General features: G+C 63.3%; 85 protein-coding genes. 39 read left to right on the forward strand and 46 right to left on the reverse strand.

What is annotated here, in order from left to right:
- Positions 1–51 precede the first annotated feature (51 nt).
- Positions 52–1,335 (reverse strand): cystathionine gamma-synthase family protein, encoded by a 1,284-nt coding sequence (locus NKJ76_RS28125; RefSeq protein ID WP_352538877.1) that lies wholly within the window; start codon positions 1,333–1,335, stop codon positions 52–54.
- Positions 1,336–1,458: 123 nt separating this feature from the next.
- Here NKJ76_RS28125 and NKJ76_RS28130 point away from each other — a divergent pair, with 123 nt between their 5' ends.
- Entirely contained in the window at positions 1,459–1,917 is a 459-nt protein-coding gene (locus NKJ76_RS28130) for an Lrp/AsnC family transcriptional regulator (protein ID WP_023682177.1), read from the forward strand.
- Between the two features lie 48 nt (positions 1,918–1,965).
- Here NKJ76_RS28130 and NKJ76_RS28135 read toward each other — a convergent pair whose 3' ends face one another.
- From NKJ76_RS28135 to NKJ76_RS28155, 5 genes are read right to left on the reverse strand one after another with little or no spacing between them, the layout of a single operon-like run.
- The gene (locus tag NKJ76_RS28135; protein ID WP_023682178.1) at positions 1,966–2,937 is read right to left on the reverse strand and encodes an ABC transporter substrate-binding protein; all 972 of its coding nucleotides are present in this window, start codon (positions 2,935–2,937) and stop codon (positions 1,966–1,968) included.
- 38 nt (positions 2,938–2,975) lie between these two features.
- Complete coding sequence (locus NKJ76_RS28140; RefSeq protein WP_023712052.1) at positions 2,976–4,130, reverse strand: ABC transporter permease; 1,155 nt, start codon at positions 4,128–4,130, stop codon at positions 2,976–2,978.
- Positions 4,127–5,005, reverse strand: a complete 879-nt coding sequence (locus NKJ76_RS28145) for an ABC transporter permease (RefSeq protein WP_352538878.1) — start codon at positions 5,003–5,005, stop codon at positions 4,127–4,129. The genes NKJ76_RS28140 and NKJ76_RS28145 overlap by 4 nt, the downstream gene beginning before the upstream one ends.
- The gene (locus tag NKJ76_RS28150; RefSeq protein ID WP_023705579.1) at positions 5,006–5,542 is read right to left on the reverse strand and encodes an endonuclease domain-containing protein; all 537 of its coding nucleotides are present in this window, start codon (positions 5,540–5,542) and stop codon (positions 5,006–5,008) included.
- Positions 5,532–6,323, reverse strand: coding sequence for an ABC transporter ATP-binding protein (locus NKJ76_RS28155; RefSeq protein WP_023687997.1), 792 nt, complete (start codon positions 6,321–6,323; stop codon positions 5,532–5,534). The genes NKJ76_RS28150 and NKJ76_RS28155 overlap by 11 nt, the downstream gene beginning before the upstream one ends.
- A gap of 110 nt (positions 6,324–6,433) precedes the next feature.
- Here NKJ76_RS28155 and NKJ76_RS28160 point away from each other — a divergent pair, with 110 nt between their 5' ends.
- Positions 6,434–6,838, forward strand: a complete 405-nt coding sequence (locus NKJ76_RS28160; protein WP_031251090.1) for a cupin domain-containing protein — start codon at positions 6,434–6,436, stop codon at positions 6,836–6,838.
- 17 nt (positions 6,839–6,855) lie between these two features.
- On the opposite strand, the gene NKJ76_RS28165 is transcribed toward NKJ76_RS28160, so the two are convergent.
- The 5 genes from NKJ76_RS28165 to aptA all read right to left on the reverse strand — a co-directional run bounded on the left by NKJ76_RS28165 (position 6,856) and on the right by aptA (position 11,792).
- Entirely contained in the window at positions 6,856–7,239 is a 384-nt protein-coding gene (locus NKJ76_RS28165; protein ID WP_031251092.1) for a hypothetical protein, read from the reverse strand.
- A gap of 16 nt (positions 7,240–7,255) precedes the next feature.
- Positions 7,256–7,633 (reverse strand): hypothetical protein, encoded by a 378-nt coding sequence (locus NKJ76_RS28170; RefSeq protein WP_352538879.1) that lies wholly within the window; start codon positions 7,631–7,633, stop codon positions 7,256–7,258.
- Positions 7,630–9,081 (reverse strand): dihydropyrimidinase, encoded by a 1,452-nt coding sequence (hydA, locus tag NKJ76_RS28175; protein WP_027050645.1) that lies wholly within the window; start codon positions 9,079–9,081, stop codon positions 7,630–7,632. The genes NKJ76_RS28170 and hydA overlap by 4 nt, the downstream gene beginning before the upstream one ends.
- A gap of 62 nt (positions 9,082–9,143) precedes the next feature.
- Positions 9,144–10,394: a Zn-dependent hydrolase gene (locus NKJ76_RS28180; RefSeq protein ID WP_023804952.1), complete on the reverse strand. Its 1,251-nt coding sequence runs from the start codon at positions 10,392–10,394 to the stop codon at positions 9,144–9,146.
- A 69-nt stretch (positions 10,395–10,463) separates the two neighbouring features.
- On the reverse strand, positions 10,464–11,792 hold the full coding sequence (gene aptA / locus NKJ76_RS28185; protein WP_352538880.1) for an omega-aminotransferase AptA: 1,329 nt from the start codon (positions 11,790–11,792) through the stop codon (positions 10,464–10,466).
- A 255-nt stretch (positions 11,793–12,047) separates the two neighbouring features.
- Between aptA and NKJ76_RS28190 the strand changes: the two genes are divergently transcribed.
- Positions 12,048–12,677: a TetR family transcriptional regulator C-terminal domain-containing protein gene (locus tag NKJ76_RS28190; protein WP_352538881.1), complete on the forward strand. Its 630-nt coding sequence runs from the start codon at positions 12,048–12,050 to the stop codon at positions 12,675–12,677.
- A gap of 30 nt (positions 12,678–12,707) precedes the next feature.
- Here NKJ76_RS28190 and NKJ76_RS28195 read toward each other — a convergent pair whose 3' ends face one another.
- Both NKJ76_RS28195 and NKJ76_RS28200 read right to left on the reverse strand, forming a co-directional pair.
- Positions 12,708–13,487 carry a toll/interleukin-1 receptor domain-containing protein gene (locus NKJ76_RS28195; protein WP_352538882.1) on the reverse strand — a complete coding sequence of 260 codons (780 nt, stop codon included), beginning with the start codon at positions 13,485–13,487 and terminating at the stop codon, positions 12,708–12,710.
- 58 nt (positions 13,488–13,545) lie between these two features.
- Positions 13,546–14,418, reverse strand: coding sequence for a helix-turn-helix transcriptional regulator (locus NKJ76_RS28200; protein WP_352538883.1), 873 nt, complete (start codon positions 14,416–14,418; stop codon positions 13,546–13,548).
- A 104-nt stretch (positions 14,419–14,522) separates the two neighbouring features.
- Between NKJ76_RS28200 and NKJ76_RS28205 the strand changes: the two genes are divergently transcribed.
- Positions 14,523–15,362: an SDR family oxidoreductase gene (locus NKJ76_RS28205; RefSeq protein WP_352538884.1), complete on the forward strand. Its 840-nt coding sequence runs from the start codon at positions 14,523–14,525 to the stop codon at positions 15,360–15,362.
- Entirely contained in the window at positions 15,359–16,081 is a 723-nt protein-coding gene (locus tag NKJ76_RS28210; RefSeq protein WP_352538885.1) for an SDR family oxidoreductase, read from the forward strand. The genes NKJ76_RS28205 and NKJ76_RS28210 overlap by 4 nt, the downstream gene beginning before the upstream one ends.
- A gap of 1 nt (position 16,082) precedes the next feature.
- On the opposite strand, the gene NKJ76_RS28215 is transcribed toward NKJ76_RS28210, so the two are convergent.
- From NKJ76_RS28215 to NKJ76_RS28240, 6 genes are all read right to left on the reverse strand, one after another.
- Positions 16,083–16,460 carry a DoxX family protein gene (locus NKJ76_RS28215; RefSeq protein ID WP_023690828.1) on the reverse strand — a complete coding sequence of 126 codons (378 nt, stop codon included), beginning with the start codon at positions 16,458–16,460 and terminating at the stop codon, positions 16,083–16,085.
- 76 nt (positions 16,461–16,536) lie between these two features.
- A complete protein-coding gene (locus NKJ76_RS28220; RefSeq protein ID WP_023668206.1) occupies positions 16,537–16,995 on the reverse strand; it encodes a carboxymuconolactone decarboxylase family protein in 459 nt (152 codons plus the stop codon).
- Between the two features lie 32 nt (positions 16,996–17,027).
- The gene (locus tag NKJ76_RS28225; RefSeq protein ID WP_023697058.1) at positions 17,028–17,546 is read right to left on the reverse strand and encodes an RrF2 family transcriptional regulator; all 519 of its coding nucleotides are present in this window, start codon (positions 17,544–17,546) and stop codon (positions 17,028–17,030) included.
- Between the two features lie 454 nt (positions 17,547–18,000).
- Positions 18,001–19,314, reverse strand: coding sequence for an NAD-dependent dihydropyrimidine dehydrogenase subunit PreA (preA, locus tag NKJ76_RS28230; protein ID WP_352538886.1), 1,314 nt, complete (start codon positions 19,312–19,314; stop codon positions 18,001–18,003).
- A 12-nt stretch (positions 19,315–19,326) separates the two neighbouring features.
- Positions 19,327–20,169: a class I SAM-dependent methyltransferase gene (locus NKJ76_RS28235; RefSeq protein WP_352538887.1), complete on the reverse strand. Its 843-nt coding sequence runs from the start codon at positions 20,167–20,169 to the stop codon at positions 19,327–19,329.
- 5 nt (positions 20,170–20,174) lie between these two features.
- Positions 20,175–21,530 carry an NAD(P)-dependent oxidoreductase gene (locus NKJ76_RS28240; protein WP_352538888.1) on the reverse strand — a complete coding sequence of 452 codons (1,356 nt, stop codon included), beginning with the start codon at positions 21,528–21,530 and terminating at the stop codon, positions 20,175–20,177.
- 212 nt (positions 21,531–21,742) lie between these two features.
- Between NKJ76_RS28240 and NKJ76_RS28245 the strand changes: the two genes are divergently transcribed.
- Entirely contained in the window at positions 21,743–22,186 is a 444-nt protein-coding gene (locus NKJ76_RS28245) for a hypothetical protein (RefSeq protein WP_352538889.1), read from the forward strand.
- 68 nt (positions 22,187–22,254) lie between these two features.
- Here NKJ76_RS28245 and NKJ76_RS28250 read toward each other — a convergent pair whose 3' ends face one another.
- A complete protein-coding gene (locus NKJ76_RS28250; RefSeq protein WP_352538890.1) occupies positions 22,255–22,974 on the reverse strand; it encodes a gamma-glutamylcyclotransferase in 720 nt (239 codons plus the stop codon).
- Positions 22,975–23,166: 192 nt separating this feature from the next.
- On the opposite strand from NKJ76_RS28250, the gene NKJ76_RS28255 reads away from it, so the two are divergent.
- Positions 23,167–23,943, forward strand: a complete 777-nt coding sequence (locus NKJ76_RS28255; RefSeq protein WP_352538891.1) for a VOC family protein — start codon at positions 23,167–23,169, stop codon at positions 23,941–23,943.
- A gap of 75 nt (positions 23,944–24,018) precedes the next feature.
- Here the strand turns inward: NKJ76_RS28255 and NKJ76_RS28260 are convergent, their stop codons facing one another.
- Positions 24,019–24,507, reverse strand: a complete 489-nt coding sequence (locus tag NKJ76_RS28260; RefSeq protein ID WP_352538892.1) for a hypothetical protein — start codon at positions 24,505–24,507, stop codon at positions 24,019–24,021.
- 209 nt (positions 24,508–24,716) lie between these two features.
- On the opposite strand from NKJ76_RS28260, the gene NKJ76_RS28265 reads away from it, so the two are divergent.
- Entirely contained in the window at positions 24,717–25,109 is a 393-nt protein-coding gene (locus tag NKJ76_RS28265; protein ID WP_023682200.1) for a DoxX family protein, read from the forward strand.
- Between the two features lie 96 nt (positions 25,110–25,205).
- On the opposite strand, the gene NKJ76_RS28270 is transcribed toward NKJ76_RS28265, so the two are convergent.
- Both NKJ76_RS28270 and NKJ76_RS28275 read right to left on the reverse strand, forming a co-directional pair.
- Positions 25,206–27,647: a GcvT family protein gene (locus NKJ76_RS28270; RefSeq protein ID WP_352538893.1), complete on the reverse strand. Its 2,442-nt coding sequence runs from the start codon at positions 27,645–27,647 to the stop codon at positions 25,206–25,208.
- 78 nt (positions 27,648–27,725) lie between these two features.
- Positions 27,726–29,264: a trimethylamine methyltransferase family protein gene (locus tag NKJ76_RS28275; protein WP_352538894.1), complete on the reverse strand. Its 1,539-nt coding sequence runs from the start codon at positions 29,262–29,264 to the stop codon at positions 27,726–27,728.
- A 217-nt stretch (positions 29,265–29,481) separates the two neighbouring features.
- On the opposite strand from NKJ76_RS28275, the gene NKJ76_RS28280 reads away from it, so the two are divergent.
- A complete protein-coding gene (locus NKJ76_RS28280; RefSeq protein WP_352538895.1) occupies positions 29,482–30,072 on the forward strand; it encodes a transglycosylase SLT domain-containing protein in 591 nt (196 codons plus the stop codon).
- A gap of 56 nt (positions 30,073–30,128) precedes the next feature.
- Here NKJ76_RS28280 and NKJ76_RS28285 read toward each other — a convergent pair whose 3' ends face one another.
- The 8 genes from NKJ76_RS28285 to NKJ76_RS28320 all read right to left on the reverse strand — a co-directional run bounded on the left by NKJ76_RS28285 (position 30,129) and on the right by NKJ76_RS28320 (position 45,512).
- A complete protein-coding gene (locus NKJ76_RS28285; RefSeq protein WP_352538896.1) occupies positions 30,129–30,566 on the reverse strand; it encodes a TA system VapC family ribonuclease toxin in 438 nt (145 codons plus the stop codon).
- A complete protein-coding gene (locus NKJ76_RS28290) occupies positions 30,563–30,790 on the reverse strand; it encodes a hypothetical protein (protein WP_023668191.1) in 228 nt (75 codons plus the stop codon). The genes NKJ76_RS28285 and NKJ76_RS28290 overlap by 4 nt, the downstream gene beginning before the upstream one ends.
- 143 nt (positions 30,791–30,933) lie before the next feature.
- Positions 30,934–33,150 (reverse strand): dipeptide ABC transporter ATP-binding protein, encoded by a 2,217-nt coding sequence (locus NKJ76_RS28295; protein ID WP_023668190.1) that lies wholly within the window; start codon positions 33,148–33,150, stop codon positions 30,934–30,936.
- A 48-nt stretch (positions 33,151–33,198) separates the two neighbouring features.
- Positions 33,199–34,356 carry an ABC transporter permease gene (locus NKJ76_RS28300; RefSeq protein WP_023668189.1) on the reverse strand — a complete coding sequence of 386 codons (1,158 nt, stop codon included), beginning with the start codon at positions 34,354–34,356 and terminating at the stop codon, positions 33,199–33,201.
- A gap of 13 nt (positions 34,357–34,369) precedes the next feature.
- Complete coding sequence (locus tag NKJ76_RS28305; RefSeq protein ID WP_352538897.1) at positions 34,370–35,404, reverse strand: ABC transporter permease; 1,035 nt, start codon at positions 35,402–35,404, stop codon at positions 34,370–34,372.
- A gap of 224 nt (positions 35,405–35,628) precedes the next feature.
- A complete protein-coding gene (locus NKJ76_RS28310) occupies positions 35,629–37,281 on the reverse strand; it encodes an ABC transporter substrate-binding protein (RefSeq protein WP_023668187.1) in 1,653 nt (550 codons plus the stop codon).
- A 252-nt stretch (positions 37,282–37,533) separates the two neighbouring features.
- A complete protein-coding gene (locus NKJ76_RS28315) occupies positions 37,534–43,581 on the reverse strand; it encodes a translocation/assembly module TamB domain-containing protein (RefSeq protein ID WP_352538898.1) in 6,048 nt (2,015 codons plus the stop codon).
- 2 nt (positions 43,582–43,583) lie between these two features.
- The gene (locus NKJ76_RS28320; protein WP_352538899.1) at positions 43,584–45,512 is read right to left on the reverse strand and encodes an autotransporter assembly complex protein TamA; all 1,929 of its coding nucleotides are present in this window, start codon (positions 45,510–45,512) and stop codon (positions 43,584–43,586) included.
- A 277-nt stretch (positions 45,513–45,789) separates the two neighbouring features.
- Between NKJ76_RS28320 and NKJ76_RS28325 the strand changes: the two genes are divergently transcribed.
- From NKJ76_RS28325 to NKJ76_RS28355, 7 genes are all read left to right on the forward strand, one after another.
- Positions 45,790–51,276, forward strand: a complete 5,487-nt coding sequence (locus NKJ76_RS28325; RefSeq protein ID WP_352538900.1) for an alpha-2-macroglobulin family protein — start codon at positions 45,790–45,792, stop codon at positions 51,274–51,276.
- Between the two features lie 82 nt (positions 51,277–51,358).
- Complete coding sequence (gene pbpC / locus NKJ76_RS28330; protein ID WP_502902359.1) at positions 51,359–53,464, forward strand: penicillin-binding protein 1C; 2,106 nt, start codon at positions 51,359–51,361, stop codon at positions 53,462–53,464.
- A gap of 241 nt (positions 53,465–53,705) precedes the next feature.
- Positions 53,706–54,401: a M15 family metallopeptidase gene (locus tag NKJ76_RS28335; protein ID WP_352538901.1), complete on the forward strand. Its 696-nt coding sequence runs from the start codon at positions 53,706–53,708 to the stop codon at positions 54,399–54,401.
- A 232-nt stretch (positions 54,402–54,633) separates the two neighbouring features.
- Positions 54,634–55,662, forward strand: a complete 1,029-nt coding sequence (locus NKJ76_RS28340) for a sulfate ABC transporter substrate-binding protein (protein WP_352538902.1) — start codon at positions 54,634–54,636, stop codon at positions 55,660–55,662.
- Positions 55,663–55,680: 18 nt separating this feature from the next.
- Positions 55,681–56,532: a sulfate ABC transporter permease subunit CysT gene (gene cysT / locus NKJ76_RS28345; protein WP_023815605.1), complete on the forward strand. Its 852-nt coding sequence runs from the start codon at positions 55,681–55,683 to the stop codon at positions 56,530–56,532.
- Positions 56,525–57,409 carry a sulfate ABC transporter permease subunit CysW gene (cysW, locus tag NKJ76_RS28350; protein ID WP_023690809.1) on the forward strand — a complete coding sequence of 295 codons (885 nt, stop codon included), beginning with the start codon at positions 56,525–56,527 and terminating at the stop codon, positions 57,407–57,409. Before cysT ends, cysW begins: the two co-directional genes overlap by 8 nt.
- 73 nt (positions 57,410–57,482) lie before the next feature.
- Entirely contained in the window at positions 57,483–58,523 is a 1,041-nt protein-coding gene (locus NKJ76_RS28355) for a sulfate/molybdate ABC transporter ATP-binding protein (protein ID WP_023673079.1), read from the forward strand.
- A gap of 14 nt (positions 58,524–58,537) precedes the next feature.
- Here the strand turns inward: NKJ76_RS28355 and NKJ76_RS28360 are convergent, their stop codons facing one another.
- Positions 58,538–58,936, reverse strand: coding sequence for a type II toxin-antitoxin system VapC family toxin (locus NKJ76_RS28360; RefSeq protein ID WP_023687971.1), 399 nt, complete (start codon positions 58,934–58,936; stop codon positions 58,538–58,540).
- Positions 58,936–59,208 (reverse strand): antitoxin, encoded by a 273-nt coding sequence (locus tag NKJ76_RS28365; RefSeq protein ID WP_352538903.1) that lies wholly within the window; start codon positions 59,206–59,208, stop codon positions 58,936–58,938. The genes NKJ76_RS28360 and NKJ76_RS28365 overlap by 1 nt, the downstream gene beginning before the upstream one ends.
- Positions 59,209–59,448: 240 nt before the next feature.
- Here NKJ76_RS28365 and NKJ76_RS28370 point away from each other — a divergent pair, with 240 nt between their 5' ends.
- Positions 59,449–60,432, forward strand: a complete 984-nt coding sequence (locus tag NKJ76_RS28370) for a sulfate ABC transporter substrate-binding protein (protein ID WP_352538904.1) — start codon at positions 59,449–59,451, stop codon at positions 60,430–60,432.
- A gap of 259 nt (positions 60,433–60,691) precedes the next feature.
- Entirely contained in the window at positions 60,692–61,141 is a 450-nt protein-coding gene (locus tag NKJ76_RS28375; RefSeq protein ID WP_023673075.1) for an RrF2 family transcriptional regulator, read from the forward strand.
- Positions 61,142–61,206: 65 nt separating this feature from the next.
- Here the strand turns inward: NKJ76_RS28375 and NKJ76_RS28380 are convergent, their stop codons facing one another.
- Entirely contained in the window at positions 61,207–62,748 is a 1,542-nt protein-coding gene (locus NKJ76_RS28380; protein ID WP_502902360.1) for an acyl--CoA ligase, read from the reverse strand.
- Between the two features lie 113 nt (positions 62,749–62,861).
- Between NKJ76_RS28380 and NKJ76_RS28385 the strand changes: the two genes are divergently transcribed.
- On the forward strand, positions 62,862–64,007 hold the full coding sequence (locus tag NKJ76_RS28385; protein ID WP_352538906.1) for a hypothetical protein: 1,146 nt from the start codon (positions 62,862–62,864) through the stop codon (positions 64,005–64,007).
- Here the strand turns inward: NKJ76_RS28385 and NKJ76_RS28390 are convergent.
- From NKJ76_RS28390 to NKJ76_RS28420, 7 genes are all read right to left on the reverse strand, one after another.
- Entirely contained in the window at positions 64,002–64,556 is a 555-nt protein-coding gene (locus NKJ76_RS28390; RefSeq protein ID WP_352538907.1) for a gluconokinase, read from the reverse strand. The two genes, NKJ76_RS28385 and NKJ76_RS28390, sit on opposite strands and share 6 nt — an antisense overlap.
- Before the next feature lie 2 nt (positions 64,557–64,558).
- Entirely contained in the window at positions 64,559–65,545 is a 987-nt protein-coding gene (locus tag NKJ76_RS28395; protein ID WP_023673071.1) for an ABC transporter permease, read from the reverse strand.
- Positions 65,542–66,522, reverse strand: a complete 981-nt coding sequence (locus tag NKJ76_RS28400; protein ID WP_023733121.1) for an ABC transporter permease — start codon at positions 66,520–66,522, stop codon at positions 65,542–65,544. The genes NKJ76_RS28395 and NKJ76_RS28400 overlap by 4 nt, the downstream gene beginning before the upstream one ends.
- Positions 66,519–68,081 (reverse strand): sugar ABC transporter ATP-binding protein, encoded by a 1,563-nt coding sequence (locus tag NKJ76_RS28405; RefSeq protein ID WP_023733122.1) that lies wholly within the window; start codon positions 68,079–68,081, stop codon positions 66,519–66,521. Before NKJ76_RS28405 ends, NKJ76_RS28400 begins: the two co-directional genes overlap by 4 nt.
- Positions 68,082–68,174: 93 nt before the next feature.
- Entirely contained in the window at positions 68,175–69,299 is a 1,125-nt protein-coding gene (locus NKJ76_RS28410; protein WP_023682221.1) for a sugar ABC transporter substrate-binding protein, read from the reverse strand.
- Positions 69,300–69,625: 326 nt separating this feature from the next.
- A complete protein-coding gene (gene gntR, locus NKJ76_RS28415) occupies positions 69,626–70,654 on the reverse strand; it encodes an HTH-type transcriptional regulator GntR (RefSeq protein WP_023817906.1) in 1,029 nt (342 codons plus the stop codon).
- Positions 70,655–70,813: 159 nt separating this feature from the next.
- Positions 70,814–71,986 carry an MFS transporter gene (locus NKJ76_RS28420; RefSeq protein WP_050589864.1) on the reverse strand — a complete coding sequence of 391 codons (1,173 nt, stop codon included), beginning with the start codon at positions 71,984–71,986 and terminating at the stop codon, positions 70,814–70,816.
- Positions 71,987–72,217: 231 nt separating this feature from the next.
- On the opposite strand from NKJ76_RS28420, the gene NKJ76_RS28425 reads away from it, so the two are divergent.
- The 4 genes from NKJ76_RS28425 to mocR all read left to right on the forward strand — a co-directional run bounded on the left by NKJ76_RS28425 (position 72,218) and on the right by mocR (position 75,517).
- Positions 72,218–72,505 (forward strand): DUF3175 domain-containing protein, encoded by a 288-nt coding sequence (locus tag NKJ76_RS28425; protein WP_023673065.1) that lies wholly within the window; start codon positions 72,218–72,220, stop codon positions 72,503–72,505.
- A 208-nt stretch (positions 72,506–72,713) separates the two neighbouring features.
- Positions 72,714–73,625, forward strand: coding sequence for a myo-inosose-2 dehydratase (gene iolE, locus NKJ76_RS28430; RefSeq protein WP_023752959.1), 912 nt, complete (start codon positions 72,714–72,716; stop codon positions 73,623–73,625).
- Between the two features lie 214 nt (positions 73,626–73,839).
- Positions 73,840–74,046 (forward strand): LacI family DNA-binding transcriptional regulator, encoded by a 207-nt coding sequence (locus tag NKJ76_RS28435; RefSeq protein ID WP_023705614.1) that lies wholly within the window; start codon positions 73,840–73,842, stop codon positions 74,044–74,046.
- A gap of 1 nt (position 74,047) precedes the next feature.
- Positions 74,048–75,517: a rhizopine catabolism transcriptional regulator MocR gene (gene mocR / locus NKJ76_RS28440; protein WP_352538908.1), complete on the forward strand. Its 1,470-nt coding sequence runs from the start codon at positions 74,048–74,050 to the stop codon at positions 75,515–75,517.
- 19 nt (positions 75,518–75,536) lie between these two features.
- Here mocR and NKJ76_RS28445 read toward each other — a convergent pair whose 3' ends face one another.
- On the reverse strand, positions 75,537–76,781 hold the full coding sequence (locus NKJ76_RS28445; protein WP_352538909.1) for a DegT/DnrJ/EryC1/StrS family aminotransferase: 1,245 nt from the start codon (positions 76,779–76,781) through the stop codon (positions 75,537–75,539).
- 374 nt (positions 76,782–77,155) lie between these two features.
- On the opposite strand from NKJ76_RS28445, the gene NKJ76_RS28450 reads away from it, so the two are divergent.
- The 5 genes from NKJ76_RS28450 (at position 77,156) to NKJ76_RS28470 (ending at position 82,345) form a co-directional block, all read left to right on the forward strand.
- Positions 77,156–78,067: a polysaccharide deacetylase family protein gene (locus NKJ76_RS28450; RefSeq protein WP_352538910.1), complete on the forward strand. Its 912-nt coding sequence runs from the start codon at positions 77,156–77,158 to the stop codon at positions 78,065–78,067.
- Between the two features lie 63 nt (positions 78,068–78,130).
- The gene (locus NKJ76_RS28455) at positions 78,131–79,099 is read left to right on the forward strand and encodes a rhizopine catabolism ABC transporter substrate-binding protein (RefSeq protein ID WP_352538911.1); all 969 of its coding nucleotides are present in this window, start codon (positions 78,131–78,133) and stop codon (positions 79,097–79,099) included.
- A 157-nt stretch (positions 79,100–79,256) separates the two neighbouring features.
- A complete protein-coding gene (locus tag NKJ76_RS28460) occupies positions 79,257–80,372 on the forward strand; it encodes an ABC transporter permease (RefSeq protein ID WP_031199492.1) in 1,116 nt (371 codons plus the stop codon).
- Complete coding sequence (locus NKJ76_RS28465; protein ID WP_352538912.1) at positions 80,369–81,205, forward strand: ATP-binding cassette domain-containing protein; 837 nt, start codon at positions 80,369–80,371, stop codon at positions 81,203–81,205. Before NKJ76_RS28460 ends, NKJ76_RS28465 begins: the two co-directional genes overlap by 4 nt.
- A 33-nt stretch (positions 81,206–81,238) precedes the next feature.
- Positions 81,239–82,345: a Gfo/Idh/MocA family protein gene (locus NKJ76_RS28470; RefSeq protein WP_352463509.1), complete on the forward strand. Its 1,107-nt coding sequence runs from the start codon at positions 81,239–81,241 to the stop codon at positions 82,343–82,345.
- 149 nt (positions 82,346–82,494) lie between these two features.
- On the opposite strand, the gene NKJ76_RS28475 is transcribed toward NKJ76_RS28470, so the two are convergent.
- Together NKJ76_RS28475 and NKJ76_RS28480 are read right to left on the reverse strand one after the other, a co-directional pair.
- Entirely contained in the window at positions 82,495–83,271 is a 777-nt protein-coding gene (locus tag NKJ76_RS28475; RefSeq protein WP_352463510.1) for a FadR/GntR family transcriptional regulator, read from the reverse strand.
- 118 nt (positions 83,272–83,389) lie between these two features.
- Positions 83,390–84,280: an NAD-dependent epimerase/dehydratase family protein gene (locus NKJ76_RS28480; protein ID WP_352463511.1), complete on the reverse strand. Its 891-nt coding sequence runs from the start codon at positions 84,278–84,280 to the stop codon at positions 83,390–83,392.
- Between the two features lie 117 nt (positions 84,281–84,397).
- Here NKJ76_RS28480 and NKJ76_RS28485 point away from each other — a divergent pair, with 117 nt between their 5' ends.
- Positions 84,398–85,336 carry an NAD(P)-dependent oxidoreductase gene (locus NKJ76_RS28485; protein WP_352538913.1) on the forward strand — a complete coding sequence of 313 codons (939 nt, stop codon included), beginning with the start codon at positions 84,398–84,400 and terminating at the stop codon, positions 85,334–85,336.
- Between the two features lie 18 nt (positions 85,337–85,354).
- On the opposite strand, the gene NKJ76_RS28490 is transcribed toward NKJ76_RS28485, so the two are convergent.
- The gene (locus NKJ76_RS28490) at positions 85,355–86,137 is read right to left on the reverse strand and encodes a FadR/GntR family transcriptional regulator (protein WP_352538914.1); all 783 of its coding nucleotides are present in this window, start codon (positions 86,135–86,137) and stop codon (positions 85,355–85,357) included.
- Positions 86,138–86,316: 179 nt separating this feature from the next.
- On the reverse strand, positions 86,317–87,306 hold the full coding sequence (locus tag NKJ76_RS28495; RefSeq protein ID WP_023673050.1) for a sugar-binding protein: 990 nt from the start codon (positions 87,304–87,306) through the stop codon (positions 86,317–86,319).
- A gap of 461 nt (positions 87,307–87,767) precedes the next feature.
- On the opposite strand from NKJ76_RS28495, the gene NKJ76_RS28500 reads away from it, so the two are divergent.
- The 10 genes from NKJ76_RS28500 to NKJ76_RS28545 all read left to right on the forward strand — a co-directional run bounded on the left by NKJ76_RS28500 (position 87,768) and on the right by NKJ76_RS28545 (position 96,519).
- Entirely contained in the window at positions 87,768–88,508 is a 741-nt protein-coding gene (locus tag NKJ76_RS28500) for an ATP-binding cassette domain-containing protein (RefSeq protein ID WP_023696206.1), read from the forward strand.
- A 41-nt stretch (positions 88,509–88,549) separates the two neighbouring features.
- A complete protein-coding gene (locus NKJ76_RS28505) occupies positions 88,550–89,548 on the forward strand; it encodes an ABC transporter permease (protein WP_023673048.1) in 999 nt (332 codons plus the stop codon).
- A 39-nt stretch (positions 89,549–89,587) separates the two neighbouring features.
- Positions 89,588–90,358 carry an SDR family oxidoreductase gene (locus tag NKJ76_RS28510; RefSeq protein WP_352538915.1) on the forward strand — a complete coding sequence of 257 codons (771 nt, stop codon included), beginning with the start codon at positions 89,588–89,590 and terminating at the stop codon, positions 90,356–90,358.
- Between the two features lie 150 nt (positions 90,359–90,508).
- A complete protein-coding gene (locus NKJ76_RS28515; protein WP_023733130.1) occupies positions 90,509–91,336 on the forward strand; it encodes an AraC family transcriptional regulator in 828 nt (275 codons plus the stop codon).
- Positions 91,337–91,447: 111 nt separating this feature from the next.
- Positions 91,448–91,891 (forward strand): SRPBCC family protein, encoded by a 444-nt coding sequence (locus NKJ76_RS28520; RefSeq protein WP_023687951.1) that lies wholly within the window; start codon positions 91,448–91,450, stop codon positions 91,889–91,891.
- A 16-nt stretch (positions 91,892–91,907) separates the two neighbouring features.
- Positions 91,908–92,702, forward strand: a complete 795-nt coding sequence (locus tag NKJ76_RS28525) for an FAD binding domain-containing protein (RefSeq protein WP_352538916.1) — start codon at positions 91,908–91,910, stop codon at positions 92,700–92,702.
- Positions 92,703–92,762: 60 nt separating this feature from the next.
- Positions 92,763–93,245 (forward strand): (2Fe-2S)-binding protein, encoded by a 483-nt coding sequence (locus NKJ76_RS28530; RefSeq protein WP_352538917.1) that lies wholly within the window; start codon positions 92,763–92,765, stop codon positions 93,243–93,245.
- Positions 93,246–93,256: 11 nt separating this feature from the next.
- A complete protein-coding gene (locus NKJ76_RS28535) occupies positions 93,257–94,624 on the forward strand; it encodes a xanthine dehydrogenase family protein molybdopterin-binding subunit (protein ID WP_352538918.1) in 1,368 nt (455 codons plus the stop codon).
- A 1-nt stretch (position 94,625) separates the two neighbouring features.
- A complete protein-coding gene (locus NKJ76_RS28540; protein WP_023699673.1) occupies positions 94,626–95,630 on the forward strand; it encodes a xanthine dehydrogenase family protein molybdopterin-binding subunit in 1,005 nt (334 codons plus the stop codon).
- 7 nt (positions 95,631–95,637) lie between these two features.
- Entirely contained in the window at positions 95,638–96,519 is an 882-nt protein-coding gene (locus NKJ76_RS28545; RefSeq protein WP_352538919.1) for an AAA family ATPase, read from the forward strand.
- Positions 96,520–96,549 lie beyond the last annotated feature (30 nt).

Below are 96,549 nucleotides of genomic sequence, written 5' to 3' on the forward strand. Positions count from 1 at the left end.
GCCGACGCTGCCAAGACGATCGCCCCTTTCCTGATATCTACAAGCGAGCTATCAGACCGCTGCCAGCGCCTGCGTCAGGTCGGCGATAAGATCGTCCGGATGCTCGACGCCGATCGACAGCCTGACCGTGGTCTCCAGCACGCCAATGCGCTGGCGCACGTCGAAGGGAATGCCGGAGTGCGTCATCGCCGCCGGGTGGCTGGCGAGTGACTCCGTGCCGCCGAGGCTCACCGCCAGCTTGAATATTTGCAGCCCGTTGAGAAATGCGAAGGCCGCCTTCTCTCCGCCTTTGATATCGAAAGAAAATGTCGACCCGGCGCCGCTGCATTGCGCCTTGTAGGCCCGTCCCGCTGCCGTATCCTCGCCCAGGAACGGCAGGTAATGCACCTTCTCGACCTTGGCGTGATCGCGCAGGAATTCGGCCACGAGCCGCGCATTGTCGTTGGCGCGCTCCATGCGGATGGACAGCGTCTCCAGCGAGCGGCCGAGCATCCAGCAGGAATGCGGGTCGAGTTGCGTGCCGATGGCGCCGCGCAGCGCCTTGATCGGCTTGGTCACCGCCTTGCTGCCCATCGCCGCACCGGCGATCAGGTCGGAATGGCCGCCGACATATTTGGTCAGCGAATAGACGGAGACATCGGCGCCATGTTCGATCGGCCGCTGGAACACCGGGCCGAGCAGCGTGTTGTCGCAGACGATGATCGGCGTCGAGCCTTGGCTTGCGCCGATCTCGTCGGCAATCTTCCGGATCAGTGCGATGTCGACCAGGCTGTTGGTCGGATTTGACGGCGTCTCGATGAGAATGACCGAGACACGCCCCTTCGCCACCGCTGCATCAGCAGCGGCCCGCACCGCCTTCTCGTCGACGCCGTCGGCGAAGCCGACAGCGCCGATGCCGAAGCCGGACAGCGTGCGCGTCAAAAGCGTCTCAGTGCCGCCGTAAAGCGGCTGCGAATGCAAGATGACATCGCCCGGACGGGCATAGGCGAGCATCGTGGTGGCGATCGCCGACATGCCGGACGAGAACAGGATGCAGGCGTCCGTTCCCTCATAGACCGCCAGCCGGTCCTCGACGATCTCGGAGTTGGGATGATTGAAGCGCGAATAGACCAGGCCGGACGCCGTGCCGCTCGGCGGCTCCTTGCGGCCGGATGTGTAGTCGAAGAAGTCGCGCCCCTCCTCCGCCGATTTGAACCCGAAGGTCGAGGTCAGGAACACCGGCGGCTTGACGGCGCCTTCCGACAGTTGCGGATCGAAGCCATAGCTCAACATCAACGTTTCCGGATGGAGCTTGTGGTTGCCGATGTGGGTTTTCGACGGGCGCGGCGCGGTCATGGCTTTTCCTGCGTTCTAGAGGAGTCTCGTCCAGCAATTTATGCGATCCCGGTCCACCAGTCCTTGCTATTTTCGGCCTCGCATGGCTGCATCCCGGCAACAAATTGCCGAGCGAGAGCAAAAGTGCAGCAGAAGATAGCCGACGATTTCGACCGCAAGATCCTGCGCGAGCTGCAGGCCGACGCCCGCATCACCAACAATGAGCTTGCGGAGCGCATCGGCCTGTCGCCGTCGCCATGTTTGAGGAGGGTACGCCGGCTGGAGGAGGCCGGCATTATCCGGGGCTATACCACGCTGGTCGACCCGGCCGCCTTCGGCTGGAACATGGTCGCCATCGCCACCGTTCGGCTCAGCCGCCAGAACGAGGACGAGATCGTCATGTTCGAGGACGCCATCCGCGGGTGGGAGGAGGTGCTGGAATGCCACCTCGTCACCGGTTCGCGCGACTATGTGCTGAAGGTGGTGACCGGCAGCCTCGAACAGTACGAGCGCTTCATCAAGGAAAAGATCGCGCGGCTGAAATGCGTCGCTTCGATCGAGACCAGCTTCGTCATGAACACCATAAAGGAACGGCGCCTCTGACATTTGGTCAAAGGCGCCGCTCTCGAGGTCGAAATTGCCTGGCCAGGCTTATTTGATCGCCTTGTCGGTGATGGCCGTGGTGTAGGCGCCGGTCGGCGCCTTGGTGATGATCTTCTGGTCGAGCAGCGCCTTGGCGGTGCGCTCGTAGGTCGCCGGGTCGAGCTTGCCGTCGGCATTGTCGATCAGCTTGGCGACTTCGCTCATCATCCGCTTCTGGTGGTTTTCGTCCTGGCCACCGCCGTCCATGACAATGCCCGCGGCCTCGTCATTGTTGTCGATGGCATATTTCCAGCCCTTCATCGAGGCGCGCACGAAACGCACCATCTTGTCTTCGAAAGCCGGATCCTTGAGCTTGTCTTCCGAGGCATAGAGCCCGTCCTCAAGCAGGTCGTTGCCCATCGCCGAGTAGTTGAACACGGTGAGCTGGTCCGGCTTGTAGCCGGCATCGATCAGCTGCCAGTACTCGTTGTAGGTCATGACCGAAATGCAATCCGCCTGCTTCTGGATCAGCGGCTGCACGTCGAAGCTCTGCTTCAAAACCGTGACGCCATCCGGGCCGCCTTCGGTCTTCAGGCCGAGCTTGTTCATCCAGGCGTAGAAAGGATATTCGTTGCCGAAGAACCAGACGCCGAGCGTGTGACCCTTGAAATCGGCTTCGGTCTTGATCGGGCCATCCTTCGGGCAGACCAGCTCCATACCGGCCTTCTTGAACGGCTGGGCGATGTTGACCAGCGGCACGCCCTTTTCGCGCGCGGCGAGCGCCCCGCCCATCCAGTCGACGATGACGTCGGCGCCACCGCCGGCGATCACCTGCTCGGGTGCGATATCGGGACCGCCCGGCTTGATGTCGACGTCGAGGCCTTCGGCTTCATAAAAACCCTTGGCCTTGGCGACATAGTAGCCGGCAAACTGCGCCTGCGTGACCCATTTCAGCTGCAACGTCACCTTGTCGGCGGCCATTGCCTGGAACGCGGCCAGCGACATCGCGCCGGCCAGCATCGGAATGATCAGTCTTTTCATGTTTTTACCCTCTGAAGTTAACACCCGAACCCACCGCCCTATCCACCACGGACAGAGGGATGCCAAAACGTGACGGCTCTCTCGACGAGAGCGACCACGCCATAAAAGACCGAACCCGCCAGTGCTGCAACTGCGATTTCGGCCCAGACCATGTCGATGTTCATCCGCCCGACCTCGGTCGAGATGCGAAAGCCCATGCCGACCACAGGCGTGCCGAAGAACTCGGCGACGATGGCGCCGATCAGCGCCAGCGTCGAGTTGATCTTGAGCGCGTTGAAGATGAAGGGCGCTGCCGCCGGCAGTCTGAGCTTCAAGAGTGTTGGCCAGTAGCCCGACGCATACGTGCGCATCAAATCGCGCTCCATATGGCCGGAGGCGGCAAGACCGGCAACCGTGTTCACCAGCATTGGGAAGAAGGTCATGATGATGACGACCGCGGCCTTGGACGGCCAGTCGAAGCCGAACCACATCACCATGATCGGCGCCACACCGATGATCGGCAGCGCCGAGACCATATTGCCGATCGGCAGCAGACCGCGGCGCAGGAACGGCACCCGGTCCGCGGCGATGGCCACCAGGAAGCCGGCGCCGCTCCCGACGATGTAGCCGAAGATCACCGCCTTGAAGATGGTCTGCCTGATATCGGCGCCGAGCACCGGCAGGGAACTGGCGATGCGCACACCGATGGCGCTCGGCGGCGGCAAAAGGATGAAGGGAATGCCGGCGCCACGCGTCACCGCTTCCCATATGATCAGGATCCAGGCGCCGAAGATCGCCGGGATGATGAGGCGCAGCGCCATCCGCGCCCCTTTTGCCATAGGCCGAAGCCCCGACAGCACCGCCACGCAGCGCCAGGCCAGCAGCCAGGCAGCCGCGAGCAGCAGGAAATAAGGCGCCATTGCCGTGCCTTCGAACCCTGTAATGCCCGAGATCAGCATCCAGGCGACAAGGTGAGCGCCGATAAACAGCACCGCAGCCTCGGCTACCGCCGAAATTCTGATCATCGAGATCAGCCCCGCCAGCACGGCCAGGCCGATCATCGGGGTCTTTATACCGAAATAGGGGTAGTCGAAACTTGCCGTCGGGTCTGCAAGGGTGGCCGCTTCCGGCTTCGACATCGCGCCGAGCGCGACGGCGACGAGGCACAGCGCAATGGCCAGCACGGCTTGCCAGGAGGGCTTCAGCCAGTTCATGCCGGCCTCCCGCCCATCGCGCGGTCAACGAGGCGCCCGGCTATGCCGACCACCATGACCAGAAGGGCCGCCACCACCGAGCCCGCCACAAGGGCGGACCAGATGTCGATGGACTGGCTGTAATAGGCGCCTGCCAAAAGCTTGGCGCCGATGCCGGCGACAGCACCGGTCGGCAGTTCGCCGACAATGGCGCCGACCAGGCTCGCCGCCACCGCCACCTTCATCGAGGTGAACAGGAACGGCACCGAGGCCGGCACCCGCAGCTTCCAGAAGGTCTGCGAGACACTGGCATTGTAGGTGTGCATCAGGTCGAGATGCATGAGTTCGGGCGAGCGCAGGCCCTTCACCATGCCAACCGTCACCGGGAAGAACGACAGGTAGGTCGAGATCATCGCCTTTGGGATCAGACCGCTGATGCCGATCGCCCCCAGCACGACGATGATCATCGGCGCCACCGCCAGAATGGGAATCGTCTGGGAGGCGATGATCCACGGCATCAGGCTGCGGTCGAGCGTCGCCACATGCACGATGCCAACCGCGATGACGATGCCGAGCGCCGTGCCGAAGGCAAAGCCGAGCAACGTCGACGACAGGGTCACCCAAGCATTGTAGACGAGGCTTCGGCTCGATGTGATGGGCCGCAGGAAGGTGTTCTCGAAGAAGTTCACCGCCACCTGATGCGGCGCCGGCAGCGTCGGCTTGGGCTGCGACAGCGTCTTGCCGATGAATTCGACTCTGTCGGTGGTTTCCCCGGCGCGCCGGTCGAGGTCGCGCTGGAAGGGCGCGTTTAGGATGACGGCGAAGACATACCAGAGCACCACCACGCCCAGGAGGATGGAGGTCACGGGGATGAATTTTTCGCGGAAGGTGTCCATCTAGCGCGCCTCGCCAGCGGGGCGCCCTCCTCTCCCCAACGGGGAGAGGGTGGCCGGAGCGAAGCGGAGGTCGGGTGAGGGGGTAGAAATCTTTCCGTCGAGACAAGCCAAGATCGTATCCAGGACCGCTCGGCGCTCAGCCAAAACTTCGTGATTCCAGAAGCGCAGAACCGAATAACCTTGTCCGTTCAGCCAGGCTGTCCTGGCGGGATCGGTCAGTGAATCCGCGTGTTGGCTGCCATCAAGTTCGACAATCAGCCCCTGCTCGCGGCAGACGAAGTCCGCGATGAAAGGTCCGAGCGGCACTTGCCGCACAAATTTGTAGCCGTTGAGATGACGTCCTCTCAATTCCCCCCAAAGCCGGTATTCAGCTTCGGTCTCGTCAAACCGCAGCTTTCGGGCGCGAGCGGTTGCCCCGACATTTCTCTTGGTCGGATCCGTCGGCGCCGCCCCCTCACCCGACCTCCGCTTCGCTCCGGCCACCCTCTCCCCGTTGGGGAGAGGAGCCAGCCGGTCGTTCGCCCCCTCAATCATCATAGCTGTGCCCTGCCCTCAAGCCATCGCGTACCCTGGCCGCGATCGCCAAAAATTCCGGCGTCTCGCGGATGTCCAGTGGCCGCTCCTTTGGCAGCGTCGATTCGATGATGTCGGTAACCCGACCTGGGCGCGGCGACATGACGACGATGCGCGTCGACAGATACACCGCCTCGGGGATGGAATGGGTGACGAAGCAGATCGTCTTGTTGGTGCGCGCCCACAATTCCAGAAGCTGTTCATTGAGATGGTCGCGCACGATCTCGTCCAGCGCGCCGAAGGGCTCGTCCATCAGCAACAGGTCGGCGTCGAAGGCGAGCGCGCGGGCGATCGAAGCGCGCTGCTGCATGCCGCCGGAAAGCTGCCAGGGGTATTTCTTCTCGAAGCCGGAGAGGTTGACGAGCTCCATCGTTCGCTTGATGCGCTCGGCCTGCTCCGCTCTCGAAAGGCCGATGATCTCCAGCGGCAGCGCCACGTTACGCTCGATCGTGCGCCACGGGAAAAGGGCTGCCGCCTGGAAGACGTAGCCATAAGCGCGTTTCTCGCGCGCCTGTTCCGGCGTCATGCCGTTGACCGAGATCGTGCCCGATGTCGGTTTTTCCAGATCGGCGATGACGCGCAGCAAGGTGGTCTTGCCGCAGCCCGATGGGCCGATGAAGGAGACGAACTCGCCCTTGCCGATGGTCAGGTCGACATTGGAGAGCGCCTCTACCGGACCGTCATTGGTCTGAAAGGTAAGGCCAAGTCTGCTTGCCGAGACGACGGCTGGCGATTGTCCCGTCATCGCTTCCTGCCTGCCTCTCGCAGCCGCCCAGGATGAAATGCCGTTGCATTCGCGTTGATGTTGCTTTCCACTCGTCCAATCCCACCCAATCGACGCCCGGAGCCTTGCCGATGTCGCCCAAACCCACTTGTCACCTTATCCGTCCTGAAAGCACTTATGAAGGCAAGCAGGGATTGACCTATTTTGCCGGCATTGCCGCCGAGACGGTAGGCTCGTCCGGCATCTGCATGCATCTGCTCACCCTGCCGCCCGGCGCCCGCGCCAAGGCGCATTTGCATGAAAGCCATGAGACGGCGATCTATGTGCTCTCGGGCGAGGTCCACACATGGTATGGCGAAAGGCTCGAGAACCACATCGTCGTCAAGGCCGGCGACCTCTTCTACATCCCGGCCGGCGTACCGCATCTGCCGGCCAATCTGAGCAACGCCCCGTCCTCGGCCGTCATCGCCCGCACCGATCCCAATGAACAGGAAAGCGTCGTCCTGTTGCCGGAACTGGATGCGCTGGTGGCCTGACGCTGACGGGACTGCCGTCATTTGCACCGCGCCACTTCGCCCATGACATTGCCGTCGTCGTCGGCGACCGTCAGCTTCTTGGCGTTCTTGGCGCTGCGCTTGATGGTGAATTTGGTCGGCGCCTGTCCTTCTTCGCCTTCCGCCTCGCATGTTGCCGTCACCACCAGCGACCCATCAGCCTGCGCCTGCTTGTCCGTGAAGGTGCAGGCGCTGGCGGCGGTGACCAATGCCTCGTCGGTCAAAAGCAGCATCCGATCGGCGGCGACTTCCTGGCCGTTGCGGTTGATGCAGCCATATTTGTCCCCATAGGGTTTCGTCAGGTCGATGCCTGCCGCAAGGGCCTGACCCGCAGCCAGAACGACTACCATCGCAACAGACGGCCCCAAACCGCGCGCGCTCATTCCCCCAGCTCCAACGTCACGAACACGGTTGCAACGGCCCCATTTCTTCAAGACCGGGAATGGTCACGAAGAACCCACCCTCGCCCTTGTTGGTGACCACAACGGTTTCAGCCGTCGTCCCCGCCTCGCCTTCGGCGGAACAGGTCGCATCAAGCGATTGCGTGCCCGGCGCCCACGTCAATAGCTGCGCGAACCGGCAGCCGCTGCCATAGGTCTCGATGCCTTCGGCGGTCAGCACGATATAATCGTCCCGGCCCTGAAAACCGGCCTTTGCAAAGACACAGCCGGCATCGTTGCCCCAGGAGCCGGCCAGCCTCTCGGCCCCTGTTGCCGGACCAGCGACCACCATCGCCACGACCAGTGAAATGAGCGCCCCCGGGCTCCGCAACGTCAAACGCCTGTCGCCGGAATGCCGGTGCGTTCCACCTTGCGCGGCGCGGTAATGTCCTTCCAGGTCGACAGAGCCCGGTTGACCGCCGCGTTCGGCTCGCGGGCGACGAATTCGCCATGGCCGGGCTTGGCCTTGACCTCCGCTTCCTCGACCGACAATTCGCCGCGCGAAAAGACGAAGCGCGGCAGGCCGGTCACCTCAAAACCTTCGAAGACGTTGTAGTCGATCACCGATTGCTGCTTCTTAGAGGTGATGGTCTTCTTGGCGCTGGGGTCCCACACCACGATGTCGGCGTCCGCGCCTTGGACGATGGCGCCCTTCCTAGGATACATGTTGAGGATCTTGGCGATGTTGGTCGAAGTCACCGCGACGAACTCGTTCATCGTCAGCCGCCCGGTGTTGACGCCCGTCGTCCACAGCACGGGCAAGCGGTCTTCAAGCCCGCCAGTGCCGTTCGGGATCTTGGTGAAATCGCCGACGCCGTTGCGCTTCTGCTTGGTGGTGAAGGCGCAGTGGTCGGTCGCCACCACCTGCAGCGATCCCGCCTGCAGGCCGGCCCACAGCGAATCCTGGTGCAGCTTGTTGCGGAAGGGCGGGCTCATGACGCGGCGCGCCGCGTGGTCCCAATCCTTATCGAAATACTCGCTTTCATCCAGCGTCAGATGCTGGATCAGCGGCTCGCCGAAAACCCGCATGCCCTTCTGGCGGGCGCGGCGGATGGCTTCGTGGCTCTGCTCGCAGGACACATGCACGACATAGAGCGGCACGCCGGCCATGTCGGCGATCATGATGGCGCGGTTGGTCGCCTCGCCTTCCACTTCCGGCGGCCGCGAATAGGCGTGTCCCTCGGGGCCATTATTGCCGGCGGCGAGCAGCTTTTGCGACAGCGCCGCAACCACGTCGCCATTCTCGGCATGAACGAGCGGCAGCGCGCCGAGATCGGCGCAGCGCTGGAACGACGCGTACATCTCGTCGTCGTCCACCATCAGCGCGCCCTTGTAGGCCATGAAATGCTTGAACGAGGTAATGCCTCTGTCGACGACGGTGGCCATCTCGTCGAACACCTGCTTGCCCCACCAGGTGATCGCCATGTGGAAGGAGTAGTCGCAGGCAGCCTTCGAGGTCTTGTTGTCCCACATCTGCAACGCTTCCAGCAGCGATTGCTGCGGCGCCGGCAGGCAGAAATCGACCACCATCGTGGTGCCACCGGAAAGGGCCGCGCGCGTCCCGGACTCGAAATCGTCGGCCGAATAGGTGCCCATGAACGGCATTTCGAGATGGGTGTGCGGATCGATGCCGCCCGGCATGACGTAACAGCCGCTGGCGTCGAACTCATGGTCGCCATGCAGGTTCGAGCCAATGGCGACGATCTTGCCGTGCTGCATCAGCACATCGGCCTTCCAGGTGCGGTCGGCGGTGACGATGGTGCCGTTTCGGATGACTTTGGTCATTGTCGTGTTCCCTTGTTCTCTTCGCGCTTCTTGTGAGCGTCGTTTTGAATACAGATCTTAGTTCACGCCACGATCCCCGCTGTCTCTACCACCGCATGGAACAGCACGTCGGCGCCGGCGCCGGCCCATTCCTTGGTGATTTCCTCGGCCTCGTTGTGTGACAACCCGTCAACGCAGGGGCACATCACCATGGCGGTCGGCGCGACGCGGTTGATCCAGCAGGCGTCGTGGCCGGCGCCGGATACGAGGTTGCGGTGGGAATAGCCGAGCCGCTCGGCGGCGTCGCGGATCGCCTTGACGCAGCCGGCATCGAAGGTGACCGGATCGAAAGCGCCGACCTGCTCGACCTTGTACTGGATGTCGAGCGCCTCACAGATCGTGTCGATGCCTTCGCGTATGCGCCCATCCATCGCGTCCAGCACTTCCTTCTCGGGCGAACGGATGTCGATGGTGAAGACGGTGCGTCCCGCAATGATGTTGCGCGAGTTCGGAAACACCTCCATGTGGCCGACCGCGCCGACGGCGTCGGGCTGGTAGTCCATGGCGATCTCATGCACCAGCTCGACCACGCGCGCCATGCCTAGACCGGCATTACGGCGCTTGGGCATCGGCGTCGAGCCGGTATGCGCCTCCTTGCCGGTCAGCGTTACCTGCAGCCATTTCAGGCCCTGGCCGTGGGTGACGACGCCAATGTCGATGCCTTCGTCCTCGAGGATCGGCCCCTGCTCGATATGCAGTTCGAAGAAGGCGTGGATCTTGCGGTCGCCGACCTTCTCGGTTCCCTTCCAGCCAATGCGCTCCAGCTCCTCGCCGAACTTTTTCCCCTGTTTATCGGTGTGCTGATACACGTCCGCCTGCTCGAGCACACCGGCGAACACGCCGGACGCCATCATCGCCGGGGCAAAGCGCGAGCCTTCCTCATTGGTCCAGTTGGTAACGACGATCGGATGCCTGGTCTGGATGCCGAGATCGTTAAGTGAGCGGATGATCTCCAGCCCGCCGAGCACGCCGAGCACGCCGTCATACTTGCCGCCGGTCGGCTGCGTGTCGAGATGGCTGCCGACATAAACCGGCGGCAGGCTGGGATCAGCACCTTCCCGCCGGGCAAACATGGTGCCCATCTCGTCCAGGCCCATTTCAAGCCCGGCCGCCTCGCACCAGCGCTTGAACAGATGCCGTCCCTCGCCGTCCTCGTCGGTCACGGTCTGGCGATTGTTGCCGCCCGCAATACCGGGGCCGATCTTCGCCATCTCCATGATGGAATCCCACAAACGGTCTGAATTGATTCGCAGATTCTCGCCTGGGGCGGCCATTCAAAGTCCTCTCATTTCATATAACCAACCGGGCGGCGGTTCCCGCCGCCGCCCGACTGGCTGGATAGATTAGTCGATCGCCCTCAGCACTTCTCTGACATGGTCGATCAATTCGTTGATCTGGCCCTTGGTGATGATCAGTGGCGGCGACAGCGCGATGATGTCGCCGGTGGTGCGGATCAGCGCGCCGCGCTCGAACGCCTTTACGAAGGCCGAGAAGGCCCGCTTGGTCGGGCTGCCTGCGATCGGCGCCAGTTCGATCGCGCCGATCAGGCCGATGTTCCTGATGTCGATGACATGCGGCTCGCCCTTCAGCGAATGCAGCGCATCTTCCCAGTACGGCGCCAGTTCCTCGCCGCGGGTGAGCAGGCCCTCTTCCTTGTAGGTGTCGAGCGTGCCGAGTGCCGCGGCGCACGCAATCGGATTGCCCGAATAGGTGTAGCCGTGGAAGAACTCGATCATGTGCTCGGGGCCGCTCATGAAGGCGTCGTGGATTTCCTTCTTCACGAACACCGCGCCCATCGGGATGACGCCGTTGGAGACGCCCTTGGCGGTGGTCATGATGTCGGGCGTGACGCCGAAATAATCCGCTGCGAACGGCGCGCCGAGACGGCCGAAACCGGTGATGACCTCGTCGAAGATCAGCAAAATGCCGTGCTTGGTGCAGATCTCCCGCAGTTTCTGCAGATAGGCCTTCGGCGGCAGGATGACGCCGGTGGAGCCGGCGACCGGTTCGACGATGACGGCGGCGATGGTCGAGGCGTCATGCAGGGCAACGATGCGCTCCAACTCGTTGGCGAGTTCCGCGCCATACTCCGGCACGCCCTTGGAGAAGGCGTTCTTTTCCGGCAGATGCGTGTGCGGCATGTGGTCGACGCCGCCGAGCAGCGTGCCGAACATCTTGCGGTTGGTGACGATGCCGCCGACCGAGATACCGCCGAAATTGACGCCGTGATAGCCGCGTTCGCGGCCGATCAGGCGGGTGCGCGCGCCCTCGCCCTTCACACGGTGATAGGCGATCGCCATCTTCAGCGCGGTTTCCACCGATTCCGAACCGGAATTGGTGAAGAAGACATGGTCCATGCCCTTGGGCGCGAGGTCGACCAGGCGGTTGGCCAGTTCGAACACGATCGGGTGACCCATCTGGAAGGCCGGCGCATAGTCGAGTTCGGCGGCCTGATGCTGGATCGCCTCGGTGATCTTGGGACGGCAATGGCCGGCATTGACGCACCAGAGGCCCGCGGTGCCGTCGAGCACCTTGCGGCCGTCGCTGGTGGTGTAGTGCATGTCCTTGGCGGACACGAACATGCGCGGCGCCTGTTTGAACTGCCGGTTTGCCGTGAACGGCATCCAGAATGCGCTGAGATCGTTCGGCGTGACTTTCAGCCGGTTGGACATGACCAAGACTTCCCCTTGTAACCTGTTTCGGTGCGGCTAACGCTTGGTCTTTCCAAAGCTTGGTCTTTGCTGCGTTTTCATGCTACGCAAATTTTTGACCGATTGGACAAACGTTAGCACCGCCCTGTCGGCGGTCAAGGGATTACTAGCGGAAATGCGGCCTCCGAAGTGCGCTCCACGGGTAAGAGAAAAACTGGTCCAGAGAATTGGTCCAGATGACCCGCTCGGCCAAGGCTTGCAGGGGTGAGCGGCGCCATGGAAGGCTCAGCCCCTCGCCGCACCCGCATCCAGCAGGAAAAGCGCGAACTGATCCTGGAGGCAGCCCTCGAAGTCTTCTCCGCCAACGGCTTTCGCGGTTCGACCATCGACCAGATCGCCGAGGCCGCCGGGATGTCGAAGCCGAACCTGCTCTATTATTTCCGCCGCAAGGAAGACATTCACGAGACACTGATGGAGCGGCTGCTGGCGACCTGGCTGGCGCCGCTGCGCGAACTCGACGATATCGGCGATCCCCTGACCGAGCTCAGGAGCTACATCAGGCGCAAGCTCGAAATGGCGCGTGATTTTCCCAGGGAGAGCCGGCTGTTCGCCAACGAGATCCTGCAAGGCGCGCCACGCATCATGCCGCTGCTGGCGGGTGAACTGAAGACACTGGTCGACGAGAAGGCCAACGTCATCAAGGGCTGGATGCGCGCGGGAAAAATCGCCCGCACCGATCCCTGGCACCTGATCTTTTCGATCTGGGCGACGACGCAGCACTATGCCGATTTCGATGTCCAGGTCCGTGCCGTGCTCGGCGCCGATCGCGGCGGCGACGGCCGCTTCGAGGATGCGGCGCGCTTTCTCGAACAGCTGTTTATCGATGGGCTGAAGCCGAAGCCCTGATAACTGCCGCGGTGCTCAGTTGCGTGATGCTCAGTTCCTTGGAGGTATTGCTTTCCATTCGTCATAAGATGCCTGATGAAGAACTCCCCTAAACGCTACGAGCTTGCCCTGTTGCGGTGTGATCTTTAGCTTCGTCGGCATTTTAGGTGTGATGGCTCCGCCGAGTGGAGCAATAGCAAAGCCATTCACCACTATGCCGTTGTCCAGGGTGATGCCTTTGTTGAACCCACCCCGATGCGGCACTCCACCGTTCATCTCGATTATGATTTCACCCTCTTCGTTGTCTATCAAAACAAGAAATGAGGGATTCGGCTCCATGAGGTGAGAAGCCGAAATTACGATGTCCACGGCAACAGACGGATTACCTGAAAAGCTATAGGTGAGATTGGAGAATCCCATATGCTGCGGGGTGAACGTATTATTTCCTTGGATGACATTCACGATCTGAACAATCGCTGCTTCAATCCCATTGGCGAACATATCGATGTAGACGTTCTGAAGAAGTACAGGCGGCATTGTGGAGCCATCCACACGAACGGGAATGATTTTGCACTCGCCCTTCGTGGCTTTATATAATGCGTTCTGCCATTCGAGCTTGACCATGTTGCTCTGAAGACTTTTTCCAGAAACAAAGAAAAAAACAAACTTTGGCGAAGTCAGGCCTTCGTTCATTTTATCAATGATGCCATCGCCTGGCTGTATTGACCAGCTGTCGTAAAAAACCTTGTCCTGCCCAAAAATTTCGCGGAGCCGAAGTGCAACCGGTTCAATAACGGGCTTGTCCGCGTGATTATGACTTAAAAAGATCATCTATGTGCCTCCCCGGAAATTGTCTCGGAGAGGTAGGAACTTGCATTCACAACGTCAACTAGGCACTGCGCCGTTCGACAGGCAGCGCGTCCACCAATGCCTGCAGCTTGGCGACCGAATTCTGCTCGGCCAGCGGCGTGTAGACGATCAGCTTCATGTCCGAGCCGTCATCGATCGACAGGCTCATATGCTCGAACGCCATCGCGCCGGCGATCGGATGGCGCAGATACTTCTTGCCGGAGAGACGATGCACCACATCTCGCTGCGGCCACCACTCCCGGAACTCCGGGCTCGACCGCATCATAAGCGCGATCAGCCGCTCGAAATCCGGGTCGCCGGTGTATTTCGCGCTCTCGGCGCGAAACGCCGCAAGGGTGGCGCGCGCCAGCTGTTCCCAGTCGACCAGCAAATGGCGCCGGTGCGGATCGGTGAACACGCCATGGAGGATGTTACGGGCGTCGCCCTCCAACAAGCCGTAATCGCCGAAAATGGCAACCGCCCCGGCGTTCCAGGCCAGCACATCCCAGCGCGGCCCGACAATATAGGCCGGTTGCAGGACGAGACTCTGCAGCATGTGCAGCAGGGGACCTTCGACCTTGACCGGGGTAATGCGCCGCCGCTCGGGCTGCTGGCGGCCGGCCAGCGTGAACAAATGCCGCTTCTCGGCGGCATCGAGGCGCAAGGCCTCGCAAAGCGCCGTCAGTACCTCCACCGAAGGCCGCACATCCCTGCCCTGTTCCAGCCAGGTGTACCAGGTCGTGCCGACGCCGGCGATCATCGCCACCTCTTCGCGGCGCAGACCGGGCGTACGCCGCCTCGCGCCGGCCGCAATGCCGGTGGCTGACGGCGAAAGCCGTTCGCGGCGCGAACGCAGGAAGGCGCCAAGCTCGGGCCGGCGGCTGTCTTCGGGCGATGGTGCGGAAGCATCCATGAGGGCGCAGTATAGCAGTATCGATACCAGGATAAAGTTTGAACTGTTTGGCGAGCGCAAAGCGCACCATCTTGGCATCCAGAGCGAATATGGAGGCTCCCGACATGGACCTGAAAGACAAGACAATCCTCATCACCGGCTCGACCGACGGCGTCGGCCGTGTCGTCGCGCAAAGGCTGGGCGCCGGCGGCGCGCGCGTGCTGGTGCATGGCCGTGACGCGGCTCGCGGCAAGGCAACCGTCGCAGAAATCGAATCCGCCGGCGGCAAAGCCGAGTTCCTCGCCGCCAACCTCGCCTCGCTAGCCGAGGTCCGCCGCCTCGCCGAGGCCGTACGCGCAAAAACCGACCGGCTCGACATCCTCATCAACAATGCCGGCATCGGCACGGCCGGCGCCAAGCGACAGCTCAGCGCCGACGGCTTCGAACTGCGCTTTGCGGTCAACTATCTCGCCGGTTTCCTGCTGACCTCGGAACTGCTGCCGCTGCTCAAGGCGAGTTCGCCGGCGCGCATCATCAACGTCGCCTCGGCCGGCCAGCAGGCGATCGATTTCGGCGATGTCATGCTGACACGTTCCTATGACGGCGTGCGCGCCTATTGCCAGAGCAAGCTGGCGCAGATCCTGTTCACCATCGACCTGGCCGGAGAGTTGAAAGGCAGCGGCGTCACCGTCAACGCTCTGCATCCAGCGAGCTACATGAACACCACCATGGTCCGCCAAGCCGGCGTGACGCCATGGAGCTCGGTCGAGACCGGCGCCGACGCCATTCTCAACCTCGCGACATCGCCCGCCCTGGAGGGCCGCAGTGGCCTCTATTTCGATGGCCAAAAGGAATCCCGCGCCGAAGCACAAGCCTATGACGCCAAGGCCAGACAGCAATTGCGAACCCTGAGCCTCGACTTCGTCGGCCAGGCTTCCCCAAAATCGAAGGAACAGCATTCATGACCGGCAAGATCGAACACACGGTCGTCGTCGGCGGCTCATCCGGCATCGGCCTGGCAACGGCGCGAAAACTGCTGGGCCCAGGCATGAAGGTGACCATCACCGGACGAAACCAGGACAAGCTCACCAGCGCCTGGAAGAGTTTCGGCGGCGCCGCCGAAAAAGCTGCCTTCGATGCTTCGAAGCCGGACGAAGTCCGCCAGTTCTTTGGGGAACTCGGACCGTTCGATCACCTCGTGCTGGCTGCCAGCGGCGGCAAGGGACTTGGGCGGTTCGAAACCCTCGACCTCTCAGACATCGCCGGCGGCGTCGACGAGAAAGTCAGGCCGCAGCTGTCCTGTTTGCAGGCAGCCTTACCGACGCTCAACAGATCGGGATCGGTCACTTTCATCTCGGCGGTGTCGGCACAATTGTCGGCGCCCGGCGTGGCTGGCATTGCCGCCGTCAACGGCATGCTGCTGACGGTGGTGCCGATCCTGGCGGTCGAACTGAAGCCTCTGCGCGTCAACGTCGTGGCGCCCGGCGTCATCGACACGCCATGGTGGGATTTTCTGGCCGAAGACCAGCGGCAGGCGGTGTTCAGCGAATATGCCGGCAAAACCCCGGTGGGCAGGATCGGCCGCGCCGAAGACGCCGCCGGCGCAATCGCCTTTCTCGTCTCCAACGGCTTCATGACCGGCCAGGTGCTGACCTGCGATGGCGGTTTGCGCTTCGCGGCGTGACCTACAGCGACTGTGCGATCAGCGTGAGAAAGCCTCCGGCCAGGGCGACGTTGCCGACGAAGCCGTTGATGCGCGAGGCCCGGTCCGGGCCCTGATGGTCCCAGAAATTGTGGAACATCGGCGTCGCGACAATGAGAAACAGCACCAGCACAGCACTGGCGATCGCGGTCCACAGGCCGGCCATCACCAGCGCGCCGGCAATGGTCTGCAGGACGATGCCGGCCCACAACGCCAATCTCGCCTGCGGCACGCCGCGCGCGGCCATCAGCCCGGTCAGGAACGCCTCGTTTTGAACATTGCGCAGTCCCGCGACAACGAAGGCGCCGCCAAGCAACAGGCGGCCGAGAAACAACAGGGTCGAAGGCAAATCGACAGGCATGAAATCTTCCCCGTACTTAAGCATGAAACAGGTGGAGCGCCGCCCTTTCCACGGCGCTCCATGACTAACCGGACGGTCAGGCTGCTTTGGCAGCCGGCATCGGGTGAATGGCGTGGAACGGGATGCAGAGCCGGTTCCAGGTGTTGATCATGCCGATCGCGACCGACAGCTTGACCAGTTCCTCTTCCGAGAAGTGCTCTAGCGTGCGGGCATAGAGTTCGTCCGAAACGCCATTGTTGGCGATCAGGGTCGTTGCCTCGGTCCAAGCAAGCGCCGCGCGTTCGCGCTCGGAAAACAGCGGCGATTCCTTCCAGGCCGAAACCAGATAGAGCCGTGTCTCGGTTTCGCCATCGCGCCTCGCCTCGCGGCTATGCATCTCGACGCAGTAGGAGCAGCCATTGATCTGCGAGGCGCGGAGCTTGATCAAATGCAGCAGGCTCACTTCAAGCCCGCATTCGTCGACCGCCTTGTTAAGCGCCGACACGGCTTTCATGATCTCAGGCGCCTTGGCGAAGAATTGCAGTCTCTGTTTCATGGTCTTTCCTTTCACATCTGTTTGGCGGGGGATTAAATCTGTTTGGTCGAAGCGGGTTTCTGCGGCCGCTGATGGCGCGCCACAAAGGCACAGCTGGCGGCAAACGATCGCGGATCGCCTTCGGCCTTGTAGTCAGCCACGATGTCGGACAACCGAGTTTCCGCGAGAGCGGCACGATAGGCACGCTCGGCTTTCAGCATCGCGGCATTGATGCCGCACGGCTTCACATAGGCCGAAGCATCGATCTTGACCGGGCCGCGCTGGCGGATCTCGCCGCAGCGGAAGGCCGGCTCGCGACCCTCGACCGCAAGCACGATATCGAGCAGCGTGATGCGCTCGGCCGGACGCGCCAGCCGGTAGCCGCCCGCCGGTCCCGGCACCGATTCCAGGATGCGCGCAGCCGTCAGCTGGTTCAGATGTTTCAGCAGATAGCTCGGCGACAGGCCGAAGGACTCTGCCAAGGCAGCACCCGGCATCGTGCTGTTGCCCTCCACGCTGGCCAGTGTGGCCGCGCAATGGATGGCCGCTTCTACACCTTCGCCCAGCTTCATGATGTTGCGCTCCTATTCATGGATATCTTATATCGTGGATAAATTTTATCTGCAATAGGGAAATGCGGAAATTCACATATAGCAATGGCTTCACAGAACTTGGGCATCCCGGTCTGCAGCCTGCACACATTTCCGGGCGGCTGGTCTGTGGCGATAGCGTGTATGGCGGCTTGGCGCATGCATTGTCTTATATTGCGCTGATCGACCCCCACTCCGTCTCGGCTTCGCCGAGCCACCTCTCCCCCGATCGACGGGGGAGAGGAACGGCGCCAAGTTTTTTGCCGTCCAACGTTCGTCCAGTAAAGCTCCCTTCCTTTCCCTCCGGAGGGAGGAAAGGCGGCGCTGCGAAGCAGCGACGGATTGGGGGAACCACGTGGCAACCAAGCCCTCACGCCGACCAGTCACAGAAGATGAGTGCACAACGTAGACGTCGATCGGGGCGAGGAACCCAAGTCTACTCTGCGGCCACCTTGGCCATCGGGTTGTTCGGGTGCGTCGTCCAGTTGGCATAGACCGGCGACACCGGCTTGCCGGTGCGCTGGTCCATGACGCCGGCGGCCAGCGGCTCCATGGTGATGCAGTTCTCGACCGGGCAGACATTGACGCACAGATTGCAGCCGACGCATTCGGCCTCGATCACCTCGAAATGCCTGACGCCGTCGACCATGTTGGTGATTGCCTGGTGCGAAGTGTCCTCGCAGGCGATGTGGCAGCGGCCGCATTTGATGCAGGCGTCCTGGTCGATATGCGCCTTGGCGATGTAATTGAGGTTGAGATACTGCCAGTCGGTGACGTTGGGCGTGGCGCGGCCGACAATGTCGTTGAGCGAGGCGTGGCCTTTCTCGTCCATCCAGTTTTGGAGACCGGCGATCATCTCCTGCACGATCTTGAAGCCGTATGTCATCGCCGCCGTGCACACCTGCACATTGCCGGCGCCGAGCGCCATGAATTCAGCCGCATCGCGCCAGGTGGTGATGCCGCCAATGCCGGAGATCGGCAGGCCGCGCGTTTCCGGATCGCGGGCGATCTCGGCCACCATGTTCATGGCAATCGGCTTCACCGCCGGGCCGCAATAGCCGCCATGCGAGCCCTTGCCGTCGATGGTCGGCTGCGGCGCGAAGCTATCGAGGTCGACGCCGGTGATCGAGTTGATGGTGTTGATCAGCGACACCGCGTCGGTGCCGCCGGAGAGTGCGGCGCGCGCCGGCTTGCGCACATCGGTGATATTCGGCGTCAGCTTGGTGATGACAGGCATGCGGGTGTTGGCCTTGCACCAGCGCACCACCATTTCGATGTATTCCGGCACCTGGCCGACAGCCGCGCCCATGCCGCGTTCCGACATGCCGTGCGGGCAGCCGAAATTGAGCTCGATGCCGTCGGCTTCGGTCTCCTCGACCACCGGCAGGATCGCCTTCCAGCTTTCCTCGACGCATGGCACCATCAGTGAGACGACGATGGCGCGGTCGGGCCAATCCTTCTTGACCTCCTTGATCTCGCGCAGATTGACCTGCAAATCGCGGTCGGTGATCAGCTCGATATTGTTGAGGCCGAGCAGGCGCCGGTCCGCCCCCCAGATCGCGCCATAACGCGGGCCGTTGACGTTGACCACCGGCGGACCTTCTTCTCCCAGCGTCTTCCACACGACGCCGCCCCAGCCCGCCTTGAAGGCGCGGATGACATTGTAGGCCTTGTCGGTCGGCGGCGCCGAAGCCAGCCAGAACGGATTGGGCGATTTGATGCCGACGAAATTGTTGCGGATGTCTGCCATGACAGGTCCCTTTCAACCGAGACGAAGGAGCATTTCCACGGGTGCGAGAATGCCGCCTTTAAGCGCGGGGGTGAGATTGGCGATCTTGGTGCCGGCGTTCTCGCCCATGATAAGATTAACGCCAGGCGGCGGCTTTTTTCCTTCCGCCTGCGCCGCAGCCATGCGCGCCCGTATCGAGTCGAAAAATTCGATGGCGAAGGCGCCACGAGGGCGCTCGGCGGTTACAGAGAACCCCGCGGCGGCGGCAGCCGAACGATAGTCGTCGGGCGTGGCAACGAAGGACATGCTCTCGTCGGATGCCCATGGCAGCGGATAGGTCAGCGCACCTGCCTTGAGCCGCATCACATCGTAGACGGCAAAGATGCCGCCCGGCTTGAGCACACGCGCCGCCTCGCTCATCAGCTTTTTCTTGTCGGGAAGATTCATGCCGACATGCAGGATCATGGCCGTATCAAAGCTTTTGTTGCTGAACGGCATGTCCAGCGCGCTGCCCTGCACGAACCGGACTTTGTCGGCCATTCCCACCCGCTTCGACAGGCTGGTCGCGATGTCGACATAGCTTTGCGTCAGATCGATGCCGGTGACATCGGCGCCGGCATTGTTGGCGGCGAAGCGGGCTGGACCACCCACGCCGGAACCAATGTCGAGCAGCCTGGCCCCCGGCTTCAAACCCATCTGGCCGATGAGTTCCCTGGTGGCGGCGATACCGCCAATGTGGAACTCGTCGACCGCTTCGAGATCGCCAGCGCGTAAATGGGCAATTTCCACGCCGGTATCGGCGAGCACGGCAAGAATGTGCTGCTCAAGATCCGAGACGTCGTAGTGACGGGCGATGCCCGATTCCACTGAGGCCATGATCTCTATCCCTGTGTCAGACTCCGGTTGATGCTCTCCGCCGCATCGCGGCCTTGCGCCACGGCCGAAACCGTCAAATCGTCACCGCCAAAAATGCAGTCGCCGCCCGCCCAGACATTGGCGAGCGAGGTGCGCCCTTCCGCATCGACCTTGATGCGGCCGGCTTCGAGTTCGATCGCAGCACCGCTGCCGTTGAGTGCCGCCGGCACAAAGCTCTGGCCGATCGCCTTGAACACCTGGTCGGCGGCCAGCGTCAGCCGCTCGCCGGTGCCGGCAAGCCTGTCGCCGTTCATCGCGGTGTATTCGAGCTCGATGCCCGACACTTTGCCGGCCTCAGTGATGACCCGCTTCGGCTGCAGCCAGTGGCGGATGGTGACGCCGTTGGCGGCTGCCAGATCCTGCTCGAACTCGGAAGCGTTCATGTGTTCCTGGCCGCGCCGGTAGCAGATCGTCACCTCCTCGGCGCCGAGCAGCTTCGACTGCACGGCGGCGTCGATCGCCGTCATGCCGCCGCCGATGACGACGACGCGCCGGCCGATTGGCAGGCTCGCGAGATCGCTGGCCTGGCGCAGTTCGGCGATGAATTCGACTGCATTGACGACGCCACCGACCTCCTCGCCATCGGCGCGCAGCGCATTGACGCCGCCAAGCCCCATGCCGAGGAAGACGGCATCGTAATTCCGGATCAGGTCCGACAGCCGGTAGTCGCGGCCGAGCGCCCTGCCGTTCTGGATATCGATGCCGCCGATCCCCGTGACATAGTCGACCTCGGCCTGGGCGAAATTGTCGATGCTCTTGTAGGCGGCGATGCCGTATTCGTTGAGGCCGCCGGCCTTCGGGCGGGCTTCCAGTATGGTCACCTCGTGGCCATGGCGGGCGAGCCGGTGCGCCGCGGCTAGGCCGGCCGGACCGGCGCCGACCACGGCGACCGACTTGCCGGTCGATTCAGCGCGCGAATAAAACTCCTTGTGCTCGGCCATGGCGACATCGGTGGCGTAGCGCTGCAGGCGGCCGATCTGCACCGGCTTGCCTTCCGCCACCTCGCGCACGCAGACCTCTTCGCACAGCGTCTCGGTAGGGCAGACGCGGGCGCACATGCCACCTAGTATGTTCTGGTCGAAAATCGTCTTGGCCGAACCGATCGGGTTGCCGGTCGATATCTGGCGGATGAACAGCGGAATGTCGATCGAGGTCGGGCATGCATTCATGCACGGCGCGTCGTAGCAGAAATAGCAGCGATCGGATTCGACCAGCGCTTCGTGGTGATCGAGCGGCGGATGCAGATCGGAAAAATTCTCGGCGTACTGGTCGGCGGCAAGCCGGCCGCCGGCAATGCCGTCCTTGAACTGGCCTTCTGGCATCGTCAGTTCCCCTGTTTTCGTTTTGGGGAAGGCTAGCACGTTTTATTTTTTTATCAATTGGTCAATTTTCGACCCAAGCCGCTGAAAAGACTAGCTGATAATATGATTTAGTTGCTCATGTTATGAGTGACGGTTGCGTCCTCAAAGAGGGGAGCGCGACAAGCTCCAAGTCGCGGCAAGCTGTTCCAGGTCAGCGCGAAATGATAGGGCGCTTGAGCACGATGCGCGGCTTTCATTCAACGGAGAAGGCGATGACCGATGATAGGGAGACGGCTCACCGGTGGGAGCCCGTGGGAGATTTACCTCTGGCTGCCTGTCAGGTGTGGCGTCTAAAATCCGACAATAACTTTGAGCTGACCGTCGAAGGCGACTTCGGGACATCGGAACGAACTCTCAAGATCGATTTTCAAGGGGTAGTAGCCCTGGCTGCCCATGATGACATGCTGGGACTGACCAAAATCCGTGCGGACACCTCGATCCCATTGATTGGATCTGGCAGGCAAGCCTCCTACAGGTGGCCGATCCTGCGAGTGGAGAACTCGCACTGGTTGCGATCGACACTTGGCCCGACAGATGACTGTACGCATTTTCTGCTGCTCAGTCTCGAATGCACGGTTGAGGTCATTGCTCGTGAAGCCACTCCTTCTTGGATCTGATCACCCGGGGAGCGAAACGCCTTGAAACCGCATACGCTCCGGCACAGGCCAAGATTGGTGGCTGTTCGCTACGAAGGTGCCAGCTGTAGGCTGGCATCTGAGCGGCCGCCATGGATCGACCTGATCTCGTCGGCAACCAGTTGCTGCAGTCGCCACAGATTGCGGTCGCAAATGCCGAATTCCTCGAGGTGGCTGACGGTGTTGTAGAGATATTCGGCACCCGAGCCGACATGGCCGCAGGCCCGCGCCAACACCCGCGCCACCCGATCTAGCGGCTGCCCAAGCGAGGTTCCCCTGCCCGTCACCCCGACCCAGAAGCCGAGCGCCCGTATCCGGCCCTGCTCCGTGCGCACGGGAACCCACCGGACCGAGCTGACACTCTCATGGTCGTCGATCTCGCGCCGCAACAGTCTTTCGATCTGCTCCGGCTTGTCGCCGTCGGGCAGGCGGTAGATGACGCCGTCGCATCGGCCGCCGCGTTCGAGCGCCATCATCAGCCCCGGCTGCGCGACGCTGCCGCGCCAGCGCACCATGTCGAGGCAGAACGAGCGATGCCAGCCAAACGCAGTGGCGCGCTGGCGTTCGACGGACTCGAAAGCCGGCTTCCAGATCAGCGAGCCATAGGCGAACACCCATAACGGCCCCGCATCGGCTTCGTCGGAGAGCCGTAAGGCAAGCGTGCGAAAATCCTCGTCGTTCAGCTGCGTCCAGCTGCCGTCCGGTCCGGGATCGACCTCTTCGCGATGACACAGTGACACAAGCTCAGGCGTGAGCGACATAAGGCGCATGAAACGACTACCCCTCGTTTGCCCAAGGAAAGTCGAAAACCGCCGCACGTGCAAGGCGCCGGTGGGGCGAAGTGCGGAACGATGTGTCAACGCAGCCGTTGAATTTTCTCCGGTTCGCTGTCGGATTCGCGTCGCTGAAAACGTCCTTTGATGGATCGGACGACGATCTATGCATAGGTGAGGAGACCGAGAATGCCGAGATCCCCAATGCCCTTCTTCTGGTACGAGTTGATGACCAGCGACCTCGATGCGGCGCAAGCGTTCTACACCACCGTGGTCGGCTGGCGGGCTGAGCCCTTCGACAAGGCGCCCGGCATGCCGCGCTATATCGTGGTGAACTCCGCCGAGCGTGGCGTCGGCGGGCTGATGACCCTGCCCGAGGAAGCAGCCAGGACGGGTCTGAAGCCGGCCTGGTTCGGCTATATCCACACCAGCGATACCGTTGCCTCGACCGAGGCACTGAAAGCGGCCGGCGGGGCTGTTCACCGCGAACCCGACGACATTCCCGGCGTCGGCCGCTTCTCCGTCGTCGCCGACCCGCAAGGCGCCGCCTTCATGTTCCTGCAGCCCAATGGGCCCGACCAGCCCGTCCTTCCGGCAACGACGCCGGGCCATGTCGGCTGGCACGAGCTTTATGCGTCCGACCGCCAGAAGGCCTTCGATTTCTACTCAAGCCAGTTCGGCTGGACTGATGCCGGTAGCATGGACGTCGGCGAGATGGGCATCTATCAGACCTTCTCAGCCGGCCCTGAATCCGGCGGCGGCATCATGAACAAGCCGCAACAGCTGCCGATGCCGGTCTGGCTGTTCTACTTCAATGTCGACGCCATCGACGCAGCCGCCAAACGCGTCACCGACAATGGCGGCAAAATTGTCATGGGTCCGATGCCGGTGCCGACCGGCCAATGGATTGCCCAGTTCACCGATCCGCAAGGCGCTTATTTCGCGCTGATCGCGCCGGGCCGCTGATCCCCTCCGGTACTCGCCTGCACGGAACTGCTCTCATCGCGCCGCTGGTGCGATGAGAGGCGCGTCCGGGCGCGGTCACTCCGGCGCCAGCACCGCAACTTTGAGGTTCTCTTTCCTGGCGCCGCTGAGCTGGATCGTGGCTGCGCCAGGCGTCAGCTTGAAGCGCAGGCTCTTGCGGACGCCGGGGCAGGTCTTCACGCCGCTGAAACCGGCTGATTTCACGGCCTGGCCATCCTGAATGACGTCGACCCAGGCCTCATCGGACAGGCTGATCTGGAGCTCTCCTTCCGTTGGCACGGCCACGTTTGCCGTCGCGCCGAACGTGCCGGCTGCCGGCGCGCGTTGCGGTGAGACCATGAAGCTGACCGCATCGACCGGCTCCAGCGCCATATCCGCGGCTTCGCCGAAAGCAAGAGAGGCACCGGACTGCGCGGCGGGCGCTGCCGGAAACAGTTCCTGCTCGCGTGTCACCGGCCATTTGAAGGCATCGCAGCCAGCATCAGCGGCCATGGCGAAACTGGTGCTTGCGAGGATTGCGAACAGGCTGATGGCGACTTTTTTCATGGCTAAGGAACCCGTTTGGTTTGGAGTGTCTACACGCAGGTATACAACTTAAACGAGCTGTATGCAACCATAACGAGAACAAATTTCGGAGTCCAGACTGGAAGTGATTTCCAATCACCGATTGTTGATGACAGGCCACGCGAAGTGAATGGTCCAGCGCCGGGTGATAATTTATGGCCGGGCCGCAGGGTTGGAAAAATGGAGTTTAGATGAAGCTTTTTGACGGTCTCGCCAGATTTCAGCCGCAGGCACTCGGCGTCCTGCGCATCATCACAGCCCTGCAGTTCGTCGAACATGGCTCGCAGAAACTGTTCAATTTTCCGGTCAGCGCCGAGCCTCACGCTCTTACCGGCCTGACGGCGACGGCAGGCATCCTGGAGTTCGCCGGTGGCATCCTGCTGGCGCTCGGTCTGTTCACCCGCCCGGTCGCGTTCCTTCTGGCCGGCGAGATGGCCATCGCCTATTTCATGGCGCACTACCCGCGCGACTTCTTCCCGGTCAACAACAGCGGCGACGCGGCAATCTCCTTCTGCTTCATCTTCCTCTATCTGGTGTTTGCCGGCGCCGGCGCCTTCGCGCTCGACAACCGCCGCAGCACCTGACGCGCCTGATGCATGTCGCCCAAAAGTGCGCAGCGGTTTTGGGATAACGAATGCACAAAACAAGAATCTGAAGCGCCTCGGCGAAGCCGAAGCGCTTCAGGCGCGCATTCGCTCGAAGTTCGCGTCAAAGAGCGGCGCTGCCTGAACGCGCGCCGCGTGGCGCTTGCCCAAAAGTTCGATTTCGAAGCCGTCGCTCTTGTCTGCGATCTCCTTCGGCACATAGCCGATGGCGACGGATTTCTTCGAGTGATGCGCATAGCCGCCCGACGTCACCCAGCCGCGCACCGCGCCATCGTACCAGATCGGCTCGTCGCCGATGACATCGGCATCGTCGGCATCGAGGATAAATGTGCGCAGCCTGAGCTTGCCGCCCTGCTTGCGCTCGGCAAGAGCGCCGGTTTTGCCGATGAAATCGGCATCCTTGCCATAGGCGACGAAACGGTCGAGCCCGGCCTCCAGCGGCCCGTAGATCGGCCGGTATTCGCGCGCCCATGAGCCGTAGTTTTTCTCCAGCCGCAGCGCATTGAGCGCGCGCGAGCCGAACAGGCCGAGGCCGAATTCCTCGCCTGCCGCCATCAACGCCTGGAAGGCAGCGCGCTGATATTCCGGCGCCACCCAGATCTCGTAGCCGAGATCGCCGGTGTAGCTGACGCGGCCGACCAGGCACGGCGCCGTGCCGATGTCCATTTTCGCGACCGCCATGAACGGGAATGCGGTGTTGGCGACATCCGCGCGGCTGGCCTTTGCCAGCACCTCCCTCGCCTTGGGTCCGGCGATCGCCAGACCGGTCAGTTTCTGCCCCAGCGCCTCTATGCGCACTGAGCTATCCGCAGGTAAATGCGCCTCAAACCAGCGCATATGATACTGCTCGGCGATACCGGAGCCGGCGATGAACCACTCGGTCCCGTTGGAATTGGGGGCACCGATATTGGCCAGCGTGAAATCGCCGATGAGCTTGCCGTCGTCCTTCAGCATCGGCGCCAACGTCATGCGGCCGGACTTCGGCAACTTGCAGGCAAAGATCCGGTCGAGCCAAGCGGCCGCCCCTTCTCCCGTCACCTTGTATTTGGCGAAGTTCGAAATCTCCGCCAGGCCGACGCTCTCACGAACCGTCGCGACCTCATTGGCGACATGGGAAAAATCGCTGGACCGCCGCCACGAGAACTCGTCCTTGACACCCTCGGGCGCAAACCAGAGCGGCACTTCCAGCCCATAGGACACGCCCCATTGCGCGCCCTTGGCCGACAGCAAATCGTAGATCGGCGTCGTCTTCAGCTGCCGCCCGGCGGGCAGCTCCTCATTGGGAAAGCGAATCGAGAAGCGGCGCGAATAATTCTCGCGCACCTTGGCGTTGGTGTAGGCCATCGTCGCCCAGTCGCCATAGCGCGCCACATCCATGGCCCAGATGTCGGCGCCGGGATCGCCCTCGATCATCCAGTTGGACAGCGCCAGACCGACGCCGCCGCCTTGTGAAAAGCCCGCCATGACCCCGCAGGCGACCCAGAAGCCGGGAAGGCCGCGCACCGGCCCGACCAGCGGATTGCCGTCCGGCGCGAAGGTGAAGGGGCCGTTGATGATCTGCTTGATGCCGGTCCTCTCGAAGGCCGGGAAATGCCGGAAGCCGACTTCGAGCGACGGCGCGATGCGGTCGATATCCGGCTCCAGCAGTTCATGGCCGAAATTCCACGGTGTCTGGAATTCGGACCAGACCTTATTGGCCTTCTCATACGTGCCCATCAGCATGCCGCCGCGCTCCTGGCGCAGGTACAGCTCACCGTCGAAATCGACGGCATGGATGATTTCCGTCCCGGTCTTGGCGTTCCACGCCGCCACCTCGGGCATATCCTCGGTGATCAGGTACATGTGCTCCATTGCCAGCACCGGCAGCTCCAGCCCGACCATGCGGCCGACCTCGCGCGCCCATAACCCGCCGGCATTGACGACATGCTCGGCCACCACTTCGCCCTTGTTGGTGATGACGCGCCACATGCCGTCGGGCCGGCGCACAATGTCCTCGACCTTGGTGAAGCGCTCGACCTCGGCGCCCAGTTTCCGCGCGGCCTTGGCATAGGCATGCGTCACGCCGGAGGGATCGAGATGGCCGTCCTCCTTGTTGCGGACGGCGCCGACGAATTGTTTCGGGTCGAGCAGCGGCATCAGCTCGGCCGCTTCATTGGCCGATATTTCTTCGAGCTCGATGCCGAGGTAACGCCCTTTGGCGACGACGCCGCGCAGCCAGTCGAGCCGCGCCTCGGTCGCCGCCAGAAGCACGCCGCCCGTCAGATGCACGCCGGTCGCCTGTCCCGACAGCTCCTCGATCTCCTTGTAGAGCGAGATCGTGTATTTCTGCAGCTTGGCGACGTTGGGGTCGCCATTGATCGTGTGCATGCCGCCGGCCGCATGCCAGGTCGAGCCGGAGGTCAGCTCGTCGCGCTCCAAAAGCACGACATCGGTCCAGCCATGACGCGCCAGATGGAACAGCACGGAGCACCCGACGACGCCACCGCCAATGACCACGACCTTTGCATGCGATTTCATGAGTTTTGCTCTGTTATCAACGAGTTGAGGAGATAAGGTGAATCAGAAAGGCAGCGCCGCGCGCCGATGTTGAAAAAGTCATGGCTCGCCCTGCCCGATCGCTTCCTTGCGCCTGGCCACATACGCCTCCAGCGCCTCGCGCACGGCGATGTCCATCACCGGCTCGACATAGTCTTCCAGCGCCTTCTTCCACAGCCGGGTCGCGCGCGCCGTCGTGTCGAGGCCGCCGGCCTCCTGCCATGCCTCGTAATTCTGCCAGTTGGACAGTATCGGCTGGTAGAAAGCGGTGGCATAGCGTTCCAGCGTGTGCGGTTCGCCGAAGAAATGGCCGCCGGTCGGCACCGCACCCAATGCCTCGACCGCAAGCTCGGCCTCATCGACGACGATCGGCCGCAGGAACTCCATCATGTGCTGGATCATCTCGACGTCGATGATCAGTTTTTCGAACGATGCCGTCAGCCCGCCTTCCTGCCAGCCGGCGGCGTGATAGACGAGGTTGCCGTGGCCGAGCACAGCGCCCCACAGCGCCATCAGCGTCTCGTAGGCGCCTTGCGCGTCCGCCGCATTCGATGCCGACCCCGGTGTCGTGCGGTAGGGCAGATTGTAGCGCCGCGCCAATTGCCCCGAGGCGATGTTGGCCTTCGTGTTCTCCGGCGTTCCGAAGGCAGGCGCGCCCGACTTCATGTCGACGTTGGAGGTGAAGGCGCCGTACATCACCGGCGCGCCGGGGCGCACCAGTTGCGTCAGCACCACGCCGAACAGCGCCTCGGCATTCTGCTGCGCCAGGGCGCCGGCGAGCGTCACCGGGCTCATCGCGCCCATCAGCGTGAACGGCGTCACCGCCACCGACTGGCCGAATTCGGCCATGGTCATCAGCCCTTCGGCCATCATCTCGTCGAATCGGCGCGGCGAGTTGACCGAGATGATGGTGGCAATGCCGGGATCATCTCGCATCTCATCCAGCGTCAGCCCGCGCGCGATCGCCATCATTTCGATGCCGTCCAGCGCCCGGCCTCGTCCGATCGCCGAGACATGGAAGGATTTGTCGGTCAGCGTCAGATTGGTGAAATAAGTATCCATGTGCCTGGTGTTCGCCGGCAGTTCCACCGGCGCGCAGACCTGGTTGCCGAGCATGTGGATGCAGTTGAAATGCTGCGCCAGCCGGGTCAGATCGGCATAGTCGTGCAAGTTTCCGGCGCGCCGGCCGCGCTCCATGTCATGCACATTGGGCGGCCCGGCGACGAGGGTGAAATTGATCGTGTTGCCGCTGAGATGAATGGTGTTGGCGGGGTTGCGCGGCGTCAGCCGATAGCTGGACTGCGTGGTCTTCAGCGCCTCGGCGACAAGGCCCCGGTCGATGCGGACATTCGCGATCGCATGGTCGACTTTTGCGCCCGCCTTCTCGAACAGCGCCAGCGCCCGCTGAGACATCACCTCGATGCCGAAATTTTCCAGAATGTGCATCGACGCCTGGTGGATCGCTTCGATCTGGTCGGCCGACAGCATCGCCATCGGCGGATAGGGATTGGTCACCCGCCGCAGTGGAAGTTGCGGGATGGCGGCAGGCCCCCGGTTGCTGGTTCGCTCCGCGCCGCGCTTGCGTCTTGGTTCATTCATGCCTGGCATCAGAGCGCCGGCATCCGGACACCGCTGTCAGAAATCCGCCCTTCGCGGACGTGATTTTAGCCAAGGCGGCATTTTTGAATTCGTTTGGAGACAGAGGCGACGCAAAAGGTCGGAATAATGATACAGGTCCCACTCAGCGGAGCCGGGCCGGCAAGCCGTTAAGAAACGCCGCAAGATTCCCTTTATGATTTCAGCCTATCCGTCTTCCATGCGTAGTTCGAGTTTGAGTAAAATTGTAGCGGTTGGCGTGCTGCTGGCTTTGCCGGCCTGCGCGACGCCGCCCAACCATATCAACAATGTCTGCGCCGTCTTCGACCAGAACGATGGCTGGTTCGACAACTGGCAGTCGGCCGCCGAGCGCGCCTCGCAGAAATACGGCGTCCCCGTCCCCGTGCTGATGGCGACGGTGCGCAAGGAATCCGGTTTCAAGAGCAATGCCAGGCCGCCGCGTACCAAACTGCTCGGCTTCATTCCGTGGAAGCATGTCTCGTCGGCCACCGGTTTCTCGCAGGCGCTCGACGGCACCTGGTCGCAATACCAAAGCGAAACCGGCAGTTGGGCGGCGAGGCGGACCAAGTTTGCCGATGCCGTCGATTTCGTCGGCTGGTATCATTCCAAGACATCAGACACGTTCGGCGTCGCCCGCAACGACACCTACAATCTCTATCTCGCCTACTATCTCGGCTGGACCGCCTACGGCCGTGGCAACCGTGGTGACGCCGGCGTGCAGGGCTATGCCAGGGCGACCGAAAAGATGGCCCGCGACTATGCCGAACAGCTGCGGCAATGCGGCAGCTGACGTTGCCAAGCGGTCTTGCAGCCACGCAGTTTGCGATCGAAGCGGAACTCAGCCATTCATTCGCTTGGGATCAGGTGGAGGATCGACCTTCCTCCCTTTACCGCTGCCGTTGACAGCTTTCGGTCAAACGTCGCCAATTGGCCGTCACGCGCCTTGGCGAGTCCCAACAGATAGCTATCCGTTACCTGTGCCGGGGTGAGGATCCTGGCTGCATCGATGTCGTTGGAACCGACAAGGCTGATCTCGTCAGGCCAGAACTGATGTCCTGAAAGGTCATGCAGCTTGCCGACAATCTGCGCCACCACGGCGGGCGAACCCGGAGAATTGGGGTATTTCGGGTTGCTTACAATCCTGATGACGCCATTCTCGGTAATGGGACATGTTGCCCATGATAAATGCCCGGTGGATTGGAACCACCGATGGGCATCTTCATGCGCGACGTGAGCCGGATCGATCAACGCAACCAACACATTGACGTCGAGCAGGAAGGTCACGGCAATTCGTCGCGAAGCGCATTGACCATTTCGAGATCGACCATCGGGCCGTCGGGCCGCGATGCAAGCAAGGGGATGCCGTTGCGTTCACCGCCGGTCGGTGGCCTGCGCAGTGAGCGGCGAGCCAGATCGGAAATGACATCGCCAACGCTGCGATCCTGCTGTCGCGCCATGGCCTTGGCGGCAAGGAGGACATCGTCATCGATTGCAAGTGTGGTTCTCACAATATGCTCCCTATCGCGCATCAAACATCACGCATCACATAAGGCAATGGACAGCAATATTCAAGCGAACGTGGCCTGTCGTTCCTTGAGCTATGGCGACGCTGCGGCAATGCGCCAACGAGCGGAATTGCCTCTATGGCTGGTCAGCTCGGCTTCTTGCCATGCGGGCGCTTCGGCGGTTCGCCGGCGAAACCGGGGCCGATCCCATCCGGTGCGTCTTCCGGCACGCCCTCATGCGCTGCGTGTTCCCTGTCGAACTTGATCACCGGCTCCATCGTCGCCAGCACATCGTCCGACAGCCAGCACAGGCTCATATGGCCATCGCCGAGATGCTTCACCGGCGGCACCTTGGTCTCGCACAGATTGTCCGGCACCAGCCTCTTGTAGCCGCAGCGCGTCTGGAACGGGCAGCCGCTCGGCGGGTTCATCGCCGACGGGATATCGCCTTCGAGCACGATGTGCCGTTTGACCACGCTGGTGTCGGCGATCGGGATCGCCGACAGAAGCGCCTCGGTGTAGGGGTGGTAGGGCGGCGCGAAGATCTGGTCGGTCGTACCCTGCTCGACGATGTAGCCGAGATACATGACGACGACCCGGTCGGCGATGTAGCGCACGACGGACAGATCGTGACTGATGAACAGCATCGTCGTCTTGTTCTTGCGCTGGATGTCCATCAGCAGCTCGGTCACCGCCGCCTGCACCGAGACGTCGAGTGCCGACACCGGCTCGTCGGCCACCACCACCTTGGCATCGCCGGCAAAGGCACGCGCCACGCCGATGCGCTGCTTCTGGCCGCCTGAGAGCTGACGCGGCTTGCGCGTCTCGAAGGCCCGCGGCAGCTTCACCAGGTCAAGCAGCTCCAGCATGCGCTTGCGCCGCTCCGCGACATTGTTGCCGACTTTGAATTTTTCCAGCGTGCGGATGATCTGCGAACCGACGGAGTGGCTGGGATTGAGCGTATCGAACGGGTTCTGGAACACCATCTGGATCGATGACACCGTTTCGACGCTGCGCTTCTCGATGCCGGTCGACTGGATCTCCTTGTTGCCCAGCGTCACTGTGCCGGCACTTGCCGTCTCCAGCCCGAGCAGGACCTTGGCCAGCGTCGACTTTCCGCAGCCGGACTCGCCGACGATGGCGACGGTCTCGGATTCGCGGGCCATAAACGAGATCGTCTCATTGGCCTTGACGACGCGGCCTTCGCTGGAGCCGAACACTTCGCTGCCGCCGACCTTGTAGTATTTTCTCAAATCCTCGATCTTGAGCACCGGCGCGCCGGGCACAACCTTCTCATTGACCTTCTTGGCGCCGGGAGGCAGCGCTTCCCAGTCGATCTCGTTGAAGCGCACGCAGCGCGAGAAATGCCCTTCGTGACCGGCGACCTCGATCATAGGGATTTCGGCGGCATTGCAGACGCCCTCAACGAAATGGTGGCAGCGCGGGCCGAAATTGCAGCCCTTGGGCCGCTCATGCGGCAGCGGCAACTGGCCGGGGATAGAGATCAGGGGCCGCGAATTCTTGTCGGCGCCCGGCAGCGGGATCGAACGGAACAGCCCTTGCGTATAGGGATGGCGCATCCGGTCGAACACGTCCTTGATCTTGCCGGTCTCGACCGCTTCGCCCGAATACATCACCGTGATGCGGTCGCAGGTCTCGAGGATGAGGCCGAGATTGTGCGACACGAAGATCATCGACGTGCCGAACTTCTCGCCGAGCCCCTTGACCAGTTCGACGATGCCGGCCTCCACCGTCACGTCGAGCGCGGTCGTCGGCTCGTCGAGCAGAAGCAGCGCCGGCTTCGACAGCAGCGCCATGGCAATGACGATGCGCTGCTGCTGGCCACCGGACAGCTGGTGCGGATAGGAACGCATCATCCGTTCGGGATCGGGCAATCTCACCGAGCGCACCATTTCGAGCGCCCTTTTGTAAGCCTCTTCCTTCGACACCTTGTCGTGGATCAGCGGCACTTCCATCAATTGCTGGCCGACCTTCATCGCCGGATTGAGGCTCGCCATCGGCTCCTGGTAGATCATGGCGATCTTGTTGCCGCGGATGGAGCGCAACTCCTCGTCGGACAGCTCGCCCATGTCCTTGCCCTGGAACTTGATCTTGCCGCCGACGATCTTTCCGATGTTGGAGAGGTCGCGCATGATGCCGAGCGACACGGTCGACTTGCCGCAGCCGGACTCGCCGACGATGCCCATGGCTTCGCCCGGCATCACCGTGCAGGAAAAGTCCATGACGGCAGGGATCTCGCCCTTGCGGGTGAAGAAGGAGATCGACAGGTTCTCGATCTCGATGATCGGCGCAGCGCTTGGCCCAAGGGTCGGGTTGCCGGGATTTCGAACTGCCTCATTCATGGGTCGCTCCAATCCTATTTTCATGCTCGCGGGGCCGAAACCCGCAGATCAGTCTTTCATCGATTGTTCGCGCAGCGAGTCGGCAAGCAGGTTCAAGCCCAGCACGAACGACATCAGCGCGATTGTCGGCGGCAGCGCCGGGTGGATGAAGGAGCGCAGCAGGCGGCTGGCGTCCTTGATTGCGGTGCCCCAATCCGGGCTCTCCGGCGCCAGACCCAGCCCGAAATAGCCGAGCGTGCCGAGCAGGATCGTGGTGTAGCCGATGCGCAGGCAGGCATCGACGATCAGCGGTCCGCGCGCATTGGGCAGGATCTCCCACAGCATGATGTACCAGGGCGATTCACCGCGCGTCTGCGCCGCCGCCACATAGTCGCGCGTCTTGATGTCCATCACCAGGCCGCGCACGATGCGGAACACGCCGGGGCTTGAAGCAAACACCACCGCCACGAAGATATTGAGCTGGTTGGGGTCGATGTGGATGATCTTGAACGGATCGGCATCGAAGACCAGGCCGGCATAGACCCAGCCGCCGATGATCAGCGTCAGCCCGAGCAATATATAGAGGCGGTCCGGCCGGTTCTTGTAGCGCGTCCAGAACAGTACGGAAAAGAATATGATCGGGAACAGGAAGAACAACCCGGCCATGGCGTAGGGGATGGGCGTATCCATGATGCCGGGCGTCACCAGCAGGTAGAACAGCAGGATCACCGGGAAGGCCAGCACCAGATTGGCTAGGAACGACAGCACGGTGTCGATCCGGCCGCCATAGTAACCGGCGGGCAGACCGAGCGTGATGCCGACCATCAGCGCGAAACCGGTCGCCGCCGGTGCGATGATCAGCACGATCTGGCTGCCATAGACCATGCGCGAAAAGACATCGCGGGCGAGCTTGTCGCCGCCGAAATAGTAGATGAGTTTCGATACCGGCTCGAGCGCGCCCGGCAGCGCATCCTTCATGATCGGCACCTGGGCGAGCGGATCGAAGGGCGCGACGGTCGACGCGAAGATTGCCGTGAACAGCCAGAACAGGCAGATGCCGACACCCACTATGCCGACGCCGCTATCGAACAGCTGGCCGTAGAGGCCGAGCCTTTTCTTGTAGGCGAAGCTCGCTCCCATCACCAGGGCAAGCCCTAACCAGACCGGCCAGAAACGCCCAATCACGCCGAGCACGACATTGAAGGCACCGATATATTCGACCTGCATCTGCCCCAGCCCCCTATTGAACTCTGATACGCGGATTGAGGAACGCGTAGCCGACATCCGAGATGAGCTGCGTGATCAGCACGATGAACACCGAGACCAGTGAACAGCCAAGCAGCAGATCGATGTCGTTGTTGCCGGCGGCTTCGACCAGCGTGTAGCCAAAGCCCTGGTAGCGGAACATCACCTCGACGATGACGACGCCGGTAAGCAGCCAGGGAAATTGCAGCATGATGACGGTGAACGGCGCGATCAGCGCATTACGCAGCGCGTGCTTGACGACGACGCTGCCGAAGGAAAGCCCCTTCAGCCGGGCGGTGCGGATATATTGCTGCGTCATCACCTCGACCATCGAGGCGCGCGTCATGCGGGCGATGTAGCCGATTCCGTAGATCGCCAGCGTCATCACCGGCAGGGTGAAATTGTAGAAGGTGATGCCCTGGCTTGCCGAGGCGGCCGAACCGTTCAGCCAGCCGAGCCAGGAGGCGAAGATGACGGTGAAGATGACGCCGGACACATATTCGGGCGTCGCCGTCGACGCGATCGAGGCGACGGACAGCGTTCGGTCCGTTCGCGAGCCCTCGCGCATGCCGGCCAGGATGCCGATCAGCAGCGAAATCGGTACCATCACCAACAGCACGCAGAGCATCAGAATGCCGGTGGCGGCGAGTGCGGGGAAGAGCTTTGACGCAACGGAGGTTTTGAACTTGGTCGAGCAGCCGAAATCACCTTCCAGGATGCCGGAGAATTTCGGCTCCAGCGGATCGTTGCAGAAGGAGAAACGCTGCGTCGGCTTGCCGGTCGCCGGATCGGTCACCGGTTGCTTCGGGACGACGCCCAGCCATTGCCCGTAGCGCAAGAAGAAGTTCTGCCGGTAGCCATGGTTGACCAGCCAGCTTTCGAGCTGTTCGGCCGATGTGTGCATTTCGGTCTGGCTGATCGCCAGCTTCTTCAAATTCGGCTCGAGGTTGATCAGGAAGAAGACGATCATCGTCAGGCACAGCATCGTCAATGCCATGGTGCCGAGACGCCGGATTACGAAAGAAAGCATGGCGGTCCCCTGCCGGTCTGGTTGGGGTTGGAGCCAGTTCGAAAAACCAGCTTTGCCGTTGCCGGCAGAGTTGGCCGTCAAATCGGCACTCGGATGCAATCAACCCAGTTTTATTGAACGGTCTTTCAGGAGAGTCCGCAACTTTTTGCTGCGGCGGCTTCCGGTTCTGGACCATGCGAGGCGTGACGGGAAGGAGCGAAGCGCCCCTTCCCTGACCGTTGCAATCACGCCTGGTCGAGCCAGACCTTGCCGTAGTCGCGCTCGAAGGTCGGATGCATCTTGTAATTCTGCACCGCCTTGACCGAGTGGCTGTAGAGCTTGCGCCAGTATGGCTGGATCATGATGCCGGAATCCTGCAGGATCTGCTCGATGTCCTTCATCATCTCCTTGCGCTTGGCCGCATCGGCAACGGCCAATGCTGCATTGAGCTTGGCATCCCATTCGGGGTTGGAATAGGCCGACTCGTTCCACGCCTCGCCGGTGCGGTAGCCGATCGCCAGAACCTGGACGCCGAGCGGGCGCATGTTCCAGTTGGTCATCGACAGCGGATACTTGGTCCAGTCGTTCCAGAACGTCGAGCCCGGCAGCACCGTGCGCTTTACCTTGAGGCCGGCGTCGCGCATCTGCGCGGCGATGGCGTCGCCGGTATTCTTGTGCCAGTCTTCGTCGACCGTGATCAGCTCATGCTCGAAGTCGGCCTGGCCGGCTTCCGCCATCAGCGCCTTGGCCTTGGCCGGATCGCGAGCGACTTTGGGCAGCTCGTAATATTCCGGGTGGATTTGGCAGACATGGTGGTTTTCAGCCACCGTGCCGGCATTTCCGTAGCCAAGCTGCAGAACGACATTGTTGTCGACCGCCAACTGCAGCGCGTTGCGCACTTTCTGATCGCCGTAAGGCTTGTTGTTGATGTTGGTGCGGCACACGATGGTCGAGGCGGTGACGATTTCGGACTTGACCAGGTCCAGTCCGTCGAGGATTGACACATAGTCGGCCGAGGTCTCGAAATTGGTATGGACTTCGCCGGCCTCGAAGGCACTGACCATGGCTGCCGGATCGGTGCCGTAGTCGACGAATTCGATGCCGTCGAGGAACACCTCGCCGTCCCACCACTTGTTATCCTCGCGGCGCTTGTAGACCACCTTCTGGCCGACATCGTAGGAGACGAGCTCGAACGGACCGGTACCGATCGGGCAGGCTTTGAAGTCGCCGCCCTTCTCGTCGAAGCTCTTGTGGACGATGAGACCGGGATAATCGCACATGTTCGGAATGAGCGCGATGTCGGCCTTGCCGAGCTTCAGCTTGACGGTGTGGTCGTCAACCTTGGTCACGGCGCTTTCGTCGAGCTTGTCGTCCTTGACCAGCGTGCCGAGACGGCCAGGCATGGAATTGCCCTCGGCCTTCTTGTCGGCCCAGCGCTTGAGATTGAAGATGACGTCATCGGCGGTGAAGGCATCGCCATTCGACCAGGTCACACCCTTGCGAACATGCAGCGTGTACTCGGTGGCGTCGTCGTTGACCTCCCAGCTCTCCAGAAGGTACGGGCGGAACGTGTATTCGCTGGTGTACTTGACCAGCGGCTCAAGCGCCTGGCGCTCGGCATTGGCGATTTCCGACCAGTCGGCCTTGCGTGGATCCTTGGGATCCTTGACCCATTGCGCGACTTTCAGGATGCCGCCCTTCTTGCCCTGCACCTCTTCGGCCCTGGCTTGGGTCGGCACGGCTACGCCGAGCATGCCGTAGGCCATCGCAGTCGACGCGCCGAACACGCTGGCCATGGCGAGGAACTCGCGGCGATCGACTTTGCCTGCCTTGGCTTCTTCGGCCATGGCCAGGATGTGATCGGGAACGCGATCGCCATTACTCTTGTAATTTGTCATACCTTAACTCCCATTGTTGGCTTTCCGCCTTTTAACATTCCGCATCCCTGCCGTGATGTCAAAGACGGCATGGCTACGGAACCTGTTAGGGAATGTGCAACTTTGAAAAGGGAGCGGTTCGCGTGATAACGACAGACTTGGCGCAAAAGTGCTAGCGCGCCCAGATTCCGCCGGAATCTGCTTAGGCGAGTAACTGATACATTTGGGCGGGTTGAGACAGCGCCAGTTCCGGCGGCGGTAAGGGCCAGGAACTCAATATTCCTTTTCGTAGAAGATGCCGCCCTTGGCCTCGCCGCCATCGTTGGCCTCGCCGCGCAGCTTGACGCCGCGTCCCACATTGAGGTCGATCGTCGCCTTGCCCGATCCTGGCCTGTCGCCTTTCTGGATCGTCACATAGGTGCGGTCATTGAGGTACTTGCCCGCCGACACGGCGGTGCCGCCCTGGTCATCGGTGGTCACATCCAGGTCATCGACGCCGATTGCACTGCGCAGGTTTTCGAGCAGCGAGGTCGAGCCGCCGACGCCGGCCAGTTGGCCGGCGGCCTCGGCCAGCTGCGCGATCTGAAGCGGCGACAGGTTCGACATAGAGCGGCCGAAAATCAGCTGCGCCAGCACCTCGTCCTCGGGCAGCGCCGGCACCGAGGAGAAGTCGAATTTCGGATTGGTGGCTTCGCCCGAGACGACGATGGTGACGGTGGCGCTGGTCGTGGTCGATGTCGCGGTCAAGTTGAGGTAGGGCACCAGCGAGCCCGAAAAGCCGACCGTGCCTTCGGTAAAGGTCAGCCGCTTGCCGAGGATCGACAGCCGCCCACGCTGCAAGGTGAAGGTGCCGACCGCCTGCGGCGAAGCCGCCGGGCCGGTCAGCCTCAGCGAACCGCCAAACTCGGCATCGACGCCCCTGCCCTGGATGAAGATCTGGTTCGGCGCATTGACCGTGACGTCGAGGACAAGCCCACTGCCGCCGCCACCGCTGGCCGCCGCCGGTCGCAAGGCCTTGTCCTGCGCCCGCACGGAGGCGGGCGCGTTCTTGTGCTTGACACCGAGCGCTGCCAGCGAGCCCGGCAGCTTATCGGGAACCGTGATGACGGTCTTGGCCAGGTTGACGGTGCCCGAAATCACCGGCGCCGAGGTGAGCGGCCCCTTGATGGTCAGGTCGCCGCCGAGATTGGCTGTCACCACCCTGCCGTCGGTATAGCGGCCGTCAACCAGCTTGATCGACAAATCGGCTGGGAAACCTTGCGCCGGATTGATGCCGAGGGTGCCGGAGGCCGACAGGCTCCCGCGTGTCGACAGCGTGCCGGTCAGCCGGTTGATCCGGGCAACGCCGTTGCCGATCGAAAGGTCGGCGGCAATGTCGTTGACGGCAAGGCCGGAACGCGCGTCGACCAGGCGGGCGCCCGACGTGCTGACCGTGCCGCCGATCACCGGCGACGCCGCCGGGCCGCGCATCTGGATATTGACGTTGGCGGTGCCGCTGAGCGACAGCCCTTGCGCCGCAAGCTTGGCGGCCAGGAAGGAAAATGGCACCTTGCCGTTGAAGTCGAGCACCAGCGCTGGTGTGCCGGCCGTCGTCACCGTACCGCCGCCCTTGAGGCCAAGCCCGGCGCCGTCGCTGATGTCGGCGTTGAAGGTGAGCTTCTTGCCGGCGAATGTTCCCGACGAAGAGATATTCATGCCGCCAAGACCGGCGCTGCGCGTCTGCGAGGTCTGCACCCCACCAGCATCGATATCGAAAGCGACAGTCGGATTGCCCGGCGCGCCGGTTACCTTGACTGTTCCCGAAATCGAACCGGCGGCCTGGAGGCCCGGCGAAAAACTGTTGGCGAGTGAGGCCGGCACCTTCGACAGCGCGGCGCTGATGTCGAGTGCCTGCCCGACCTTGCCGGTCACCGTCGCCGTGCCGCCACCGAGATTGAGCACCAGCTTGTCCAGCGTCGTGGTGCCGTTGGCGATGCTGACGGTCGAGGCCTGGGCGATGGCCGCCTTGATGCCCTGCACCGTGGCCTGGCCGGAAGCGAGTTCGATGGTGGTGGTGCCGCCAGCCACCTTTACCCTGCCCGCAGCCTTCGCCGGAATGCCCTTGACGGTGGCGCCGCCGGAAAACCCGGTCCAGTCGCCGTCGCGCTTCAAAGCGACATCGATGCCGCTGATGGCGGTGCCGCCGGAAATGACGCTGTCGGCGCGAATTTTGCCCGAGATGACCGGCGCGGCGAGATAGTTGGCGACCAGCGCATCGATCGACACCGTCTTCGCCTGCAGGTCGCCGCGCGTAATCGAAGCGGTCGCAGCCTTGACGGCGACGTTCGGGCCATCCGCGGTCTTTGAGAAGGCGATGGTGCCGCGCACGTCGCCTTCGGCCTTTTCCAGCGCCAGCGCCGCCAGCGGCCCGATATCCGGCAGGTCGAGCGCGATGGTGCCGACCGGCACGAAAGCCTCGTCGAGCGCAAGGTCGCCGGAGATCTTGTTGTTGCCGAGCGACAGCAGCAGGCCGTTGATGGCGCTCTTGCCGTCGGCCGTCGCCAGCACCGCGCTGCCTTGCAGCGCCTGCCCTGCGACATTGCCGGTCAGTTGCACATTGGCCGCCGGATTGGCGGCGTCGGCCTTGCCGGTGGCGGTCAGCTTCAACCCGGTGATTTCGCGTTCCGCCACCAGCAGCCGGTCGCTGTTGACTGTCAGCGACAGGTCCGGCGCCAGGCTGGGCCCCTGCGCGTTGAGTGCGAAGCTGATCGCGCCTTTGGCATCTTTCGACAACAGTGAGATGTCGGCCAGTGCACCCTTGATATCTGCGCTGAGCTTGTTGTCGGCGAGACTGGCCTGACCGTCCGCGGTCAGTGCGCCCGACGCCAGCTTGACCGGATTGGCGCTGACATTGCCATTGCCATCCCGCTTCAGCGTGGCGCTGAGCTGCGTGCGCTCTGCCAGCACGCTGCGCGCCGCCGCCGGCAACGCCGCCGACAGCACGTCGGCGTTGAGGTTGAGGTCGATTGCTCCATCGGCAAAGCCGACACGGCCATTGAAGGCGCTGCCCAGCGCATCGGCCTGCACCGAGACGCTGTCGATGGTGATCGCGTCCGCCGCCAGGGTGCCGGCGATCTTGGCGGTGATCTTGCCGGCGATCAGCGGCGCGATGGTCGGATTGTCCAGACCGATCTTGTCCGCCGTCACCGTGCCCGAGATCGGACCGGTTCGGCTTTTCATATCAAATGCATCGGAATGCAGCGCAAGCGCAATGCCCTCGACCTTGGCGTCATCCGTCGCCACCGAAGGCAGTACCGCCGAGATGTCGACCTTGGCTTGCGCAGCCTGCCCGGCCGCCTTCACCGACAGCGCCTGCAATTCGAGCTTGATCGGGCTTTCCGCGCTGCCCAGCGTCAACGGCAGGCTCGGACCGGACGATGTCAGATCGAGCGCGAAATCGCTGGCGCCGTTCGGGTTGACGGTGCCGGCTGCCTTGCCGGAGATTTTTTGGCCCGACAGCGTCGCCTGATCCAGCACGACGCCGCCGGCCGTCGAATAGCTGCCGGCCGCATCGACATCGAGCGGTCCGAGCCCGGCCTGACGGGTCTGGCTGGTCTCGGCGCCGGCCAGTTTTGCATTAAAGCGAATGTCGGGATTTGCTGACGGCCCGGTGATTTGCGCCGTGCCGTCGAGCGTGCCCGCGGCATCGAGGCCGGGCGAAAAGCCATTGGCAAGCGCAGCCGGCAGCGCCGAGAAGGTCGCCGCCAGATCGAGCGTCTGGCCCGCCGTGCCCGACAGCGTCACCGAGCCGCCGCTGAGATCGACTACCAGCCTTTGAATGTTGGTTATGCCATCGGCAATGGTCAGGCTCGACGGCTCGGCGATCGCCACCTTGATGCCGCGCACCGTCGCCTCGCCGGACGCGATCTCGACGCTGGTCGTGCCGCCGGCAATCTTCGCCCGCCCGGCAGCTGTCGCCGGAATGCCTGATATGGTTGCGCCGCCGGTGAAATTCGTCCAGTCGCCGTCACGCTTGAGGTCGACGCCGATGCCACTGACGACGGTCGTTCCCGAGGTCACGCTCTCGGCCTTGATCGTGCCGGAGATCGCAGGGCTGTTGAGATAGTTGGCGATCAGTGCGCTGACGGTGACTGCCTTGGCTGCCACATCACCGCGCGCGATCGACACGCTGGCTGCATTGATGGTGACAGTGGGAGCCTCGCCGTCTTTGGCGAACACCACGGTGCCGCCGATATCGCCGGCCGCCGTCTGCCCGGCCAGCGACGCCAGCGGCGCGATATCGGGCGCGGAGATCGTCAGCGTCCCCAGCGGCAGGAATTTTTCATCGAGCGTGAGGTCGCCCGACACCTTGTTGTCGCCCAGCGCTACGCTGAGCCCCTTGATGGAGCGCTTGCCATCGCTCGTCACCAGCGCCGCCTTGATGGCGAGCGGCTGTTCGTCGACCGCGCCGGTCAGCGAGATATCTGCGGCCGGGCTCACAATGTCGGCCTTGCCCGATGCGGTCAGCTTGATGTCCTTGACCGTGCGGCCGGAGGCCGTCAGGCTGGCACTGTCGGCCGAAACCGAGAAATCCGGTGCGTTGCGCGCGCCGCTTGCCGTCAGCGCGAAATCGACCCCGCCGGCGATCGGCACGCCGACCAGCGAAGACAGCACCGAGACGTCGCCGAGCTTGCCCTTGATGTCGGCCTGGATATCGCTGCCTTGCGCGCTGGCGGTGCCGCTGGCGCTCAGCGAACCGGAAGTGAGTTCGATCGAGTTGGCGGCGAAAGAGCCCTGCGGATCGCGCGTCGCGGTCGCCGAGAATTTGACCCGTTCGCCAAGCAGCGAACTGATCTGCGGCGGCAGCGCCGTCGACACAGCATCCGCATTCATCTTCAGCGTCATGGCGAGATCGGCCAGCGTCACCTTAGCCGTCAGCCCGGCATTGAGAGCATCGCTGCGCAGCGTGCCTTCGTCGAGCGAAATCTCGTCCCTGCTGATCGAACCGGCAAGAGAGGCCGTCAGCTTGCCGGTGATCAGCGGCGCCAGCGTCGCCACGTCGGTCTTCAGCCCGGCGGCCGCCAGACTTACACTGACCGGGCCGCTGCGGCTCTCGATGTCGAAACCGTCGGAATGGATCTTCGCATCCAGATTGTTCACCTGAGAGCCGCCCGCCACCACCGAGACCAGTGAAGCGCTGGCGTCAATCATCGGCGCCTTGCCCTCACCGAAGGCGCGCGCGGTCACATTGTTGATGGCCACCATGATCGGCTGCGCCTGGGTACCGACATTGACCGTGACCGGCTTGGCTTTGGCCACGAGTTCGACCGAAAGGTCGCTGGCGCCGTTGGGGTCGACCATGCCGGCAGCGGTACCATGAACTGCGTCGCTCTCGATTGCAGCGCGCTCGATGTCGACGCCGCCGGCTGCGGTCGCGGTGCCGGCGAGGTCGAAACTGGTCTTGCCGGCAAACAGCGACTTGAATTGTTCCGGCAGGAACCCTTCGAACGAACCGTCGCCCTTGGCCTCGATCCGGTTGCCCTTGTCGGTCAGCTGGTGCCGGCCGGTGAGCTGGGTAACGATCTGCCCATCGACCATGAAGGTGCCGACGCCGCTCCAGTTGGCCAGCGGCCCGGTGCCCGAGACGACGATGTTGACCGGCGGCGCGCCGGGTAGCTTGAGCAGGTTGGCGATGATGCCGCCGGCCGGCTCGGAAGCCTTGAGATCGAGGTCAAGCTTGTTTTCATCCGGCGCGAAGTGGATGTTGGCGTCGACATTGCCTTGCTTGCCGTCATGGCGGGTAACGTTGAGCACCGTCTGGATCGCCAGCGGCGACGCATCGACCTTGGCCGATCCCTTGGCCGCAAGTTCGGCAATGCCGCTGCCGGCAAGTTGCTGGCCGAGCGCGATCTCCGGCAAATCGATCGCTCTGATATCAAGCGAAACCGGCAGGCCGGTCGACCCGCTCTTGCTCGGCTCGGTGCTCGCCACAGGCAGCCGTGCCAGTTCTATCCGTTCGGCCGCTATGCGGTCGGCGCTGAAATTCTTCGACAACAGCGCCAGCGGCGACCAGTCGACGGCCACCTTGCGGGCCACCAGCCAGGCGCCCTCGCGGTCTTCCAGCACGACATGGTCGACCGTCAGCGCGCCGGACCAGATACCGTTAATGCCGCTGACCGTGACTTTGCTGTCCCCTGACGAGGCCATGTCAGAGATGATGCCGGCGAGATTTTCGCGGCCGCGCTCGGTCTTGGTCAGCACGACCAACGCGCCGATGCCCGCCGCCGCCACGATCAGCAGCGTGTAGAAAAACAGGCGAAGGATGCGTTTCAAAATCTTCATCGTCAGAACGCCTGTCCGATCCCGGCATAGATGCCGAAACGCGGGTCGCCACGGTCGCGGTTGAGCGGCACGGCGGCGTCGATGCGCAGCGGCCCGAAGGGCGTGATATAGCGCAGGCCGACGCCGGCGCCGACCTTCACGTCGGAAAAGTCCGGCGTCGCTGTGGTCGAGACGGTGCCGGCGTCGACGAACGGCACGATGCCGATCGTATCGGTCAGCGCAATCCGCATCTCGACCGATGTTTCAAAGAAGGAAAGCCCGCCAATCGGCTGGTTGTCGATGTCCTTCGGTCCGATGCCCTGATAGGCATAGCCGCGCACCGAACCGCCGCCGCCGGAATAGAAGCGCCGGTCGGCTGGAACGTTCTGAAGGCCGGTGCCGACGATCGAACCCAGCGCGACACGTTCGGCAAGCACGAATTTCGAGGCCGTATCGAGCGACTGATAGGCCGACCCCTCGCCCCTGAGCTTGAGGAAGGCGGCGCCGCTCAGAATGTCGTAGCTCGGTTCGGCATAGGCCAGAACCCTGAAGCCGCTGGTCGGGTTGAGCCGGTTGTCCCTGTTGTCGTAGACATATTGCAGCGGAATGCTGGCGATCAGGTATTTGTGCTTGCCGAAAGCGTCGGTGATCCTGGAATAGTCGAGCGCGATTTCAGCCGACACCGTCTGCTTCTTGTCGATCTCATAGGACAGGCCGGTGCTGCCCTTGACCGAGAAATGGTCGTAGGCGTCTGGATGTTCGAGCACGGTCTTGACGCTGGCGATGAATTTCGAGGCCGGCCCGACCACGCCCGGCTTCTCGAACATGATGCCGGCATTGTAGTTGAGCTCGCTGAGATCGTTGCTGCCGATGCCGCTGATCTTGCCCTCGATGCGCAGTTTTTCGGCCCGGCCGAACAGATTTCGGTGGCCCCAATAGCCTTCCAGGCCTAGCCCTTCGGTGTTGGAGAAAGTGCCGCCGACGCCGAAATAGCGTGGTTTGCGCTCGCTGACCTGAACGCCGATCGGAATGTTGCCGTCGGCGTCAAGACTGTCGGCTTCCTTCAGCGTCACGCTGTTGAACACTTCGAGCCTCAGCAGCCGGTCGCGGGCATCGTCGATCTCGTCGGGCGAATATTGCCGGCCGCGTTTCAGCCCGGTCATATATTCAGTGAACTCGCGATTGACCTTCTCGGTGCCATCGACGGTGGTGTCGCCATAACCGGCAACCGGCCCGGCGGCCACCGTCAGCGTCACGTCTAGCGTCGAGGTGGTGTGCTCGGCCACGACCTGCCTGTCGGTGATCCGGGCCAGCGGCCGGCCCTCCTGCTTCAGCGCCCGCACGATCAGCGCCTCGGCCTTGAGCACGGCGCCCGAGCCGGCATCGCCGCCGGCTATCAGGCCGAAATCGCCGCTCGCCAGCCCGGCGGCATCGCCCTCCAGCCGAATATTGCCGAGCGTGAATTTGGGCCCGCTCGAGATGCTGATCACCACCGGGATCGGCTGCGGACCCGTAAATTCGACATCGGGCGGCAAATCGTCGAGCACCTTGCCCTGGATGGTGATGGTGACGACGCCTTCATAACGGGCGTCGGCATAAAGCGCGGCGACCAGCTGTTCGCGGTCGCTACGCGCCTTTGCCAAAAGGCCGAGCGAGCCGGAAACCGGGCGGTCCTCGTCGGATTTCAGCGACGAGGCGTTTTCGAGCTTCTTGACCAAGTCCTTGTCGGCATCGGGCGCTTCGATGGTCACCGCATAGCGCAGCGGGTCGACGATATCGGCGTCTTCGTCATTCGAAGAGCCCCACAATTTGATGCCGAAGAGCTCGAAGGCGGCCGCCGACCCCGATTCGGCAACGAGCACGCTCGAGCACGCCAACGCCACAATCAGCGCGCGCGAAAGCGTGCGCCGTGGCGCACTTACCTTCGACATCTGCGCTTCATACGCCGGCATCAGGACAACCTAGGTTACAAAACTAAAATTGGAATGAAGTTTTGAAGCGCTCGTAAAGGGGCCACAATCCAATTGTCTGAAATAGGCAGGGCTTGGAATTCACACCTTCTGCGTTTTCGCAAGAAAGCGTGATCCCTTTCCCGTGGATGAACTATCGGCATACCGGTCATTGGCCGGTTTGGGAACCGTTGGCGGGCGGAAACCTGCCCGTCCTCGTGTTGACAAGCTTGACTGAAGCTTGAACATGCCGCGGACGTAGCAGTGTCTGGAGGGTGTTATGGCGATGCGCGCGGCGGCTCGTGGTCTGTCGATCTTGATTCTTCTCATTTTCGCCTGGGGGTCTGTAGCGCAAGCGGCCGAAGCCCGCCGGGTGGTGACCTCAAATAATTCCGACTATTTCGGCTTCGATCTCAGATCGGACCAGAATGTCAGCCTCGATCAGTGCAAGACGACATGCCTCGGCGACCCCGCCTGCCGCGCCTTTACTTACAACAACAAGGCCAAATGGTGCTTCCTAAAATCCGACTATAACCAGTTGAAACCCTTCAGCGGCGCGGTCGCGGGCAAGGTCGTCAATGTCGATGGCGACCCCGATATCGGCGCCCCGCCGGAACTCGCCTTCTTCCCCAACTGGATGGCCGACCAGGCCCAGCAATACCGCAACAAGCTGACCGATCCGGCCTATGACAAGCCGACCGACGGGCTGGAATCACTCCGCGCCGCCGCCGAACAGGCTGCACTGACCGGCGACCATGGCCAGGCCATGAACAAATACGAGGCCGCGGTCTCGGTCCTGCCTGACGACGGCCAGCTTTGGCTCGGTCTGGCGCGTGAAACGCTTGCCATACAGCCGGCCAACGGCACCTCCGAATCCTACAATCTGCCGGTCAAAGGCACCTCCGCCGCCATCAACGCCTACAAATTGCTGCGCACCACCAAGACCCGCGCCGAAGTGCTGGCGCTGCTCGGCAACGGCCTCGACCGCCGCGATCTCTACCGTCCAGCCCTGCAGGCTTATGAAGCCAGCCTCGCGCTGGTCAGTTCGCCGGCGGTCAAGGCCGAATATGAGGATCTCAAGGCCCGCAAGGGCTTCCGCGTCATCGATCACTCGATCGACGCCGACACCAGCGCGCCGCGCATTTGCGCGCAGTTTTCCGAGGAGCTGGTCAAGACCGGCGTCGACTACGCCCAGTTCGTCACCGTCGACAACCAGCCGCCCAAGGGCGTCGAGGCCAAGGACAAGCAGATCTGCGTCGAAGGCCTGGAGCACGGCCAACATTACGAAGTGACCTTCCGCGCCGGCCTGCCGGCCGCCATTGGCGAGGTCACCGCCGCTCCGGTCGTGCTGTCGATCTATGTGCAGGACCGCGCGCCGTCCGCCCGCTTCACCGGCGACAGCTTCGTGCTGCCCGCCGGCGCCCGCCGCGGCATCCCGGTCGTCACCGTCAACATGAATGCCGCGCAGATGAAGCTCTACCGCATCGGCGATCGTTCGCTGGCGCAGCTTCTGTCCGGCTATCAGTTCCTGAAGCAGCTCGACGGCTATGATATCTCCAGCATTTCCGACCAGATGGGTGAGCCGGTCTGGCAGGGGCAGCTCGATATCGCCAACGACCTCAACAAGGACGTCACGACTTCGTTCCCGGTCGACGAAGCCTTGCCGCAGCGCAAGCCCGGCGTCTACGTGCTGACCGCGCAAGCGGTAAATGAAAATGACGAGGACAATTACAATTCGCTTGCCACGCAGTGGTTCGTCGTCTCGGACATCGGCCTGTCGACCTATACCGGCCAGGATGGCCTCAATGTCTTTGCCCGCTCGCTCGGAACCGCCAAGCCGATCGCCGGCGCCGAACTGACGCTGCTGGCCAGGAACAATGAACTCCTCGGCACAGCCACGTCGGACGCCGAAGGCCATGCTGTCTTCAACCCCGGCCTGACGCGCGGCGACGGCGGCATGGTGCCGGCCGTTCTGATGGCCAAGCAGGGCGACAACGATTTCGTCTTCCTCGACATGGGCCGCGCCGGCTTCGATCTGTCCGATCGCGGCGTCGCCGGACGCGCCGCACCGGGCGCGCTCGATGTCTATGCCTGGACCGAACGCGGCATCTACCGCGCCGGCGAGGATGTGCATGTCGCAGCCCTTGCCCGCGACGGCGCCTCCAAAGCGGTGGAAAACCTGCCGCTGACCTTCATCTTCACCCGTCCCGACGGCGTCGAGAACCGCCGCATCGTTGCCGATGGCGTCTCGGCCGGCGGCTATGCCGTCGACCTGCCGCTGGAAGCCAACGCCATGCGCGGCACCTGGACGGTGTCGATCTATACCGATCCCAAGCAGGCGGCCGTTTCCAGCCAGATGTTCCTGGTCGAAGACTTCGTGCCGGATCGCATCGAGTTCGACATGAAGTCCGACAAGCAGGAGATCGCACAGGGCGAAACCGCCAACATCGACATTGACGGCCGCTTCCTCTATGGCGCGCCGGCCGCCGGCCTCGCGCTCGAAGGCGAGCTGACGTTGTCGACAGCGCGCGAATGGGACCGTTTCGCCGGCTATTCGTTCGGCCTTGCCGACGAGCAGTCGGCCGAGCCTTCGGTGACCCCGTTCACCGGTCTGCCGGTGGTCGGCGACGACGGCAAGGCGACCTTCCCGGTCACGGTCGACCAATTGCCCGCGACCACCAAGCTGGTCGACGCCAAGGTCACGGTTCGCATGCGCGAAACCGGCGGCCGCGCCATCGAGCGCTCGCTCAACATCGGCATCCGCCCGCAAGGTCACATGATCGGCATTCGTCCGGATTTCGCCGACAATGAGGTGCCGCAGGGCGGCACCGCCAAATTCAGCCTTATCGCGGTCGATCCCGACGGCAAGCGCGAGACGCTGAAGGGCGCGCAGTGGTCGCTGGTCAAGGTCGAACGCAATTACCAGTGGTATCGCAACAACAACTCGTGGAACTACGAACCGGTCACCTTCACCAAGTCGATCGCCAACGGTCAGGTCGATCTCAGCGCCCATGCCGAGGCGACCGTGACGATGCCGGTCGACTGGGGCCAGTACCGGCTCGAGATCGAGACTACCGACCCCGAAGGCCCGGCGACCAGCTATGAGTTCGACGCCGGCTGGTATGTCTCCTCGACCTCCACCGAAACGCCTGACGGGCTCGAGATCGCTCTCGACAAGGACAGCTATGCCGTCGGCGACGTGGCCAAGCTGAAAGTGTCGCCGCATTTTGCCGGCGAACTGCTGGTCACCATCGGCGCCGACAAGCTGCTCAAGACCGTCACGGCAACCATGCCGGCCGGCGGCAGCACGGTCGACATCCCGGTCGGTGACGACTGGGGCGCCGGCGCCTACATCACCGCAACCCTGCTCCGGCCCGGCGATGCGCAGGAAACCCGCATGCCGGCGCGCGCCATCGGCGTAAAATGGCTGACGGTCGACCCGGGCTCGAAAAAGCTCGCGGTTACCCTGACGCCGCCGGACAAGACGATGCCGCGCCAGCAGCTGTCGATCCCGGTTTCGGTCGCCGGCGTAGCACCGGGCAGCAATGCCTATGTCACGGTCGCTGCCGTCGATGTCGGCATTTTGAACCTCACCAACTACAAGGCGCCGGATCCGGAGGGCTGGTATTTCGGCCAGCGCATGCTCGGGCTTGAAGTCCGCGACATCTATGGCCGTCTCATCGACGGCTCGCTCGGCACCACCGGCAAGCTCAGGACCGGGGGCGACGGCGCCTCGATGCAGCCGCAAGGCAGTCCGCCGACCGAAAAGCTGGTCGCCTTCTTCTCCGGCCCGGTCCAGCTCGACGCCGACGGCAAGGCAAGGATCGACTTCGACATCCCGCAGTTCAACGGCACCGTGCGCGTCATGGCCGTCGCCTGGACCAAGGAGGCCGTCGGCCATGCCACGACCGATGTCATCGTGCGCGATCCGGTGGTGATCACCGCCGGCCTGCCCCGCTTCCTGGCGCCTGGAGATGCAGCTATCATGCGGCTCGACGTCGCCGACACCGACGGTCCGGAGGGCGACTATGCCCTGTCGATCGCCACGACCGGCGACCTCTCGACCGGCGACAAGCCCTTGCCCGAAAAGCTGACGCTGGCCAAGGGCAAGCGCCAGACGCTGACCGTGCCGCTGATTGCACAGACGGCGGGCAATGCCTCGATCACCATCAAGCTCGCCCATGGCGACGGCACCGCCGTCGAGCAGACGCTGTATGTTCCGGTGCGTCCGGCGCAATTGCCGGTCACCACCCGTCTGGTCGTCGACCTCAAGGGCAATGGCGGCTCGCTGCGCGTCGACAAGGAGCTGCTCGCGGCAAGCCTGCTCGACGGCGCCTCGATCAGCGTCGGCGTTTCGCAGGCTGCCGCCTTCGACGTGCCGTCGCTGCTGATGACGCTCGACCGCTACCCCTATGGTTGCGCCGAGCAGACCACCAGCCGCGCCATGCCGCTTCTCTACGTCAACGATCTGGCGTCCGGCGTCGGCATGCAAAGCGATCCCGAACTGCACGACCGCGTCCAGGCGGCCATCTACAAGGTGCTGAGCTACCAGGCTTCGGCCGGCAGCTTCGGCCTGTGGGGTCCGGGCTCCGGCGATCTGTGGCTTGACTCTTACGTCACCGACTTCCTGACCCGGGCGCGCGAGCAGAACTACGACGTGCCGGCCCTGGCGATGAGCCAGGCGCTGAGCAATCTGCAAAACTCGGTCGGTTACGACCAGGACGTCCAGGATCGCGGCAGCGAAATCGCCTACGGGCTCTATGTTCTGGCCCGCAACAAGAAGGCCTCGGTCGGCGATCTGCGCTACTACGCCGACACCAAGCTCGAAGCCTTCTCGAGCCCGATGGCCGTCGCCCAGTTGGCGGCGAGCCTGGCGCTCTACGGCGACGCGCAACGTTCGGAAGCAACCTTCCAGACGGCGCTGCAGCTGGCCAGGTCGACCACCGAGTACGACTACTACCGGTCCGACTATGGCTCGCGGCTGCGTGATGGCGCCGCGATCCTGGCGCTCGCCGCCGAATCGAAGCCGGTGCCGACCATCGTGCCGGAGCTGATCCGGCTGGTGGCAAGGGAACGCGCCGATGCCCGCTGGACCAGCACGCAGGACGAATCCTGGATGCTTCTGGCGGCCCGCGCGCTGAAGTCGGGCAACGACTCGATCACCCTGTCGATCAACGGCGCGCCGCATGCCGGTGGGTATTCCAACCAGCTCAGCGGCCCGGACATTGCCGACAGCCCGCTGACCATCGCCAACACCGGCGCCACGCCGCTGCAGGCGGTCGTCACCACGGTCGCCTCGCCGGTAGAGCCCTTGCCGGCCGGCGGCAACGGCTTCACCATCGACCGCACCTACTATAAGCTCGATGGCACCGAAGCCAACGTCACCGAGGCGACGCAGAACGAACGCTACGTGGTCGTGCTCAAGGTTTACGAGCAGAACCGCTGGCCTTCGCGCCTGCTGATCACCGACCTGTTGCCGGCCGGCTTCGAGATCGACAATCCGGGCCTTGTTTCCAGCGCCCAGCTGTCGAACTTCACCTGGCTGGCGCAAACCGACGCCGCCCATCTCGAATTCCGCGACGACCGTTTCGTCGCGGCATTCAATCCCAATGACGGCGATGGCGACCGCAACATCATGCTGGCCTATGTCGTGCGTGCGGTGACGCCGGGCACCTACGCCCATCCGGCGGCCACGGTGGAGGACATGTACCGGCCGCAATATTCGGCCCGCACCGCCACCGGCATGATGGAGATCAAGGCGCCGTAAGGCGCCTTGACGAAGATGAACACGCCGATGTCCGCGACCATCTCCTTCTCCCGCTAAGCGGAGAGAAGGAGCCGGCAGGCGGATGAAGGACACCACCATGCTCTCCAGAAAATTTCTCCGTCGAACAGGCATCGCCGCCGCCTCCCTCGTCGGCTTTGCGGCGATCGCTGCCGCTTCTCTCTGGGAACTCGACCGCGCTTTTCCGCCGCCGCTGCCCGGAAGGCTCACCGTCTCCACCGAGGTCCAGGACCGCGACGGCCAGCTGTTGCGCGCCTTCGCCACGCCGGACGGTTACTGGCGGCTCGACACTCATCTCGACCAGGTCGACAAGCAGTTCGTCAACATGCTGGTCACCTATGAAGACAAGCGCTTCTGGGACCATGATGGCGTCGATATGCTGGCGCTGGCGCGCGCCGCCGGCCAGTTCGCCACCAGCGGCCATATCGTCTCCGGCGGCTCGACTTTGTCGATGCAGCTTGCCCGGCTGATCGAGCCACGCGAAAACCGCAGCCTCGGCTCGAAAATCAAGCAGATGCTGCGTGCCATCCAGATCGAGCGGCGGCTGTCCAAGCAGGAGATCCTCGAACGCTACCTGACCTTGGCGCCCTATGGCGGCAATCTCGAAGGTGTGCGCGCCGCCTCGCTCGCCTATTTCGGCAAAGAGCCGAAGCGGCTGACGGTCTCGGAAGCAGCACTGCTCGTCGCCTTGCCGCAATTGCCGGAAAAGCGCCGGCCCGACCGCAATCTCACCATCGCTCATGCCGCCCGCGACCGCGTGCTGACCCGCATGGTTTCGGCAGGCCTGCTTGGCGAGCGCGAGGCCGCGCGCGCCGCCCTCGACGATGTCTCGGGCCTGCGCCGCAAATTGCCGGCGCTGGCGCCGCACGCCGCCTACGCCATGCTGCCCAAGGCCGTGCCCGGCAAGCCACTGCAGCTTACGATCCGCAAAAGCGTCCAGCAAGGGCTGGAACAGGTGGCGCGCAATGCCGCGATCAAGCTTGGCCCGCGCCTGTCGGTCGCCATGGTGATGGCGGACGCACGCACCGGCGACATTCTTGGCGAAGTCGGCTCGGCCGATTTCTTCGATGCCAGCCGCTCCGGCTGGATCGACATGACCAGGATCGTGCGTTCGCCCGGTTCGACGCTGAAGCCGTTCATCTATGGCCTCGCCTTCGAGCAAGGGCTGGTGGCGCAGGAAATGCTGATCGAGGACAGTCCGGTTGATTTCGGCGGCTACCGGCCAAAGAATTTCGACATGGGCTATCAGGGGGATGTCTCGATCCGCCAGGCGCTGCAGCTGTCGCTCAACGTTCCGGCGATCCGCGTGCTCGACTCGGTCGGCCCGGCACGGCTGATGGCGCGCTTCCGCCAGGCCGGCGTCAGCCCGGTGCTACCGGTCAACGAGGCGCCGGGCCTCGCCATCGGCCTCGGAGGCGTCGGCGTAACGCTGCGCGATCTCGTCCAGCTCTATACCGGCCTGGCCAATGGCGGCAAGGCAAACACGCTGCATGACGGCACCGAGCCGGCCAACGACGAGCGCGCCACCGCCACCATCCTCGACGCCCAGGCGAACTGGCAGATCACCGACATATTGTCGGGCGTAAAGCCGCCTGAGGGCGCCTTGCAGCGCGGCATCGCCTACAAGACCGGCACGTCCTACGGCTATCGCGATGCCTGGTCGGTCGGCTTCGACGGCCGCTACGTGCTGGGTGTGTGGGTCGGCCGCGCCGATGCCGGTGCGGTGCCGGGCCTGTCCGGCTATGTCTCGGCCGCCCCCATCCTGTTCGAGGGCTTCGTCCGTTCAGGCCTGACCGCCGTCCCGTTGCCCAGCCAGCCGGCCGGCGTCGTCAAGGCCAGGCGCGAAGACCTGCCGGTGACATTGGCGCGCTTCGGCGCCGGCGCCGACGGACTGGTGCAGGCAGGCCCGACGGAACCGGCGCCAACGATCATTTTCCCGCCCAACGGCGCCCGCGTCGATCTCGCCACCAATTCCGCCGAGGCCTCGCCGCTGGTGCTGAAACTGCAAGGCGGCCGCGCGCCGTTCCGCTGGCTGGCCAATGGCAAGCCGCTCGTCGGCATCGACCGCCGCCGCACTGCGACCTGGCTGCCCGACGGCGCCGGCTATTCGACGCTCACCGTCATCGACGCCGTGGGACGCGCGGCAAGCGTGAAGGTGTTCGTTGAATAGATGGCGCCAAGCGATTCAGGGGATTGGGCTTCTTCGCCCGAGACCCGGCGCGAGGCACCCCCCTCTGGCCTGCCGGCCATCTCCCCCGCAAGGAGGGAGATTATTCGCCTCGCTGCCTTCGCCAATCTCCAACGGTCGAGTAGTAAGCGCGAGGTCCAAACCGCCAATCTCCCCCCTTGAGGGGGAGATGCCCGGCAGGGCAGAGGGGGGTGCCTCGCGCTGTCCTTCGTTGGCAAGCTTCATGGCGGCAACGCTGATGATCCTCGTTGCACCCCCCGTCCACGCCGATCCCCTGCCCGCCGGCTTCGTCCGCCTGGCCGATGTCGATCCCTCGATCCGCCAGGACATCCGCTATGCCGGCCTGGAAAATTTCCTGCATCGCAAGGCCGATGGCTACGACGCCCCAGTCTGCATCCTCACGAAGCAAGCTGCGCAAGCGCTGTCCGGCGTGCAGAAAGCGCTCGCCGCCGACGGCCTGACGCTGGTCGTCTTCGACTGCTACCGCCCGGCCCGCGCCGTTGCCGACATGGGCAAATGGACCAGAGAGGGCGGCCCGCCCGATCCGCAATGGTACCCTCTGGTGCCGCGCGGCGACCTCATCGCCAAGGGCTATATCGGCGAATTGTCCACCCATTCGCGCGGCTCGACCGTCGATGTCGCCATCGCCCGCAGCGACGGCAAGAACAAGTCATCCGCCGCTTGCGGCGCGGCCGGCGCCGGCACGCTCGATTTCGGCACCAGCTTCGACTGTTTCGACCCGGCGAGCGAAACCGCCCATCGCCCATTGGCGGCAGAAGCAGCGGCAAACCGCAAAAAGCTGCTCGACGCCATGCGCGCCGGCGGCTTCAAGAATTATGCGCGCGAGTGGTGGCACTACACGCTTCGGGATGAGCCGTTTCCAAAACTGCGCTTCGATTTTCCCATCACTGCGGGCTGAAGTGCCCGGTGCTACACCGAGCCTTCCCTCGCTCGGCCTTGCTTCTGCGCTGTCAGCTCCTAGATAGCGTCAAACCGGCCGGATTCGGGTTAGACCAATATGAGGAAAATATTTCCTTCCGAAGCCCAATATCGGCGAAAATTTCCTTCGGGGGGGGGCAAAAAATGCAACGTTGAATGCATCTAATTTCTATCAATTCGATAGAGTTCAGCCGTCATCAACGGAGGCGGAAATGACCAAACCTCATTTCAAGAAACTGCTCGGCGCACTGGTCGCCACATCGATCCAGTTCGGCACGCTCGGTTTCGCGTTTGCCGATACGACCATTCTGAACGTGTCCTACGACCCGACACGCGAACTCTACAAGGCCTATGACGAAGCCTTCGTCGCACACTGGAAGGCCGAGACCGGCGAGACGGTTACCATCCAGCAATCGCATGGCGGATCGGGCGCCCAGGCCCGCGCCGTGATCGACGGCCTCGATGCCGATGTGGTCACGCTGGCGCTGGAGGGCGACATCAACGCCATCGTCACCAAGTCGAAGAAGATCAACCCGGACTGGCGCAAGAAATTCGAGAACAATTCGGCGCCGTACACCTCGACCATCATCTTCCTGGTCCGCAAAGGCAACCCGAAGGGCATCCACGACTGGAGCGATCTGGTCAAGGACGGCGTCCAGGTGATCACGCCGAACCCCAAGACCTCCGGCGGTGCGCGCTGGAACTACCTTGCCGCCTGGGCCTATGCCAACGCCAATGATGGCGGCGACGAAGCCAAGAACAAGGAATTCGTCGGCAAGCTCTACGCCAATGCTCCGGTGCTCGACACCGGTGCCCGCGGCTCGACGGTCACCTTCGCGCAAAAGGGCATCGGCGACGTGCTGATCGGCTGGGAAAACGACGCCTATCTGGCGCTCAATGAATTCGGAGCCGACAATTTCGAGATCGTCTATCCCCCGACCTCGATCCTGGCCGAGCCGCCGGTGGCGATCGTCGACGCCAATGTCGATGCCAAGGGCACCCGCAAGGTCGCCGAAGACTATCTCGGCTGGCTCTATTCCAAGGAAGCCCAGACGATCATCGCCAAGAACCACTATCGTCCGGCCAAGCCCGAGTTGGTGGATGCGGCTGACATTCCGAAGACGCCCGAAATCAAGCTGATCTCCATCGACGATCCGCTTTTTGGCGGCTGGAAGAAGGCACAGCCTTATCATTTCGGCGACGGTGGTATATTCGACCAGATCTACAAGCCGGCCCAGTAGGATTTAGATCAGGACGACATGACCATAGCACCCGCCAAGGCGGGGTGGCGATTCAGACAGCCGAGTGTCATTCCGGGTTTCGGATTGACGCTCGGCTTCTCGCTTGCCTACCTCACGCTCATCATCCTCATTCCCCTGTCGGGCCTGATCTGGCGCTCGGCAGCCCTCGGCTGGACCGATTTCTGGGCGATCGTCACTGACCGCCGGACCATCAACGCACTCGAAATCAGCTTCGGCACAGCCTTCATGGCAGCCGCCGTCAACGTCGTCTTCGGCACGCTCGTCGCCTGGGTGTTGGTGCGCTACCGTTTCCCCGGCCGCCGCGTCGTCGACGCCATGGTCGACCTGCCCTTCGCGCTGCCGACGGCAGTAGCCGGCATTGCGCTGACCACGCTCTATGCGCCCAATGGCTGGATCGGCCATCTCCTGGCGCCGCTCGGCATCAAGGTCGCCTACACGCCGCTCGGCATCGTCGTGGCGCTCGTCTTCATCGGCCTGCCCTTTGTCGTGCGCACGGTGCAGCCGATCATGGAGGAGATCGACAAGGAAGTGGAGGAGGCTGCCGCGACGCTCGGCGCCAACCGCTTCCAGATCATCACCCGCATCCTGTTTCCGGGCTTGGCGCCGGCCATCATCACCGGCTTTTCGCTCGCCTTCGCGCGCGGGGTCGGCGAATACGGCTCGGTCATCTTCATCGCCGGCAACCTTCCCTACAAGTCGGAGATCGCACCGCTTCTGATCGTCATCCGGCTCGAGGAGTACAATTATCCGGCGGCCACCGCGATCGCGGCAATCATGCTTTTGCTGTCGTTCGTGATGCTGCTGGTCATCAACCTGGCGCAGTCATGGAGTCGCAAGCGCTATGGCTGACCCCGAGATCAAATCCTACGAACCGCATCACGAGAGCCGGTCGGCGGCGGTGACCGAAAGCCGGCCGGTGCGGCTGCTGCTGATGGCGGTGGCCTTCGCCTTCCTCGCCATCTTCCTGCTGCTGCCGCTGATCATCGTCTTCCACGAGGCGCTGGCGAAAGGCATTGGCGCCTACACGGAATCGCTCTCCAATCCCGATACGCGCTCGGCGATCCGGCTGACGCTGCTGGTGGCGGTGATCGCCGTTCCGCTCAACGTCGTCTTCGGCATTTCGGCTGCCTGGGCGATCGCCAAGTTCGAGTTCAAGGGCAAGGCTTTTCTAACCACGCTGATCGACCTGCCCTTCTCGGTCTCGCCGGTCATTTCCGGCCTGGTCTATGTGCTTTTGTTTGGCGCTCAGGGACTGTTCGGTGAATGGCTGAAGGCGCACGGCATCCAGATCTTGTTCGCCGTGCCCGGCATCGTGCTCGCGACCATCTTCGTCACCTTCCCCTTCGTTGCCCGCGAACTGATCCCGCTGATGCAGGAACAGGGCAACGGCGACGAGGAAGCCGCGCTCTCTCTGGGCGCCAACGGCTGGCAGACCTTCTGGTACGTGACGCTGCCCAACGTCAAATGGGGATTGCTCTACGGCGTGCTTCTGTGCAACGCCCGCTCGATGGGCGAATTCGGCGCGGTCTCGGTCGTGTCGGGCCACATACGCGGGCTGACCAACACCATGCCGTTGCATGTCGAAATCCTCTACAACGAGTACAACGCCGTCGGCGCTTTTGCCGTCGCTTCGCTGCTTGCCGGCCTGGCGCTGGTCACGCTCGTCTTGAAAACACTTCTCGAGATGCGCTACGGCGCCGAGATCGCCGCGACGCGCGGGCACTGACTAAATGCATGTCGCCCAAGACTGGGAACCGGTTTTGGGACAACGACATGCACCAAATTACTGAGGGATCTACATGGAAGTTCGCGTTGCCAACGTACGCAAGGAGTTTGACCGGTTTCCGGCCCTCCATGACGTATCGCTTGACATCAAGTCGGGTGAGCTGATCGCGCTGCTTGGGCCATCCGGCTCCGGCAAGACGACGCTGCTCCGGCTTATCGCCGGCCTGGAGCGGCCGACGCGCGGAAAGATCTTCTTCGGCGACGAGGACGCCTCGCACCGCTCGATCCAGGAGCGCAATGTCGGCTTCGTCTTCCAGCACTATGCGCTCTTCCGGCACATGACGGTCGCCGACAATATCGGCTTCGGCCTCAAGGTCCGGCATGGACCGTCGCGACCACCGGCGGCCGAAATCCGCCGACGCGCCTCCGAACTGCTCGATCTCGTTCAGCTTTCCGGCCTGGAAAAGCGCTATCCGGCGCAACTTTCCGGTGGCCAGCGCCAGCGCGTGGCGCTCGCCCGGGCCATGGCCATCGAGCCCAAGGTGCTGTTGCTCGACGAGCCGTTCGGCGCGCTCGATGCGCAGGTGCGCCGGGAACTCCGCCGCTGGCTGCGCGAGATCCATGACCGTACCGGCCACACCACCGTCTTCGTCACCCACGACCAGGAAGAGGCGCTCGAGCTTGCCGACCGCGTCGTGGTGATGAGCCAGGGCCGCATCGAGCAGGTCGGCTCCGCCGACGAGATCTACGACACGCCGAACTCGCCCTTCGTCTACTCCTTCATCGGCGAATCGAGCATGCTGCCGGTCAAGGTTGAGAATGGCGAGATCTGGCTCGCCGACCGTCCGATCGGCGTGTCGGCGCCGCACGCACCCGAGGGCGATGCGACGCTGTACTTCCGCCCGCACGATATCGAACTGCTCGACGGCTGCAGCGGCTGCATCGCCGGCACGGTCGCCGCCAGCCGCCGCGTCGCCGGCACAAGACGCGTCGAACTGGAAATCGGCGGCGAGCGCCAGCGCGTCGAGATCGAACTGCCTGTGGACCATCCTGCGGCGCAGAAGAGCCGGGTGGCGTTCAGGCCGAGGCGCTGGAAGCTTTTCCCGGCGGCATAGACATCGATCCGGCGCTACTCCAGCCAGTTCTCGACCGTCAGGCCCTTGATCCGACGGAACTCAGCGGTGTTGGCCGTCACCAGTGTCGTCCCCAACACACAGGCATGGGCAGCAATGAAAAGATCATTGTGGCCTATTGGCTGGCCTCTGGCCTCCAGCTCGGCACGAAGTGCTCCGTATTCGTTATCCATCGGCACATCGAGCGGCAACACAGGAACCTCGGCGAGCAATTCCTCCACCTTGGCGAGCAGCTTGGCCGATCTCTTGCGGGCGCAGCCATAACGCAGCTCCGAGGCGACAACGATGCTGGTGCACAGGGCACCGTCTCCCGCGCGAACCGCCGTACTGGCAGCCTTGCCGGCAGGGTTTCGGATCATGTCGCTGAGAATGTTGGTGTCCAGCATGAACCGCATCAAAAGATATCCTCGGGCCCGACGGGCGCATCACGGATATCCGGAAAATCGTCTTCAGGGCCAAGCGGCGGCTCTTTCGCCCATTGGGCAAGGAGCGCGACGAGGCCGGGTTTGCGGACCGGCTCGATGATCAGCCGGTCGCCATCGCGGCTGATCAGGACCTTCTCGCCAGGCAGCTCGAATTCGACAGGAATGCGAACCGCCTGACTGCGGTTGTTGCGAAACAACTTCGCCTCCCTGGGCGGTGGTATTGAGTGACGGTGCTGCGGCATGGCAGCCTCCCCTATTTGTTCCACTTGTATATGCCATTTGTATATGCCACTCGGCTTCGAATTGCAAACCACAGAAAACCCCAACGCATCGGCATTTCGGCTGGAATGAAATTTCGCGGATAACCTGCTTCAGCGATTTCTTTTTCGCTGCAATGCCATACGTCTGCCCCGTGTGCCTCGCAGTACACCCTCCGGCCCGGCTATGTTCTGGCAACGCATTGCACATCGGAGCCTGTTTTCATGAAGCGTTTTTTGCTCAGCGTAGCCGCCGCCGGCCTGATCCTCGCCTCTTCGCAGGCCTGGTCGGCCGACAAATTGCTCAACGCTTCCTATGATGTCGGCCGCGAACTGTTCGTCCAGATCAACAAGGCTTTCACCGCCGGCCATCCCGGCGTCACGGTCGACCAGTCGCATGCCGGCACTTCGGCGCAGGCGCGCGCCATTGCCGAAGGCTTGGGCGCCGATGTCGTCACCTTCAACCAGGTCACCGACATCGACTTTCTGGTCAAGAAAGGCCTCGTCTCCGCCGACTGGCAGAAGGATTTCCCCGACAACGCCTCGCCCTTCTATTCGCTCCCTTCGTTTCTCGTCCGCGCGGGCAACCCCAAGCACATCAAGGACTGGAACGACCTCGTGCGCGACGACGTGCAGGTGATCTTCCCCAACCCCAAGACCTCGGGCAATGCGCGCTACACCTATCTGGCCGCAACCGCCTACGCCAAGGAAGCCTTCAAGGGCGACGACGCCAAGGTGAAGGAGTTCGTCACCAAGCTGTTCAACAACGTGCCGATCTTCGACACCGGCGGGCGCGCCGCCACCACCACCTTCGTGCAGCGCGAGATCGGCGACGTGCTGATCACCTTCGAGTCGGAAACGCGCGGCATCCGCAAGGAGTATGGCAACGACAAGTTCGAACAGGTCACGCCAACGGTCAGCCTGCTCGCCGAATTCCCGGTGGCGATCGTCGACAAGGTCGCCGACGAGCACGGCAGCCGTGACCTCGCCAAGACCTATCTCTATTTCCTCTACACGCCCGAGGGCCAGACCATCGCGGCTGAAAATGGCCTGCGCGCCCGCAACGCTGAAGTCGCGGCAAAATACAAGGCCGACTTCCCCGATGTCCGCCTGCTGACTGTGGAAGACGTCTTCGGCGGCTGGGACAAGGTACAGAAGGAGCACTTCGCCGCCGGCGGTCTGCTCGACCAGACCTATGGCAGCCGCTGACATCAGCAGCGTTCGACCTCACCTCACAAGAAAGCCGGCGCTTTGCCGCCTTTTTCGTTTTCGCGCGCCGACAAACGGCTTCAGGCGGAATCTGTCGCGATCGGTGAAAAACGTTACAAAGAATCAACGCCTTTGTGCCCAACGTGCAATCGGGCGGCTTGTTCTACGCGAAACCGGGTTGTTCAGGCGAAACGTCATGATTTGCACACAAACAACCGCCAGATGCGGGTGGTTGGGGTTTTCATGAACTGAAGCGGGCATGCTTACCAAAAAAGGCAAATACGGCCTCAAGGCCCTCGTGCATCTTTCCGGCCTGCCGGTCGGCCAGCTTGCATTCGTCAACGACATCGCGATCGCCAACAACATCCCGAAGAAATTCCTGGATGCCATTCTGGGCGAGCTGCGCAATGCCGGTTTCGTCCTCAGTCGCAAGGGCAAGGAAGGCGGTTATCGCCTCGCCCGGCCGGCTTCCGAAATCAAGATCGGCCACGTCGTGCGCGTGCTGGACGGCCCGCTCGCTCCCATACCCTGCGCCAGCCGCACGCAATACCAGCGCTGCGAGGATTGCGACGAGGCGACCTGCCAAGTCCGGCACATGATGCTGGAAGTGCGCCAGGCGATCGCCGAAGTGCTGGACAATCGCAGCCTCGCCGCCATGCGCGACGCCGACAATGATGATTTTCCGGTCGAGCTGACATCGCAGATCTAAATTAGAGCATGGTCCCGAAAAGTGCGAACCGGTTTTCGGACAAGATCATGCTGAAATGGGAGTCCTCAGACCAGGCCGAGCTTGCCGGCCAGGCCGACGCGCTGGATTTTGCCGGTGGGACCCTTGGGTATCTCCTGGAGAAACAGGATGTGGCGCGGCACCTTGAACTCGACGATCCGGCTGCGCGCGAAATCGCGTATCTGCTCGGCATCGGCGGTGGCGCCCTCGGCCAGCACGATGGCCGCACCCACCTCTTCGCCGAGCATGGCGTGCGGCACGGCGAAGGTCACCGCCTGCGCCACCAGCGGATGATCGAGCAGCACATTGTCGACCTCGAGCGGCGAGATCTTTTCGCCGCCGCGATTGATGATCTCCTTCAGCCGCCCGGTGATCTTCAGATCGCCATCCTCGTCGATGAGGCCCTGGTCGCCGGTGCGGAACCAGCCATCGCTGAAGGCAGCTTCATTGGCCACCGGATTGTCGAGATAGCCATCATGGATGTTGGCGCCGCGCACCGCGATCTCGCCCTTTTCACCCGCCGGCAGGATCGTCCCCTTGTCGTCCAGGATCGTCACCTGCGGACCCGCAGGCAGGCCGACCGAGCCTGGCTTGCGGCGTGCCGGCGGCAGGCCGTTGGATGTCATCTGGTGCGCCGCCTCGGTCATCCCATAGGCCTCGACCACCGGACAGCCGAAGACGCGCTCGAGGTCGCGGAACACGGTGTCGGGAAGCGCTGCCGAAGACGAGCGGATGAAGCGCAGCCGCGCAGCCGCGATGGTTTCGCCATTGCGGGCGGCGCGCGCCAGGATCGCCTGATGCATGGTCGGCACCGCGCTGTACCAGCTCGGCCGGAAATCGCCCAGCCAGCCGTAGAATTTGAGCGGGTTGAAGCCCGGCGTGCAGACAACAGCGCCGCCGACTGCCAGCTGTGCGCTGAGCGCCGCCATCAGCCCGTGAATGTGGAACAGCGGCATCACGTTGAGACACATATCGTTTGCCGACAGCGCCAGGGTGCTGGCGATGTTGGCCATCGATGCCTGCAGATTGCGCTGCCGCAAGCCGACGATCTTCGGTCGCGCCGTGGTTCCCGATGTGTGCAGGACAAGCGCGAAATCGTCGGGTCCGTTGAACTGCATATCGTCGAGGCGAGCCTCGCTGGCAGCCTCCACCTCGGCGTCGCCCGCCAGCAGAAACTCGCCGGCCTTGGCGCCGTCAGTCACGATGACGTCGAGCACCGCAATGCCGAGCCCCTTTGCGGCGTTGCGCGCGGCATCGCCCATGCCTTGTCCGCACAGCAGCAGCTTCACATCGAGATCGCCGAGATAGAAGCGGAATTCGTCTTCGCCGTAAGCCGGATTGAGCGGCGCCGCCGTCGCCAACGCCGAGACCGCCAGGAAACAGGCCGCCATTACCGGGCCGTTGGGCAAGACGATGCCGACGGCCGTGCCGCGGGCAACGCCACGCCTGGCGAGATCGCCGCAGAGCTTGTCGACAAGATTGGCGAGGCCGGCAAAGCTCAGGGACGGCCGGTCCGGCGCCATCAGCGCCACCGCAGCCGGCCGCCAGGGCGCCAGTTGGGGAAGTGCTACCGATAGGGCCTGTTTCAAGTTCGAACCCTGAATGGCGTTCACCATGGCCTTGCCGGCGCCGATTGCGCGCCCGTGGCAGACGCAGTAAAGCGATTTCCGGACGCACGCAAGAACAGGTGGACACCGATCGGATGAGGCTGCCGTGGTTGGGAAAATCCCGGAAAGCCGACCGGACACCATCTTCCGCCGTCATTTATCATACGGAAATCATCGCCGACATCCTGGTGCCCGAACGCGCCGAGCATGTCCGCTTCTTCAGCCGCAAGCAGGTCCGCGCCGGCAAGTTGCGCACCTTCAACAACAGGGATTTCCGCGAGCTGCTGCTGGCCGCCTTCTATCTCGGGGTCGCGGCATTGCTGCCGGTCAATTGGTGGGCCGCGATCTGCAGTCGCATATCGGGGCTGCGCCTCAAGCGCCATATCCGCAAGGATTTCGTGCGCTACGCCGCGGCGACGCGCGCCGTGCTCGGCAATGGCATCGATGCGCAAAGGCAGTTCAGGGCCTTGCTCTGCGCCAACCACCGCCGGCGTTTGCTGCTTGCCGCGCATCTCATCGGCCGCCGCTGGTCACCTGATATCCGGCTGGAGGGCCTGGAAGGCCTGCAAGCGGCGCTGAAGCGCGGCCACGGCGCTATCATCTGGTGCGATCAGTTCACGGCACAGACCATCATCGGCAAACGCGCTCTCCATGAGGCCGGTATCGAGACACACCAGCTCAGCGTCAGGGCTCACGGCATATCCGATTCGACGTTCGGCTTGCGCTTCCTGAACCCGCCGATGGTTCGGGTCGAGAACCGTTTCCTGAAAAGCCGGATCGTGTTCGACCGCAGCGACGCCTACCAGGTCACCGGCTGGATCCAGAAGATCCTTGGCAACAACGGCGTCGTATTGGTGACCAACACCGTGCATGCCGGCTCGACATTCACCGAAGTCGGCCTTGGCGAGAGCGGCTGGACTCACCTCGCCTCGGCGCCAACGAATTTCGCTGCCAGAGGCAAGGCGGCGCTGTTTTCCATGTCGACCTTCGAGACCGATCCGTTCCGCCAATACCGCGCCGTCCTAAGTCCCGAACTGGTGCCGGCCCCGGCAGAGGCCGGCGAGCGCGCGGCCAGAGCCGGCGCCAAGAACATGGCGCTGCAGGCCGAGTACATATTGCTCAAGCGCGACCGCTTGCTGGAGGCGCTGAAACTCTATCCCGAGCAAATGATGGTCTGGTCCGGCGCCGACCGGTTCACCGAACGGCCGGAAACCGCCTTGCCCGACGAGGGTGGTTCATGATTTTGCGCCGGCCAGCAGGCTGGCAACGGCGGTGACGATCTCAGCCACTGGAAGTGTGGCGTCGGCCGTCAGCGCCCGCTCATCGGCGCCAGGCGGCTCAAGGATGGCGAACTGGCTTTCGACCAGGCTTGCCGGCATGAAATGGCCCTTGCGGTTGGCGACACGCTGCTTGGCGGTTGCGGGATCGATCTTCAGATAGATGAAATCGATATCCCGGCGGAAGCCACGCAGACGATCGCGGTAGCTGCGCTTCAGCGCCGAGCAGGCGGCAACCACGCTTTGGCCGCTGCCGGTCAGGTCGGCGATCCGCTCGCCGATGGCATCGAGCCAGCCCTCACGCAGTTGATCTGTGAGCGGCTCGCCGCTCGCCATGCGGGCGACGTTTTCGGGTGGGTGCAGCCTGTCGCCTTCGACAAAGACGGCCCCTTCCTCTGCTGCCAATGCTTTGCCGACAGCCGATTTTCCGCAGCCGGCGACGCCCATCACCACAATGGCCCGAGGCACTGAGCCGGTAGCGCCCATTGGCGCCTGTGCCGTCTCTTCGTCCACGGTCAGCGGCTTGCCGGCGCGCGGCCGTAGAGCAGGAGCATGGCGACGATGACCAGGCCATAGACGATCTGCCGCCCCGCCTCCGGCATCTGCATGACCGAGAGTATGGACTGCAGGAGGGTGATCAGAATGACACCGGCGACGGTGCCGAGATAGGAGCCGCGGCCACCCAGGATGGAGGTGCCGCCCAGAACCACGGCGGCGATCGACGGCAGGAGATAGGCATCGCCCATCGATTGCGCCGCCTTGGAGGCATAGCCGGCGAGAAGCACTCCGCCAAAGGCGGACAGCCCGCCTGAGATAGCGAAGGCGATCATCACCACGCGCCTTGTATCGATGCCGGAGAGATAGGCGGCACGCTCGCGGTTGCCGATGCCGTAGACGGTGCGGCCGAAGCTGGTGCGGGACAGCACGAACACCATCGCAGCGCCAATCAGCGCCCAGATGATGACGGCGTTAGGCACGCCAGGAATGGTAAAACCTGTCGCAAGATAGCGCATGGCGCCGGTGGCCGAATCCTGTGGCGAGTAGCCGCCGGTATAAACGACCATGAGCCCTTGCGCGACAGCGTTGGTGGCGAGCGTGATGATCATCGAGGGTATGCGCAGATAGGCGACGCCAAAGCCGTTGACGATGCCGATCAGCACCCCGCAAAAGATGCCGAACGGGATGGCCAGCGCCACACCGATCGGGCCATAGGCGGCAGCCGCACACGCCATCATCGCGCCCGCCGCCACCGCCCACGGCACCGACAGGTCGATTTGGCCTAGCAGGATGACCAGCATCATGCCTGTGGCGATGACGCCGAGGAACGAGGCCACCTTGAGCTGCTGCAAGAGATATTCAGGCGACAGAAAGCTCCTGGAATAGAGGCTGCCTAGGAACAGCAACAGCACGATGCAGGCGAAGGCCGTCAGCACCGCCGGATCGGCGCGGCGGATGAATTTCGGCATGCGGCCGGCGATGCCGCCCAACGTCGTTTCGCTCACAGGAACCACTCCAGCCGGTTGCGGACCCGAAACAGTGCGAAGGCGCCGAGGCTGACCGCAACCAGCAGGATAACGCCCTGGAACAGTGGCTGCCATAGCGGGTCGAAATCGAACACGAACAACAGGTCGCCGATGGTGCGGAAGGCCAGCGCGCCGAAGATGGCGCCGATGGCGCTGCCTTTGCCGCCGAACAGCGAGACGCCGCCCAGCACCACCGCGGCGATTGAAAACAGCGTATAGGCGTTGCCGCTGGCATAGGCTGCATCGCCCGTATAGGTGAAGAAGGTCAGGAACAGTCCGCCGATCGCGGCCAACAGGCCTGCGAGCGCGTAGGCAGCGAACTTGCCGCGCCTTATCGGCACACCGGACATGTAGGCCGCCGTCTCCGAGGATCCGGCCGCATAGGCCGCGCGCCCGAGCACCGAGCGGCTGAACGGTACCCAGACCACGAGCACGACGGCGAGCAGCACGACCAGGCTCGCCGGCACCACGCCCAACAGGCGTCCGGTCAGCGCGTCGGCGAGACCTTCGTTGACCGAACCGCCGGGAAACGGCCTCAGCAGCAGCGCGATGCCGAAATAGACCGCACCCGTGGCGATCGTGGCGACGATCGGCTGCAGGCGGCCGTAGATGACGATGGCGCCGTTGATCGCCCCGCACAGGAACCCGGTGCCGAGCACGGCGATGACGCCGAAAGCGGTCTCGAGGCCGGTGCCGATGACTAGCCAGGAGGCGAGGCAATTGGTCAGCGTGAAGATCATGCCGACGGAGAGGTCGATGCCGGCGGTGATCACGACCAGTGTCTGCGCCATGGCGACGAAGGCGAGCAGCACGCCCTTGTTGGACGCTGTCTGCACGACATTGGCGGTGAAGCCCGCCGGATGGTTCGAGGTGTAGATGACGAACATGACAATGAATATGCCGAGTGCCATCAGTGTTCCGCGCTGCTCGGCCAGCCAGTAGCGCCACTCTTTCACGCGTCCGCTCCCTGTCTTGCGCCGGCATCGTCTCTCGCGCCGTCATCGCCGTGGATGTTGAGCGCGCTTGCAATGAGCGCCCGCTCGGTGATCTCGGCCCCGACCAGCTCGCGCTTGACCGCGCCGTCATAGAGCACCAGCACGCGGTCGCAGCAGCCGATCAGTTCGTCATAGTCGGTCGAATAGAACAGGATCGCCGCCCCCGCATCCGCCAGCTTGCGCATCAGTTGATAGAGTTCCTGCTTGGTGCCGACGTCGATGCCGCGCGTCGGATCGTTGAGCAGGATGATACGCGGCTGGCGCATCAGCCATTTGGCGATGACCACCTTCTGCTGGTTGCCCCCCGACAGCGCACCGACCGGAATGTCGAGGCCGGCCGTCTTGATCGCCAGCAGCCCGACCATGTCGTCGATCAGCCGCTGTTCGGCGGCGCGGTCAATGATGCCGGCCTTGGACAGCCGGTCTAGGGCGGCAAAGGAGAGGTTCTCGCGCACCGTCATCGGCAGCATCAAGCCTTCGGTCTTGCGGTCCTCCGGGATCAGCGCCATGCCGATGCGGTCGTCGCGCGCCGCTTGCGGGCTGGCGATCGAAACCGGCTTGCCATCGATAAGGATCTGGCCGCCGAGGCCGCGCAGCACACCGAAAAAGGCAAGCAGCAATTCGCGTTGGCCCTGGCCGTCCAGGCCGCCAAGGCCGACGACCTCGCCTGCCCCGACCGTCAGCGAGACATTGTCCAGCCGGTCCGTCCAGGACAGCTTGCGCGCCTCCAGCACGGGAACGGCGGCGGCTGCGGTGCGCGCGGGTTTCGGCGGGAAAATATGGCTATATTCGCGCCCGATCATCAGTTCGACGACTTCGTTGTCGCTCTTTGTGCCTGCCTTGTAGCTGGCGACATTGCGGCCGTTGCGAAACACCGTGCAGTGGTCGGCAAGCTCGGCGATCTCGTTCATGCGGTGCGAAATGTAAAGCAGCGCCAGCCCTTCCGAGCGCAGTCGCTTGAGCACGCTGAATATCCTGGCGACGTCCGTCGCGGTCAGGGCCGAGGTCGCCTCGTCGAGGATCAGGATGCGCGGCTTCCTGGCCAATGCCTTGGCGATCTCGACCATCTGTCTTCTTGAAAGCGGAAGATCCTTGACCAGCGCCAATGGATGGATGTCGGCCGCACCTGCGCGTGCCAGCGCATCCTCGGCAATGCGGCGCTGCGCCTTGCGGTCGATCATGCCGAAACGCTTCGGCGGATCGGAGATGACGATGTTGTCGGCAACGCTGAGTTCGGGAACCAGCGACAGCTCCTGGAAGATGCAGACGATGCCGGACTTGTTTGCAGCAGCAGGCGAAGCGAACGTCACCTCGCTGCCGTTCAGCATCATGCGGCCTTCGTCGGGCGCGACGACGCCCGCCATGACCTTGATCAGCGTCGATTTGCCGGCGCCGTTTTCGCCGAGAATGGCGTGGATGCTACCGGACGAGACCGAAAGCTCGGCCTTTTCCAGCGCCCGCACGCCACCATAGCGCTTGGATATGCCTTCCATCCGGAAGAGCGGAACCGCACCGTCCATCGGCCCTCCCGAGGCAGTTTGACTTCAAGGGATATCGAGTGGCCGGCGCCGCGGAGATCCCGCGGCGCCGGATATGCCGCCTATTGGTCAGCCCTATTGGTCAGCTTTGGTCTGACCCATAATTTCCTGCGCGGTGAAATTGATGCCGCAGGTCGGGAAGGAATTGCCGACGAAGAAATTGTCGGACTGGTCGGGGAAGAAATCCTGACCGGCCTTGAAGTTCGGATCCTCGACGATCGCCAGTGGCAGTTTCACTGCTTGCGGAACGACGTTGCCTTCGAGCGCGGCAATCGCCGTCTTGATGGCGACCGCGACCTGCGCCGGACCGGTGCCGGCCGATGAGCATTTCAGCCCGTCGCCGGCATGTGCCGCGCAGAACTTGCGGAAACCGTTCTCGGTCTCGCCGCCGAACGGCACGAAAGCATGCTTGGCATCGATCATCGCCTGCACGATGCCGGTGTCGCCGCCTTGCCCGGTGATACCGTCGAACGGACCGTTGGTGGCAATGGCGTCGGCCGTGGCCTTCTGTGCCACGCCGTCGTCCCATTTGCCGACCACCTCGGTGACGTCCCATTTCTTGCCGGAGGCATCGAGCGCTTCATGGATTCCGTTGTGACGGTCGGTGTCGACGGAAGTCCCGGCAACGCCGCGCACTTCGAGCACCTTGCCGCCATTCGGCACATGGCCGACCAGCCATTTGCCCCACAATTCGCCAAGGCCCTTCTGGTCGACATTGACGTTGATGGCGTCCTTGGTATCGAGAATATTGTCGAAGGCGACGAGGATGACGCCAGCTTCCTTGGCGCGCTTGATGACCGGCCCGAAAGCGGTCGGGTTCTGGGCGTTGACGACGATCGCGTCATAGCCGGAATCGATGAAGTTGTTGATCGCCGAAATCTGAGCCGGCACGTCTTCGCCGGTCGAGACGACCTTGAATTCCTTCAGTTTCGCGGCGACCTCCGGCTGGGCCGCATAGGCCTTGGCGGTCTGCACCATCTGGATGCGCCAGGTGTTGGCGATATAGCCATTGGCGAGCGCGATGCGGTATGGGCCGTCTTTCTTGGGGAACTTGAAGAACTGCGTATCGGCCGCCCAGGGCGCAAAGCAATCCGGCTCAGCCGACGGGCCCTTGACGACTTCCGGGTCGGCCATGGCCGACGAACTCAGCATGACGAATGCAGTGGCGGCAACGATGCCACCAACAAGTGACTTGATCATCGATATTCCTCCCAGTTGTAGTTTTATTTGCTGCTGCTTGTTAATTTTGATGCTGTTTGTCGTGGTGTGTTTTCCACGCCTGCCGAAGGCCCTCCAGCCTGGCCGGCGCCACGTCTCAAGGGCCCGAAGCCGGCCCGATCCCCTCCCCCTCGCCGCTTCACAGGCGAGAAACGAAACTAGCATATTATACATAATAAACAAGCATGAGCTGTTGCTTATGTATAATAAACAGGCAGGGCCTCTCATCAAAACGTCTGCCCGACGAAAATGGTAGCGCTACCATGACGTTGTGTAAAGCACCATTTGCTGAGGCCGCCAAAGCCTGTTCAGCGTGCGGTGCTCTGGCGGGGCTTGAGTTCGAAACCGAGATCGACGACCCGCTGCTCAGGCCTTCGTCCTGCGATCGCCGCCAGCGCCATGGCGACAGACCGACGGCCGATTTCATAGCGAGGGGTGCGGATACTGGTGAGCGGCGGGAACGCCGCCTGCATCATTTCGAGGTCGTTGAAGCCGACAATGCCGATTGTTTTCGGCACGTTGAGCGCGGCGCTATGGCATTCGAACAAAACGCCGAGCGCGATGTCGTCATTGTTGCAGAAGACGCCGTCGAGCGCCGGCATCTTGGCCAGCGCATCGCGAAGCAGCTCGCGGCCGAGCGTCACGCTGGACAGTAGCGGCGTGGTGGTGACCAGCCGCGGGTCGAACAGGCCGGCCTTCTCCATTGCCGCGCGATAGCCGGCAAGCCGCCGCTGCGAGCGCGGGTCCATGCGTGCGCCGATGAAGCCGATCCGCCGGTAGCCCGCCTCGATCAGATGCTCGGTCGCGGTGCGGCCGCCGTCGAAATGCGAGAAGCCGACCAGCATGTCGACCGGATCGGGCCCGGTCTCCATCACCTGCACCACCGGGCAGCCCGCGCTCTCCAGCAGCTTTCGCGAGGTCGGCGTCTGGTCGATGCCGGCCACGATCAGCGCCGCCGGGCGCTGCGGTGCGAACACCTGCAGCAGGCGCTCCTCCTCGAGGCCGGAATAATGGGTGTTGCCGAGCTGGACGCGGAACGGGCCGTCCGACAGGCTGTCATAGATGCCGCGCACCACTTCGGCGAAGACGTTGTTGGTCAGCGACGGCACCAGTACGCCGAACACATCGGCGCGCGCCGAGGCCAGCGCCCGTGCATTGGGATCCGGGACATAACCGAGTTCGTCGACGGCGGCCTGGATCTGGCGCCGCAGATCTTGGCTGACGCGTTCCGGTTCGCGCAGCGCCCGCGACACGGTGATGGCGCCGACGCCGGCCTTGCGCGCCACATCTGATAGGGTCGGGCGGCCGCCCCCACGACGCGAGCGCGGCTTGGTCATGGACATCCTCCACGTGCCGGGCCCCGGCCGCTGCGCCCTTGCGAAACCATGTCCAGCTTTTCCACTGCCACCATGCCAACCGGCTGCTGCCGCACCCACTCGCCTGCTGGCGTCGCGCAGCCAATCGCCCTTGTCAAGCAACAGGGCAATCCTGCCTTCCTAAGCCATCAGGGCAGCACTGCGTTTTGCTTTCCACAGCAGCAGCCCGATGGCCACTATGTTCAGCAAGTTCCACGCGATCCCGTTGAGGAACGCGGCGGCGTAAGAGCCAGTCAGGTCGTAGATCCAGCCCGACATCCAGCCACCGATCGCCATGCCGAAGATGGTCGCCATCATGACGATGCCGATACGCTGGCCGGCCTCCTTGGCGGGCAGGTATTCGCGCACGATGATGGCATAGCAAGGCACGATGCCGCCTTGCGACAGGCCGAACACCAGCGACACGACATAGAGCGAGGCAAGCCCGTCGAACGGGATGTAAAACAAAAGCGACAGGCATTGCAGCACGGAACCGATAAGCAGGGTTTTCACGCCGCCGATGCGGTCGGCGACAAAGCCGGAGGCAAGCCGGCTGACGACGCCCGCCGCCATCATGATCGACAGCATGTCGGCGCCATGCGCAATGCCGTAGCCAAGATCCATGCAATAGGCGACGATGTGCACCTGCGGCATCGACATCGCCACGCAGCAGCCGAGACCGGCAACGATCAGCAGCACCTGTAACGCCGCCGGCGACAGCGAAATCGACTGCACTGGCCGGCTTCCGGGCGAACCGGCGGCAGCCGCCGTCGGAGCAGCGCGCCGCAACAACAGCACCAGTGGCACCATGGTGACCAGGCAGAAGACACCGATGCCGGCATAGGTGAAGCGCCAGCCTTCCGCCTTGATCAGTGTCGGCATGATGGTTGGCCAGAGCGCTCCGGCGAGATAGTTGCCAGCAGCCGCCGCCGTGACGGCGACGCCGCGCCGATGGTTGAACCAGTGCGAGATGTCGGCGATCAGCGGCCCGAAGATCACCGATGTGCCGACACCAATCAGCACGCCCTGGGCAAGGGTGAATTGCAGGATAGAGGTCGACAGCGCGGCGAGCAGCAGGCCGGCGGCGAGAGCCACCGAGGATAGCAGTGCCGGGATCCAATACCCCATGCGATCGACCGCGCGGCCAACCAGCACATTGCCGGCGGCGAAGCCGACCATGGTTGCGGTGTAGGGCATCGATGCCGCGGCGCGGTCAACGCCGAACTCGGCCTGCACGGCCGGCAGCACGACGACGACGGCCCACATGCCGACTGCACCGATCGTCGCCAGCAGCATGGAGATGGCAAGCCGCATCCAGGCGTAGCTGCTGTCGATGCCGGGGCTATCCGCCTGATTGGCGACGATCGGGGTCAAGGCGTTTCCTGTCTACGGTCCTGGGAAGTCGACCGTTGTGTCGCCACTATCGGCGCATTCACCGCGACGGGCAGCGCCACAGGGCCATGATCCGTGGCTCCAGCGGCCCGGCGACTTTCTCGGGAACCGGCGGCGGCCTGCCCGAGTTTTTGCGACAGGAAGGAGTTTGTCATGACCGCGAAAAAGAAATGGTCGGCCGAGGTGACCGAGCACAGCGATGCGATGGACCTCGAGGACCACATCTTCGAAGCCGACGACGCCAGGAAGATCGCGGCCTCGCTCAAGCGCTCGGCCGAGCACAGCGACCGCCGCAAGGCCGAGCCGTTTCAGTCGGCCATGTCGATGCTGAATTTCTACATCAACCGCGCCGGCAAGAACCTGCCGCAGGCGCGCCGGAAAGTGCTCGAGGACGCCAAGGACGAACTGCGCGCGGCCTTCGGAAGGCCGCAGCAGGATTAATGCATGTCGCTCAAAAGTGGCGCCGGTTTTGAGACAACGACATGCAAAGACCTAAGCGCGTCGACTTAGTCCGTTCAAACGGGACGCGCTTTAGCGCTCCCGATTGGCTCTACCAAATTCACCTCAACTGGACCTAGTGACAGGTCCTCTTTCCCCTCAGTTTGCCGGCCTCGGCTTTGTGTTTCCCCGAGCCCTTTGAAGTAGCGGCATGACGGTCAAGATCGGCATCAATCCCATCACCTGGAGCAATGACGATGTTCCCGCACTCGGCGGCGATACGCCGCTCGCGACATGCCTGTCGGAAACCAGGCAGGCCGGCTATCGCGGCACCGAACTCGGCGGCAAATTCCCCAGGCGAAGCGACGAGCTTGGACCGATCCTGTCTTCTTACGGACTGGAGCTCGTCTCCGGCTGGTATGACGGCCGCATTCTGGACCGCACGGTCGACGAGGAATTCGCCGCCCTCACCTCGCATCTGACCCTGCTGCGCGACCTCGGCGCCAAGGTCGTCGTCTATGCCGACACCTCGCGCGGCCGTCATGACGGCATTTTCGCGCCGATCTCACAGCGTCCGCGCCTCGCTGACGGCGAATGGACCGCCTATGGCGAGAAGCTGACCGAACTCGCCGACCGCATGGCTGCCTTCGGCGTCGGCATGGCTTTCCATCACCATATGGGCACCATCGTCGAGAGCGATGACGAGGTCGACAGGCTGATAGCCGCAACCGGCAAGAGCGTCGGCCTGCTGTTCGATACCGGCCATTGTCTGTTCTCAGGCGGCGACCCGGCCTCCCTCCTGAACCGGCATCTCGACCGCATCGTGCATTTCCATTGCAAGGACGTCCGCGCGGCCGTGCTGGAGAAGGCACGGCGCGAGGACATGAGTTTCATGGCGGCAGTGATGGAAGGAATCTTCACTGTGCCCGGCGACGGTTCCGTCGATTTCCTGTCGCTGTTGAAGCCGCTGGCCAAGCGCGGCTTCGAAGGCTGGATCGTCGTCGAGGCCGAGCAGGATCCGGCCAAGGCACACCCCTTGACCTATGCCACGAAAGGTTACGCTTCGCTTCTCAAATCGGCCTGCGCGGCCGGGTTCGACGTCGCGATACGAGACTTGGCCTAACCACCGCCGGGGGGCTGGTGGTTGGGCCGGTTGGGCGCGCGCCTCGGTAGGGGTAGCGACGCGAAAGCGCCCGGCGATCCGCGCCGCCGCCCTCCCTTGGCGGCGCGGATCGCACAGTTCTTGGCATCGAAATTTTTGCCCCCGAGTTGCCGGCCCGGCGTTTCAAGCTTGAGGCTGGCGACGAGGCATGCCTTGATGCGGATGGAGGAGCGACATGGCATTCGAGGCGGCACTCGGCATGGAACGGCTTTGCACCATCCGTGAGATCGCCGAGAAGGCGGAACTCGGCGCGGCAACCGTTCACCGCGCGCTGAAGAACAGCCGTGAGGTCCGTCCCGCAACCAGACGGCTGGTGCTCGAGACCGTTTGCCTGCTTAACGAAGAAAAGATCGCGCGCGCAGCCAGGCTCGTCGGAGACTAGCTTGGCCGACCACATGCGCCTTTCCCTCGACATCATGTCGGTCGACCGCGGCTCGGACGAACCGATGCACCGACAGATCTATGGCGCCCTGCGGCGCTTCATCCTCGACGGCCAGATCCAGCAGAACACGCTGCTACCATCGACACGCTCGCTGGCCGAGGATCTCAAGGTCGGCCGAAACACGGTGATCGCCGCCTACGACCAGCTGCTCGCCGAAGGGTTTATAGAGGCGCGCGCCGGGTCCGGCACCTGGGTGGCGCCGATCCAGCAGAAACGCCCGCCGGCCGCGCTGCGCGCCGGGCTTGCCGCTCCGCAAAAGCTCTCGCGGCGCGGTCAGACCATCGTCAACGGCCCGCAGCCGCCGCGCAATGCCGGTGTCATCAACTTCCATCCCGGCGTGCCGGAATCGGCATCCTTTCCCTTCACCATCTGGTCGAGCCTTCTGGTGCGCAATGCGCGCAGCCGCGATGAGAATTTGCTCGGCTATATCTCCTTCGCCGGCCATCCCGGCCTGCGCCAGGCCATCGCCTCGACCATAAGCCTGTCGCGCGGCATCAATTGCACCGCCGACCAGGTCATCATCGTCACCGGCGCGCAGGCGGCACTCGACCTCGCTTCGCGCGTGCTGATGGACGAAGGCGATCATGTCTGGATGGAGGAGCCCGGCTATCTCGGCGCCAAGAGCGCCTTTCTCGCCAGCGGCGCGCAGCTTGCGCCCTTGAAGGTCGATCGCCTTGGATGGCATCTCGCAGACCCAGAGCTGCCGCCGCCGCGCCTGATCTATGTGACGCCATCCTGCCAGTGGCCGTTCGGCACCATCATGCGCATCGAGGAACGACTGCAGCTGCTTGACATCGCGGAACGCCACGGCGCCTGGATCGTCGAGGACGATTATGACGGCGAATATCGTTATCGCGGCCGGCCGGTGCCGGCGCTGCGCGGCCTCGATCATGCCGACCGCGTCGTCTATATTGGTTCCTTCGGCAAGACGCTGATCCCGGCGCTGCGCATCGGCTATCTCATCGTACCCCGCGAACTGTCCGTGCCCTTCGACCGTGCCGTCTCGATCACCGGCCAGTTCGCGCCGCTGATCCTGCAGGCGACGGTCAACGACTTCATCACGCAAGGCTATTTCGCCACACATCTGAAACGCATGCGCCGCCTTTATGCGCGCCGGCAAGCCAATTTCGTCAAGCTGTGCCAGGAGCATCTGGCCGAATGGCTGACAGTGACCGAGAACGATTCCGGCATGCAACTGCTGGCCAGTTTTGTCCGACCCTACAAGGACAGTGACGTCGTCGCCGCTGCCGTCAAGGAGGGCCTCGACGTGCAGGGCATCTCGATCAACTACCATTCGAGCGAGCCGGAACACGGCCTGCTGCTCGGCTACGCCGCGATGGACGAACGCCAGATCCTGCGCGCAGTGCTGGCGCTGCGCGCCGCCTTCATGCGGCTGGACCGGCAGCAATAAGCCGGTTCAACGCGGCTCTTCAATTCACGCTGTCAAACTTCTGCAGATCGACGGGCGCTGCCTTGCGCACCTCGACATCGTCGAGCGAGGCATTCTCCAGCGCCACACGGGCCGCCGCATCGATGTTATGGATCATGTCGTCGATGTCGGCGTCGCCATGCGCCGGATTCATCGCGATCATCACCGTGCGGTTGAGGATGTCGAGAGAACCCTTGCCGAGGTCGTCGGCATAGGTCAGCCGCAGGCCCTTGTTTTCCGGCAGCGTGTACGGATTGAGCGCCGGATGATGCGCGCCCTCGTGCATCAGCACCTGATCCCACTGAGTGAAATTGTGGCGGCCGGTCTTGCCGGCAATGACGCTCGGAATGGTCTTCGAAAAAGTCTGCGCCGCCTGTTCGCTGGGCAGCAGATACATCACCTGCGCAGCGCAATCGTCGTCCGGGCTGTTCATCGGCGACGGTGTCAGGCCGAGATTGCCGAGATGGCGCGTGCCGGCCAGCACCTTCTTTTTCTCCGCCCGCATCGCCTCGATGATGCCGTCGAGACGGTCGAGCTGGACATTGAGCATTGCACCCATCAGTTCCGAGGCGCGCGCGCCGATGCCGGCGAACGGCTTGATGCTGTCGCTGCGGCCCTGCCAGTAGAAATGGCACGGATCGATGGCGCAGCGCGCCCGCTCGGCCACCTTCGGATCGCTGGTGGCGATGCCGCCGCCCTCGCCCGAGGTCATGTTCTTGAAGTAGTTGAAGGAGTAGGCGCCGGCATGGCCGATCGAGCCGAGCTTCCTGCCCTCATAGCCGCCGCCAACGCCCTGGCAGACATCTTCAAGCACGAGCAGACCGCGTGTTTTAGCGATGTCCATGATGGCGTTCATGTTGCAGGCCGCACCCCACATATGTACCGGGATGACCGCCTTGGTGCGCGGGCCGATCGCGTCGCGCAGAGCGGCCGGGTCGATGGTCAGGCTCTCGTCGATATCGACAATGACCGGAATGGCGCCGACCGACAGAACCGCAGTCGCGGTCGCCATATAGGTGTGCGCCGGCACCAGCACCTCATCGCCCGGGCCGATGCCGAGGCCGATCAGGCCGGCGGCGAGCCCATAGGTGCCGCTGGCGGCCAGCGCAAAATGCTCGACGCCGAGATGCCTGGCATAGCGGGCCTCGAAGCGGTTGCACTCGCTGTTCTCGCCATAGCGAAACAGCGCACCCGAGCGGATCACCCTGGCAATGGCTTCGATCTCTTCTTCGCCGGCAGTGTACATGGCAAGTCTCCACATCGCTTGATGGTGTGAAAGCAGTACGCCTGCGGCCGCTGTTTGAAAGAACCACTCCGCTGCGATCTGACCAAGCCATCCTGCTCACGTCGGAGCGGCGTTTAGCGCCGACTGTGGGCATAGCGAATGAAATCGGCATTCCAGAACGCAGGCCCGCGGAAAATCGTACCCATCCGAATTCGCTGAAGTGGCCCTGTCGGAAAGCCCGCATTGGGCGTTCCATCGCGTCCAGTTGGGCAAACGGTCGGTTCCATGCAGCACGGGACACACTTTGGAAGACCCTCGAAACCGGCGTGCCGGCAAGATGGTGGCCCGCAAGATGGTGGCCGGCAAGATGGTGGCCGGCAAAACGGTGGCCGTCCATGACGCGACAGCTCGTCCTGCATGAAGACGATGTCGGCATGTGCCATGGCGCCAACAGCGCCTTCCTCGAACTGACCGCATTGGGCGCCTGCAGCTCCGGCGCCGTGATGGTGCCGTGCCCATGGTTCCCTGAGATGGCCGAAGCGGCAGCCGCCAATCCCCGGCTCGATCTCGGCGTCCACCTGACGCTGAACAGCGAAAAGCAGCACTACAAATGGCGGCCGCTGACGTCGCCGTCGCGCGCGGCCGGCCTGACGGACGAGTTCGGCTATTTCTGGCCCGATGTCGCGACCACCCGCCGCAAGGCAGCACCGCAAGCGGTGGAAACCGAGCTTCGCGCCCAGATCGACACCGCCTACCGCGCCGGCATCGACGTCACTCATCTTGACGCCCATATGGGGGCAGCGCTGTCGCCGGAGTTTTGCGACGTCTACATCAAGCTCGGCCTGGAATATCGGCTGCCGGTGCTGTTGACCAAAACGCTGTCGGCCTATTCGCCCAATGACAATCTCGTCGGCGTCACCGAAGCGGCGTTCCAGCGCGGCGTCACTGAAGCCCGGGCCAAGGGCTTTGTCATCTTCGACGCTGCCATACAGACGACCTGGGGCCGTCCACGCTCAAAACCGATAGAGCCAGCCTACAAGGCATTGGTCGAAGGGGTCCGCGAAGGCCTGACCTTCTTTTGCCTGCATTTCAATGCGCCGGGCGAGCTCGAACTGATCGAGCCGCGCTCCGCCTATGTCCGCACCGAGGAATATGAACTCTTCCGGGACCAGGGTTTTCGCGACTGGCTCGGCGCGCAGGACATCGACATCATCGGCATGAAGCCGCTGCGCGAGGAGCTTCGTGCACGGCTCGGGGCATCGACACCGGCAAAGGCCCGCAAAGCGGCCACCCGGGCAGCACCGTAAGCCGATCCGGTCGGCCGAGGCGCAAAGAGGGAATTGGAACTGCAACGACAATGGGAGAATGACATGAAGACTGTTCTGAAACTGGCGCTCGGCGCGCTTGTCTCGATGAGTATGCTGGCGGGTGTCGTGCAGGCCGCGGGCCTGAAGGACCCGAAGGATGTCCGCATCACCTTCGTGGTGCATGGCTCGGCCTCCGATCCCTACTGGTCGGTGGTCAAGCGCGGCGTCGACGATGCGGCGGCGCTCACCGGCGCCAAGGTCGAATATTATGCGCCGCAAGTGTTCGACGTGGTCGAGCAGGCCCGCCTGCTCGACGCGGCCATCGCCACCAATCCAGACGGCATCGCCGTCTCCATTGCCGACGCCAATGCACTTGGTAAATCGGTCAAGGCCGGACTTGCCGCCAACATTCCGATGGTCGTCCTGGATTCCGGCGAGAAGGAAGGCGCCGAACTCGGCACCTCTCTCTATGTCGGCACCGTCTCCGAATATGATTCCGGCAAGAAGGCCGGCGAGCGGCTGGCCAGGGAAGGCACACTCAAGGTCGTCTGCATCAACCACGAGGTCGGCAATGTCAGTCTCGACCAGCGCTGCCAGGGGTTGAATGACGGGCTGAAGCCGTCAGGCGGCGGCACCGAGGTGCTTACCGTGTCGCCCGATCCGGCCGACATCCAGCGCCGCACCGAAGCCTATCTGTCGGCGCATCCCGACACCCAGGCGGTGTTTGCGCTCGGCGCCACCGCCGCCAATCCGCTGATCCCGTTCTTCCGGCAGAAGGAACTGTTCGGCAAGATCAAGCTCTACACCTTCGACATCAGCCCCGAAGTCCTGGATTCCGTCGTCGCCGGCGAAATGGGCTTCGGCATGGACGCCCAGCAATATCTGATGGGATACCTGCCGGTGATCTATCTGGTCGAGCATGCCACACATGGCTTCTGGCCGCAGAACAACGCCTACACCGGGCCGCTGTTCATCGACTCGCCCGACAAGGCCAAGGCGATCCTGGCGCTCGCCAAGGACGGCATCCGCTAAGGCAAGACCAAAACGGATCGGGGAGCCGCCATGCGCTCCCCGTCTCTGGTCGAGATTGCGAAGTGAGCGATTGGGGAGCCTAATGGCTGTTGTGGAAGACAAGGCGATACCTCCAGAAGCGCCGGCCCCCGGGGTACTGGGCAAGGACCGTTTCGGCATGACGTCGAAACGGGCTGCCGGCACTGACGAGCGGCTGGCCAGCACCGGCCGGCTGACGCAATGGCTGCGCCGGCCCGAAGCCGGTGCCGCCGGCGGCCTCATCGCCACCATCATCATCTTCGCCCTGCTGCCGGGTGCGTCGAACCTCTATTCGCTGCAGGGGTCGATGACCTTCCTGACGCTGGCAGCCGAACTCGGCATCATCGCCACGGCCGCAGCCCTTCTCATCATCGCCGGCGAGTTCGATCTCTCGGTCGGCTCGATGGTCGGCTTCGCTGGCGTCGTCATCGGACTGACGGTGAAATATTGGGACCTGCCGCTGTGGGGCGGCATCGCCTGCGCCTTCGCTGTCGCCATCCTCACCGGCTACGTCAACGGGCTGATCGTGGTGAAGACCCGCCTGCCCTCCTTCATCGTGACGCTGGCGTCGCTCTACATCCTGCGCGGCCTGTCGATCGGCATCACCCGCGCCGTCACCGGCCGCACGCAGATCCCCTACATCCTCGACGGCGCGCCGGACCCGGCAACCGCGGGCCTGTTCAACGGCCATCTCCTGACCGGCTTCTTCCAATGGATGGGCACGCAAGGCTGGATCGCCACCCGTACCGACGGCATTCCCTTCGTCGTCGGCATTCCGATGTCGATCGTCTGGTGGCTCGGCCTGACAGCTTTGGCGGGCTACGTGCTGACCCAGACCAAATACGGCAACTGGATCTTCGCCACCGGCGGCGACCTCAATGCCGCCCGCAATGTCGGCGTGCCGGTCGACCGGGTTAAGATCGCGCTGTTCATCTACACCGCCTGTGCCGCGACCTTGCTTGCCACCATCCAGGTGATGGAGGCCGGCTCCGCCGACACCACGCGCGGCCTGCTCAAGGAATTCGAGGCGATCATCGCCGCGGTCATCGGCGGCGTGCTGCTCACCGGCGGCTATGGCACCGTCTATGGCGTGCTGTTCGGCGCGCTGATCTTCGGCCTGGTGCAGATGGGCATCTTCTACACCGGCATCGACACCGACTGGTTCAAGGTCTTCCTCGGCATCGTCATCTTGATGGCCGTGCTCGTCAACAACTACATCCGCCTCAAGGCGCTCGGACGCGGAGGTGGCAAATGACCTATCCAAACCCATCCCCGGCCATCCAGCCAGCCATGGAATTGCGTGGTGTATCGGTCAATTTCGGCTCGGTGCGCGCGCTGCAGGATATCGACATCAAGGTCTATCCCGGCGAGGTGCACTGCTTGCTGGGCGACAACGGCGCCGGCAAGTCGACGCTGATCAAGGTTCTGTCGGGCGTGCACCGGCCGACCAAGGGCGAGATTTTCGTCGACGGCAAGCCCGTCACCTTCCGCAGCCCGCGCGACGCGCAGGACCTCGGCGTCGCGACGGTCTTCCAGGACCTCGGCATGATCTCGCTGATGTCGATCACCCGCAACTTCTTCCTCGGCCGCGAGCCGACGAGAAGCCGCCTGCCCTTCTCGCGCTTCGACAAGGAGCGCGCCAACACAATAGCCCGTCAGGCGATGGCCGATATCGGCATCGACGTGCGCGACCCGACGCAGGCCGTCGGCACGCTGTCGGGCGGCGAGCGCCAATCGGTGGCAATCGCGCGCGCAGTCCACTTCGGCGCAAACGTGCTGATCCTTGACGAGCCGACCTCGGCGCTCGGCGTGCATCAGGCGGCCATGGTGCTGAAATTCATCATCGAGGCGCGCATGCGCGGGCTGGCGGTGATCTTCATCAGCCACAACATCCACCACGCCTACCCCGTCGGTGACACTTTCACGCTGCTCAACCGCGGCCGCAATCGCGGCACATACGCCAAGTCCGAGATCTCGCGCGATGAGGTGATTTCCATCATGTCGGGCGGCGAGGATTTGAAGGCGGTGGAAGCTGAGATTGCCGGGCTGTTGGCGCAGATCGGCAATCGGCCGGCCGCCGCACCCTGAGCCTGGAACACTTTTGCAGAGAGTAATGACAGCATGAGCAGGATACGGGTCGGCGTCATCGGCGCCGGCATGATTTCGCAGGTCGAGCATATTCCAAACCTGTTGCGGCTCGGCGACCTGTTCGAACTGGTCGGCGTCGCCGACCCGTCAAGGATTTCGCGGGAATATGTCAGCGAAGTTCACGGCTTCGCCAATTTCGAAAAGCCGGAGCAACTGTTCGACCATAAGCTCGACGCCGTCGTGATCGGCTCGCCCGACCCGCTGCATCACGAGCAGGTGCTGGCCGCACTCGGGCGCGGCCTGCATGTCTTCTGCGAAAAGCCGCTCTGCTATTCCCCGGCGGAAATCGCCGAGATCGTCGCCGCGCGCGACAAGGCCGGCAAGGTCATGCAGGTCGGCTATATGAAGCGCTTCGATCCGAGCTACCGGCTGGCGCTGGCCTCGCTGCCCGGCACGGCAAAGACGCTGCGGTCCGTCTCGGTCGAGGTCAACGATCCCGACGCCTGGCCGTTCATCGCCCACCAGCGCTACAAGCGCGGCAACGACATTCCCGAGGAGCTGATTGCCGCCGCGCAAGCCAGGCAGAAACAACAGGTCGAACGCGCTATCGGCCAGCCTTTCAACGATCTGGCTTTCCGTGGATTTACCGCCGCTTACAGCTCCGCCTTGATTCACGATGTGAATGCCGTACACGGCCTGCTCGACGCGCTCAGCGTGCCGGATGGGGAGGTCGTCGGCGCGCAGATCTTCGCCAATGGCGATGGCGGCCAGGGCGCGGTAAAACTGCTCGACGGCCAGGCGCTGTGGACCATGACGCATCTGACCGTGCCGAAGCTCGCCGACTACAAGGAGCGCATCACGCTGTTCTTCGACGATGCCAGCCTCGAGCTCGAATTCCCCTCGCCCTGGCTCAACCATCACCCGACCCGGCTGACTGTGAAGACCTCGGACGGCCACACACTGTCGGCGAAGGATCTGCGCGCCGGCTACGGCGAAGCCTTCATCGAGGAACTGCGCGGCTTCTGGGGTGCGATCGTCAATGGCGACGAGGTGGTCAACCGCCCCGAGCACGCCGCGCGCGACCAGGCGCTGCTGATCGCGCTGACCAAGCAGCATTTGGCCACTTCGCAGGCCGGCTGAGCGCTCGCAGGATGTGTTGAGATTCAGGTCAGGCCGCGCCGAAAACATTGGGTTTCGAGAACCGGAGCGGAGCGTACTTAAGTACGTGAGCACCGGAAGCGCAGAAAGCCGGCGTTTGCAGGCCCGCCTCACCTGAATTTCAGCACATCCTACCGGGTGTTGATGACGCCGTCTGTATTGGCGAGCAGCTTGCGCACCGCGTTGCGGGCCGCCTCCGGCCGCTGCAGGCGGATGGCCTTCTCGATCGCCTCGTGCAGTTGCTGTGCATGCTGCAGATCGTCGAGTTCGCGCGTCGTATAGGTGAACAGATGATCGAAGGCGGATTCGATCAGCACGCCGAGCGGCACCAGCAGGTCATTGCCGGAGGCACGCAGGATGGCCAGATGGAAACGTGTGTCGGCGCGCGTGCGCTCCTGCAGGCTCGACGCCTCGCCCATCTCGCGGCAGGCCTGGCTGATCTCGGCCATCTGCTCCTCGGTGCGTCGCATGGCTGCGAAGGCAGTCGCTTCCGGCTCGATGATGTGGCGGAATTCCTGCACCGTCTTCAGGAACACCTCACGGTCGGGCGCGGTCGCGTACCAGGCGAGCACATCGCGATCGAGCAGGTTCCAGCGCTCCCTGGGCTCCACCCAACTGCCGATCTTGGGGCGCGATGCCAAAAGGCTTTTGGCCATCAGCATCTTGATCGCTTCGCGCACCGCAGAGCGACTGACGTTGAAGGTTTCGGACCATTTGGCTTCATTGGGCAGGATGGTGCCTGGCGGATAGTCGCCGCGCACGATCCGAAGCCCGATTTCGCTGGCCAGCGAGGCATGCACGCTGGTGCCGGGCACCCGGGTGGCGTCAGCCCGCCGAACGGCAGCCGGGCGCTCGGCTGTCTCAGTCTTGTCAGACTTCTTTCCCTTATTCGGCTTTCCGTCCCTCATGCATCCACAAAGTCCGGATTTCGAAAGCTGTCAAGCAGAGGGCCGGGCGCAGGCGGCAAAGCCTGTGGCTGTGCACAGATCAGGTTATAACCTTGCCCCAAAGCCCAATTTGCCAGACCTATTTGACGTATTTGCGCCAGCTGTGCTCGGGACGGAAGCCGAGCATGTCCCTGGCCTTGCGGTTGGAAAGCAGCGTTTCATATTCGCCGAGCTTCGTCTTGACCGGCACGTCGGGATAAAACCGCTTCAACAGTTCCGCGGTCGGCAGGTCGGACGAGGTGTCGTCATTGGCGGCGTTGAACACCTGGAAGCCGAGCCCGTCCGTTTCAACGGCGCGCAGCGTGATCTGGCCGAGATCGCGCGCGTCGACATAGCTCCAGGCGATGCGCTTGCGAAAGCCCGGATCGGCAAACCACTTCGGAAACAGCGAATATTCGTGCGGTTCGATGACGTTGCCGATGCGCAAGGCATAGATATCGGTGCCGTTGCGCTGCGCAAAGGCGCGCGCCGTGTGCTCGTTGACGACCTTGGACAGAGCATAGCTGTCCATCGGATCGACGTCGTATTCTTCGTCGAGTGGGAAATATTTGGGATCGCGCGGCTCGTTGGCGAACACCACGCCATAGGTGGTCTCGCTGGACGCGATCACCACCTTCGGGATGCCGAGCTTCACGGCCGCCTCGATGACGTTGTAGGTGCCCATCGCATTGATGCGGAACACCTCATTGTCGGTCGTGATCATGATGCGCGGTATGGCGGCGAAATGCACCACGGCATCGACCGGCTGCGGCCGCAGCGACGGGTCGAATTCATGCAGGCCCATATAGCTCGACAGCGCGTTGAACACCTGGCCGCTGTCGGTGATGTCGGTGATCAGCGTGCGCACCTTGGGATTGTCGAGCGGCTTGGTGTCGATGTTGAGCACCTGGCAGCCCTGTTCGACCAGATATTGCACGACATGGCGACCGGCCTTGCCGCTGCCGCCGGTGAACATGATCCGCTTCGTCATTTTCGTCTCCAATGCCTAGGATTTCCGTGTATTGTCAGACAATATGGCATTCCGCAACCACCCTCGCCCGCCAGACGGCGGCGCCCACTATCAATCATCGCAACAGGACTTCAAGACATGACCACGACCGCCGCGAGCGAAAAGATCGGCTTTATCGGCCTTGGCCTGATGGGGCACGGTATTGCCAAGAACATCGTCGACAAGGGCTATGGCCTGACCTTCCTCGGCCGCAAGAACCGCAAGCCGGCGGAGGACCTGATTGGCCGGGGCGCCAAGGAGGCGGCGACTTCGCGCGACGTGGCGGCGGCGTCCGACATGGTCTTCATCTGCGTCACCGGCTCGCGCGAAGTGGAAGCCATCATCCGCGGCCCCGGCGGCCTCAAGGAGGGCTTGAAGAAGGGTTCGGTCGTCGTCGACTGCTCGACCGCCGATCCGGTCTCGACGGTGGCGCTGGCGGCGGAACTGAAGGAGATCGGCGTCGACTTCGTCGATGCACCGCTCAGCCGCACCCCGAAGGAAGCCTGGGAAGGCACGCTCGACGCCATGGTCGGCGCGCCCGACGCGCTGTTTGCCCGTGTGAAGCCGGTCATCGAAACCTGGGCCGGCCGCATCGTCCATATTGGCGATACAGGTGACGGCCACCGCATGAAGCTGCTCAACAACTTCATCTCGCTGGGCTATGCCGCGATCTATTCCGAGGCGCTGGCGCTGGCCGAAAAGGTCGGCATCTCGCCACCGCGTTTCGACAGCGTCATCCGCAACGGCCGCATGGATTGCGGCTTCTACCAGACCTTCATGCGCTGGACGCTGGAGGGCGACCGCGACGCACATAAATTCACCATCGCCAACGCCTTCAAGGACCTGACCTATCTGGAATCGATGGCGGGCGCGGCCGGCATCGCCAACCCGCTCGGCAACGCCACCAAGAACTCCTTCGCCGGTGCCCATGCCACTGGCCCGGCCGAGCAATTCGTGCCGATGCTGGCGACATATATCGGCAAGGTCAACGGCGTCGACCTGATGCCCAGCAAGGATGGCAAGAAGCAGACGATTTGAGGTGGCGAAAAGCCTGTGTCAGCGCCTCGACCGGCCGATAACATCGTCGGTGTTGGCGAGCAGTTTGTGCACCGCATTGCGCGCGGCCGCAGGACGCTGCAGGCGGATGTTCTTCTCGATCGCCTCATGCAGCGCCTGCGCCCGCCGCTGATCGCTGGTCTCGCGTGTGACGAAGACAAAGAGATGATCGAGCGCCGACTCGATCAGAACGCCAAGCGGCACCAGCAGATCGTTGCCCGAGGCGCGCAGTATGGCGAGGTGAAAACGCGTATCGGCGCGGATACGCTCCTGCAGGTTCAGAGCCTCGCCCATCTCACGACAGGCCTGGCTGATCTCGTCCATCTGCTCGTCGTTGCGCCGCGTGGCGGCAAAGGCCGACGCTTCCGGCTCGATGATGTGACGGAACTCCTGCACCGTGCGCAGGAAGGCTTCCCGGTCCGGCCCGGTCGCGTACCAGGCCAGCACATCGCGGTCGAGCAGGTTCCAGCGTTCCCTGGGCTCGACCCAACTGCCGATCTTGGGCCGTGAAGCCAGCAGGCTTTTGGCCATCAGCATCTTGATGGCTTCGCGCACCGCCGAACGACTGACATTGAAGATCTCGGCCCATTTGGCCTCGTTGGGCAGAATGGTGCCGGGCGGATAATCGCCGCGCACGATTCTGAGGCCGATCTCGCCGGCCAGCGAGACATGGACGCTCGCTCCCGGAAAATGGGCGGCACCGGCCCTGCGCATGACAGCCGGACCGCGGCTGGCTTGTGCCTTGGCCCGCTCGGTTCGCTTCTTTGATTTCTCGTCCGGCATTCACGTTCCAATGCGTCGGCCGTCTGCGTCCGGACTGGTCCGAACCTGCACGGCGCGCCGATCTCGTTGCCGAAAATCCAAACTACAGACGCGTCAAAGCCGGAGCCTGCTGCCCCAACCGTTGCGTCCGTCCGGGAAGAGACGGGGCGCCCGTCAAAGGGCGCCCCGAAATCGAGAACCTACTTCTGGATGCAGGTGTCGACCGTGTCCTTTGTGCATTCGTCGAGGCCGGTGAACACCGGATCGGCGACGGCCTTGCCTTCGACCAGATCGATCATCACCGACGGTGCCTTGTAGCCCATTTCGAACGGCCGCTGACCAACCAGAGCGGTTACAAGGCCGTCACGGGCGATCGCCACTTCATCGCCGATCGTATCGGCGGCGCCGATGACGAAGTCGTTGCTGGCGATGCGGTCCTTGAGCGGCCCGAACAGGTCGCGATAGGGCTGCGGTGCGCCAAACAGCGGCCAGCCGCCCATGATGCCGAAGGCGTCGAGCTTGGGATTGGCGGCGAGGATGTCGGTCATCGCCTGCACGCCCTTGGCGCCGTCGTCATTGGTGAACACCGGGCAACCGGCGACTTCGGTCCAGCCGCCTTCGCCGGCAAGTGCCGCCAGGCCTTCCTTGCCCGACAGCGCGTCACGCATGCCCTGCGCCCGGCGCAGGATGTTGTCGGCCGCGGGATTGCCTTCGATGGTACAGATCGTGCCGCCGTTCGGCTTGCCCTTCTTGATGTACTCGCCGATCTTGTGACCCATCAAATAGTTGTCGGTGCCGAGATAGGTCTTGCGCAACGCGGCATCTTCCTTGCTGAGATCCGCGTCGAGCGTCATGATCGGGATCGTCGGATTGGCGGTCTTGATCGTCTGAGCGATCAGCGGCGCGTTGGATGGCGAAATCGCCATTGCCACCGTGTCGGCCTTGCTCAGCATGTCCTGAACGATCTGCGCCTCGCCGGCCTCGTCGGAGGTCGATGCCGGGCCGGTGTAGAAGCATTCATATTCCGAGCTGGCATTTTCCTTGTTCCATTTCTCGCAGCCCTGGTGGATGGCTTCGAAGAATGGATTGTCGAGCCCCTTCACCACGATGACGAGCTGTTTCTTGGCCAAAGCCGGCCCGGCGCCCAGCGCCATGGCGGCGACGGCGGCGAGCAAAAGTGTTTTCCTCATGTCAGTCCTCCCTTGAAACAGACGGACACGGCGTGCCCGCCACACAGATCGACCGGATGCTTGATGACCGAGGTTCGTTTCACGAGCACTCGTGTCGCCAAGACAGATCGATAAGCATTTCCAGATGCGGCATTGGCCCGGCTCAACACATGGGTGGCGCCGCAACCTCGACCGATAAACCTCCTTCCGCCCGGCTAACCGCCAGCGGCATCGGCATAATCTCCTCCGACGCTTAGCTAATATCGGCTTGCGGCCAACGTCAATGCTATTTGTCCTACAAAACGGATTTTTGGATAACCAAGGCTTCAATTCGTCCGACAATTGATTGACGAGCGCCGGCTTTTGCGTAAAAGAACGCTGACGCTGTTTCCGGGAGGAGATGGGGAGAGCGGGGCCAAAGCAGCGTCGGCATTCACGCCGGGAACAGCAGCGGGTCGCAAAACACGGGGAGGCAAAGACTGGTGGCGGTTCTCGAACTCACCAACATCTCGAGGCATTTCGGCGCCATCCAGGCGGTCAACGACGTGTCGCTGTCGATCGAGCCCGGACAGGTGGTCGGCCTGATGGGCGACAACGGCGCTGGCAAGTCGACACTGGTCAAGATGATCGCCGGCAATTTCCGCCCCAGCCATGGCGTCATGCGCATGGACGGCAAGGAGTTGATCCTGCACAAGCCGGCGGAAGCTCGCCAGCACGGCATCGAGATCGTCCACCAGGACCTGGCGCTGTGCAACAATCTGACCGCTGCCGCCAATGTCTATCTCGGCCGTGAATTGCGCCGCGGCGTCGGCCCTTTACGCATCCTCGACTATGCCGCCATGTACAAGCGCGCCGGCCAGCTCTTCGCCGAGTTGAAGTCCGAGACCCGTCCGCGCGACCTCGTCAAGCAGATGTCGGGCGGCCAGCGCCAGGCAGTAGCGATTGCCCGCACCATGCTGTCGCAGGCGAAGATCGTGTTGATGGACGAACCGACGGCCGCGATCTCGGTGCGCCAGGTCGCCGAAGTGCTGAACCTGATCCGCCATTTGCGCGACCAGGGCATCGCAGTGGTGCTGATCAGCCACCGCATGCCTGACGTGTTCACCGTCGCCGACCGCGTCATCGTCATGCGGCGCGGCCGCAAGGTCGCCGACAAGACGATTGCGTCAAGTTCGCCCGAGGAAGTCACCGGGCTGATCACCGGCGCCATCGAACAGGTTTGATCTCAGCGAATTTCACCACGCACAGCACATGAAGGTCGACGATGGCACTGACAATTGACCAGCCGATCGAACAAAAGCAGCAATCCTTGCCGGCAAGACTGTTTGCCAGCCAGACCTTCTGGGTGGTGATCGCGGTCATCCTGGCCTGCCTGTTCCTGTCTTTTGCCACCGACGCCTTCGCCACGTCGAAGAACCTTTACAACATCACCCGCAACATCACCTTCGTCGCCATCATCGCGCTCGGCATGACCTTCGTCATCATCACAGGTGGCATCGACCTGTCGGTCGGTTCGGTGCTCTGCCTGTCGTCGATGGTGCTGGCCGTCACCATGCATGCCGGCTACTCCATCGAGGTCGGCATCCTCGCCTCGATCGCCACCGCGCTCGCCATAGGCGCCTTCAACGGCATCATGATCGCCTATCTCGGCTTTCCACCCTTCGTGGTGACGCTCGGTATGCTGTCGATTGCCCGCAGCCTCGCCATGGTCGCCTCCAACAACACCGTCGTCTTCCAGTTCGGCCCGGATCACGACAAGCTTCTGGCGCTGGGCGGCGGTGCCTGGGTGTTCGGCATCGCCAATCCGGTGCTCTACATGATCCTTCTGGCGCTGATCACCGGCTTCACGCTGCGCTGGACCAAGTTTGGCCGCCACATCTTCGCCATTGGCGGCAATGAGCACGCGGCGACGCTGACCGGCGTTCCCGTCAAGCAGATCAAGGTCGCCGTCTATATGATCTCGGCGCTGGCGGCGGGCATTGCCGGCATCATCCAGACCGGATGGCTGGGCGCCGTCACCACCAATCTCGGAACCGGCATGGAACTGCAGGTCATCGCCGCCACGGTCATCGGCGGCGCCAATCTCGCCGGCGGCGTCGGCACCGCCTTCGGCGCCATTGTCGGTGCCGCGCTCATCGAAGTGATCCGCAACAGCCTTGGTCTGCTCGGCATCAATGCTTTCTGGCAAGGCGTGTTCATCGGCGGCGCCATCCTGCTCGCGGTGCTGTTCGACCGGATCCGCAACTTCAGGCGCAATGACTGAATGTTTTTGGACTGAACCTTTCGGCTGGAAACCGTCGCCTTGACATCGAAATCCCTGTTCGAGCTCAACGGCCGGCTGGCGCTGATCACCGGCTCCGGCCAGGGCATCGGCCTGGCGCTGGCGCGCGGCCTTGCCGAGCATGGCGCAAGTGTCGTGCTCAACGGCCGCGATGCCGGCAAGGTTGCCGGTGCTGTCTCCGGCTTGCGCGACGCCGGCTTCAAAGCGCACCCCTCGACCTTCGACGTGACGGATTTTCGCGCGGTCGATGCCGATGTCGCCCGCATCGAGGCCGAGATCGGCGCCATCGACATCCTGATCAGCAATGCCGGCGTGCAGTTCCGCGCTCCGCTCGAGGACTTTCCCGAGGAGCAGTGGGAGCGGCTGTTCAAGACCAATGTCTCCGGCGCCTTCCATGCCGGCAAGGCGGTCGCCCGCAATATGATCGCGCGCGGCAAGGGCAAGATCATCAACATCGGCTCGGTGCAGAGCGAACTCGCCCGGCCCAACATCGCGCCCTATACGGCCACCAAGGGCGCAATCCGCAATTTGACACGTGGCATGTGCACCGACTGGGCGAAATACGGCTTGCAGATCAATGCCATCGCCCCCGGCTATTTCCGCACCGAGATGAACCAGGCGCTGGTCGACAACCAGGAATTCTCCGCCTGGCTGGAAAAGCGCACGCCGGCTGGCCGCTGGGGGTATGTCGACGAACTGATCGGCGCCGCCGTGTTCCTCGCCTCCGACGCCTCGTCCTTCGTCAACGGCCATACGCTCTATGTCGACGGCGGCATGACGGCTTCGGTTTGACGGGAAACCCTATCGCTCAGTCTGAAAATCCACCACTACGGCCGGCAGCACACAGCGGCTTTCGCCCCGCGCCTTGACGCGAGCCCGAACTCAGCCGCACAATCCCGTCGCAGGCGAAGGGAGGCCAGTCGTCTGCGGGAGGTATAACCCATGACGGACGCGATCAGGCTCTATTGGGGCCGGTTCGGACATGTTTCTGTCCTGAATGTCGCCAGCGACTTCGTCACCCATGCGCATGTCGAGGCCCACATCATCATCTGGCTGGAGGGCACGGCCGGCGAGATGACCGTCGGCCGCGAGACGGTGCCGCTGGGTCCCGGCACCGCCGCCGGCATCAATTCCTACCAGCCACACAGCCACATTCTGTCGCAGAACGGCAGGCCCGGCCTGTTCCTCGCTTTCTACATCGATCCGGATTGGGCGCGCCGGCGCCGCGACCTGCCTTCGTCGGCGCCGTTGTTTGCACAGGCTGCGATCACGCTCGAACCATGGCTGCACCAGGCCGCCGCCAACCTGCTCGATCATTTGAGCGATAATGAAAGCATCGACGACGTCGCCAATTACGAGATCGAGCGCTTCATCGATAGCGTGCTTGACGCTGCCGACGCCTCGGCGCCGCAGGAGGCGCGCATCCGCGTCAACACCATGCAGGATTTCCGCGTCCGCAAGGCGATCCAGCTGATGAAGGCCAATGTCTGCGAGCGCATCTCGTTCGACGACGTCGCCCGCAGCGTCGGCCTGTCGCGGCCGCACTTCTTCGCTTTATTCAAGGAACAGACCAATCTGACGCCCAACGTCTACTGGAACACGCTGCGCATGGAGGAAGCCGTGCGGCAGCTGCAGTGGTCGCAGGAGCCGCTGATCTCGGTCGCCTGCAATCTCGGCTTCACCACCCAGGGCAATTTCTCGCGCTTCTTCCGCGACCATGTCGGCGTGCCGCCGACGCTTTACCGCGAAGCGGCGCGTGCCATGGCCTGAACGGGCCGTTCTTTTTCAGACTCCTTGATAGGGCCGCAAGACCCATTGATAAGCGCAGCGCCGGCCGCCGCCCTACCCTGCAGCGTATCGAATTCGTAGGGGAATGATCATATGGCTGAAGTCACCGTCTCCAGCGTCATCGACGCGCCGGTCGAAAAGGTCTGGGCGCGTATACGCGACTTCAACGGCCTGCCGGGCTGGCATCCGCGCATGGTCAAGAGCCATATCGAAGACGGCAAGAGCGCCGAAACCATCGGCTGCGTGCGTAATTTCGAGCTCGCCAGCGGCGCGCGTATCCGCGAGAAACTGCTCGACTTCTCCGATTCGAATTTCCGCGTCAGCTACTCCATCCTGGAGACGCCGCAGCCGCTGACCAATCACAAGGCAACGCTGCAATTGCGCCGCGTGACCGACGGCGACCGCACCTATGCTGAATGGACCGCAACTTTCGACGCGGCGCCCGAAGAGGCCGACAAGATCGCCGCCGGCATGGCCGCCAATGTCTTCCAGGGTGGCTTCAATGCGTTGAAGAGCCATTTTTCTGGCCAGAGCTGAACCAGGGGAGACTGCCATGGCGCTTGCTCTCCAGACCTTTTCGGCCGTCAGGGATGCCAACGCGGCGCTGAAGGCGCCCGGCACCCGCTATCTCGGCGGCGGCACGCTGGTCGTGCGCGCCGCCAATGAAGGCGATGTCTCCGTCACCGGCCTCGTCCGCTCGACCGATCCGACCCTCTCCGGGATCACCGTTGCCGGCGGCAAGGTCCGCATCGGCGCTTCGGTGACAATGGCGGCCATCGCCCGCCATCCCGAGCTTGCGGCGCTGTCCAAGGCTGCGCGCGCCGTCGGCGGCCCGGCGATCCGCAATATGGCGACTGTCGGCGGCAATCTGTTCGCACCCGCGCCCTACGGTGATTTCGCTGTCGCCCTGCTGGCGTTGGATGCGACGGTCGGCACCGATGATGGGGAATTGCCTATCGAGGATTTTCTGGCCAGGCGGGACGACAGCCGCGCCATCGTCACGTCAGTCGCCTTCGCGTTGCCGAAGGCCGAGAATTTCCGCTTCCTGAAAGTGTCGCGGGTCAAGCCGAAGGGCGTCTCGGTACTCAGCATCGCCGCCGTTCTCGAACAGGCCGGCGACGGCACTATCTCCTCGGCGCGGATCGCGCTCGGCTGCATGGCAGACCGGCCGATGCGCGCCCGTGCTGCGGAAAAGGCACTGATCGGCAGCAGGCTCGAGCAGGACGGCGTCGCAGCGGCGCTGGCTGCAGCCGGTGAAGGCACTTCGCCAATCACCGACCCGATCGCCAGCGCCTGGTATCGCGCCGAGGTTCTGCCGGTCCATCTCGGCCGGCTGCTGCTTACTTAACCACCGCTTGGGGGGCGCGCGTCTGTCCGATCAACCGGGCAGGCGCGCTGGGAGGAAAACATGGCAAAGGTTCCGGTTCAGTTCACGCTCAACGGCTCGGAGAAGGCCGAATTTGTCGACAGCGGCACGACGCTGCTGCACGCGCTGCGCGACAAGATCGGCGACACCTCGCCCAAGGGCGGCTGCCACCAGGGCACCTGCGGCGCCTGTTCGGTCATCATCGGCGGCGAACTCCGGCTCTCTTGCCTGACCCTGGCCGAGACCTGCAGCGGCGCCGACATCCGCACCACCTTGGGCCTCGCTGAGGCCGGCGTCCTGCATCCGCTGCAGCGTGCCTTCCTGGACGCCTTCGCCACGCAATGCGGCTTCTGCACGCCGGGCATGATCATGGCCGCCAAGGTGCTGCTCGACCACACGCCCAATCCGAGCCGCGAGGACGTGATCGAGGCGCTGTCCGGCAATATCTGCCGCTGCACCGGCTACGAGCCGATCATCCAGGCGGTGCTGACGGCGGCCCGAGCCAATTCGCAGAACGCGGCCTAAGGACCAAAAGAATGGAACTGCGCAAAAACTATTTCGCCGATCAGCGCAAGGACGGCCTGCACGAGATCGGCCATGGGCGGCCGCGGCTGGATTCGCCGGGACATGTGACGGGCAAGACCGCCTATTTCGCCGACCGCAACGTCCCGAATATGCTTCACCTGAAAATGGTGCGCAGTCCGCACCACCATGCCCGCATCCGTTCGATCGACACTTCCGAAGCGGAGAAGCATCCCGGCGTGGTGAAAATCCTCACCGCCAAGGATGTGCCGCACAATGTCTACACCATCCTGATCCTGATCCAGGTCGGACCGGAAGACGAAACGGTGCTGGCCGACGGCAAGGTGCGCTGGAGGGGCGAGGCGGTGGTGGCGGTGCTGGCCGAGACCGAGCGCGCGGCTCAGGAAGCGGCAGCCAAGGTCAAGGTCGATTATGAGGTGCTGCCGGCCGTCTTCGACATGGAGGAAGCGCTGAAGCCCGGCGCGCCTTTGGTCAACGAATATCACGGCCAGAATTATTACCTCTACGACAGCGGCGAATGCCGCAAGGTGCGCTTTGGCGATGTCGAGGCGGGCTTCGCCGGCGCCGACCACATCCTGGAACAGAGCTACCAGTCCTCGCCGATCGAGCATGCGCCGACCGAGACCACGGGTTGCGTCGTGGTGCCGGAAGGCAATGACCGCTTCACCTGTTACACCAACACCCAGGCGATGTTCTTCACTCTCGACAACGCGTCGATCATCCTGCAGATGCCCGGCTCAAAACTGCATTTCGTCGGCGGCACTGTCGGCGGCGGCTTTGGCGGCAAGGTCGACGTCATCGTCGAGCCGATCGCCATTCTTGGCGCCAAGCTCACAGGACGTCCCGTCTCCTTCATCTACAGCCGCGAGGAGGAGATGCAGATCTCCTCACCCCGCGCCGCCGAAAAGATAATCATCAAGGACGGCGTGATGAACGATGGCCGCATCGTGGCTCGCAAGGTCACCGGCTACACCGATGCCGGCGCCTATTCGCGCCACTCGCCTTATGGCGCGCAGAAGGGAGCGGCGCACTATCCCGGCCCCTACACCATTCCCAATGTCTGGATCGACACCTACTGCGTCTACACCAACCGCACACCCTCCTCCGCCATGCGCGGCTTCGGCGTCACCATCGGCGACTTCGCGCTTGAGGCGCAGATGGACAAGCTGGCGCGGCTGATCGGCATGGACCCGCTCGAATTCCGCTTCATCAACGCCTATCGCGATGGCGACATGAAGGCGCATCGCCAGCCGACCGAAGGAGCGGCGCTGATCGAGTGCATGCAGGAGGCGTCGCGCGCCGCCAACTGGCCGGTGGCGGAGAAGTATATGGCGATGTCCTCCTACACGAAGGGAGCTTGAGATGGCGATAAGGCGCGGACGCGGCGTCGCCGCGATCAACTACCCGACGGGCATGAACCTTGGCGGCGACCCGACGCAGGCGCTGGTGCATTCGACGCCGACCGGCAATTTTATGGTCACACTTTCGTCGGTCGATCTCGGCCAGGGCCTGAAGCAGATCATGGCGCAGATCTGCGCCGAGACCATCGGCGTGCCGACGGACCGGGTTACCATCGACACCGCCGACACCGACACCGGTCCGCACTGCATGGGCACCTTCGCCTCGCGCGGCACCCACCGCGCCGGCAATGCCGTCATCCAGGCGGCCAAGGAAGCGCGCCAGGTGATGTTGGAAGTGGCGGCGGAAGAGCTGGAGGTCAACGCTTCCGACCTTGAAACTGACGGCCAGGGCAATATTCTGGTCAAGGGCGCGCCGCAAAAGTCGATCTCGATCTTCGATGTCGCCTTGTCGGCGCATTTCAAGCGCGGGCGCTCGATATCCGGGCGCGGCATGTTCCTGATCCCGCGCTCCTATCCGGAGAAAGAGACCGGCGCGATGAAGCCGTCGACCTGCTACGCCCATGCCTGCACGGTGGCCGAAGTCGAGGTCGATGACGAGACGGGCGAAGTTACGGTGCTGACCGTGAAGAACGTCTTCGAGATCGGCCGCGCGCTGAACCCGAAAATGGTCGAGCAGCAACTGGTCGGCGGTTCCTGGATGGGCATCAGCCACGCGCTCTACGAAACGACCGAGCCCTATTATCCCAACCGCGACCATGGCGGCACCGACTTCAACCAGTATCTGATGCCGGGACCGGGCGATCTCGCCCAAACCGAGATCATCGTGCTGGAGCGGCCGTCGGCGGATGGTCCTTACGGTGCCAAAGGGCCAGGCGAAATGTGCGCGAACCCGCAGATCCCCGCGGTTGCCAATGCCGTCTTCGACGCGGTCGGCGTGCGCATCGACACGCTGCCGATCACGCCGGAGCGCATATTGCGCGCGCTGAAGGCGCAAGCGGCGAACTGAGGACGACATGCAGGAGCCGAACGCAGAGACTGTCGCGACCTCACCGGAGGCGGTGGCATCCCGTCTCGCCGCTTCGCGTTATCTCGCCGACGACAGCCTGGCCACCGCCATCTTCCTGGCGATACGGCTCGGCAAACCGCTGCTGCTCGAAGGGGCGCCCGGCGTCGGCAAGACCGAAGCAGCGAAGGCCATCGCCGAAGCCCTCGGCCGCGATCTGGTCCGGCTGCAATGCTATGAGGGAATCGACGCAGCACACGCGCTCTATGAATGGAACTACCAGCGCCAGTTGCTCGCCATCCGCCATGCCGGCGAGCACGAGATCGACATCTATGACGACCGCTTTCTGATCGCGCGGCCATTGCTGCAGGTGCTGCGGGCGCCGGAGCAGCGCGTGCTGCTGGTCGACGAGATCGACCGCTCCGACCACGAATTCGAAGCGCTACTTCTGGAATTCCTCTCCGACTTCCAGATCAGCATTCCCGAACGCGGCACCATCCGCGCCGAAGCGCAGCCGATCGTCATCCTGACGTCGAACCGCACCCGCGAACTCGCCGAAGCGCTCCGGCGCCGCTGCGTCTATCACTGGATCGGCTATCCCGACGCCGAGCGCGAAGCCGCCATCATCATGCTGCGCGCCGGCGATGTCGCCGAGACCACCGCCCGCGCCGTGGCGGCCGCTGTGCAGGAGATCCGCGTCCGCCCGCTGGCCAAGCCGCCCGGCATCTCCGAGGCCGTAGAATGGGCCAACGCCGCCACCATACTGGAGAAAGGCGGCAGCCCATGGCCGCAAGCCTTCCGCCGCGCCATCGGTGTGCTTATCAAGGACGAGGAGGATTTGTCCGCGATCGCGCCGGAGCTTGGCCAGATTGTCGAGGAGGCGCTGGGGTGAGCCGGGACTTCGGCAATGCGCAACGCCGGC

The organism is Mesorhizobium sp. M0029 (genome assembly GCF_040323735.1).
Taxonomy (GTDB): domain Bacteria; phylum Pseudomonadota; class Alphaproteobacteria; order Rhizobiales; family Rhizobiaceae; genus Mesorhizobium.

What these genes read in the sequence shown, in the direction of transcription:
- NKJ76_RS28125 (WP_352538877.1), bottom strand. Translation starts at nt 1,335, where the DNA reads ATGACCGCGCCGCGCCCGTCGAAAACCCACATCGGCAACCACAAGCTC.
- NKJ76_RS28135 (WP_023682178.1), bottom strand. Translation starts at nt 2,937, where the DNA reads ATGAAAAGACTGATCATTCCGATGCTGGCCGGCGCGATGTCGCTGGCC.
- NKJ76_RS28140 (WP_023712052.1), bottom strand. Translation starts at nt 4,130, where the DNA reads ATGAACTGGCTGAAGCCCTCCTGGCAAGCCGTGCTGGCCATTGCGCTG.
- NKJ76_RS28145 (WP_352538878.1), bottom strand. Translation starts at nt 5,005, where the DNA reads ATGGACACCTTCCGCGAAAAATTCATCCCCGTGACCTCCATCCTCCTG.
- NKJ76_RS28150 (WP_023705579.1), bottom strand. Translation starts at nt 5,542, where the DNA reads ATGATGATTGAGGGGGCGAACGACCGGCTGGCTCCTCTCCCCAACGGG.
- NKJ76_RS28155 (WP_023687997.1), bottom strand. Translation starts at nt 6,323, where the DNA reads ATGACGGGACAATCGCCAGCCGTCGTCTCGGCAAGCAGACTTGGCCTT.
- NKJ76_RS28160 (WP_031251090.1), top strand. Translation starts at nt 6,434, where the DNA reads ATGTCGCCCAAACCCACTTGTCACCTTATCCGTCCTGAAAGCACTTAT.
- NKJ76_RS28165 (WP_031251092.1), bottom strand. Translation starts at nt 7,239, where the DNA reads ATGAGCGCGCGCGGTTTGGGGCCGTCTGTTGCGATGGTAGTCGTTCTG.
- hydA (WP_027050645.1), bottom strand. Translation starts at nt 9,081, where the DNA reads ATGACCAAAGTCATCCGAAACGGCACCATCGTCACCGCCGACCGCACC.
- NKJ76_RS28180 (WP_023804952.1), bottom strand. Translation starts at nt 10,394, where the DNA reads ATGGCCGCCCCAGGCGAGAATCTGCGAATCAATTCAGACCGTTTGTGG.
- aptA (WP_352538880.1), bottom strand. Translation starts at nt 11,792, where the DNA reads ATGTCCAACCGGCTGAAAGTCACGCCGAACGATCTCAGCGCATTCTGG.
- NKJ76_RS28190 (WP_352538881.1), top strand. Translation starts at nt 12,048, where the DNA reads ATGGAAGGCTCAGCCCCTCGCCGCACCCGCATCCAGCAGGAAAAGCGC.
- NKJ76_RS28195 (WP_352538882.1), bottom strand. Translation starts at nt 13,487, where the DNA reads ATGATCTTTTTAAGTCATAATCACGCGGACAAGCCCGTTATTGAACCG.
- NKJ76_RS28200 (WP_352538883.1), bottom strand. Translation starts at nt 14,418, where the DNA reads ATGGATGCTTCCGCACCATCGCCCGAAGACAGCCGCCGGCCCGAGCTT.
- NKJ76_RS28205 (WP_352538884.1), top strand. Translation starts at nt 14,523, where the DNA reads ATGGACCTGAAAGACAAGACAATCCTCATCACCGGCTCGACCGACGGC.
- NKJ76_RS28210 (WP_352538885.1), top strand. Translation starts at nt 15,359, where the DNA reads ATGACCGGCAAGATCGAACACACGGTCGTCGTCGGCGGCTCATCCGGC.
- NKJ76_RS28215 (WP_023690828.1), bottom strand. Translation starts at nt 16,460, where the DNA reads ATGCCTGTCGATTTGCCTTCGACCCTGTTGTTTCTCGGCCGCCTGTTG.
- NKJ76_RS28220 (WP_023668206.1), bottom strand. Translation starts at nt 16,995, where the DNA reads ATGAAACAGAGACTGCAATTCTTCGCCAAGGCGCCTGAGATCATGAAA.
- NKJ76_RS28225 (WP_023697058.1), bottom strand. Translation starts at nt 17,546, where the DNA reads ATGAAGCTGGGCGAAGGTGTAGAAGCGGCCATCCATTGCGCGGCCACA.
- preA (WP_352538886.1), bottom strand. Translation starts at nt 19,314, where the DNA reads ATGGCAGACATCCGCAACAATTTCGTCGGCATCAAATCGCCCAATCCG.
- NKJ76_RS28235 (WP_352538887.1), bottom strand. Translation starts at nt 20,169, where the DNA reads ATGGCCTCAGTGGAATCGGGCATCGCCCGTCACTACGACGTCTCGGAT.
- NKJ76_RS28240 (WP_352538888.1), bottom strand. Translation starts at nt 21,530, where the DNA reads ATGCCAGAAGGCCAGTTCAAGGACGGCATTGCCGGCGGCCGGCTTGCC.
- NKJ76_RS28250 (WP_352538890.1), bottom strand. Translation starts at nt 22,974, where the DNA reads ATGCGCCTTATGTCGCTCACGCCTGAGCTTGTGTCACTGTGTCATCGC.
- NKJ76_RS28255 (WP_352538891.1), top strand. Translation starts at nt 23,167, where the DNA reads ATGCCGAGATCCCCAATGCCCTTCTTCTGGTACGAGTTGATGACCAGC.
- NKJ76_RS28260 (WP_352538892.1), bottom strand. Translation starts at nt 24,507, where the DNA reads ATGAAAAAAGTCGCCATCAGCCTGTTCGCAATCCTCGCAAGCACCAGT.
- NKJ76_RS28265 (WP_023682200.1), top strand. Translation starts at nt 24,717, where the DNA reads ATGAAGCTTTTTGACGGTCTCGCCAGATTTCAGCCGCAGGCACTCGGC.
- NKJ76_RS28270 (WP_352538893.1), bottom strand. Translation starts at nt 27,647, where the DNA reads ATGAAATCGCATGCAAAGGTCGTGGTCATTGGCGGTGGCGTCGTCGGG.
- NKJ76_RS28275 (WP_352538894.1), bottom strand. Translation starts at nt 29,264, where the DNA reads ATGAATGAACCAAGACGCAAGCGCGGCGCGGAGCGAACCAGCAACCGG.
- NKJ76_RS28280 (WP_352538895.1), top strand. Translation starts at nt 29,482, where the DNA reads ATGCGTAGTTCGAGTTTGAGTAAAATTGTAGCGGTTGGCGTGCTGCTG.
- NKJ76_RS28295 (WP_023668190.1), bottom strand. Translation starts at nt 33,150, where the DNA reads ATGAATGAGGCAGTTCGAAATCCCGGCAACCCGACCCTTGGGCCAAGC.
- NKJ76_RS28300 (WP_023668189.1), bottom strand. Translation starts at nt 34,356, where the DNA reads ATGCAGGTCGAATATATCGGTGCCTTCAATGTCGTGCTCGGCGTGATT.
- NKJ76_RS28305 (WP_352538897.1), bottom strand. Translation starts at nt 35,404, where the DNA reads ATGCTTTCTTTCGTAATCCGGCGTCTCGGCACCATGGCATTGACGATG.
- NKJ76_RS28310 (WP_023668187.1), bottom strand. Translation starts at nt 37,281, where the DNA reads ATGACAAATTACAAGAGTAATGGCGATCGCGTTCCCGATCACATCCTG.
- NKJ76_RS28315 (WP_352538898.1), bottom strand. Translation starts at nt 43,581, where the DNA reads ATGAAGATTTTGAAACGCATCCTTCGCCTGTTTTTCTACACGCTGCTG.
- NKJ76_RS28320 (WP_352538899.1), bottom strand. Translation starts at nt 45,512, where the DNA reads ATGCCGGCGTATGAAGCGCAGATGTCGAAGGTAAGTGCGCCACGGCGC.
- NKJ76_RS28325 (WP_352538900.1), top strand. Translation starts at nt 45,790, where the DNA reads ATGGCGATGCGCGCGGCGGCTCGTGGTCTGTCGATCTTGATTCTTCTC.
- pbpC (WP_502902359.1), top strand. Translation starts at nt 51,359, where the DNA reads ATGAAGGACACCACCATGCTCTCCAGAAAATTTCTCCGTCGAACAGGC.
- NKJ76_RS28335 (WP_352538901.1), top strand. Translation starts at nt 53,706, where the DNA reads ATGGCGGCAACGCTGATGATCCTCGTTGCACCCCCCGTCCACGCCGAT.
- NKJ76_RS28340 (WP_352538902.1), top strand. Translation starts at nt 54,634, where the DNA reads ATGACCAAACCTCATTTCAAGAAACTGCTCGGCGCACTGGTCGCCACA.
- cysT (WP_023815605.1), top strand. Translation starts at nt 55,681, where the DNA reads ATGACCATAGCACCCGCCAAGGCGGGGTGGCGATTCAGACAGCCGAGT.
- cysW (WP_023690809.1), top strand. Translation starts at nt 56,525, where the DNA reads ATGGCTGACCCCGAGATCAAATCCTACGAACCGCATCACGAGAGCCGG.
- NKJ76_RS28355 (WP_023673079.1), top strand. Translation starts at nt 57,483, where the DNA reads ATGGAAGTTCGCGTTGCCAACGTACGCAAGGAGTTTGACCGGTTTCCG.
- NKJ76_RS28360 (WP_023687971.1), bottom strand. Translation starts at nt 58,936, where the DNA reads ATGCGGTTCATGCTGGACACCAACATTCTCAGCGACATGATCCGAAAC.
- NKJ76_RS28365 (WP_352538903.1), bottom strand. Translation starts at nt 59,208, where the DNA reads ATGCCGCAGCACCGTCACTCAATACCACCGCCCAGGGAGGCGAAGTTG.
- NKJ76_RS28370 (WP_352538904.1), top strand. Translation starts at nt 59,449, where the DNA reads ATGAAGCGTTTTTTGCTCAGCGTAGCCGCCGCCGGCCTGATCCTCGCC.
- NKJ76_RS28375 (WP_023673075.1), top strand. Translation starts at nt 60,692, where the DNA reads ATGCTTACCAAAAAAGGCAAATACGGCCTCAAGGCCCTCGTGCATCTT.
- NKJ76_RS28385 (WP_352538906.1), top strand. Translation starts at nt 62,862, where the DNA reads ATGAGGCTGCCGTGGTTGGGAAAATCCCGGAAAGCCGACCGGACACCA.
- NKJ76_RS28405 (WP_023733122.1), bottom strand. Translation starts at nt 68,081, where the DNA reads ATGGACGGTGCGGTTCCGCTCTTCCGGATGGAAGGCATATCCAAGCGC.
- NKJ76_RS28410 (WP_023682221.1), bottom strand. Translation starts at nt 69,299, where the DNA reads ATGATCAAGTCACTTGTTGGTGGCATCGTTGCCGCCACTGCATTCGTC.
- gntR (WP_023817906.1), bottom strand. Translation starts at nt 70,654, where the DNA reads ATGACCAAGCCGCGCTCGCGTCGTGGGGGCGGCCGCCCGACCCTATCA.
- NKJ76_RS28420 (WP_050589864.1), bottom strand. Translation starts at nt 71,986, where the DNA reads ATGCGGCTTGCCATCTCCATGCTGCTGGCGACGATCGGTGCAGTCGGC.
- NKJ76_RS28425 (WP_023673065.1), top strand. Translation starts at nt 72,218, where the DNA reads ATGACCGCGAAAAAGAAATGGTCGGCCGAGGTGACCGAGCACAGCGAT.
- iolE (WP_023752959.1), top strand. Translation starts at nt 72,714, where the DNA reads ATGACGGTCAAGATCGGCATCAATCCCATCACCTGGAGCAATGACGAT.
- NKJ76_RS28435 (WP_023705614.1), top strand. Translation starts at nt 73,840, where the DNA reads ATGGCATTCGAGGCGGCACTCGGCATGGAACGGCTTTGCACCATCCGT.
- NKJ76_RS28445 (WP_352538909.1), bottom strand. Translation starts at nt 76,781, where the DNA reads ATGTACACTGCCGGCGAAGAAGAGATCGAAGCCATTGCCAGGGTGATC.
- NKJ76_RS28450 (WP_352538910.1), top strand. Translation starts at nt 77,156, where the DNA reads ATGACGCGACAGCTCGTCCTGCATGAAGACGATGTCGGCATGTGCCAT.
- NKJ76_RS28455 (WP_352538911.1), top strand. Translation starts at nt 78,131, where the DNA reads ATGAAGACTGTTCTGAAACTGGCGCTCGGCGCGCTTGTCTCGATGAGT.
- NKJ76_RS28460 (WP_031199492.1), top strand. Translation starts at nt 79,257, where the DNA reads ATGACGTCGAAACGGGCTGCCGGCACTGACGAGCGGCTGGCCAGCACC.
- NKJ76_RS28465 (WP_352538912.1), top strand. Translation starts at nt 80,369, where the DNA reads ATGACCTATCCAAACCCATCCCCGGCCATCCAGCCAGCCATGGAATTG.
- NKJ76_RS28470 (WP_352463509.1), top strand. Translation starts at nt 81,239, where the DNA reads ATGAGCAGGATACGGGTCGGCGTCATCGGCGCCGGCATGATTTCGCAG.
- NKJ76_RS28475 (WP_352463510.1), bottom strand. Translation starts at nt 83,271, where the DNA reads ATGAGGGACGGAAAGCCGAATAAGGGAAAGAAGTCTGACAAGACTGAG.
- NKJ76_RS28480 (WP_352463511.1), bottom strand. Translation starts at nt 84,280, where the DNA reads ATGACGAAGCGGATCATGTTCACCGGCGGCAGCGGCAAGGCCGGTCGC.
- NKJ76_RS28485 (WP_352538913.1), top strand. Translation starts at nt 84,398, where the DNA reads ATGACCACGACCGCCGCGAGCGAAAAGATCGGCTTTATCGGCCTTGGC.
- NKJ76_RS28490 (WP_352538914.1), bottom strand. Translation starts at nt 86,137, where the DNA reads ATGCCGGACGAGAAATCAAAGAAGCGAACCGAGCGGGCCAAGGCACAA.
- NKJ76_RS28495 (WP_023673050.1), bottom strand. Translation starts at nt 87,306, where the DNA reads ATGAGGAAAACACTTTTGCTCGCCGCCGTCGCCGCCATGGCGCTGGGC.
- NKJ76_RS28505 (WP_023673048.1), top strand. Translation starts at nt 88,550, where the DNA reads ATGGCACTGACAATTGACCAGCCGATCGAACAAAAGCAGCAATCCTTG.
- NKJ76_RS28515 (WP_023733130.1), top strand. Translation starts at nt 90,509, where the DNA reads ATGACGGACGCGATCAGGCTCTATTGGGGCCGGTTCGGACATGTTTCT.
- NKJ76_RS28520 (WP_023687951.1), top strand. Translation starts at nt 91,448, where the DNA reads ATGGCTGAAGTCACCGTCTCCAGCGTCATCGACGCGCCGGTCGAAAAG.
- NKJ76_RS28525 (WP_352538916.1), top strand. Translation starts at nt 91,908, where the DNA reads ATGGCGCTTGCTCTCCAGACCTTTTCGGCCGTCAGGGATGCCAACGCG.
- NKJ76_RS28530 (WP_352538917.1), top strand. Translation starts at nt 92,763, where the DNA reads ATGGCAAAGGTTCCGGTTCAGTTCACGCTCAACGGCTCGGAGAAGGCC.
- NKJ76_RS28535 (WP_352538918.1), top strand. Translation starts at nt 93,257, where the DNA reads ATGGAACTGCGCAAAAACTATTTCGCCGATCAGCGCAAGGACGGCCTG.
- NKJ76_RS28540 (WP_023699673.1), top strand. Translation starts at nt 94,626, where the DNA reads ATGGCGATAAGGCGCGGACGCGGCGTCGCCGCGATCAACTACCCGACG.
- NKJ76_RS28545 (WP_352538919.1), top strand. Translation starts at nt 95,638, where the DNA reads ATGCAGGAGCCGAACGCAGAGACTGTCGCGACCTCACCGGAGGCGGTG.